This is a genomic window from Arthrobacter sp. zg-Y895 (assembly GCF_020731025.1).
Taxonomy (GTDB): domain Bacteria; phylum Actinomycetota; class Actinomycetes; order Actinomycetales; family Micrococcaceae; genus Arthrobacter_B.
This window is the reverse complement of sequence record NZ_JAJFZY010000004.1, coordinates 1-111403: the sequence shown is the minus strand read 5'-3', so window position 1 is coordinate 111403 and position 111403 is coordinate 1. Positions and strand designations below refer to the sequence as shown.

The 111403-nt window shown below is 65.8% G+C and carries 110 protein-coding genes and 6 tRNA genes (1 of these 116 cut by a window edge); 52 read left to right on the top strand and 64 right to left on the bottom strand.

The features are described 5' to 3' along the window. On the bottom strand, positions 1-218 hold the start of the coding sequence (locus LJ760_RS07250) for a helix-turn-helix domain-containing protein (RefSeq protein ID WP_227921200.1). Its footprint begins 655 nt before the window's first position; 218 of the gene's 873 nt are visible here — the first part of the coding sequence; it begins with the start codon at positions 216-218; its stop codon lies off the left edge, out of view. Between the two features lie 154 nt (positions 219-372). On the opposite strand from LJ760_RS07250, the gene LJ760_RS07245 reads away from it, so the two are divergent. Then, positions 373-1056: an SDR family NAD(P)-dependent oxidoreductase gene (locus LJ760_RS07245; RefSeq protein WP_227921198.1), complete on the top strand. Its 684-nt coding sequence runs from the start codon at positions 373-375 to the stop codon at positions 1054-1056. Positions 1057-1072: 16 nt separating this feature from the next. Beyond that, the gene (locus tag LJ760_RS07240; RefSeq protein WP_227921195.1) at positions 1073-2272 is read left to right on the top strand and encodes an MFS transporter; all 1200 of its coding nucleotides are present in this window, start codon (positions 1073-1075) and stop codon (positions 2270-2272) included. Between the two features lie 10 nt (positions 2273-2282). On the opposite strand, the gene LJ760_RS17575 is transcribed toward LJ760_RS07240, so the two are convergent. Next, positions 2283-2555: a winged helix-turn-helix domain-containing protein gene (locus LJ760_RS17575; RefSeq protein ID WP_442860652.1), complete on the bottom strand. Its 273-nt coding sequence runs from the start codon at positions 2553-2555 to the stop codon at positions 2283-2285. A 47-nt stretch (positions 2556-2602) separates the two neighbouring features. Between LJ760_RS17575 and LJ760_RS07230 the strand changes: the two genes are divergently transcribed. Continuing rightward, positions 2603-3115 carry a PaaI family thioesterase gene (locus LJ760_RS07230; protein ID WP_227921193.1) on the top strand — a complete coding sequence of 171 codons (513 nt, stop codon included), beginning with the start codon at positions 2603-2605 and terminating at the stop codon, positions 3113-3115. Between the two features lie 139 nt (positions 3116-3254). Here the strand turns inward: LJ760_RS07230 and LJ760_RS17275 are convergent, their stop codons facing one another. After that, the gene (locus LJ760_RS17275; RefSeq protein WP_231709317.1) at positions 3255-4061 is read right to left on the bottom strand and encodes a PIG-L deacetylase family protein; all 807 of its coding nucleotides are present in this window, start codon (positions 4059-4061) and stop codon (positions 3255-3257) included. Between the two features lie 117 nt (positions 4062-4178). Between LJ760_RS17275 and LJ760_RS07215 the strand changes: the two genes are divergently transcribed. Next, positions 4179-4721 carry a hypothetical protein gene (locus tag LJ760_RS07215; RefSeq protein ID WP_227921191.1) on the top strand — a complete coding sequence of 181 codons (543 nt, stop codon included), beginning with the start codon at positions 4179-4181 and terminating at the stop codon, positions 4719-4721. Between the two features lie 55 nt (positions 4722-4776). Beyond that, positions 4777-6219, top strand: coding sequence for a lipase maturation factor family protein (locus LJ760_RS07210; protein ID WP_227921189.1), 1443 nt, complete (start codon positions 4777-4779; stop codon positions 6217-6219). Here LJ760_RS07210 and LJ760_RS07205 read toward each other — a convergent pair. The 3 genes from LJ760_RS07205 to LJ760_RS07195 form a co-directional block, all read right to left on the bottom strand. Further along, entirely contained in the window at positions 6216-6989 is a 774-nt protein-coding gene (locus tag LJ760_RS07205) for a pullulanase X25 domain-containing protein (protein ID WP_227921185.1), read from the bottom strand. The genes LJ760_RS07210 and LJ760_RS07205 overlap by 4 nt on opposite strands. A gap of 102 nt (positions 6990-7091) precedes the next feature. Next, positions 7092-7832 carry a lipoate--protein ligase family protein gene (locus tag LJ760_RS07200; protein WP_227921183.1) on the bottom strand — a complete coding sequence of 247 codons (741 nt, stop codon included), beginning with the start codon at positions 7830-7832 and terminating at the stop codon, positions 7092-7094. A gap of 3 nt (positions 7833-7835) precedes the next feature. After that, complete coding sequence (locus LJ760_RS07195; RefSeq protein ID WP_227921182.1) at positions 7836-8621, bottom strand: thioesterase family protein; 786 nt, start codon at positions 8619-8621, stop codon at positions 7836-7838. 98 nt (positions 8622-8719) lie between these two features. Here LJ760_RS07195 and LJ760_RS07190 point away from each other — a divergent pair, with 98 nt between their 5' ends. Continuing rightward, positions 8720-9694, top strand: a complete 975-nt coding sequence (locus tag LJ760_RS07190) for an aldo/keto reductase (RefSeq protein WP_227921181.1) — start codon at positions 8720-8722, stop codon at positions 9692-9694. A gap of 21 nt (positions 9695-9715) precedes the next feature. Here the strand turns inward: LJ760_RS07190 and LJ760_RS07185 are convergent, their stop codons facing one another. Beyond that, on the bottom strand, positions 9716-10420 hold the full coding sequence (locus LJ760_RS07185) for an SOS response-associated peptidase (RefSeq protein WP_227921180.1): 705 nt from the start codon (positions 10418-10420) through the stop codon (positions 9716-9718). Between the two features lie 91 nt (positions 10421-10511). Between LJ760_RS07185 and LJ760_RS07180 the strand changes: the two genes are divergently transcribed. Continuing rightward, complete coding sequence (locus LJ760_RS07180; protein ID WP_227921178.1) at positions 10512-10841, top strand: hypothetical protein; 330 nt, start codon at positions 10512-10514, stop codon at positions 10839-10841. Positions 10842-10847: 6 nt separating this feature from the next. Here the strand turns inward: LJ760_RS07180 and LJ760_RS07175 are convergent, their stop codons facing one another. Then, a complete protein-coding gene (locus LJ760_RS07175; RefSeq protein WP_227921175.1) occupies positions 10848-11021 on the bottom strand; it encodes a hypothetical protein in 174 nt (57 codons plus the stop codon). A 26-nt stretch (positions 11022-11047) separates the two neighbouring features. Beyond that, positions 11048-11893, bottom strand: a complete 846-nt coding sequence (locus tag LJ760_RS07170) for an aldo/keto reductase (RefSeq protein WP_227921173.1) — start codon at positions 11891-11893, stop codon at positions 11048-11050. A gap of 114 nt (positions 11894-12007) precedes the next feature. Here LJ760_RS07170 and LJ760_RS07165 point away from each other — a divergent pair, with 114 nt between their 5' ends. The 4 genes from LJ760_RS07165 to LJ760_RS07150 all read left to right on the top strand — a co-directional run bounded on the left by LJ760_RS07165 (position 12008) and on the right by LJ760_RS07150 (position 15538). Then, on the top strand, positions 12008-13015 hold the full coding sequence (locus tag LJ760_RS07165; protein WP_227921171.1) for an NAD-dependent epimerase/dehydratase family protein: 1008 nt from the start codon (positions 12008-12010) through the stop codon (positions 13013-13015). A 525-nt stretch (positions 13016-13540) separates the two neighbouring features. Further along, positions 13541-13732, top strand: a complete 192-nt coding sequence (locus tag LJ760_RS17570; protein WP_227922735.1) for a TM2 domain-containing protein — start codon at positions 13541-13543, stop codon at positions 13730-13732. An 86-nt stretch (positions 13733-13818) separates the two neighbouring features. After that, complete coding sequence (locus tag LJ760_RS07155; RefSeq protein WP_227921169.1) at positions 13819-14238, top strand: LexA family protein; 420 nt, start codon at positions 13819-13821, stop codon at positions 14236-14238. Further along, positions 14231-15538: a Y-family DNA polymerase gene (locus tag LJ760_RS07150; RefSeq protein WP_227921166.1), complete on the top strand. Its 1308-nt coding sequence runs from the start codon at positions 14231-14233 to the stop codon at positions 15536-15538. Before LJ760_RS07155 ends, LJ760_RS07150 begins: the two co-directional genes overlap by 8 nt. A 10-nt stretch (positions 15539-15548) precedes the next feature. Here LJ760_RS07150 and LJ760_RS07145 read toward each other — a convergent pair whose 3' ends face one another. Beyond that, on the bottom strand, positions 15549-16235 hold the full coding sequence (locus LJ760_RS07145; RefSeq protein WP_227921164.1) for a M15 family metallopeptidase: 687 nt from the start codon (positions 16233-16235) through the stop codon (positions 15549-15551). A gap of 138 nt (positions 16236-16373) precedes the next feature. On the opposite strand from LJ760_RS07145, the gene LJ760_RS07140 reads away from it, so the two are divergent. After that, a complete protein-coding gene (locus LJ760_RS07140) occupies positions 16374-16940 on the top strand; it encodes an MOSC domain-containing protein (protein WP_227921161.1) in 567 nt (188 codons plus the stop codon). Between the two features lie 203 nt (positions 16941-17143). Next, positions 17144-17599, top strand: a complete 456-nt coding sequence (locus tag LJ760_RS07135; RefSeq protein ID WP_227921159.1) for a hypothetical protein — start codon at positions 17144-17146, stop codon at positions 17597-17599. A gap of 57 nt (positions 17600-17656) precedes the next feature. On the opposite strand, the gene LJ760_RS07130 is transcribed toward LJ760_RS07135, so the two are convergent. Then, positions 17657-18643, bottom strand: a complete 987-nt coding sequence (locus LJ760_RS07130) for a helix-turn-helix transcriptional regulator (RefSeq protein ID WP_227921157.1) — start codon at positions 18641-18643, stop codon at positions 17657-17659. A gap of 100 nt (positions 18644-18743) precedes the next feature. Here LJ760_RS07130 and LJ760_RS07125 point away from each other — a divergent pair, with 100 nt between their 5' ends. From LJ760_RS07125 to arfB, 6 genes are all read left to right on the top strand, one after another. Then, positions 18744-19172: a VOC family protein gene (locus tag LJ760_RS07125; protein WP_227921155.1), complete on the top strand. Its 429-nt coding sequence runs from the start codon at positions 18744-18746 to the stop codon at positions 19170-19172. Positions 19173-19319: 147 nt separating this feature from the next. Further along, entirely contained in the window at positions 19320-20153 is an 834-nt protein-coding gene (locus LJ760_RS07120; RefSeq protein ID WP_227921154.1) for an SDR family oxidoreductase, read from the top strand. Positions 20154-20267: 114 nt separating this feature from the next. After that, complete coding sequence (locus LJ760_RS07115) at positions 20268-21050, top strand: alpha/beta fold hydrolase (RefSeq protein ID WP_227921153.1); 783 nt, start codon at positions 20268-20270, stop codon at positions 21048-21050. Then, complete coding sequence (locus tag LJ760_RS07110; RefSeq protein WP_227921152.1) at positions 21047-21622, top strand: DUF1697 domain-containing protein; 576 nt, start codon at positions 21047-21049, stop codon at positions 21620-21622. The genes LJ760_RS07115 and LJ760_RS07110 overlap by 4 nt, the downstream gene beginning before the upstream one ends. Before the next feature lie 16 nt (positions 21623-21638). Then, positions 21639-22004 (top strand): serine/threonine protein phosphatase, encoded by a 366-nt coding sequence (locus LJ760_RS07105; protein WP_227921144.1) that lies wholly within the window; start codon positions 21639-21641, stop codon positions 22002-22004. A gap of 33 nt (positions 22005-22037) precedes the next feature. Further along, positions 22038-22460 (top strand): alternative ribosome rescue aminoacyl-tRNA hydrolase ArfB, encoded by a 423-nt coding sequence (arfB, locus tag LJ760_RS07100; RefSeq protein ID WP_227921142.1) that lies wholly within the window; start codon positions 22038-22040, stop codon positions 22458-22460. A gap of 59 nt (positions 22461-22519) precedes the next feature. Here arfB and LJ760_RS07095 read toward each other — a convergent pair whose 3' ends face one another. The 7 genes from LJ760_RS07095 to LJ760_RS07065 form a co-directional block, all read right to left on the bottom strand. Beyond that, a complete protein-coding gene (locus LJ760_RS07095) occupies positions 22520-23071 on the bottom strand; it encodes a DivIVA domain-containing protein (RefSeq protein ID WP_227921141.1) in 552 nt (183 codons plus the stop codon). A gap of 122 nt (positions 23072-23193) precedes the next feature. Then, complete coding sequence (locus LJ760_RS07090; RefSeq protein ID WP_227921140.1) at positions 23194-23835, bottom strand: NUDIX domain-containing protein; 642 nt, start codon at positions 23833-23835, stop codon at positions 23194-23196. Then, on the bottom strand, positions 23832-25379 hold the full coding sequence (locus tag LJ760_RS07085) for a nicotinate phosphoribosyltransferase (RefSeq protein ID WP_227921139.1): 1548 nt from the start codon (positions 25377-25379) through the stop codon (positions 23832-23834). Before LJ760_RS07085 ends, LJ760_RS07090 begins: the two co-directional genes overlap by 4 nt. Positions 25380-25389: 10 nt before the next feature. Next, entirely contained in the window at positions 25390-26205 is an 816-nt protein-coding gene (locus tag LJ760_RS07080; protein ID WP_227921138.1) for a ribose-phosphate pyrophosphokinase, read from the bottom strand. An 86-nt stretch (positions 26206-26291) separates the two neighbouring features. Next, positions 26292-26768, bottom strand: coding sequence for a hypothetical protein (locus tag LJ760_RS07075; RefSeq protein ID WP_227921136.1), 477 nt, complete (start codon positions 26766-26768; stop codon positions 26292-26294). Positions 26769-26819: 51 nt separating this feature from the next. Then, on the bottom strand, positions 26820-27614 hold the full coding sequence (locus tag LJ760_RS07070; protein ID WP_227921134.1) for an ABC transporter permease subunit: 795 nt from the start codon (positions 27612-27614) through the stop codon (positions 26820-26822). Further along, the gene (locus tag LJ760_RS07065) at positions 27611-28579 is read right to left on the bottom strand and encodes an ABC transporter ATP-binding protein (RefSeq protein WP_227921132.1); all 969 of its coding nucleotides are present in this window, start codon (positions 28577-28579) and stop codon (positions 27611-27613) included. Before LJ760_RS07065 ends, LJ760_RS07070 begins: the two co-directional genes overlap by 4 nt. A 283-nt stretch (positions 28580-28862) precedes the next feature. On the opposite strand from LJ760_RS07065, the gene LJ760_RS07060 reads away from it, so the two are divergent. The 6 genes from LJ760_RS07060 to LJ760_RS07035 all read left to right on the top strand — a co-directional run bounded on the left by LJ760_RS07060 (position 28863) and on the right by LJ760_RS07035 (position 36167). Further along, positions 28863-29867: a phosphate/phosphite/phosphonate ABC transporter substrate-binding protein gene (locus tag LJ760_RS07060; protein ID WP_227921130.1), complete on the top strand. Its 1005-nt coding sequence runs from the start codon at positions 28863-28865 to the stop codon at positions 29865-29867. 59 nt (positions 29868-29926) lie between these two features. Then, entirely contained in the window at positions 29927-30715 is a 789-nt protein-coding gene (phnC, locus tag LJ760_RS07055) for a phosphonate ABC transporter ATP-binding protein (RefSeq protein ID WP_227921129.1), read from the top strand. Further along, complete coding sequence (gene phnE, locus LJ760_RS07050; protein WP_227921128.1) at positions 30712-32400, top strand: phosphonate ABC transporter, permease protein PhnE; 1689 nt, start codon at positions 30712-30714, stop codon at positions 32398-32400. Before phnC ends, phnE begins: the two co-directional genes overlap by 4 nt. Then, positions 32400-33680, top strand: coding sequence for a cytochrome P450 (locus LJ760_RS07045; RefSeq protein WP_227921127.1), 1281 nt, complete (start codon positions 32400-32402; stop codon positions 33678-33680). Before phnE ends, LJ760_RS07045 begins: the two co-directional genes overlap by 1 nt. 12 nt (positions 33681-33692) lie before the next feature. Further along, positions 33693-34661: a PaaX family transcriptional regulator gene (locus LJ760_RS07040; RefSeq protein WP_227921126.1), complete on the top strand. Its 969-nt coding sequence runs from the start codon at positions 33693-33695 to the stop codon at positions 34659-34661. 90 nt (positions 34662-34751) lie between these two features. Then, positions 34752-36167, top strand: a complete 1416-nt coding sequence (locus tag LJ760_RS07035) for a hypothetical protein (RefSeq protein WP_227921123.1) — start codon at positions 34752-34754, stop codon at positions 36165-36167. Positions 36168-36263: 96 nt separating this feature from the next. On the opposite strand, the gene nrdF is transcribed toward LJ760_RS07035, so the two are convergent. The 4 genes from nrdF to nrdH form a co-directional block, all read right to left on the bottom strand. Beyond that, the gene (gene nrdF, locus LJ760_RS07030) at positions 36264-37238 is read right to left on the bottom strand and encodes a class 1b ribonucleoside-diphosphate reductase subunit beta (protein WP_227921120.1); all 975 of its coding nucleotides are present in this window, start codon (positions 37236-37238) and stop codon (positions 36264-36266) included. A gap of 54 nt (positions 37239-37292) precedes the next feature. After that, positions 37293-39431 carry a class 1b ribonucleoside-diphosphate reductase subunit alpha gene (gene nrdE, locus LJ760_RS07025; RefSeq protein WP_227922734.1) on the bottom strand — a complete coding sequence of 713 codons (2139 nt, stop codon included), beginning with the start codon at positions 39429-39431 and terminating at the stop codon, positions 37293-37295. Then, a complete protein-coding gene (nrdI, locus tag LJ760_RS07020; RefSeq protein WP_227921118.1) occupies positions 39428-39925 on the bottom strand; it encodes a class Ib ribonucleoside-diphosphate reductase assembly flavoprotein NrdI in 498 nt (165 codons plus the stop codon). The genes nrdE and nrdI overlap by 4 nt, the downstream gene beginning before the upstream one ends. A 98-nt stretch (positions 39926-40023) precedes the next feature. Beyond that, positions 40024-40269, bottom strand: a complete 246-nt coding sequence (gene nrdH, locus LJ760_RS07015) for a glutaredoxin-like protein NrdH (RefSeq protein ID WP_146361766.1) — start codon at positions 40267-40269, stop codon at positions 40024-40026. A 450-nt stretch (positions 40270-40719) separates the two neighbouring features. On the opposite strand from nrdH, the gene LJ760_RS07010 reads away from it, so the two are divergent. From LJ760_RS07010 to LJ760_RS06995, 4 genes are all read left to right on the top strand, one after another. Further along, positions 40720-41658 carry a LysR family transcriptional regulator gene (locus LJ760_RS07010; protein WP_227921116.1) on the top strand — a complete coding sequence of 313 codons (939 nt, stop codon included), beginning with the start codon at positions 40720-40722 and terminating at the stop codon, positions 41656-41658. A gap of 40 nt (positions 41659-41698) precedes the next feature. Further along, positions 41699-42799 (top strand): FUSC family protein, encoded by a 1101-nt coding sequence (locus LJ760_RS07005; protein ID WP_227921113.1) that lies wholly within the window; start codon positions 41699-41701, stop codon positions 42797-42799. Positions 42800-42909: 110 nt separating this feature from the next. After that, positions 42910-43788, top strand: coding sequence for an NmrA family NAD(P)-binding protein (locus LJ760_RS07000; protein WP_227921111.1), 879 nt, complete (start codon positions 42910-42912; stop codon positions 43786-43788). Positions 43789-44109: 321 nt separating this feature from the next. After that, positions 44110-44535 carry a hypothetical protein gene (locus LJ760_RS06995; protein WP_227921109.1) on the top strand — a complete coding sequence of 142 codons (426 nt, stop codon included), beginning with the start codon at positions 44110-44112 and terminating at the stop codon, positions 44533-44535. Between the two features lie 64 nt (positions 44536-44599). Here the strand turns inward: LJ760_RS06995 and LJ760_RS06990 are convergent, their stop codons facing one another. Beyond that, positions 44600-45673, bottom strand: coding sequence for an App1 family protein (locus LJ760_RS06990; protein ID WP_227921107.1), 1074 nt, complete (start codon positions 45671-45673; stop codon positions 44600-44602). Between the two features lie 62 nt (positions 45674-45735). After that, complete coding sequence (locus tag LJ760_RS06985) at positions 45736-46833, bottom strand: fatty acid desaturase family protein (RefSeq protein WP_227921104.1); 1098 nt, start codon at positions 46831-46833, stop codon at positions 45736-45738. Between the two features lie 276 nt (positions 46834-47109). On the opposite strand from LJ760_RS06985, the gene LJ760_RS06980 reads away from it, so the two are divergent. The 3 genes from LJ760_RS06980 to LJ760_RS06970 are packed head-to-tail and all read left to right on the top strand — an operon-like array spanning position 47110 to position 50383. Continuing rightward, entirely contained in the window at positions 47110-48318 is a 1209-nt protein-coding gene (locus LJ760_RS06980; protein WP_227921102.1) for an amino acid deaminase/aldolase, read from the top strand. Then, a complete protein-coding gene (locus tag LJ760_RS06975; protein ID WP_227921100.1) occupies positions 48315-49622 on the top strand; it encodes a D-arabinono-1,4-lactone oxidase in 1308 nt (435 codons plus the stop codon). Before LJ760_RS06980 ends, LJ760_RS06975 begins: the two co-directional genes overlap by 4 nt. A gap of 56 nt (positions 49623-49678) precedes the next feature. Continuing rightward, positions 49679-50383, top strand: a complete 705-nt coding sequence (locus tag LJ760_RS06970; RefSeq protein ID WP_227921097.1) for a lysoplasmalogenase — start codon at positions 49679-49681, stop codon at positions 50381-50383. Between the two features lie 24 nt (positions 50384-50407). Here LJ760_RS06970 and LJ760_RS06965 read toward each other — a convergent pair whose 3' ends face one another. From LJ760_RS06965 to LJ760_RS06890, 16 genes are all read right to left on the bottom strand, one after another. Next, on the bottom strand, positions 50408-51148 hold the full coding sequence (locus LJ760_RS06965) for an NUDIX hydrolase (RefSeq protein WP_227921095.1): 741 nt from the start codon (positions 51146-51148) through the stop codon (positions 50408-50410). Next, positions 51148-52254, bottom strand: a complete 1107-nt coding sequence (locus LJ760_RS06960; protein WP_227921094.1) for an AAA family ATPase — start codon at positions 52252-52254, stop codon at positions 51148-51150. Before LJ760_RS06960 ends, LJ760_RS06965 begins: the two co-directional genes overlap by 1 nt. Further along, the gene (gene pnuC, locus LJ760_RS06955) at positions 52251-52913 is read right to left on the bottom strand and encodes a nicotinamide riboside transporter PnuC (RefSeq protein WP_227921093.1); all 663 of its coding nucleotides are present in this window, start codon (positions 52911-52913) and stop codon (positions 52251-52253) included. The genes LJ760_RS06960 and pnuC overlap by 4 nt, the downstream gene beginning before the upstream one ends. A gap of 171 nt (positions 52914-53084) precedes the next feature. Then, positions 53085-53160: transfer RNA gene (locus tag LJ760_RS06950), tRNA-Ala, on the bottom strand. 49 nt (positions 53161-53209) lie between these two features. Further along, positions 53210-53285, bottom strand: a tRNA-Ala gene (locus LJ760_RS06945). Between the two features lie 126 nt (positions 53286-53411). Beyond that, on the bottom strand, positions 53412-54095 hold the full coding sequence (locus LJ760_RS06940; protein ID WP_227921092.1) for a histidine phosphatase family protein: 684 nt from the start codon (positions 54093-54095) through the stop codon (positions 53412-53414). Positions 54096-54104: 9 nt separating this feature from the next. Beyond that, positions 54105-54491 carry a ribosome silencing factor gene (gene rsfS, locus LJ760_RS06935; RefSeq protein WP_227921091.1) on the bottom strand — a complete coding sequence of 129 codons (387 nt, stop codon included), beginning with the start codon at positions 54489-54491 and terminating at the stop codon, positions 54105-54107. 24 nt (positions 54492-54515) lie between these two features. Next, positions 54516-55811 (bottom strand): hypothetical protein, encoded by a 1296-nt coding sequence (locus LJ760_RS06930; protein ID WP_227921088.1) that lies wholly within the window; start codon positions 55809-55811, stop codon positions 54516-54518. Between the two features lie 24 nt (positions 55812-55835). Beyond that, on the bottom strand, positions 55836-56501 hold the full coding sequence (nadD, locus tag LJ760_RS06925; RefSeq protein ID WP_227921086.1) for a nicotinate-nucleotide adenylyltransferase: 666 nt from the start codon (positions 56499-56501) through the stop codon (positions 55836-55838). A gap of 35 nt (positions 56502-56536) precedes the next feature. Continuing rightward, positions 56537-56770 (bottom strand): hypothetical protein, encoded by a 234-nt coding sequence (locus LJ760_RS06920; protein ID WP_227921083.1) that lies wholly within the window; start codon positions 56768-56770, stop codon positions 56537-56539. 120 nt (positions 56771-56890) lie between these two features. Beyond that, positions 56891-58201 carry a glutamate-5-semialdehyde dehydrogenase gene (locus tag LJ760_RS06915; protein WP_227921080.1) on the bottom strand — a complete coding sequence of 437 codons (1311 nt, stop codon included), beginning with the start codon at positions 58199-58201 and terminating at the stop codon, positions 56891-56893. Continuing rightward, entirely contained in the window at positions 58198-59412 is a 1215-nt protein-coding gene (gene proB, locus LJ760_RS06910) for a glutamate 5-kinase (protein ID WP_227921078.1), read from the bottom strand. Before proB ends, LJ760_RS06915 begins: the two co-directional genes overlap by 4 nt. 52 nt (positions 59413-59464) lie before the next feature. Continuing rightward, positions 59465-61048 (bottom strand): GTPase ObgE, encoded by a 1584-nt coding sequence (gene obgE, locus LJ760_RS06905; RefSeq protein ID WP_227921074.1) that lies wholly within the window; start codon positions 61046-61048, stop codon positions 59465-59467. Between the two features lie 107 nt (positions 61049-61155). Continuing rightward, positions 61156-61419: a 50S ribosomal protein L27 gene (rpmA, locus tag LJ760_RS06900; RefSeq protein WP_104053918.1), complete on the bottom strand. Its 264-nt coding sequence runs from the start codon at positions 61417-61419 to the stop codon at positions 61156-61158. Positions 61420-61503: 84 nt separating this feature from the next. Next, positions 61504-61815, bottom strand: coding sequence for a 50S ribosomal protein L21 (gene rplU, locus LJ760_RS06895; RefSeq protein ID WP_146361875.1), 312 nt, complete (start codon positions 61813-61815; stop codon positions 61504-61506). A gap of 374 nt (positions 61816-62189) precedes the next feature. Beyond that, positions 62190-65492, bottom strand: coding sequence for an Rne/Rng family ribonuclease (locus LJ760_RS06890; protein ID WP_227921072.1), 3303 nt, complete (start codon positions 65490-65492; stop codon positions 62190-62192). 441 nt (positions 65493-65933) lie between these two features. On the opposite strand from LJ760_RS06890, the gene LJ760_RS06885 reads away from it, so the two are divergent. Continuing rightward, positions 65934-66587, top strand: a complete 654-nt coding sequence (locus LJ760_RS06885; protein WP_442860644.1) for a vitamin K epoxide reductase family protein — start codon at positions 65934-65936, stop codon at positions 66585-66587. 34 nt (positions 66588-66621) lie between these two features. On the opposite strand, the gene LJ760_RS06880 is transcribed toward LJ760_RS06885, so the two are convergent. Beyond that, entirely contained in the window at positions 66622-67260 is a 639-nt protein-coding gene (locus LJ760_RS06880; protein WP_227921069.1) for a CG0192-related protein, read from the bottom strand. A gap of 125 nt (positions 67261-67385) precedes the next feature. On the opposite strand from LJ760_RS06880, the gene LJ760_RS06875 reads away from it, so the two are divergent. After that, complete coding sequence (locus LJ760_RS06875) at positions 67386-68486, top strand: SDR family oxidoreductase (RefSeq protein WP_227921067.1); 1101 nt, start codon at positions 67386-67388, stop codon at positions 68484-68486. A gap of 70 nt (positions 68487-68556) precedes the next feature. Here LJ760_RS06875 and ndk read toward each other — a convergent pair whose 3' ends face one another. From ndk to LJ760_RS06845, 6 genes are all read right to left on the bottom strand, one after another. Continuing rightward, on the bottom strand, positions 68557-68973 hold the full coding sequence (gene ndk, locus LJ760_RS06870) for a nucleoside-diphosphate kinase (protein ID WP_227921063.1): 417 nt from the start codon (positions 68971-68973) through the stop codon (positions 68557-68559). Positions 68974-69012: 39 nt separating this feature from the next. Then, positions 69013-69489, bottom strand: coding sequence for a DUF4233 domain-containing protein (locus LJ760_RS06865; RefSeq protein ID WP_227921061.1), 477 nt, complete (start codon positions 69487-69489; stop codon positions 69013-69015). An 11-nt stretch (positions 69490-69500) separates the two neighbouring features. Next, positions 69501-70880, bottom strand: coding sequence for a bifunctional folylpolyglutamate synthase/dihydrofolate synthase (locus LJ760_RS06860; protein WP_227921060.1), 1380 nt, complete (start codon positions 70878-70880; stop codon positions 69501-69503). After that, positions 70880-74179: an isoleucine--tRNA ligase gene (gene ileS, locus LJ760_RS06855; RefSeq protein ID WP_227921059.1), complete on the bottom strand. Its 3300-nt coding sequence runs from the start codon at positions 74177-74179 to the stop codon at positions 70880-70882. Before ileS ends, LJ760_RS06860 begins: the two co-directional genes overlap by 1 nt. Positions 74180-74506: 327 nt before the next feature. Further along, on the bottom strand, positions 74507-75277 hold the full coding sequence (locus LJ760_RS06850) for an SDR family oxidoreductase (RefSeq protein ID WP_227921058.1): 771 nt from the start codon (positions 75275-75277) through the stop codon (positions 74507-74509). A gap of 214 nt (positions 75278-75491) precedes the next feature. Further along, positions 75492-76334, bottom strand: coding sequence for a hypothetical protein (locus LJ760_RS06845; protein ID WP_227921055.1), 843 nt, complete (start codon positions 76332-76334; stop codon positions 75492-75494). Positions 76335-76947: 613 nt separating this feature from the next. Here LJ760_RS06845 and LJ760_RS06840 point away from each other — a divergent pair. Next, a complete protein-coding gene (locus LJ760_RS06840) occupies positions 76948-77271 on the top strand; it encodes a hypothetical protein (RefSeq protein ID WP_227921053.1) in 324 nt (107 codons plus the stop codon). Positions 77272-77318: 47 nt separating this feature from the next. Then, positions 77319-79946 (top strand): valine--tRNA ligase, encoded by a 2628-nt coding sequence (gene valS, locus LJ760_RS06835; protein WP_227921052.1) that lies wholly within the window; start codon positions 77319-77321, stop codon positions 79944-79946. 70 nt (positions 79947-80016) lie between these two features. Here valS and LJ760_RS06830 read toward each other — a convergent pair whose 3' ends face one another. From LJ760_RS06830 to LJ760_RS06805, 6 genes are all read right to left on the bottom strand, one after another. Further along, positions 80017-80655 carry a mycothiol-dependent nitroreductase Rv2466c family protein gene (locus tag LJ760_RS06830; protein WP_227921051.1) on the bottom strand — a complete coding sequence of 213 codons (639 nt, stop codon included), beginning with the start codon at positions 80653-80655 and terminating at the stop codon, positions 80017-80019. A gap of 66 nt (positions 80656-80721) precedes the next feature. After that, the gene (gene clpX / locus LJ760_RS06825; RefSeq protein ID WP_227921050.1) at positions 80722-82014 is read right to left on the bottom strand and encodes an ATP-dependent Clp protease ATP-binding subunit ClpX; all 1293 of its coding nucleotides are present in this window, start codon (positions 82012-82014) and stop codon (positions 80722-80724) included. A gap of 168 nt (positions 82015-82182) precedes the next feature. After that, positions 82183-82857: an ATP-dependent Clp protease proteolytic subunit gene (locus LJ760_RS06820; RefSeq protein WP_227921049.1), complete on the bottom strand. Its 675-nt coding sequence runs from the start codon at positions 82855-82857 to the stop codon at positions 82183-82185. Between the two features lie 47 nt (positions 82858-82904). Then, positions 82905-83525, bottom strand: a complete 621-nt coding sequence (locus LJ760_RS06815; protein ID WP_227922731.1) for an ATP-dependent Clp protease proteolytic subunit — start codon at positions 83523-83525, stop codon at positions 82905-82907. A gap of 280 nt (positions 83526-83805) precedes the next feature. Next, a complete protein-coding gene (tig, locus tag LJ760_RS06810) occupies positions 83806-85155 on the bottom strand; it encodes a trigger factor (protein ID WP_227921048.1) in 1350 nt (449 codons plus the stop codon). 54 nt (positions 85156-85209) lie between these two features. Next, a tRNA-Pro gene (locus LJ760_RS06805) sits at positions 85210-85283 on the bottom strand. Between the two features lie 151 nt (positions 85284-85434). Here LJ760_RS06805 and LJ760_RS06800 point away from each other — a divergent pair. Then, positions 85435-85508, top strand: a tRNA-Gly gene (locus LJ760_RS06800). Positions 85509-85596: 88 nt separating this feature from the next. Here LJ760_RS06800 and LJ760_RS06795 read toward each other — a convergent pair. Together LJ760_RS06795 and LJ760_RS06790 are read right to left on the bottom strand one after the other, a co-directional pair. Then, positions 85597-86517 (bottom strand): Fpg/Nei family DNA glycosylase, encoded by a 921-nt coding sequence (locus LJ760_RS06795; RefSeq protein ID WP_227921045.1) that lies wholly within the window; start codon positions 86515-86517, stop codon positions 85597-85599. After that, the gene (locus LJ760_RS06790) at positions 86517-86987 is read right to left on the bottom strand and encodes a ribose-5-phosphate isomerase (protein ID WP_227921043.1); all 471 of its coding nucleotides are present in this window, start codon (positions 86985-86987) and stop codon (positions 86517-86519) included. Before LJ760_RS06790 ends, LJ760_RS06795 begins: the two co-directional genes overlap by 1 nt. A 248-nt stretch (positions 86988-87235) precedes the next feature. Between LJ760_RS06790 and LJ760_RS06785 the strand changes: the two genes are divergently transcribed. The 5 genes from LJ760_RS06785 (at position 87236) to LJ760_RS06765 (ending at position 94835) form a co-directional block, all read left to right on the top strand. Then, positions 87236-90331: an LGFP repeat-containing protein gene (locus LJ760_RS06785; RefSeq protein ID WP_227921040.1), complete on the top strand. Its 3096-nt coding sequence runs from the start codon at positions 87236-87238 to the stop codon at positions 90329-90331. A 178-nt stretch (positions 90332-90509) separates the two neighbouring features. Further along, on the top strand, positions 90510-93062 hold the full coding sequence (pepN, locus tag LJ760_RS06780; RefSeq protein ID WP_227921038.1) for an aminopeptidase N: 2553 nt from the start codon (positions 90510-90512) through the stop codon (positions 93060-93062). Positions 93063-93120: 58 nt separating this feature from the next. Further along, a complete protein-coding gene (locus tag LJ760_RS06775) occupies positions 93121-93639 on the top strand; it encodes an OsmC family protein (RefSeq protein WP_227921036.1) in 519 nt (172 codons plus the stop codon). A 49-nt stretch (positions 93640-93688) separates the two neighbouring features. Next, positions 93689-94357, top strand: coding sequence for a mechanosensitive ion channel family protein (locus LJ760_RS06770; RefSeq protein WP_227921034.1), 669 nt, complete (start codon positions 93689-93691; stop codon positions 94355-94357). Next, a complete protein-coding gene (locus LJ760_RS06765; RefSeq protein ID WP_227921032.1) occupies positions 94350-94835 on the top strand; it encodes a globin in 486 nt (161 codons plus the stop codon). Before LJ760_RS06770 ends, LJ760_RS06765 begins: the two co-directional genes overlap by 8 nt. 18 nt (positions 94836-94853) lie before the next feature. Here LJ760_RS06765 and LJ760_RS06760 read toward each other — a convergent pair whose 3' ends face one another. Next, on the bottom strand, positions 94854-95516 hold the full coding sequence (locus LJ760_RS06760) for a hypothetical protein (RefSeq protein ID WP_227921029.1): 663 nt from the start codon (positions 95514-95516) through the stop codon (positions 94854-94856). Next, positions 95516-95989, bottom strand: a complete 474-nt coding sequence (locus LJ760_RS06755) for an acyl-CoA thioesterase (protein WP_227921018.1) — start codon at positions 95987-95989, stop codon at positions 95516-95518. The genes LJ760_RS06760 and LJ760_RS06755 overlap by 1 nt, the downstream gene beginning before the upstream one ends. A 147-nt stretch (positions 95990-96136) precedes the next feature. Here LJ760_RS06755 and LJ760_RS06750 point away from each other — a divergent pair, with 147 nt between their 5' ends. Beyond that, positions 96137-97021, top strand: coding sequence for an acyl-CoA thioesterase (locus LJ760_RS06750; protein ID WP_227921016.1), 885 nt, complete (start codon positions 96137-96139; stop codon positions 97019-97021). A 78-nt stretch (positions 97022-97099) separates the two neighbouring features. Here LJ760_RS06750 and ettA read toward each other — a convergent pair whose 3' ends face one another. The 5 genes from ettA to LJ760_RS06725 all read right to left on the bottom strand — a co-directional run bounded on the left by ettA (position 97100) and on the right by LJ760_RS06725 (position 102146). Then, the gene (gene ettA, locus LJ760_RS06745) at positions 97100-98782 is read right to left on the bottom strand and encodes an energy-dependent translational throttle protein EttA (protein ID WP_227921013.1); all 1683 of its coding nucleotides are present in this window, start codon (positions 98780-98782) and stop codon (positions 97100-97102) included. A 699-nt stretch (positions 98783-99481) separates the two neighbouring features. Further along, positions 99482-99940 (bottom strand): DUF6993 domain-containing protein, encoded by a 459-nt coding sequence (locus LJ760_RS06740; protein WP_227921011.1) that lies wholly within the window; start codon positions 99938-99940, stop codon positions 99482-99484. Between the two features lie 64 nt (positions 99941-100004). Then, complete coding sequence (ssb, locus tag LJ760_RS06735; RefSeq protein WP_227921008.1) at positions 100005-100601, bottom strand: single-stranded DNA-binding protein; 597 nt, start codon at positions 100599-100601, stop codon at positions 100005-100007. Positions 100602-100796: 195 nt separating this feature from the next. Continuing rightward, positions 100797-101879, bottom strand: coding sequence for an alpha/beta hydrolase (locus tag LJ760_RS06730; RefSeq protein ID WP_227921006.1), 1083 nt, complete (start codon positions 101877-101879; stop codon positions 100797-100799). A 194-nt stretch (positions 101880-102073) separates the two neighbouring features. Further along, a tRNA-Arg gene (locus LJ760_RS06725) sits at positions 102074-102146 on the bottom strand. 282 nt (positions 102147-102428) lie between these two features. On the opposite strand from LJ760_RS06725, the gene LJ760_RS06720 reads away from it, so the two are divergent. From LJ760_RS06720 to LJ760_RS06700, 5 genes are all read left to right on the top strand, one after another. Continuing rightward, positions 102429-103256: a DUF4397 domain-containing protein gene (locus LJ760_RS06720; RefSeq protein WP_227921003.1), complete on the top strand. Its 828-nt coding sequence runs from the start codon at positions 102429-102431 to the stop codon at positions 103254-103256. A gap of 87 nt (positions 103257-103343) precedes the next feature. Then, positions 103344-104024, top strand: coding sequence for a class F sortase (locus tag LJ760_RS06715; protein WP_227921001.1), 681 nt, complete (start codon positions 103344-103346; stop codon positions 104022-104024). Positions 104025-104086: 62 nt separating this feature from the next. Beyond that, positions 104087-104659 (top strand): RNA polymerase sigma factor, encoded by a 573-nt coding sequence (locus LJ760_RS06710; protein WP_227920999.1) that lies wholly within the window; start codon positions 104087-104089, stop codon positions 104657-104659. Then, entirely contained in the window at positions 104640-105473 is an 834-nt protein-coding gene (locus LJ760_RS06705; RefSeq protein ID WP_227920996.1) for an anti-sigma factor, read from the top strand. The genes LJ760_RS06710 and LJ760_RS06705 overlap by 20 nt, the downstream gene beginning before the upstream one ends. A gap of 20 nt (positions 105474-105493) precedes the next feature. Further along, positions 105494-106231: a M50 family metallopeptidase gene (locus tag LJ760_RS06700; protein WP_227920994.1), complete on the top strand. Its 738-nt coding sequence runs from the start codon at positions 105494-105496 to the stop codon at positions 106229-106231. A 13-nt stretch (positions 106232-106244) separates the two neighbouring features. Here LJ760_RS06700 and LJ760_RS06695 read toward each other — a convergent pair whose 3' ends face one another. Continuing rightward, positions 106245-106664 carry a DUF3224 domain-containing protein gene (locus tag LJ760_RS06695; protein ID WP_227920992.1) on the bottom strand — a complete coding sequence of 140 codons (420 nt, stop codon included), beginning with the start codon at positions 106662-106664 and terminating at the stop codon, positions 106245-106247. A 118-nt stretch (positions 106665-106782) separates the two neighbouring features. Between LJ760_RS06695 and LJ760_RS06690 the strand changes: the two genes are divergently transcribed. Continuing rightward, the gene (locus tag LJ760_RS06690) at positions 106783-108048 is read left to right on the top strand and encodes a glycosyltransferase family 87 protein (protein WP_227920988.1); all 1266 of its coding nucleotides are present in this window, start codon (positions 106783-106785) and stop codon (positions 108046-108048) included. On the opposite strand, the gene mptB is transcribed toward LJ760_RS06690, so the two are convergent. After that, the gene (gene mptB / locus LJ760_RS06685) at positions 108011-109555 is read right to left on the bottom strand and encodes a polyprenol phosphomannose-dependent alpha 1,6 mannosyltransferase MptB (protein ID WP_227920986.1); all 1545 of its coding nucleotides are present in this window, start codon (positions 109553-109555) and stop codon (positions 108011-108013) included. The genes LJ760_RS06690 and mptB overlap by 38 nt on opposite strands. A gap of 241 nt (positions 109556-109796) precedes the next feature. Between mptB and LJ760_RS06680 the strand changes: the two genes are divergently transcribed. The 3 genes from LJ760_RS06680 (at position 109797) to LJ760_RS06670 (ending at position 111275) form a co-directional block, all read left to right on the top strand. Continuing rightward, entirely contained in the window at positions 109797-110405 is a 609-nt protein-coding gene (locus LJ760_RS06680; protein WP_227920983.1) for a hypothetical protein, read from the top strand. Positions 110406-110456: 51 nt separating this feature from the next. Next, complete coding sequence (orn, locus tag LJ760_RS06675; protein ID WP_442860643.1) at positions 110457-111059, top strand: oligoribonuclease; 603 nt, start codon at positions 110457-110459, stop codon at positions 111057-111059. A 140-nt stretch (positions 111060-111199) separates the two neighbouring features. Next, positions 111200-111275: transfer RNA gene (locus LJ760_RS06670), tRNA-His, on the top strand. The last annotated feature ends 128 nt before the right edge of the window (positions 111276-111403 follow it).

Here is a 111403-nt window from a genome sequence, read left to right as displayed (position 1 = left end):
GCGATGGACTCGAGGACCTGCACGGAGGGGTGCCGGTCCCGCCCGCGCTCCAACCGCAGGTAGTAATCGGCGCTGATGCCGGCGAGCATGGCCACTTCCTCGCGCCGCAGTCCGGGCACGCGCCGCACACCTATCTCCGGGATGCCGGCCTGCTTCGGTGTTACCAGCTCGCGCCTGGCCCGCAGGTAGTCGCCAAGGGCGTTCGATGTCTTACTCATGGGAGCCAGCCTAGGACCTGGCAGGGCGGTTGGGACAGCGGCAGAGGGGGTCCTGTCACTCCCCCGGCTGGACAGGGCTCTGGCCGGTGAAAGCAGGCATTCGTAGCGTTGCAGTGGCTCAGCTGGAGCTGGAGCCTACCGAGAGGACAGAAAATTGACCATCACATTAATCACCGGGGCGAACAAGGGCATCGGATTCGAAACGGCCAGGCAACTGCTGGAGTTGGGGCATGTCGTTTACATAGGTGCCCGTGACGCCGAGCGGGGTGAGAAAGCCGCAGCAGGGCTGGGCGCCCGATTCGTACAGCTCGATGTAACCAACGACGCCTCAGCCAGCAGCGCACTCGCGAGCATCGATGCGGACGAGGGCCGGCTCGACGTCCTGGTGCACAACGCGGGCGTCCTCGAGACGGAGATGGACGGCCCCTCCGCCCTCCGGGCCTTCGATACCAATGCGGTAGGTATTGTCCGCGTCACGCAGGCCGCACTCCCCCTGCTGCGCAGGTCCGCCAACGCCCATGTGGTCACCATCTCGAGCAGCGCCGGTTCCTTCTGGGCAGTCACCAACCCCGATCGACCGGAGTTCGACCTGCCGCTTGCGCTCTACTCGGCGTCAAAGACGGCGGCGACCATGCTCACGGTGCAGTACGCCAAGTCCCACCCGGGCATTAAGTTCAACGCACTCGAACCCGGAACCACTGCCACGGATATGACGGCCCGCTTCGGTATCGGGAGGTCACCGGAAGAAAGCGCACGAGTCGTTGTACGCCTCGCCACCCACGGCTCGGAGGGCCCAACCGGAACCCTCCGGGACGAAAACGGCGAGCTGCACTTCTAGGAGAAGGATCACCACAATGACCGCCACCCCCGCACACATCACCAAAGCAGGCCAGACAACCTCCTGGGGTGGTGTCGTCTCGCTCGGCCTTGGAATTTTCGCGATCGTTATGTCTGAGTTCCTGCCCGCGAGTCTCCTCCCGCGTATCGCCGGAACCCTGGACGTATCGGTCGGTGCTGCAGGACAAAGCGTGACCATGACCGCCGTCGCTGCTGTTTTCTCGGCCCTCTTTATCGCAGTGGTCCTCCCCCGCACCGATCGCCGGCGGGTCATGATCGGCCTTACCGCCCTGGCCATCCTCTCGAACATCCTCGTTGCCCTGGCACCCGGCCTTTTCGTTCTTTTGTCCGCGCGGCTCCTGCTCGGCGTTGCCCTTGGCGGCTTCTGGGCAATGGCCACCGCCATGGCCGCGCACTTGGTGCCCGCCGACCATCTCGGCCGCGCGCTGACCGTCATCAACGCCGGTGTAGCGGTTGCAACCATCGTTGCCGTACCTCTCGGCGCCTGGCTCGGGGAAATCTGGGGATGGCGGGCCGTCTTTTTCATCGCCGCAGTCGTCGCAGCTCTGGCCCTGCTCGTGCAAGCGGCCACACTGCCGGCCATCAGACCTACAGGAGTGAGCGGGCTCCGCGCCCTCGGGTCGACCCTTCGCTCCGGAGTGGTCGTAGTGGGATTGGTTGCGGTCCTGCTGGTCTTCGGCGGCCACTTCGGCGGATTCACGTATATCCGCCCGGCGGCAGAAACCGTGTCCGGAATCGATGCCGGCGGTCTGGCCGTGCTGCTGCTCGTGTTCGGAGCCGCCAGCGTCCTGGGCACCGTTCTCAGCGGGCCCCTGGCCGACCGTGCGCTTCGGGCCGCAGTGTTCCTTTTCCCTGCGGTATTGGGACTCGGAATGCTCGTTATGCTCCTCGCCGGCGGATCAATCACCGGCCTTTTCATCGCCGCCGCACTCTGGGGGTTTGGTTTCGGCGGAATCCCGACCGCAGTGCTCAGCTGGGGTGCCAGGACTGCACCGACACGACTCGAACAAATCGGCGGGCTCGTCGTGACGGTCTGCAATATCGCGATCGCCGTCGGAGCTGGCTTCGGCGGACTCCTCGTCGACGGCGCCGGTGCCACCTATGCCCTGACCGTCGGTGGAATTGCGGCGATCGTCGGCGCGTTGATACTGACGAGTCTTCCCCGAACAAAAACGACGGTGGTGTCAGCCGGTTAACGCACCGCGGTCAAACCAATTCTATTGACGGGGCTGCGGCATGGCCGCGGACCAGGCCGTGCCGGGCCAGTTTCCGAAGGTGATAGCTGGTCGCTCCCCTCGATTCCCCCACCCGTTTTCCCATGCTGCTCGCTGTCTGAGGACCGTACTGGGACAAGGTGTCCAGCAGCTGCGCCCGGAGCGGGTGGGCGAGGGCCTTGAGAACGGACCGTCGAGGACGCGGCGGCGTTGGTCGGCTGCTGTGCGGGGCTGGGTGGACCCAGCATGACAAAATGACCTGCATCACTGTGTCTATGAGTCCCAGCACTCACCAGCCCTGAAGGAGCTCCGATGCCCGCTTCCGAAATGCGTTCAAAAACGCTTGAATACTCCCCTGCAGAACGGGACGTCGCACGCATATTCTCGCGGACCGGACTCGAGCACCTGCAGGCGCTTGCCGCCGGCGAGGTTCCCGGCCCGCCGATCAGCAGCCACGTGGGGCTGCGCCTCGTCAGCGTGAGCGAGGGGGATGTGGTGATGACGGCGGAACCGGACGAATCGCACTACAACCCGATCGGGTCCGTCCACGGCGGCTTTTTCGCCACCGTCCTGGACTCCGCCTGCGGCTGCGCCGTGCACTCCACGCTGCCGGCCGGCGCCGGCTACACCAGTCTCGAACTCAAAGTGTCCTTCCTGCGGCCCGCCACCGCGAACACGGGCACAGTCACCGCCCACGGATGGGTGACCAAGGCCGGGCGCAACGCAGCGTTTGTCGAAGCGGACCTGCGCGACGCCGCCGGCCGGGTTCTCGCTACCGCGTCAAGCACCTGCCTGGTGGTGGGTCCCGAGCCGTCGGGAAGTTGAGCCGGCGGTGAGGGAAACGGTGACGAGGACGGCGCAAAGCAGCACCGATGTCAGCAGCAAGACCAGATAGGCCACCGTTAGCAGACATGCTGGCGTGCCAAGGGCCGCACGACCCGGCATCCGGAAAGTCGACGCCCGTCTAGTCCAGCCCCTCGAACACATCGCCCAGTACGGCTGCCCCGGGCTGCCACGGCGGCCACGCGATGGCCAGCATCTCGGAGCTGACGGTGCGTCCCCAGCGGACATCTTCCTCCACGTCCGGCGGCACCCCCGGGGACACCACATGGCGCTGGGTCCGGTGCTCCATCAGGCCCGCCACCACCCGGTGAACCACGCTGCCGACATCGACCTCGATCCCGATCTGCTCGTCCGGGATCGGATGCACGTCGTACACCCTCCCCTCGATCCACGGTTGAAGTCCGTGCCGGATCCGGCTGCGGTTCCACCGGTCCCAGGTGGAGCGGCACACTCCGCCGTGCAGCAGGCGCTGCAGCCCCGGTCCGCCGTCGGCCTTCAGGCGCCCGAACGCCGCGTCCGTGGCCGCGCCGACCGCGATGTGGTCCGGGTGCCCGGTGAGCCCGTCGGGACCGAAAGTGGCGACGACGTCGGGCCGCTCCTGGGCCAGGATGCCGCCGATGCGCTCCTCGAGTTCCACGAAGGGAACCTCGGCGACCGCGCCGTCGTCGTAGTCCAGCCACTCGTGGCGGTCCGGCGGCCGGCCGTGAGCCGTCCAGGCGGCGTCCGTCTCCCGCCGGCGGATCCGGCCGAGCGGTTCGTTGACCGGCGGGTAGGACGGATCGATCTGCCCGGCGCCGCCGTCGGTCGCGTGGACCAGGACGAAGCGGAACTCCGGATCGTCTTCGTGCAGTGCCACTGTTCCCGCCAGCCCGTAGGCGTCGTCGTCGGGATGGGCGACGACGAGGGCAAGGACATGCGATCCGGTCATTTCCGGCACCTCCCGCGGCAGGGGATTCTGCCACCGTTCCAGCGTAGGACGAGGGGCAGGCCAGAGGAACCTGCTGCTCTTTCGGGTATTTTCCGGCGGCATTCGTTACGGTGTGGCATGAGCGATAACCGGGAACAACTGCTGGACCTTTCCGTAGACGCGGAAGGAAGCGAGGAACGATTCAGCCAGGTACGGAGCTGGTTCCGCAGCACCGGCTGGAGCATGGCCGACCCTACGGTCTACGACCCCTACTACGACAAGCATCCCGCCGACGCCTTCGGACCGCGCACTTTGGCGGCATCCGCAGACGCCAACGGAAGCTACAGCTTTGTCGCCGAACGGGAGTACTACTTTGCCGGTGAGGGTACCGGGGGTCCCGTTTGCACGCGCTGCACTTTCCAGTTTCCGCTCGAGCTGATTGTTCCGCTGGTCAGTGAATGGTACGACGGCGGCCCCGAGCCCCGGCTTGCCTGTCCCGACTGCTCATGGACGGGACTATTCGGTGACTGGGACCTGGGGAGTTGCATGGCCATGGCGTCCTTCGCGGTCATCATTGATACCGGCACCGGCGGGTATTCACCCGAACTCGTTACGACCCTGCTCGAAGCCCTCCGTACAGACCTCGGGGGACGCTGGGTGCACATCAATAAGTACATTTAAGCCGGGCCCCGGAACGGGCGGCGTCCGCCCGCCGCCGGAGCTAGGCTGACATGCCATGGAGTGGTTCAGCGCCGAAGGATACGAGTTCGCCCGCCAGGTGCTGCAGCGCGGCATCGCCGCCGTGTACCTGATCGCGTTCCTGTCCGCGGCCGCCCAGTTCCCGGCGCTGCTCGGCGAAAACGGCTTGCTCCCGGCCCCGCAGTTCCTGGTCCGGATCAAGGGCCGGGGCATCCCTACCCTCTTCCACTGGCACTATTCGGACCGGTTCCTGCTCGCCGTGGCGTGGGCGGGCGCCGCCGTCTCCGCGCTGCTGGTGGCGGGAGTGCCGCAGACCGGGCCGTGGTGGCTGCCGATGGCAGCCTTCCTGTTTATCTGGGGGCTGTACCTGTCCGTGGTGAACATCGGGCAGACGTTCTACGGGTTCGGCTGGGAATCGCTGCTGCTGGAGGCCGGTTTCCTGGCTGCGTTCCTGGGCTCCGACGACGTCGCGGTTCCGGTCGCGGTGCTGTGGGCCTTCCGCTGGCTGGTGTTCCGGCTCGAATTCGGTGCCGGCCTGATCAAGATGCGCGGCGACAAGGTGTGGCGGGATCTCACCGCCCTGTACTACCACCACGAAACCCAGCCGATGCCGAACCCGGCCAGCTGGTTCTTCCACCACTTGCCAAAGCCGCTGCACCGGATGGAGGTGCTGGGCAACCACTTCGCCCAGCTGGTGGTGCCGTTCTTCCTGTTCTTCCCGCAGCCGGTGGCCTCGATTGCCGCGGCGGTGGTGATTGTTACCCAGTTCTGGCTCGTCCTTTCGGGGAACTTCGCCTGGCTGAACGTGCTGACCATCCTGCTCGCGTGCACGGCGATCAGCGATTCGGCCGTGCAGGCGGTGCTCCCGGAGGCGCAGTTCGCCGCACCGGATCCGGCCGCAACCCCGGTGGCGTTCGCCGTCGTCGTCTCAGCGGTGACCCTGGCCGTCCTGTACTGGGCCCGGGCGCCGTTGAAGAACCTGTTCCGCCGCGACCAGCTCATGAATGCCAGCTTCAACCGCTGGCACCTCTCCAATGCCTACGGTGCGTTCGGCAGCATTACGCGGCACCGGAACGAGGTGGTCATCGAGGGCACCAACGATCCGCCGGGGCCGGACGCCCGCTGGCTGGAGTACGAGTTCAAGGGCAAGCCCGGTGATCCGCGACGGATGCCGCGCCAGTTTGCGCCCTACCACCTGCGGCTGGACTGGCTAATGTGGTTCCTGGGCCTGGGCGCCTCCGGTGCCTGGTTCCCGGTGCTGCTGCGGAAGCTGCTCACCGCCGACCGGCGGACCCTGCGCCTGCTGCGCAGGGACCCGTTCGACGGCGAGCCGCCCCGCTGGATCCGTGCCCGGGTCTACCGCTACCGCTTTTCCACGCCCGCGGAGCTGCGCCGCGAACGGGTCTGGTGGGTACGGGAACCCCGCGGATTCCTGGTGGACCCCGTTGAGGGTCCGGGCACGACGCCGGGCCGGTCCTAGGCGGTTGCCTTGGTGACTACGTTGTGCGTGGCGTGGTCATACAGGAACGTCAGCGGACCGCCGGTATGCCACAGCTCGATGTTGCCGCCGTCGCGGTGTGCGTCGAACCCGTAGTTCTCGTCCCACGAACCGTTCAGCGCCACCTTGTAGGTGTAGGTGCCCTCGGGCAGGTCCACCGTGAGCTTCCACAGTTCGTCGTGGCGGTCGAACGCGAACTGCGCTCCGGCCGGATTCCAGTCCTCGGTACCGAGTGCCGCGCCGAAATCGCTGGCGAGGGCCACGGACTCCGGCTGCGGGAAGGACGGCTCCGGGACGTCGGTCTCCGGGTGCGAGCCGTGCTGCTCGGCCGGAGCGGAGGGGACGGCGACGGCGTCGCGCAGGACCTCTTCCACTACTTCCTCGGCCGGGGAAGCGGCTTCGGCCGCAGCCACAGGCTTTCCGCTGAGGGCGGCCGACAGGTGCGCCGGCTCCGGGAAGTCCTTCAGGGCCCGGCGGCCCTCGTTGGTGATGCTCCAGCCGGAGCGGGCTTCCTTAAGGATCCAGCCCGCCTTGACGAGCTTGGTGGTGGCATTCACCAGGGCACGCTCACCCCGGGAGGTACCGCTGGCCAGGGCCTCCGCTTCGCGTCCTGCGAGCGGTACACGGTCCAGGGCGGCACCGAGTACCTTTGCCCTGCTGACCTTGCCGGTAGCTGACGGGTCCTCTGCTGCGAGGATCTCAAGGACCGCCTGCAGCCGCAGCGCAGTGTTTTCAACGGTGTCTGAGCCCAATGGAATTCCTTTGTTACGAAAATGTTGATAGCCGCTCCGGTTAAGCCGGCTCACCGCCATCAACACTATCCCCGGCAGCCGCCGGGGCGAAGCGACGCGGCCCTAGTGTTGCGCAACTCTCCCCTGCAGTGCGGTGAAGTCCCCGTCAACGAGGGGTGCGTAGCCCGCGTAGGCGGCCAGCACGGCATCCTGCACCTGGGCCATATCCAGTTCAGGTGCCAGGTCCCGGGCGGCTCCGGCGGTGCGCGGGTCCCAGCCCAGCCCGAGCTCGGCATAGCAGTCGGTCAACACCCGGCGGAGCGGGAGGGCGTTCTCCACCACCAGCACCGAGGAAAACAGCCAGCCGCCGGCAATCACCCGTTGGGCGGTGCCCACCAGTTTGATCTGCTCCCCGCCCGGGGCCCCGCCGGAGACGGTGAATTCCCCGGGGCAGTACTCCCCCGGGATTTCGCCTACACCGGCGGTCAGCCCGACCTTGCGGAACGCGCCGGCCAGCAGCTCGCCGAAGTCCGCGAACCGGCGCCTCGAGCCGGCGATGGCATCTGCGTCCGGCTCCACATGGTCCAGGACCAGACAGCCGTCGTGGTAGGCGGCGGCCCGGCCGCCGGCCTTGCGGACCAGGGGCTCGAATCCTTGCCGCCGGCAGGCCGCCTGCGCCGCGGCGAAGCCGGGCAGCTTCGCGTCGCGCTGCCCCAGGGCCACCGTGGGGCGGGGACGGTAAATGCGCAGGGCCGGGCCGAGCCCACCGCTGCGGACGGCGTCGAGCATGGCGAGCGCGAAGTCGAGGTCGGCGGCGGCACCCAGGGATTCCTCCTGCCGGAACACTTCCAGGGCGGCGCGCACCGCCTACGCTCCGCCGAGCGGCCGGACGGTCAGGATCTGCTCGCTGCGTCCAAACGGTCCCTGCAGGTCATGCAGGACCGTCGACGTCAGGCCAATGCCGTCGGCGCCGAACGTCACCTGGGTGTCCAGACCCAGCCATTCCCCCCGGGGTTCGCGGTGCAGGTGCAGCTGCAGGTCCACGTTCGGGAACATGTAGCTGTCCCCGCCCGGAGGCACACGGGTGGAAATACCGTTGGCGGTGTCTGCCATGCCCACGAGGCGGACCAGGTCCGACGTCGGCGTACCCTCCACCATTTCGTGCGGGGTGCGCAGCCACGCCCTGCCGCGGCCCGGGCGCAGACCCGGCAGCGCCCGCTTCTCCAGGGATTCAATAAACGCCCCGGGCCACTCGGTCATGCCCTCATGCGTGCCCGCCTCCGCCGGGCCGGGCATGGCTTCGTCCTCCACGGCAGCCACCTCGGCCGTCGAGCCGCGGGCCAGACGCCAGGCGGTGGCGCGGACGGCAGTGCGGCCCTCAACCACCATCTCGGCCTGCACCAGTTCAATGGTCCGCCCGGGACGCAGGACGGAGGTTTTCACCTCGAAGGCGGTGCGCGGGATCAACCCGAAAATGTCGTAGCTGATCCGGGCCATGCGCAGCTCGGGGCGTGGACGGAACTGCTCCAGGCAGTGGGCCAGCAGGCCGGAAATGGGAGCCATGTGCTGCTCCTGCGGATTCCAGGCGCCCTGGGTATGGATGGTTGCCTCATAGGCGTCGTTGCCCAGCGAGCGGTAATACGATTCAGCCACGTGCTTGCTTCTCCCTGCCGTTCCGGAATTGGCTTTCAGGCTACCCCAGCGCCGCCCGCCGGCTGGCTCCGCAACGTAACGGGGAGCACACTGGCCCGATGGACTATACGCATCTTGGCCGCTCCGGCCTGTCCGTGTCCCGCCTGTGCCTGGGCACCATGAACTTCGGACCCAAAACCGACGAGGCGGACGCCCACGCCATCATGGACTCCGCCCGGGAATCCGGCATCAATTTCTTCGACACCGCCAACGTGTACGGCTGGGGTGAGCGTAAGGGCTGGACCGAGCAGATCATCGGACGCTGGTTCGCCAAAGGCGGCGGGCGGCGCGAGGACACCGTCCTGGCCACCAAGCTCTACGGCTCCATGAGCGAGCGCCCCAACGACACCTACCTCTCCGCACTGAACATCCGCCGCGCCCTCGACGCCAGCCTGAAGCGGCTGCAGACGGATTACATCGATCTGTACCAGTTCCACCATGTTGACCGGAATACGCCGTGGGAGGAGATCTGGCAGGCCATGGAGGTGGCGGTGGCACAGGGCAAGATCATCTACAACGGCAGCAGCAACTTCGCCGGCTGGCACATTGCCCGGGCGCAGGAGAACGCCAACCGGCGGAACTTCGCAGGGCTGGTGAGCGAGCAGAGCATCTACAACCTGATCAACCGGTCCGTGGAGCTGGAGGTCCTTCCCGCGGCGCAGCAGTACGGGCTCGGAATCCTGCCGTGGTCACCGCTGCAGGGCGGCCTCCTCGGCGGGATCCTGGCGAAGGAGGCCGACGGCGGCGGGCGGCGTGCCGAGGGCAGGGTGCGGGACCTGCTCGAGAAACACGGGGAGCAGATCCGGCAGTACGAGGACCTGGCCGCCGAGCTGGACATCCTGCCCGGCGTCCTGGCACTGGCCTGGCTGCTGCACCAGCCCGCGGTGACGGCGCCCTTGGTCGGCCCGCGCACCCAGGAGCAGCTGGACGAGGCGCTGCTGGCCCTGGACGTTCCCCTGGATTCACGGACGCTGGCGCGGCTGGACGGGATCTTTCCCGGGCACTCACCGGCCCCGGAGGACTATGCCTGGTGATCCACCGGGGTTCACCAGGGGTCAGGCGCTCGCAGGCTCGATCAGTTCCGGCCCGTTGTTGCGAACCGAGTTGACCTCGCGGGACACCACCCGCGGGGTGAGCGTGGGCTCGGGCACGGCGTCCAGCAGTTGGGCGACGTCCGCTCCGTCGGTCAGCTTCGGGTCCAGCCAGTCCGTGTAGAGGTCCGGCGGGATGATCAGCGGGGTGCGGTCGTGGATGTGGCCCAGGGCGTCGGTGGCTTTCGTGGTGATGATGGTGACGCTCAGCAGCCATTTGTGTTCGTGGTCCTCCGGCAGCGCCGGGTCCGGCCAGAACTCGTACAGGCCGGCGAACGCCAGCGGGTCCTGTTTCCCGGAGTAGAGGTAGGTGGGGATTTTGCCGTCCGCGGACTTTTCCCACTCGTAGTAGCCGTCCGCCGGCACCAGGGCACGGCGCTTTACGGCCGCCTTGCGGAACGCCGGTTTCTCCAGGATGGTTTCCCGCCGGGCGTTGATCATCCGGGAGCCGATTTTGGGGTCCTTGGCCCAGACCGGCACCAGCCCCCATTTCGCCGTCGCCAGCCGCCGCACCGGTGCTTCGTTGGAGAACCGCTCGGTGACGATCCGGACGTCGTCCGTGGGAGCGACGTTCCAGGACGGCAGCACATCCGGTCCCACCGTTTGCTCGACGGCGAACGCTGAGACCAGATCCGACGTCGCCCTTGCCATTACGTACCGTCCGCACATGGCACCTATTGTGCACCATGGACCGGCCGCCGGCAGGAGCAGGGCAGGGACCCGGACCGGCTACCCGCATTCGAACATATATTCTATTTGTATGAACCAGGACGCCGCCGAGCGGCTGGCGGCCCGCTATGCGCGGCGGGCCGAGCCGATCAGCCTTACCCCGGAAGAGCTGGACTTCGAGCACAATCCGGTCACCACGTCCGTGCCCGGCGTGCCCGTCTGGGCCTGGATCCGGTTCCCCGGCGCTGCCGAGCGGGTGAAGGGCGAAGCCTGCAGCTGGTCCTCCCGGGCGGTGCAGGTGCTCTGGGAGGACGCCGGGCGGCGCCGGGCCACCTGGGTCTGGGCCTCGGCCGTCACCCGCCGGACCAACAACTCGCGCAAGGAAACCCTGGGCGACCGCACTGCCCGGGATGCCGGGTGAAGTCAGCTACCCCGGAAGGCTGCGGACATATTCCAGCGCCTCGCGGGTGAGTGCCACGATCTTGGGTCCGGTGCGCAGGCCCGGGCTGCGGAACATGGTGCCGCCGGTCAGCGGACCGTCGTCCTGCAGCTCGTTGGCGATGGCGTGGAGGAGATCCGGTGCTTCCCGCGACGGCCGCATCCATCCTCCCTGGGTTGTCCGGCCGGTCAGAGCTGACTGAAGTCCGCCGTCGCCGGATCGGCACCGATCCGGCGTCCGCCCTCCAACGTGTCCAGGAGGTCCAGCTCCTCCTGCGTCAGTTCGAGCCCGACAGCGGCCAGGTTTTCCCGCATCCGAGCCGAGTCGGACGATTTGGGAATGACGATCCTTCCCGAACCCAGATGCCAGGCCAGCACCACCTGAGCTGCCGTGGCTGCGTACTTCTCTGCGAGCGCGGCCACCTCCGCCCCGGCCAGTTCCCGGCCCTGCCCCAGCGGACTGTAGGCCTCGACGGCGATGCCGCGGGAAACGGTGTCGGCCGCGAGCACCGCCTGCTGATACCCGGGATGCAGCTCTATCTGGTTCACGGCCGGCAGGACCTGGCTCTGCTCATACAGGGCATCCAGGTGGTCCGCGAGGAAGTTGGAGACCCCGATGGCGCGCATATAGCCGTCCCGGTACAGGGCCTCGAGTTCCTTCCAGGCCTGCACGAACGTCCCCTGCGAGGGCACCGGCCAGTGGATCAGGTAGAGGTCGACGACGTCGAGGTTCAGCGCTCGCCGGCTGTCCAGGAACGCTGCCCTCGCCCTCCCCTGGTCTCCGTTGCGCAGCTTGGTGGTCACGAAGATCTCGGACCGCGGAATGCCGGACGCTGCGATGGCCGCTCCCACTCCGGCCTCGTTGCCGTACGCGGCAGCAGTGTCGATATGCCGGTATCCGGCAGCCAGGGCGTCCTCCACCACTTCCTGCGTCCGGTCCGCCGGAACCTGGAAGACGCCGAACCCCAATTGCGGAATCCGTACGGAGTTGCCGAGCGTCAGTTCCGGGACAACGGTGCGGGGACTCTCTGTCATGGCGGTGCCTTCCTGCCGTGCGTTCATCTAGGCTTGGTGCAGTTCGGAGCCTAAGCACCTCCACCTAAGCCCGGCTCCTGCCCCCAGTCAAGGAAACCCGTAAGGAAACCCGCAATGACGCATCCAGCGGCTCTTGATCTGCTTTTCATCGGCGGCACCGGCGTGATCAGTGCCGCTGCCGTCGCGCACGCTTCCAGTCTCGGACATCGGGTGACCGTATTGAACCGGGGTGTGTCTGCGCTGCGTCCGGTGCCGGCCGGCGTCGAAGTCCTGGCCGCGGATGTCCGGGATACAGGTGCCGTGCGGGACGCCCTGGGCAGCCGGACGTTCGACGCCGTGGCGGACTTCCTGTCCTTCACCGCCGAACATGTGGCAGCGGCGGTGGAGCTGTACCGCGGCCGGACCGGGCAGTATGTGTTCATCAGCTCGGCCTCGGCGTACCAGAAGCCGCCCGCGCGGCTGCCGGTGCGGGAGTCGACGCCGCTGCGCAACCCGTTCTGGCAGTATTCCCGGGACAAGATCGCCGGGGAGGACATCCTGGTGCAGGCCTACCGGAGCGAGGGCTTCCCGGGGACGGTGGTGCGCCCGTCGCATACCTATGACGCCACGATGGTCCCGCTGTCCGGGCACTGGACGGACATCCACCGGATGCGCTCCGGGCTGCCGGTGGTGGTGCACGGTGACGGCACGTCCTTGTGGACGCTGACGCACAGCCGGGATTTCGCGAAGGCCTTTGTGGGCCTTCTGGGCCGGCCCGCCGCCGTCGGTGAAAGCTACACCATCACGTCCGATGAGTTCCTGCCCTGGGATGCCGTCTACCGTTCCCTGGCGGCGGCCGCCGGTGTCCCCGACCCGCTCTTGGTACACGTGGCCTCTGAGACCATTGCAGCGCTGGATCCGGGGCGGGGCCCGGGCCTGCTGGGTGACAAGAGCCATTCGGTCATCTTCGACAACAGCAAGATCAAATCCCTGGTGCCGGATTACCGTGCAGTGATTCCGTTTTCCGAGGGTGCCCGCGAAATCATCCAGTGGCATGATGCCCATCCCCGGGAACAGGTTCTGGACGCCGGATGGATGGAAGTCAGCGACCGCCTCGCGGGCTGGGCACGGGCGGGCGCCTAGGGGCAGTTCCCTCCGGGGGCCCGGTTCCCTCCGGGTGGCGGGTCCGGAGCGTCCGTTTTCCGGCGGCTGTTAGAGTGCAGGCAGCAGGTATATCCGGATGGTTGCGGCGCTCGCCGCCGGAGTTGAAGCGCAGTCTCGACACCCGGTCCGGGATGGCTTCGAAAAAACGTTGGAGGAAACCATGTCAGGTAACGGTCCCGGTCAGGGAAACAACCACGGAAACCGGTGGTCCGACGAGTGGGACGAGCAATACGCCTCCCCCAAGAAACCTGAACCGACCCCGCCGCCGGCGGCCCAGGCTCAGCAGCCGCAGCAGCAGGCACCTCACTATCCCTCACCCGGCTACCCGAACCAGCCCGGCCAGGGGTATCCCGGCCAGGGCTACCGAACCAGGCCCAGGGGTATCCCGTCCAGGGTTACCCTGCCGCCGGCCACCAGCAGGCCCAGGGCTACGGCCATGCCCAGTTCGGCCATGCACCGCAGGGTACGGGTTACCGGCCGCAGAAATCCCGCGTCGCCGCCGGGCTGCTCGGAATTTTCCTCGGCGGCTTCGGCGTCCACCGCTTCTACCTGGGCAACAACAGCGTGGGCATCGCGCAGCTTGTCCTGACCTGTTTCACGGGCATGGGAGCCGTCTGGGGCTTCGTCGAAGGCCTGATGATTCTCTGCAACGCCAAGGCCTTCCGCACCGACGCGCACGGGATCCCGCTCAAGTAACGAACAGCAGTCCGGTGCTAGGCTAGGGTTCGAAAGTATGTTCTAGAAATCTCCCCGTTCTAGAAATATCCCCAGGAGGCCTCGGCATGGCGGTGTTCTCAGCGGACCGGTCGCGCCGCCCCGCACCGCCGACGGAGTCCGACGCAGCCACCGCAGCGGGCTTTCCCAGTCCGGCCCGGGACTACTTCGACGGACGGATCGACCTCAACCGGCACCTGATCCGGGACCCCACCTCCACCTACGTGGTGCGGGTGGAGGGCGATTCCATGGCGGGCACCGGTATCTGCAACGGGGATGAACTGATTGTGGACCGTTCACTCACACCGCGCGACGGCGCCGTCGTCGTCGCCGTGGTGGACGGAGAGCTCACGGTCCGGCGGCTGCTGCTGGGCGGGCAGCGGATCGTGCTGCGGGCCGAAAGCCCCGGGTATCCGGACATCCTCGTGGCGGAGCCGTCGGAACTGTCCGTCTGGGGTGTTGTGACCCGCTGCCTGCACCATGTCTGAGCAGTCCGTGTCGCCGAACGCCGCCCAGCGGATCGCCCTGGTGGACGTCAACAGCTTCTACGTTTCCTGCGAGCGCGCCTTCGACCCGAAACTGGCCGGGGTGCCGGTGGTGGTGCTGTCCAATAACGACGGCTGCGTGGTGGCGCGCTCGGACGAGGCGAAGGCGCTGGGCATCAAGACCGGCACGCCGTGGTTCAAGCTCGCCGAATCCGCGCCGCGCGTGGGCCTGATCCAGCGTTCGAGCAACTATGAGCTCTACGGAGACCTCAGTTCCCGCGTGATGGAACTGCTGGGGCGCTACGCGCTGTGGCAGGAGGTGTACTCGATCGATGAGTCCTTCCTCGGACTCGCCGGCACACCGCGCGATCTGGAGGCACAGGGCGCAACCATCCGCACCGCCGTCGCCCGCCACACCGGCCTGCCTGTCTGCGTGGGCATCGGTACCACCAAGACCCTGGCCAAGTTCGCCAATCGGATCGCCAAGCAGAACCGGCACCTGCAGGGTGTCTGCAACCTCGAGACCATGGACCCGGCAGCTGTGGAAGCCATCATGTCCCGGGTGCCGGTCACCGGACTCTGGGGCGTGGGGTCCCGGCTGGGCGCGAAGCTGGATGCCATGGGGATCTCCACCGTCGCGGACCTGCGCGCCGCCGACCCTGCACTGATCCGCCGGAAATTCTCGGTCATCCTGCAGCGCACCGTGCTGGAGCTCAACGGCACCGCCTGCATTCCGCAGGAGGACGAGCGGGCGGACCGCAAGCAGCTGATCTTCTCCCGAAGCTTCTCGACCCCGGTCACTACCGGTGCCGAAATGCGCCAGGTCATGAGTATCTACGCCCAGCAGGCGGCCGCCCGGCTGGAGCGCGAAGGACAGCAGGCCAGCATCCTCACCGCTTATGCCGGCACGTCGCACTTCAGCGAGCGGGCGGCGTCGTTCCCCTCTGCCACGGTGCGTCTGCCCAGCCCGACGTCAGATCCCGTGGTCCTCAGCCGGGCCGCCGTCGGTGCCCTCGAGTCCCAGGTGGTCGAGGGGGTGCCCTACACCAAGGCCGGGGTGATGCTCAGCGGGCTGGAATCGGCCGGCGCGCAGCCCCTGTTCGAGGAGTTCGTCTCCGCACAGGAACGGCGGAACCTGGGCGAACTGCTGGGGAAAGTCACGGACAAATACGGGGCGGCGAGCATCGGCCTCGGTTTGGCGGGGATGTCGACGGCGACGCCGGAGTGGACCATGTCGCGTAAGTATTCCTCACCCCGGTACACCACCGAGTGGAGCGAACTGCCGGTAGTGAAGGCGGTTTAGCCACACCCGATCAGTAGTCCGGGGCGGCCGGAAGACCGAGAAACTCCTCCAGCGTCAGTCCGGCGTCGTGGACTCCGCCGGCGACTTCCGGCCCCACGTACCGCAGGTGCCAGGGCTCGTAGGCATACCCGGTGATGTGTTCCGCCCCCGCCGGATAGCGGATGAGGAAGCCGTACCGGTGGGCATTCGCCGCAGTCCAGGCGCCGGCCGCCGTTCCTTCGAAACAGGTTTCCAGCGCACACAGGCCATCCGGATTGCCGATGTCCACGGCCAGCCCGGTTTCATGCTCGCTGTAGCCGGGCCGGGCAGAGAGCGAATCTGCTCCCTCCTGCCCGTACCTCTCGGTGTTGGAGGTGTGCAGCCGGGACTGCTCTTCGCTCGACCGGTAGCCGCTGACGGGAGAAATGGGGATGCCCTCCGCCGCGGCAGCACTAACCATGCCGGTATAGGCCGCAGCCGCTTCGGCCCGCAGCAGCAGCCCGCCCGCGTCGACCAGGTCCGGCGGCACATAGCCCGCCGCGAGGGGACGGTGCTTGTTGACCACGAGCGTGACGCTGTCCGGCGCCTGGGCCCCGGGGGCAGCCGCCGCGTCGGCCGGCTCATTGGGAAGGCGCAGAAACACGGCAAGGGAGACGACCAGGCACAAACACAGCAGGGCGGCCATGGACGCGCATGTCCGCAGGTACAGGTACCGCATTGTTCCCCTACCCATCCCTCGTCCGGCATGGTGCCCTCGTCATTTCGCGCCATCCTCGCACGTGCGGGGCAACGCGGGCGGCACCGGCACGCCCGTGCCGGCAACGGACGTCCTTGGAGGAGCGGTTAGCGTGGAGGCATGAGCTATACGTACGACGTCGAGATCCTGCACCTGCTGGTATCACCGGCGCACGCCTACTTCGGGCGCGCCAAGGACGGGCCGGCCGACGTCGTCACCACCGATGCGGACGAAGCTCAGGTAGTAGCCGGCAAGGGGATTGTCGGGGACCGGTTCTTCGGCAAGGCCGCCCACATGGATGCGGCCGTGACCCTGTTCGCTGTGGAGTCGTTGGAGGCCATCGCCGCGGAGCTTGGTGCCGATCCTTTCGACCCGCTGCTGGCGCGCCGGAACGTGGTGCTCCGCGGCGCTGAACTGTCGCCGCTGCTGGGCCAGGACTTTGTTCTCGAATCTGCCGACGGCCGGGTGGAATTCCACGGCGGCCGGCAGGCCCACCCGTGCGCTTGGATGGATAAAGTTCTGGCTCCCGGCGCGCACAAGGCGATGCGGGGCCGGGGCGGACTGCGCTGCCGGCCGCTGAGCAGCGGGACGCTTCACCGCGGACCGGCCCTGCTTATCAGCCCCGTACCGTTGGACCCGGCCCTCGCTGCCGTCCCCTCGCTGCTGAGGCCCGGCCGGCTCCCGTAAGCCACGCGGTCCATGGGTAGTTCTCCCCATGGGCTGTTCCGCTTTCTCCCATCCCAGCCACAAGGGAGAGGTCAACGCCCGGACGGAGTAGGACGGCCCCCGGGCGAAGAAACAGGTAATCACCCAGTGACAGCACAGGCCCGATGACTTAGCATTCCGGCAGCCCGGTATCCGGGCCCAGTCTCATTCATCGGGGGTTCTTTATGTCCGTTTTCTGGCCGGGAGTCATTATTGGCTCACTCATTATTGCCGGGTGTTTCCTCGGGTATTCCCGGCGTGACTGGCTCGCCAGGACCACGAACTCCGTGTTGGAGTCGTCTTACGGCAGGCGGGCCGCCGGAACTTTCACCGGGAACCGCGATACAGCCAAAGCAAACCTGATCATTCCCTTGTTCGGGGGAATGGCCTTGGGCGCGGTGATGGTCATTCTGTCCGTCATCGGCGTCATAGGAAACGACCAGGCTCCCGAGGGTCCGCCGTTGAATCCGGCGGTCATTGTGCTTGCACTGATCGGTTTCGGTTTCGGCATCCTGGCTATTATTCATTTGCTCACCCGAAGGGGCAGGAAACCGTCCCGCCTGCTTACGGCCGGATCATCAACGGTCGGCATGCTCTTCATCGTCGCAGCCGGGGCGGTGTTCTACTTTTCTACGAACTGACTGCCACAGAGAGCACATTCATTAATCGGCTTGGGAGAGCTCCTGACCGGCGGAGACTTACCGCGGTGCAGCCGCGGCGAAACGGGCCGCCAGCGTTCCGAAGGCGGACGCCAGCTCAGGCGGACCAACCACCTCCAGCTCGGCGTCGAACCTGCCGAAGGCCGCCGCAAGCGCTGCCCAGGACCAGGAGCCCGCTTCCAACCGGCACCGGTCGGATCCAACCGCTTCGACCGTGCCGTCACCGGCGAACGGGACGACGTCGGCCGCCGGCAGATGCAGGACCACGGCGCCGCGGCAGGGCCAGTCTTCAGCGGGACTCTTCCCCGGTTCCGTTCCCCGGAACCGTGCGGAAAGGAAATCATGCACGTTGCCGCCGGGCAGTTCCCGCTCCCGGAACCGGGGACCGGCGGGCAGCCGCGGAGTGATCCGGTCGGCCCGGAAGATCCGCCAGTCGTTTCGGTCCAAATCCCACGCCACCAGATACCAGCGTCCGCGCGATGCCACCAGATGGTGCGGTTCCGCGCGGCGCGGCGGCGAGAATCCGACGTCGCCGTCTCCCGACTGGGCACCTGCATAGTCAAAGCGCAGCACCTGACGTGTGCCGACGGCTGTGGAGAGGGCCAGCAGCACGTCCGGCTGGACAGATTCGGCCGCACGGCCCGGCAGCGCGGTGAACTGCAGTCCGTCCAAACGGTGGCGCAGCCGGGAGGGCATCACCTGCCGGACGGTGGCCAGCGCGCGGGCGGCGGCCTCCTCGATGCCTGCTCCGGTCAGGGGCGCGGAGTGCAGTGCGACGGCGAGGGCCAGCACCTGGTCGTCGTCAAAAAGCAGCGGCGGCAGCTCGGCACCGGCGTCGAGGCGGTAGCCACCGTCCGGCCCCTTCAGCGCGGAGATGCGGTAACCCATTTCCCGTAGGCGGTCGACGTCGCGGCGCACTGTCCGGGGGCTGATCTCCAGCCGGTCCGCGAGCACCTGCCCCGGCCAGTCCCGCGGGGTCTGCAGAAGTGAGAGGAGCAGCAGGAGACGCGACGTCGTGGTGGGCATACGAGAAAGATAAACGAAATAGCGGCCAGAAACTGACCTCTACTAAGAGAAGAGTGGGTGTTACCGGGAAACACCCGGGCCATTCCAGAAGGAGCAACCCATGTCTGTCACCACCACGCCCCACCTGAACTTCCGCGGCGATGCCCGGGCCGCCCTCGAGTTCTACCACTCGGTTTTCGGCGGGCAGCTTATCGTCGTCACCAACGAGGACGCCTACAGCGTCGAGCTCCCCGAGGAGGCCGGCCAGGTCAAGTTCGGGCAGGTCATCGGCGGGAACGGCTTCTCGATCATGGCCTACGACGTTCCCGCCAGCGTGTCCTACGACCAGGGGGATAAATCCTCCTTCGTCTCGGTCCGCGGCGACTCGTCCGAGGAGATCGCGGATCTCTGGGGGCGGCTTGCCGAGGGCTCCACCGTGCTGCAGGACCTGGCGCCCTCGGCCTTCTCCCCCGCATACGGAATGGTGCAGGACCGCTTCGGCGTCACGTGGGTGCTGGACGTCGCCGTCGCCTATGACCCTGCCGGTTAACCTCCATGCGCCGGTACACCGCGGGCACGGACCGTTCCTCTGTCCGTGCCCGCCGCGGCGCCGTGCCCGGGGAAACCGAGACCCGCTAGTCTCAGAGGCATACATCCGGCGGTTTTCTCCGCCGGTCACCTCTGACATGGGAGCATCATGGCCTCGGAAGTACTGGTAGTTATCGGCATGGGCGGCATGGGCCAGGCGGTTATGCGCCGGTCCGGCGCAGGACGGAAGGTCCTCGTGGCGGACTTCAATGAAGAGCTGCTGGAGAGCACAGTGGCCACCGCGCTCGGTGAGGGCTACGACGTCGTTTCCCAAAAGGTCGATGTTTCCTCCCGCGAATCCGTGGCCGCCCTGGCCGCAACGGCCCGCGAGCTGGGAGCGGTGACCGGCGTCGTCCACACCGCAGGGCTCTCCCCCGTCCAGGCACCGGTGGAGGCCATCTGGAAGGTGGACCTGTTCGGTGTGGCCGTGGTGCTGGAGGAATTCGAAAAGGTCATCGCCCCGGGCGGTGCCGGCGTCGTCATTTCCAGCATGTCCGCCTACATGGCCGGCGGCCAGATGCCCGCCGACGTGCTGGCGAGCCTGGCCACCAAGCCTGCCGATGATCTGCTGCTGATTCCGTTTGTTGCCGCTATCGACCACCCCGGACACGCCTACAGCGTGGCCAAGCGCGCCAACCAGGTCCGCGTCCAGACCGCCAGCCTGCGCTGGGGTGCCCGCGGGGCACGCGTGAACAGCATCAGCCCCGGCGTCATCTCCACGCCGATGGGCCAGCAGGAACTCTCCGGCGAATCCGGCTCGCAGATGCGCGCCATGATCGAAGCTTCCGGCACCAAGCGCCTCGGCACCGCCTTCGACATCGCCAGCACAACGGCGTTCCTGCTCAGCCAGGACGCCAGCTTCATCACCGGCGCGGACCTGCTGGTCGACGGCGGTGCGGTGGCCGCCGTCGACACCGGCCAGCGCAGCCAGGTGGCCGGCTAGGCCCACTGACGGCGCGGCGGCGGGGTGCCGGATGCACGGGAAGTTTGGCCGCCGGGAGCAGCGGATGCGCAGCCACTGATTGCCGGGGCCTCGCCGGCGTGATCGAATCTGGGCATGTTGTACGCAGACTCAGCAGACGGCACCCGGATCGCCTTCGACCAGACGGGCCACGGCCCGCCGGTGGTCATTGTCGGCGGTGCGTTTTCAACCGCCGACGCCGGCGCCCCGTTGGCCGCCGCGCTCAAAGCCGCCGGTTTCCAGGCGGTGACGGTGGACCGCCGAGCCCGCGGGAAAAGCACGGATACTTCCCCTTACTCTCCTCGGCGGGAGGTGGAGGACCTCACGGCGGTCCTCAACGCCGTCGGCGGTGACGCGGCAGTCCTCGGACATTCCTCCGGTGCCATGCTCGCCCTGCTTGCCGCGGCCGAAGGGGCACCGATCAGCCACCTGTTCCTGTCCGAGCCGCCGTTCCTCTTCGGCGAGGGGGAACCTTCGATCGACCTTCCGCAGCGGCTTCAGGCCCTCGTTGATTCAGGTAACCCGGCGGACGCCGTCACCACCTTTCAGCGGGAAGGTATCGGCCTGCCCGAAGCGTTTATTGAGCAGATCCAGGCCAGCCCCATGTTCGATTCCCTGGTTCCGCTGGCGCAGTCCGCCGTCTACGACGCGCTGCTGTCGCAGGCCGTGTCCACCCCGACGGCGGCGATGGCCCAGGTTTCGGTACCCGTCACCATCCTGCGCGGTACCACCACCTACCCGGTCATTATGGACGCCACCGAGAAGCTGGCGCGGCGGATGCCGCAGGCCGTCCTGGTAACAGTGCCCGAATCCCACGACCACTCCCCCGATCCGACCGGCACCGTGCGCGAAATCCGCCGCCGTATCCCGGTGCAATGACCGACAGCCCGGCCGCGGACACGCTCCCTTACCTGGCTCTCCTGCGCGGCATCAACGTCGGCGGGCGGAACAAGGTCCCCATGAAGGAGTTACGGGGGCATCTTGAAGGCCTCGGGTTCCAGCAGGTGTCCACCTACATTGCGAGCGGGAATGTCTTCCTGGCATCGAGTGACGACGCCGGCTCCGTCGGCCGGCAGATCGAAGCCGCACTCACGGATAACTTCGACCTCGACGACGAACTCATCAAGGTCCTCGTGCTGGGCCGGGCGCAGCTGCAGGCCGTCGTCGAACACCGGCCCCAGCACTTTGGAGAGCGGCCGGACCTCTACCACTCGGACGCGATTTTCCTCATGGACATCGATGCGGACACCGCCATGGACGCTTTTCGTCCTAGGGAAGGCATTGACGAGATCTGGCCGGGCGACGGCGTCATCTACTCGCAGCGGCTCAGCTCCGAGCTGACCAAGAGCCGGCTGAGTGCCATCGCGGCCTCGCCGCTGTACAAGTCGATGACCATCCGCAGCTGGAACACCACCCGGAAACTGTGGGAGCGGCTGCCGGGTGATGCTTAGGTGTTAGGGTCCTGCCATGTCCGAACCCCTGCCGTCCGACAACACCTTCGACCATCTGCGCAGCCTCGACGGCGAGCACGTCGGCTACATCCATATGACCGACGACGGCGGGTTTGTCCCGTATGACCTGCTGCACCGCCGTCGCGCTGAGGCCGGTGACCTCGATGCGGCCGAAGCCCTGCTCGATGAGCTGGGCCTTCGGATGTTTATCGAGGAGTGGTGGCTCGAGGACGGCGGGCAGCAGATACCGGTGCTGATCCAGGAAGTGCGCCGGGACCGGGTGGTGGTGGCTCCGACAGCGGAGGGCGCGATTGCTAAGGCCGCCGATATGACCGCTGCAATCGAGTTGCTGCTGCCCACCGACCGGCTGCACTCGCGTTAGCCCTACCGGATTCGTTCGTGCGACGCTGGAGGGATGGATTTGGTGGTGTCGCCCGCGCTCACGATTCCCGCCGCTGAACTCGACTGGCGGTTCTCCCGTTCGTCCGGCCCCGGGGGCCAGCACGTCAACACCTCGGACAGCCGCGTTGCACTCTCCTGGAACATAGCCGGTTCTGCGGTGCTGTCGGAACAGCAACGCCTGCTGCTGCTGCAGCGGCTGAAACGCAGTCTCGTGGCCGGAGTGCTGACCGTGACGGCCTCCGAGCAACGTTCCCAGCTCCGCAATCGGGAAACAGCCCTGGCCAAGCTCGCCGCACTCGTGGCAAACGGACTGGCGCCCGGACCTGCCCCGCGCCGCACCACCAAACCTACCCGGGGCTCAAACTACCGCCGCCTCGATGCCAAGAAACAACGGGGTGCCACGAAGCGGCAACGGCAACGGCCGCCGGCTGACTAATTCCACCAGGGATTGGCATCAATCTGAGGGCTGCTGCCCGCTGGCCGGTTGTATCCGGGTTAGCTCGGCGTCGTCGAAGTTCCGTACTGGGACGGGCCTACCCGGCGTCGAAGCTGCTCATTTTCGGAAACCCGGTCCCGAAGACCCATAACAACCCTCATAAGGGCATCGTCAACGTGATCCTGCAAATATCCCTCACGGAATTTTGTCGGTGAGAACTTCTGATTCATTACCTGGTCAGCAGTGATAATCGGCGAGGTGTGAGGAACGGACCGACCCAGGGAAACGGCCTGCTGCACCTGAGTGTTTTCCTTATCGAGGCGCTGAAGCTCCCTGACTACCCGCTCAAGCAAGTCATCGACCTCGTCCTGGTCATAGCCCTCCTTGAATTTCGTGGGCTGGAAACGCATAGCTGTAACTTCTTCAGCAGTGAGCTGCCCGGTACCCAGCGATCCGGCACCCTGCGACCCGGATTTCCCCTTGGATTTGGAGGGTATGAAACATACCAAACAGACCAAAACAATCATCCCTACAAGAATCCAATTACTCCCTGAGCCGTCGCTTTCGCTGCCGCTTTGGGCCATTACCGCTGAAACATACTCAAAAGACATGGATATCCGGCTTTCGTTGGGTCGGTTTGCTGTGCCGCAGAACGGGTAGTGCTAGCGGCAATAACTGTAACCGTCCCCCTTTTAAACGCTGGCATTTGATTCACGCAATTTACCAGGACGTTCTACAACCAGGACCACCCTGCGGCCGGCCGCCCACGGCCTTCTGCCACTGCACCGGATTTGGACAATGCAGGGTTGCGGGCCAGCATCCGGCCCAGGTTGGAAGAGTCCGGTTCGGTGCGTCCGGCGGCGGCCGCCAGGCTCCGGCTCATCCGTGCGGCGTGGGCCGTGGTGAAGTGCTTCCCCAGCAGCGCCTTGGTCAGTCCCGCGTCCACCCAGAGCGCGTCCAGCACGGTGCCGGCGGTGCGGCGGATGATGGTGTCGTGGTCAAAGGGCAGCCCGGATACCCGTTCCACCGGGGTGACCTTCACCGCGGTTTCATTGAGCCGGGCGTCCGGATGCAGGACAACGGTGTGGACAATCGAGATGGTCGGCCCGCGCGGATCCCGGTCCGGGTTGTCGTAGACGCCCGCCGTGTCGAGGTGCTGCACTTGGTCCTCCCCTACTCCGGTCTTGACCGTCAGCGCGCGCAGTGCGGCCTCGGCCAGCCGTTCGGAGGGAAGCAGGAGAACGCCGGGGAGCGCCTGCGCGCCGGCGAAGGGTTCGTTGACCCGCTCCGCGGTGACCAGGCACAGTCCCCCGTCCCTCACGATGAAGGGCACGGTATCGATCGAGACGAGGGGCTGCAGCCTTTCGGAACTCATGAGGCAATGTTACCGAGCACTGCACGGACGTCCGCGAAGGATTGGCGGCGGAGGAACTCGCCGTTGGCCCAGACGGGCTGCAGCAGGGATGCCTCTTCCTGCTCGGGGGTGGCCTTCTCGATGAGGACCAGTTCGCCGTCGTCGTTCCGGGTGACGGCCAGGCGGCCGGTGGCCGAACGCTTGGAACCGAAGCCCTTGGCAGTGATCGGATCCTTGAACACGTTGCGGGGCTGGCCGTTGACCTCGATGTAGGTGACCTTGATGGCCGAGGAGAACGTGTCCCGGGTGACGTACTGGTAGGTGAACGAACCGGCGCCGAGCACGACATTCTCCGAGGCGTAGCCCGCTTTCTCCAGCCGTGCAGTGATGTCCGCGGCACGCTCGGGGGTGATGGAGTCGCCGTACATAACGCGCACGTTGTTCAGGACCTTGTAGCCGGCGTCGTTTCGGGTGGAGCCGAACTCGGCCTCCAGGAGGGCGACGACGCCGAAGTAGGCCGGGTCCTCTGCCATCGATGGTGCCGTGTCGGGGACGACGGCGCCGGGGCGGGTGGAGGTGCCGCAGACGATGTCGGCCGGGTCTCCGGAGTCCGGACGGATGACGACGTTGCCGTCCCGCGCGGTGATGATGTCCTTGAGCCCGGGCAGGATGCCCTGCAGTACGTGCCACAGGTCGTACCCGTCGGAGACCAGGGAGATGTTGCCGGTGGGGTTGACCTCCAGGATGTGGCGGAAGGTTTCCGCTTCTCCGTCCTGGCCGCCGGCGCACATCACGGCGTGCTCGCTGGCGGGGATGGAGCCGAGGATCTGGCCGTTGTCCGTGCCGAAGGAGGAGTTGTAGTAGCGGCGGATGAAGTCGGCCGAACCGAGGGAGTCCGAGCCCTTGAAGGAGAGCAGGTGGCCGGCGCCGGAAGCGGCGGCAGCTTCGACACCGGGCATGCCCCGGAAGGAGAAGTCGTGGAGCTGCCAGTCCACATAGCCGGCGTCCGTGCCGGTCTTCGCGGCGGCGGTGTCGAGGATGCCGCGGTACTTGTCGGCAATGGTCGCCGCGGTGGAGGGCTGCCAGATGGAGGCGCTGAGCGCCGTCTCGATGTAGTTGACCAGCCAGAAGAACTCCGGCTCGGTGGATTCGACGGTGACCGAGGGGACCTGCAGGGGCACCCGGGTTCCCTCGGGCACGGCACGGAAGATCAGCGGCAGGTAGCCGCGGCGGTGCAGGGACCGGATGTGGTCGGTGCCTACGGTGTTGGGGCCGAGGATGTCGTTGAGGCCGGCCTGGTATTCGGCCACGGCGTCGTCTTCATCGGCGGCGAAGAACGGGGCGAAGGCTTCAATGCAGAACTTCTGCAGGAAGGCCTGCAGGCCGAAGTGCACCACGTGGTCCACGCCCTCGATCCGGGAGCCGCGGTTGGTGAAGTTGGAGAGAACCTTTGTGGTGCCCCGGGGGTACATGTGGATGTGGCCGAGCTTGTACGCGTCCGTCTGGAACAGGGCTGCGGTGATGCTGGCGGTGGTCAGGGCGATCGGTGCTGCTGTCGTGGTCATGGCCGGTTCCTTAGATGAGGTGGGAGATCAGGGGCGTGATGGAAGCGGCGACTGCCGGGTTGGCGGCGCCGGGGTGTGAATCCGTGGTGTAGATGGAGCCGTAGGCCTGCCGCAGCTGGGCTGCCTTGCCGGAGAACACTCCGTGGCTGACCCATAGGTCCAGGCGGTCCGGCCCGAGCCCCGTGGCGGCTGCCAGGCCCATGAAGGTTCCGCCGCCGTCGCAGATGTCGTCGACCACCAGGAAGCGTCCGTCGTCGGGCAGTTCCTCGCAGGTGAACCCGGACAGCTTGCCGGTGGCAAAGTCCCGGTGCTTCTCGGCGGAGTAGAGCGGAAGTCCGAGGGCTGCGGCGGCTCGGGCGGTGCGTTCCTTCGCCCCGGCGTCCGGGCAGATGACGCCGGCATACTCCCCCGCCTTGTTCCGCAGGACCTGGGCGATGACGGCGGAGGAATCCACGACGCGCAGGTTGCGGACCAGGGCCGGCATGACGGGCGAGTGCGGGTCGAAGCAGACCACTTCGTCGGCGTTCATGGCGTTGATGAGGTTGGCGTAGACCTTGGCACCGAAGGGGTTGCCGCGGTCCTGGCGGGCTCCGGGCAGGTACGGAATGAGGGCCTGGACCTTGTGGCCGCCCTGGTGGGCGTAGTCGATCCACATGGCTGCGGTTATGTACTCGTTGGCGTCGGCGCCGGTCAGATAGAAGTACAGCGGGGTTTCCTCCGGGCTGCCTGCGACCTTGAGGTGGGCCTCCCCGGCAGGGAAGGACATCGGCGTCGCTGCCGAGTGGACGGTGTATCCCTGCGGGACTGTGGCGTATGCGGTGAACATGCTGCCAGCCTACACCGCTTTTTCGTCAATGGACGTTTATTGGTGCAATAAACGTACTGTTACGAATAATGAACAATGGGTGCGGGCTACCCGGTCGCTGGGCTGACGAAACGGCCGCCCAACTCCTCGGCGAGAGCGGCGGTTTGGTCCGGCCCCGGCATCTGCCCCTCACGGCCCGGCAGGACCAGCACGTGCCAGTTGCTGCCTTCGGCGAAGTACGGGAGCGGGTTTTCGGCGGCGTTCAGCAGTTCGGACGCCTTGGTCCGGTCCGCCTCGTTCTCGTAGCGGACTATTTCGACGGTGTCGGTGCACATCCGATACTCGGGAAGATATCCGTCTATCTGCATCGTGACAGGCTCCGCTGTGGTGCCGGGGTCGCAGTCCAGGACGCCGACGACGGCGTCGTACACTTCGTTGACCGACCCGAAAGAGGAAAGAGTTCCCTCGACGGTGCGGCCGGCCGGAGCGGCCTGCTCGTCCGCGCTCGACGACCCGGCGTCCGTGCAGGCAGAAAGCAGCAGCACCGTCGCTGCTGCGGCTGCGAGTTCCTTTACTTTGCGCATTGGCGTCCACCCCGTCGTTTTGGTGGGGACATCATTGCACAGGCCTGCCAATCACGTGCCGATGTCCCTCCGGGTAAGCGCGAAGGCAGCGAGCAGCACCAGCAGCGCACTTGTTCCATACAGTGCACCGAGCCCGGCCCAATCGGCCCCGTTGCCGAGCGGGCTGCCGCCGAAGGCCCAGTGATAGGGCGTCCAGGAGTGAAGGTAGTCCAGGTCCGGATTCTGGTTGGCCACCGCATTGAGAGCGTACCCGCCGACGGCGACCGCAACGGCCGCGGTGAGCGCCCAGACGCGGCGGCCGGTAAAGGCTCCCGCAGCAAGGGCGACGGACGCAGTCAGCAGCGCCAGTCCGATGAGCGCCGCACACCCGGCCCAGACATGGGAAGGAATGAGACCGAGTTGTGCGGGGCGGTTGAAAACCAGCACGGCCAGGCCCGCGAAAAGGCCGAGCAGCAGCAGACGGGCAGCAATGGCGGCGCTGCGCTCCAGCACGAGCTGGACCCGGCCGACCGCGTGGGCCAGCACGAGTTCCAGCGTCCCGCTCTCCTCGTCGCCGGCAATCGCCCGGGTTCCCCAGGAAATGGCGGCGATGGTGAAGAGGGCGAACCCGATGAGGCCGAAGAACGTCGACTGGGTATAACCGGCGCCGGTGGTCAGCTCGTCATAGCCCAGTGCGGATATGAGTTCGGGCGGCAGGCTCTGCAGGAGATCCTGGAAAGCCTGACCGGCCAGGGATGGATAGAGGGGCAGGTACAGACTCAGGACAGCCAGGATACCCGCCGCCCATCCCAGAAGCGGACGCCATGACGCGGCGAGTGAACGGGTGAACAAGGGGAGGCGGCTCATTCGGCGGCACCGCCGTCGTCCGGTCCGGCGGCGTTCTCCGGCCCATAAAACCGCAGTACGGCTTCCTCGAGGTCGGGCTCCTGAACCACCAGGTCGAGGAGGTGATGTCCCGCCAGGGCCGTGATCAGGTCCGGCATGTCACCCTTGAACCGGCCATGGATTGAGGTTGGGTCCCGGGGGTCCGGGTCAGCGGGTACCTGCAGCAGCTCGAATCCGGGCACCTGCCGAAGGCGTTCAACCAAGGCAGGTGCCTCTGCTGCGGTGATTCCAATCCGCACGCGGCGACCGGCTGAAGCCCGGATATCCGCGGTGCTGGCAGCGGACACCACTGTCCCCTTCCGGAGGATGGCCACAGTGTCAGCTGCCTCCTCAATCTCGCTGAGAACGTGCGAGCTGAGCAGCACCGTCTGGCCGTTGCTGCTCGCTTCCCTCACCAGCGCCAGGAACTCCTGCTGGACCAACGGGTCCAATCCGCTGGTTGGTTCGTCAAGGATGAGCAGTGGCGGTTGATGCATAAACGCCTGAATGAGTCCCAGTTTCTGCCGGTTTCCCTTGGACAGGGCACGCACCGGGCGGCCGAGGTCCAGATCGAGCCGCTCCGCCAGCGCCGGAACGGTCCCCGGATCCACGTGTCCACTGATGTGCGAGAAAAAGCGAAGGAGTTCACGTCCGCTGACCCTGTCCGCCAGGGCCGGATCTCCCGGCAGGAAGCCGATGCGACGACGCAGGGCCGACCCTCCGCTGCGGGGATCAACACCGAGGACGGTTACCTCCCCGGAGCTGGGACGCAGCAGGTCCAGCAGCAGGCGCATCAATGTGGTCTTGCCGGCGCCGTTGGGACCGATGACCCCGAAGATGCTTCCCGTGGGAACCTCCAGATCGATGCCTTTCAGCGCTTCAACGCGTCCGAAGTTCTTATGCAACCCGCGGGTGCGGACGACGGCGACGCCAGAGCCAGATTCCATGCGGTCAGGCTACGCGCCTGCAGCGGGTGTCGGGTAGGCGGCGGCACCGGTCGCCGGGGCGGGCCAGGAGGCAACGCAGGATCCATGCTTGAACCATTGACAAATTCAATAATAGTTGGTCAACTGTGACGCACGCCACAACCTTAGCTGAGTCGTCCGGCAATAGGCGACACATTTGTAATCGTTCGATCAGGAAAGTGTCGCTTAGTTCCCCCCTTGATGGGCAATGCCGGCCAGCAACGGGCGAAACTTCCAGACGCAATCAGAGGAGTCAGAGCTGACTATGAACCAAAACACCAAGGCCTTTGCCGCCCTAGCCGTCGCCAGTCTCCTGCTCAGTGCCTGCGGAGCCAGCCCCAACGCCAGACCCGCCGGCAACAACAACTCAGACGGTGCTTCCAGCGATGCACCGCAGTCGCTCGTTTTCGCGGTTGTACCCACCGATGACAGCAAAGAGCTCGAGGACAGCTTCAAACCAATCGTTGCGGCAATCGAAAAGGAAACCGGGCTCCCCACCAGCATCGAGGCCGTGAGCAGCAATGCCGGGGTCATCGAAGCGCAGGCTGCGGAGCGCGTAGACGTGGCCACCTATGGAGCATTCTCCTACTACCTTGCCCAGAATGTCGCGGACGTCACGCCGGTTGCCATGGACCAGCGGACTCCGGCAGCCGGATCCGGTGCAGTCCAATCCCTGGGCGTCGTCGCTGCCGGTTCGGACATCAAAACGCTTGAGGATGTCCAGGGGAAGGACGTCTGTTTCACCGATCCTGCGTCCAGCACCGGCTATCTGGCTGCAGCAGCAGGATTGATAAGCATCGGCTTGGATCCCAAGAGCGACATTAATCCGATTTTCGCAGGTTCCCATGACGTTGCAGTGACGCAGATGCTTGCCGGTGACTGCGATGTCGCTTTTGTTGCCGGCACTTTCATCACGGACATTCTTCCGGCTCGAGGAGTAATTAAGGACGGAGACGTCGAGACCCTGTGGACCTCCCCGGATATTCCAGGAACTCCCATGGTTATCGGCAACTGGCTGCCGGAAGATCTGCGCACCAAAATCAGCAATGCGGTGCTCAAATACAATGCCGTAACCGCCGCTGAAGCGGGTCTTTGCCCCGACGACCAACGCGAGGCGCAGCCGTCGTGGGGCGAGGAGTATGCCGGCAAGATGGCCTGTGAATGGGGCGGTACCGGGGCCTTCGCCTTTGAACCTGCCACCGATGAGGACTTCGCGACCATCCGTGAAATCTGCGAAACCACCCAGGCAGAAGTCTGCCGGAACGAATAGCCGGTAAGGAAGAAGCAATGCCTGCTCCCCTGCCCCCGCCTGAGTCAGGACATCACACCGTGGCCCCCCAGTCCCCGAACGACACCAACACCGCCCCCAGTCTGCTCCTCACGGATCTAAGCATGAGCTTCGGGGCCAAGACCGTCCTCCGAGAGGTAAACCTGGATGTGCATCCGGGGCAGTTTGTCGCCCTCGTCGGACCCTCCGGCGCCGGCAAGTCCACGCTTCTCCGGCTGATCAACGGCAGCCATAGCCCCACCGGGGGCAGTGTGACCGTCTTAGGCGTAAACCCGGCCACGTGCGGCCGAAAGAACCTGCGGAAGCTGCGGACGCGCGTCGGCTTTGTTTTTCAGCAATTCGGCTTGGTGGGCCGCCTCAGCGCAATGGAAAACGTGCTGATGGGGGCTTTGGGATCGCTCAAGATGCCCCGCTACGGGATTTCAACCTATCCCCGGCCGCTGCGGGAGAAAGCAGTAGCGAACCTGGAACGGGTTGGCTTGGCCGATCAGAGGTTCCAACGCTGTGACACGCTTTCGGGCGGGCAGCAGCAGCGGGTAGCCATAGCGCGGACACTGATGCAGGATGCCCGCATTGTCCTCGCCGACGAGCCGGTGGCGTCGCTGGACCCCAGTGCCAGCCTCTCGGTCCTGAACACCCTGAAGAAGGTCAGTGCAGAGGACGGATTTACGGTTATTTGTTCCCTGCATCAGGTTGACCTCGCCCTGCAGGTATCAGACCGGGTGGTGGCGGTCCGTGACGGCTCCCTCATCCTCGACACCCCCACCCCGGCTACCTCGGAGGCTGCTGTCCGCGCCATTTACGAGAAGGCGAAAGGCCGCACTGCATGAGTGCCTCCACGGACAGTATCGACGAAGCCGGCCGGGCAGTGGCGGGGGCGGAACGGCAGTTCGACCCCGGGAGCAACGGCACACCGAAGCCAACCCCCGGCGGGCGACCGCGCGTATCCGCAGCGACGCTCGGCATTCCGCTGGCTTACCTCGCTGTGACGGTCTTCGGCATCTGGTGGATCGACATCCGCCCTGCCGCGGTGGCCGCTGGACTCGGGGACATCGGCCGGCTGCTTCAAAGGATGGTTCCTCCCACCACGGGTCCCGTACCGGCTCTCCTGACCCTGCTGCTTGAAACACTTTGGATCGCCCTGGCTGGAACGGGGCTGGCGGCAATCGCGTCGGTTTTCCTGGCAGCGGCGGCATCACGGCACTTCACTGGCCCTCGGGCAGTCCGGTGGTTTGCCCAAGGCATCATTATCGTCACCAGAGCCGTCCCGTCACTGATCTTTGCCATCCTCTTCGTCCGTATTTTCGGTCTGGGACCGCTCGCCGGCGCACTGGCCATCGCGTTCCATTCCGTCGGCATGATCGGAAAGATGATGTCCGACGTCTTTGAAGAACAAACTCCGGCTCCGCATGAAGCAATTGCCGCCGTCGGCGCGAACCGCATGCAGAACTTTGTTTCCACCACGCTGACACGAGCCCTGCCGGCCGCTGCATCGCTAGTGATTTACCGCCTGGACATCAATGTCCGTGCCTCTGCCGTACTCGGGCTGGTCGGGGCCGGCGGTATCGGTGTTGCGCTGCAGACTGCCATCGGGTCCCTGAATTACCGCAGGGCAGCGGGCATCATCCTGGCCATCGTCGTCCTCCTCCTGATCCTTGAACTGATTGCCTACCTCGTTCAGCGTGCGGTGGCCGAGCACGCAGATGAACACACCGAGTCCCGGCTCTTTGCAGCCGGCAAAACAGCGGCCACGCCGGGATGGAACCGGTCAAGGCTGCTGCGCACCGGCGCCGGCGCGGCGGCCGCCTGCCTTTTCCTCTTCTCGCTGGGTCAGCTTTCCGTGAATCCTGCCCGGTTGGGACAGGCCTGGGGCAACGCCACTGCCCTACTCGCCGGTTTTGTCCCTCCCGTATTCACCCAGGACATCCTGCTTGGGATCTTCGAAAGCGTCATCATGGCGTTCACTGCCACGTTTTTCGGAGTGCTGATCGGCCTCGTTATCGCCGTACTGTCCACCCGGCATTTGGTGCGCTTCGCCCCGCTGGCATTTGCATTGCGCGGCCTGGTGGTTTTCGTCCGGGGCATCCCCGACATTATCTACGCCCTGATTTTCGTTGCCGCTTTGGGACTTGGACCGTTCGCCGGTTTCCTGGCTCTGACGATCTCCTGCACGGCTTTGGCGTCCAAGTTCTTCACGGATTCCCTGCATAACGTTGACCCTGCACCGCTAAGGGCCCTTGAGGCGACGGGAGCGAACCGGGTTCAGGTGTTCGTCAGCGGGGTCTGGCCGCAGTTTGTTCCCAGTTTCATTGGAAACAGCCTCTTTACTTCGGACCTGGCCCTGCGCGAGTCAGCCGTGCTGGGAATCGTTGGTGCCGGTGGCGTGGGTTTCCTGCTGGACGAATCCGTGGCGACCCTGCACTACCAGCAGACAGCCGGCATCCTTATCGGCCTCATTGTTGTGGTCATCGCTCTTGAATCGGTGGCCCGCTGGGCCCGCAGAAAGGTTATCTAATGTCCCCATGCCCTTATGGCAACGCTTCGCCGGCCTCGGCCGGCGCCCCCGCATCCGGGGGACGCGCCGCGGAGTGGTCTCCCGCCATGGACGAGACGTTCGGCAGTGCCCACCAGGATTACGCAGAGCTGCGCCGAAGCAATCCCTTCCCGTGGAGCGATGACTTCGGCGGCTTCTGGTCGGCAACAACCTACGAGGATATTGTCCGCATTACGCAGGACGATGAACTTTTCATCACCTCCGTGCAGAACGTGGTTCCTCATGTCCCCAGATCCTCCCGCAGGCCTCCCCTGCATTTCGATCCGCCGGAACACACCGCTTACCGTGAAGCAATTGACCCCGTCCTGCGCCGTTCAGTGGTCCGGGAGCACGAAGAAGCCTTTCGAGCGAGTGCACGGGAGCTGGTGCAGTCGCTCTTCCTCAGCGACGACGCCGACGGCGTCCGGGATTTTGCAGCCCCCTATGTCATGGACTGCTTCGCCGCTTTCCTGGCCGTGCCGGCCTCCCTCGCCCGGCGTATCCGGGACATCGGAGTCCGATACTCCTTCGCCATCCAGGACATGGATGACGACGTCATCGGGCAATGCAGTACTGAGCTCTACACGATAGCGGAGCAGGTGTACCGGGAGCGGGTGGAAGCCGGCGCCGACCCAGAGCGGGACCTCGTCTCCAGTCTTCACCAGGCTGCCCTGAATCCGGAGAACCATATCAGCGAGCGGACAGCAATAGCCACGATCCGGCAGATGATCGTAGCCGGCATGGGCGCACCACAGGCCGTTCTCGGCAGCTGTCTGGTGCATCTTGCACAGGACCAGGTCCTTCAGCAGCATCTGCGGGAGCACCCGGAAGACCTTGCTCCTGCCATAGAAGAGTTCCTCCGGCTCCACGCCCCCTACCGGGTCTTCGCGAGAACAGCCAGCCGAGACACGGAAGTCCACGGGCGGCCGGTCCGCGAAGGCGAGCCCATTGCCCTCATTTTCCCGTCCGGGAACAGGGATGAAGGGGTCTTTGCGAGTCCGGACGATTTTGTGCTGCGGAGACCGAACAACTCGCATTTGGCCTTTGGGCGCGGTGCGCACAAGTGTCCCGCGGCAACCATGGGACGGCTGGAACTGCTCATCGCATTGGAGGTGCTTCTCGAACACACGGAGGCCTTTGAACTGGCGGGTGATGTCGTGATGATGAACTGGCTGGAGTACGGACCCCGAGCCGTCCCGCTTCGACTGCGGGTCACACCGGACACGGGCAACGCCGACGCTTCCAGCGGGCCGGGCGAATGACAGAATCGTCCCATGCCCACGTCCACATCCGTGCCGGTTCTTCCACGCTTCCAGAACGGCGCCCGTTCGCAGCAGCTACTGACGGTCCTGTTGGGAGATTACTGGCACGCACGGAAAGAGCCCATCCCCTCGGCTGCGCTTGTCGAGTTGCTCCAGGTCTTCGGGATTACAGCAACAGGCGGACGAGCGGCGATTCAACGCCTGGCCCAGAGAGGGTTCCTGACCGGAACGAAGGCAGGACGCCAGACGGCATATGGGGTGTCACCCATGAGCCGCGAACGCATCAATTACCACGTCCGTGCCCTCTTCATGGGCCACGTCGCCCAGCCGTGGGACGGCACATGGACGCTGGTGGGATACTCGCTTCCGGAGGACGCCAGGGGTACGCGGCGGCTGCTGCGCGACCAGTTGCGCCAGCTTCACTTTGGAAATCTCTACGACGCACTATGGATCAGGCCCGGCAACCAGCTCGAATCCGTCGTCGAGCTCCAGGCGAACCTGGGAGCACAGCTGAACCAGGGCCACCTGACTGTTTTTACCGAAGCGAAGCTGCCCGAGGGCACGGGGCTGGACGCGATACACGCTGCCTTCGGCCTCCCGGAGCTGGCCGCGGACTACGCCGCTTTCATCGATCGGTGGGAGCCTTTCGCCCAGAAGCTGGAGCAGGGACCGGAAGCAGTGCTGGGGTTGCCGCCGGGTTCATCGGAACGGTCAGGGGACGAGGCCCTCCGGTTGCGGACCTCCCTGATGGCGGATTGGCGCACCCTCCGCAGGCAGGATCCCCACCTGCCTCATGAACTGCTGGGGGCCGGTTTTCCCCTGCACCGGGCCGTTGCTGCCTGCGCCGCCCTCTATGACAGCCTTGGTCCAGCGGCCGAGGCAGGTGTTCGCCGGATACTTCGTGTACACGACGAGCAGTTGGCTGAGCGGATCACGCACCATACGTTCGCTGCATCGGCTTCCCTTCTCTCGGAGGACTGATTCCCGGTCTATGCCCTGCGGTGCCGCCGTCCTCCCGTTATGCATCTCCATTGCCGCGCGCTGAACAGACGTGCTACTGGAAGGACGAACATGCCATACCGCACCCCAACCTCCCATTCCGCCCGACGCCCCGGCGCTGTCATAGCCGCCGGCGTCGCGTGCGCCCTCTGCCTTATCCCGGCGTCGACGGCCACCGCCTCGCCGAACCCAGCGACATCCCCGGCGGCCGCCGCCGGGACCGCCGAATTCCGCGGCGACTTGCCCCAGGGTGGCCGCTACGTCCTGTATGCACCAACCCACTGGAACGGCACCGCGCTGATCTGGAATCCCGGCTACGGTGGCGGTGCCGGTGCTGAACCCGCAGCCGCTCCGTCTGACGAGCTTCGGCGCTGGCTTCTGGACCAGGGGTATGCCCTCGCGGGAACCACCGCGGCGACGGGTGGATGGGCAGTAGAGGAGTTGATCGCCAACCAACCCGCAGTCGCTGCCGTGATAGAGGAGAATATGGGGGAACCCGGATCCGTCATCGCCTGGGGCGCATCCATGGGCGGACTCACGTCCGTGGCCAGTATGGAGGCCTATCCCGCAGAGGTTGATGCAGCACTGCCGCTGTGCGGATCCGTTGCCGGTGCGGTGCCTATGCTCAACGGCAGCCTCGACGGCGCCTTCATCCTGAAGATGCTCCTCGCCCCCGACGACCCACGCCTGGAACTCGTGAACGTCACTGATGAGCAAACGCGGCAGGCAGCCTTCCGCCAAGTGCTGGACGAAGCGCAGGCTACACCGGCTGGCCGGGCCAGAATCGCTTTGGCGGCCGCCGTCGCACAGATTCCGGGGTGGACCCAGCCGGAGGATCCGCGGCCGTCACCAAAGGACTATGCCGCTCAACAGCAGCAGATGTACTCAGCCTTTATGTTCGGCGTCATCTCTCCCCGGCAGCCGCTTGAAGGACGGGCGGGCGGAAACTTCTCCTGGAACACCGGGGTCGACTATGCCGGGTCACTGATTCATTCGGGGAACTCCAAGCTGGTCCGCGACCTCTATTCCCAGGCCGGCATCTCCCTGAAAGAAGACCTCAAGACCCTGGCGGCCAGTGACCGGATTACCGCCGATCCCGGCGCATTGGCCTACATGCAGGCCAACGCCACCCCTAGGGGAGAGCTTTCCGGACCGGTGCTGTCCCTCCATGAGACCGGGGATACGGCACCCACCGTTACGCAGGCGGGAACATATGCGTCCCGTGTCAGGGCCAATGGCGACAATCGGTTGCTCCGACAGGCCTTCGTCGACCGGCCGGGGCACTGCAATTACGCCGACTCGGAAGTTGCCGCCGCCGTCACTAGTCTCCAGCGCCGGCTCGAGACCGGAAGGTGGGCGAATGTGGCGCATCCAGCGGCACTTAACCGGCTGGCAGACACCATAGCGGAAGAGTCCGGTCTGGAGCGGGGCGGCACTTTTGCCACCTTCAAGCCCGATGAGATGCTGCGCGGCGAGAGGGGGAACTAAACGGTTTTCCGGCGGTCCCGGTGGCAGCAATACGGCCCTCCATCCGAGCGTTGCTCGGACGGAGGGCCGTAGTTGTTCAGGTGGATCAGACGCCCACTAGAAGTCCCAGTCGTCGTCTTCCGTGTTCACGGCCTTGCCGATCACGTAGGAAGATCCGGAGCCGGAGAAGAAGTCGTGGTTCTCGTCGGCATTCGGGGACAGGGCCGAGAGGATCGCCGGGTTCACGTCCGTCAGGGTGGACGGGAACATGGCCTCGTAGCCCAGGTTCATCAGCGCCTTGTTGGCGTTGTAGTGCAGGAACTTCTTGACGTCCTCGGCCAGGCCGACGCCGTCGTACAGGTCATGCGTGTACTGGACTTCGTTTTCGTACAGCTCGAAGAGCAGCTCGTACGTGTAGTCCTTCAGTTCCTCGCGGCGCTCCACGGGAACCGTCTCCAGGCCGCGCTGGTACTTGTAGCCGATGTAGTAGCCGTGTACTGCCTCGTCACGGATGATCAGGCGGATCAGGTCGGCCGTGTTTGTGAGCTTGGCCCGCGAGGACCAGTACATCGGCAGGTAGAAGCCCGAGTAGAAGAGGAAGGACTCCAGCAGGGTGGAAGCCACCTTGCGCTTCAGGGGATCATCGCCGCGGTAGTAATCCGTGATGATCTGCGCCTTCTTCTGCAGGTTCGGGTTCTCCGTGGACCAGCGGAAGGCCTCGTCAATCTCCTTGGTGGAAGCCAGGGTGGAGAAGATCGAGGAGTAGCTCTTGGCGTGCACGGACTCCATGAACGCAATGTTCGTGTAGACCGCTTCCTCGTGCGGGGTGAGCGCATCGGGGATCAGCGAGACGGCACCGACGGTGGCCTGCATGGTGTCCAGCAGGGTCAGCCCGGTGAACACACGCATGGTGAGCTGCTGCTCATCCGGAGTCAGCGTGGCCCAGGACTGGACGTCGTTGGACAGCGGCACCTTCTCCGGCAGCCAGAAGTTGTTGACCAGACGGTTCCAGACCTCAACGTCCTTCTCATCCTGGATCCGGTTCCAGTTGATCGCCTGGACGCCGTCGATCAGCTTCAGCTTCTCGGTCATGAATAATTCCTTGTCTTCAAAAGTTCGGGGAAGGGAATGCAGTTCGGGCAGGCCTTACAGCATGCAGGAAACGCAGCCCTCAACCTCGGTGCCTTCCAGCGCGAGCTGGCGCAGGCGGATGTAGTAGATGGTCTTGATGCCCTTGCGCCAGGCGTAGATCTGCGCCTTGTTGATGTCGCGGGTGGTTGCGGTGTCCTTGAAGAACAGCGTCAGGGACAGGCCCTGGTCCACGTGCTGGGTTGCAGCGGCGTAGGTGTCGATGATCTTCTCGTAGCCGATCTCGTACGCATCCTGGTAGTACTCCAGGTTGTCGTTCGTCAGGTACGGAGCCGGGTAGTAAACGCGTCCCAGCTTGCCTTCCTTGCGGATCTCGATCTTCGACGCCACCGGGTGAATGGAGGAGGTGGAGTTGTTGATGTAGGAGATCGAGCCGGTGGGCGGCACGGCCTGCAGGTTCTGGTTGTAGATGCCGTGTTCCATGACCGAAGCCTTCAACGCCTCCCAGTCAGCCTGGGTGGGGATGTGCACGCCGTCGAACAGTTCGCGGACCCGCTGGGTCTGCGGTGCCCATTCCTGGTTGGTGTACTTGTCGAAGTACTCCCCCGTGGCGTACTTGGAGCGTTCGAAGCCGGCGAACTTGCGGCCGGTCTCGATGGCCAGCAGGTTCGACGCCCGCACGGCGTGGTAGACCACCGTGTAGAAGTAGATGTTCGTGAAGTCGATGCCTTCTTCGGAACCGTAATAGACCCGCTCGCGAGCCAGGTAGCCGTGCAGGTTCATCTGGCCCAGGCCGATGGCGTGCGACATGTCATTGCCCTTGGCAATGGACGGAACCGAACCGATGTGGCTCATGTCCGAAACGGCGGTCAGCGCGCGGATAGCCGTCTCGATGGTCCGGCCGAAGTCCGGCGAGTCCATGGTCTTGGCAATGTTCAGCGAGCCGAGGTTGCAGGAGATGTCCTTGCCGGTCTCGTCGTAGGACAGGTCATCGTTGTACGTGGTGGGCTGGGAAACCTGGAGGATTTCCGAGCACAGGTTGGACATGATGATCTTGCCGTCGATCGGGTTCTCCCGGTTCACCGTGTCCTCGAACATGATGTACGGGTAGCCGGACTCGAACTGGATCTCGGCGAGGGTCTGGAAGAACTCGCGGGCACGGATCTTGGTTTTCTTGATCCGGGAATCGTCCACCATCTCGTAGTACTTCTCGGTGACCGAGATGTCGGAGAACGGCATGCCGTAGACCTTCTCGACGTCGTACGGCGAGAACAGGTACATGTCCTCGTCGCGCTTGGCCAGGTCGAAGGTGATGTCCGGGACGACGACGCCGAGGGAGAGGGTCTTGATGCGGATCTTCTCGTCGGCGTTCTCACGCTTGGTGTCGAGGAACCGGTTGATGTCCGGGTGGTGGGCGTGCAGGTATACGGCACCGGCACCCTGGCGGGCACCGAGCTGGTTCGCGTAGGAGAAGCTGTCCTCAAGGAGCTTCATCACGGGGATGACGCCCGAGGACTGGTTCTCGATCTGCTTGATCGGCGCGCCGACCTCGCGGATGTTGGTCAGCGCAAAGGCGACGCCGCCGCCGCGCTTGGAGAGCTGCAGCGCGGAGTTGATGGAGCGGCCGATGGACTCCATGTTGTCTTCGATACGCAGCAGGAAGCAGGAGACGAGCTCGCCGCGCTGGGCCTTGCCGGCGTTGAGGAACGTGGGGGTGGCCGGCTGGAAGCGGCCCTCGATGATTTCGTCCACCATCTGCGTGGCGAGCTGCTCGTCGCCGCGTGCCAGGTGCAGGGCAACCATGCAGACACGGTCTTCGTAGCGCTCCAGGTAACGCTTGCCGTCGAAGGTCTTCAGCGTGTACGAGGTGTAGAACTTGAACGCGCCGAGGAAGGTTTCGAAGCGGAACTTCTTCTTGTAGGCGCGGGTGTACAGCTCCTTGATGAAGGTCATGGAGTACTGGTCGAGCGTTTCCGGCTCGTAGTAGTCGTTCTTGACCAGGTATTCCAGCTTCTCTTCCAGGTCATGGAAGAAGACCGTGTTGTTGTTAACGTGCTGGAGGAAGTACTGGCGCGCAGCAGCGCGGTCGGCGTCGAACTGGATCTCTCCGTTCTTGCCGTACAGGTTCAGCATGGCGTTGAGCTCGTGGTAGCCCAGGTCCTTGTAAGCCTCCGGGAGCTCCTTGGAGTCCGTCATGCCGGCTTCTGCGACTGATGTGTCCAAAACTTTTCCAATCCTTCGTTAACCTTGGCAACGTCCTCGGACGTGCCCATGAGTTCAAATCGATACAGCACGGGGACCTGGCACTTCACGGCGATGATGTCCGCCGCGAGGCAATAGGAGTCCCCGAAGTTTGTGTTGCCCGCCCCGATCACACCCCGGATCAAGGAGCGGTTGCGCTCGTTGTTCAGGAACTTGATGACCTGCTTGGGAACGGCGCCCCGGGCCACGGCCCCCGGCTGTGCTGCCGTTCCACCGTAGGTGGGAAGCAGCAGTACGTAGGGCCGGGTAGCCAGCAGTGTGGGCTGGGAGGTGTGGAGCGGGAGAGCCGCCGCGAAGATCCCGAGCTTTTCCACAAAGCGGCGGGTATACCCGGAGGCTGAGGAGAAGTAAATCAGGGAGGCGTCCGTTTCCGGTTGTCCATCCCCTGCGGATGCCGATGCCGGCGCAAAGCCGGCTTGGTCTGCCATCCCCAGTGCCATGGTTGCTGCGCTCCTGACGGGTGTTGCGCGGGTGGTGCGTGATGCGAGGTGCTGCGGCGGGAAGCCGGACGGGGCCCGGCGGTTCCCTAGGCTACGGAGGAAACCTGTGCCTGGGCCAGCTCTTCGATCTTGTCGGGCCGGAAGCCGGACCAGGAGTCCTGCTCGGTGACGACAACGGGTGCCTGCATGTAGCCCATGGCACGGACGCGCTCGAGGGCCTCGGGGTCCTGCGACATGTCCACGCTCTGGTACACAATGCCCTTCTTGTCGAGGGCACGGTAAGTGGCGTTGCACTGTACGCAGGCGGGCTTGGTGTAAACCGTAACGGTCATGGCGTGGTCTCCCCTAGTGAAGCGTGAAGTCTGTTCTGTGATGCTGGATGGTGCCTGATGAAGCCGGCGATACTGGACGTTCGTCGTGTTCAAAAAGTTGCTTGTGGAGCTTGGTGAAGCTCTCGAAGTCTGTTCCTAGATACTACATCCAGTTCCATGCCCAGACACTACATCTAGTGCGCCCCCCAAGGTGGAACCCCTACATGATGTATTACAAGTATGTCATTACACGGGGCCGCCGTCCACAGTTTGTGCACAGGGGATGCCGCGTAAATAGGCGGGATTCCCGCGGCCCGGCGGGGGTTCTCCACAGCCTGTGCAGAACGCGATGCACATGTGACGAGGCAGGCAAGATTCACGCGTGTCGCGTACCGTGGGCGTGTCGGGTCTAGTACCCGCCAACACTAGATATTGTGGTCGGCCCCGCAGGGGCGAGGAAGGAGGGGCAGGATGGTGAACCCCGTGCACCTGAAGACGCTGCTGGAGGTCCTCCGCACCGGGTCGTTTGCCGGAGCCGCCCTGCGGCTGGGCTACACGGCCTCGGCAGTGTCCCAGCAGATGTCCGCCCTGGAGAAGGACACCGGTGCGCGCCTGTTCGAGCGTTCCGCCCGCACCGCCTCCCCCACGGAAGCCGCCGTCGTTATGGCCCGGCACGCCGTCAAGGTGCTCACCGACATGGATGCCCTCCTGGCGGCAGCGGCCCGTCCCGGACCGGGCAGCTCGGAGGTGCTCCGCCTGGGCATCTTCCCCAGCCTGGCCACCTTCGCCCTGCCGGAACTGCTGGCCTCGCCCCAGTGGCGGGATCTGGGAATTGACCTGCTGCTTTCCGTCGCCGAACCCGCACAGACCATCCAGGGCCTGCGCACGGGAGGGAACCTCGACGTCGCACTGGTGTACCAGGTGGGCCAGGGCGGACTGGCCTGGCCGTCCTCCATCAGCCGCCGCTGGCTGGGCGACGATAATTTCCGTGTGGTGCTGCCCGAGTCCTGGGGCATCCAAAGCGGTGCCGAGGTCTCGGCCGAGCAGCTGGCGGGGATGCCCTGGATCATGCATCATCCAGGTACCCCCGATGCCCTGGTGATTGAGCGGCTCTTCGCCAGCTGCAGCCTCCACCCGCAGGTGGCCGCATACTGCGATGACTTCAACGCCAGCCTGGCCATGGCTTCCGCGGGCCTTGGCGCGGCGCTGGTGCCGGAACTGGCGATGCTGAACCGGCCGGCCGGCACAGTGGTGCTGGATGTCCCCGAAATCCGGCTGGCACGCAGCATCTTTGCCCTGCTGATCCACGAACAAAACGTCCAGGTCCGGCTGTTCCTGGACCGGCTGGCCGATGTGCTGGGCCGCCGGAGCATAGTGCCGCTCCCCACATCCGGTGCCCGGCAGGGCTGAAAAGTCGTTTCCTGAGTTGGGCCCGGGCCATACTCGAAACATGACCACTGGCGAAAAAACCATCCCCAAACGGTCATTGAGTGCCGTTACCAACCGGGTAACCGGAGTCCTGCGCGTCACCCGCTTCCAGCTCGCCTTCAAGGCCACCCTCGCTGTCGGCATAGCCTGGACACTTGCCCCGCATGTGCCGGGGGTGGCTTCGCAGTACCCGTATTACGCTCCGCTGGGCGCCATTGTCAGCATGTACCCCACCGTCTCCGGTTCCTTCCGCACCGGCATGGAAACCCTCGCGGGCCTGGTGACCGGCATGCTTTTGGCGCTGGGGGCCCTGCTGATCGGCACCCCGAATGTCTGGACCATATCCGTGATCGTCGGCATTGGCGTGCTGCTCGGCGGGTTGTCCTTCCTGGGCGCGTCCGGCCGGGAATACGTGCCGATGGCTGCGCTGTTCGTGCTGCTCCTGGGCGGTGATGATCCGGACGGCTACTCGTTCGGCTACGGCGTGCAGATGCTGGTCGGCGTTATTGTCGGGCTGGCCGTAAACGCCCTCGTCTTCCCGCCCCTGCACCTGAACGGCGCCGTCAACGGGCTGGTGACGCTGCGGAAATCGCTGGCGCGGCAGCTGCGGGACATGGGGACGGCGCTGGAGGAAACCTGGCCGCCCAAACACGAGGACTGGTCCCAGCGCGAGAGCGAACTGGATACCCTGACCAAGGAGGTCCGGGAAGCCGTGGAGCTGGCGGACACCAGCCGGCACGGAAACATCCGCAGCCGCAAGTACAGCCGTGATTTCACTGCCGACTACCGGGCGCTGCGGGCCATGGAACGTGCCACCCGGCATGTGAAGGATATGACCGAAGTCCTCACTGACGCCATCTGGCGGAATCCGCAGAACGTCGCTGTCCCGGCCGCCCTGACCGTACCGCTGGCCAAGGCAGTGAACGGCTGCGCCGAAGCGGTGGAGGCCTGGGATCCGGAAAGCGAGGAGCACTCCACGGCAACCGAGGCGCTCGTGGAGCTGGTGCGCCTGGTCAACACCTCAGGCTCGGCCGACAGCCCCGTGGACGCGACGGCGGCCCTGGCCATGGACCTGCGCCGCATCCTGCGGATCATCAACACGGAGTCCGACGGCGACGCATAGCCCCGCGCCTCCCTTTCCTGCCGTGCGGGCGGACCGTTAGACTCCCCCGCAGCAGAGACCGCAACCAGGCCGCGCCGCACCAAGGATGCCGCCGGACAAGGGACAGCGCCATGAAGATTGTTGTCACCACGCCCACGGGGCACGTTGGTTCCCGGGTCCTAAGGCTGCTCATCCAGGCAGGCGTCCGGCCGACGACCCTGCTGCGGGATGCCTCCCGGCTGGAGCCCGGACTCCGGCGGTTCTGCGACCTGGTGGAGGGCAACCAGGACGATGAGGACGCCGTCCTGCGTGCCACCTTCGGCGCAGATGCCCTGTACTGGGTGGATCCGCCCAGCGATGACGACGACCCGCTGGACGGCTATGAGCGGTTCGGGGAAACGGCCGCCGCAGCGGTGACCGCCAATGCCGTTCCGCGCGTGGTGTTCCAGAGCAGTGTGGGAGCCGAGGTCCGCAGCGGGTTCGGCGAAGTGGACGGGCTGGCCCGCACCGAAGTACTGCTGAACGGTACGGGCGCACACGTGCCGCACCTGCGCTGCGGCTATTTCTTCACCAACCTGCTCGCTGACCTGGACTCCGTGCGCGCCGGCGTGCTGATCAGTATCCTCCCGGTGGGCCACCGGATGCCGTGGGTCGATCCGCGGGACATTGGTGACGTCGCAGCCGCGCGGCTGCTCGCCACGGACTGGCACGGCCGGCACACCCTGGGAGTCCTCGGTCCGCAGGACCTGTCGCTCCGGGAGATAGCCGCAATTGTTGGTGCCGCCGTCGGCCGCCCGCTGGCCGCGGAGCAGATATCCGAGACGGAGTATGCCGGCATGCTGCGCGGTGCCGGACTAACGGAGGTCCGGATTGAGGGGATCCTGGGGATGTCCCGCGGGCAGCTGGACTTCACCCCGGAGGACCCGCGCAGCCTGATGACCTCCACCCCCACCTCCCTGGCGGCGTGGGCTTACGATGTCCTTCGCCCGGCCCTGAATTCGCACCGTTAAACCAAGGGAAAATACCCCCGGAAACACCGTTGTCGGAAATTAGTTTAATCACCGCTAAAAGCGCGGAATAGCGCGTGACCAGGGCACAGGGGCACCCCTGGAATGGGCCCGTAAAGGTTGACACTGTCCGGCGGAAAAGCAAGACTCCACATAGAAACACCATTTGAACTGCGTACCGCTAAGCACCATCCGTAGGGGTCAGCCGCCCGGAAATCCGGGTTAGACAACATGGAGGGCCTCCCCACTAAAAAGGGGGAACCAATGTTAGTGAAAGAGCGCAGAATCGCACTGCCGGCAATTGCCGCATTTACTTTTGGCGCTATGTTCCTGTCCGGCTGTTCGGCAGCCGAAACGGCAGAAACAGCGGAAGGTTCCGCTGCCCCGGAGACCCCGGTAACCCAGAGCCCGCGGGCCCCGTCCGGATCGGCCTTCCCGGTCTCGGCGCCGGACCCGGGTGCAGCTGTCCTCGTTACCCAGATGGAGGACGCGGACGGCGGCAGTTTCGCCGTCCATGGTCTCCGCAGTGGTGCCGAGGCCCTTACCTTCCACGCAAATTGTGCCCAGGCCAGCACCGTCACCGTTGACGTTGCGAACATCGGCCCTGTGACGTTCTCCTGTGGGCAGGAGGGCGCAACCACCACCGCGACGGTGGATGTGCGGCCCGCCGCAGGCATCATTGACGTGGCGGTGACCGGGGCGGAAGGCGTTCCCTGGGGAATGACGATCACTGAGGCAGAACTGCCCTAAAACGCCAAACGGCCCGTGCCCTGGGACCTCCCAGGGCACGAGCCGATTCTTGAAAGCGGGAAAGCTACCCCTCGTCGGTAAGCAGCCCGAGCTCCGCGAGCTGACGGGCCATCCCGGCGCCGTCGGGCGCGTAGATCCAGGGGACGTCCACCGGGGTCTCCCCCGGCTTGCCCGTCCGTCCACCGGCCAGCACCGCTTCGCCGGCTGACAGCTGGCGGATGGCAATGGCCCGGACGTTCTCCGGGTGGCGTTGGGCGAAGTCGGCGTAGATTTCTTCGTCGTGCTGGCCGTTATCGCCGATCAGCAGCCACTTGATGTCCGGGAATTCCTGGGCCAGCCGTTCCAGCTGGCTGCGCTTGTGCGCCTGGCCGCTGCGGAACCAGCGGTCCGTGGTGGGACCCCAGTCGGTCAGCAGCAGCGGACCGGCCGGATACAGGTTGCGGGTAATGAACCGGGTCAGCGTAGCGGCGACGTTCCAGGCGCCGGTCGAGAGGTAGAGCACCGGGCCCACGGGGTTTTCCCGTGCCAGGCGGTCCATCATCACAGCCATTCCCGGCGTGGGCGTTCGGGCGTGCTCATCGAGGACAAAGGTGTTCCAGGCTGCCAGCATCGGCCGTGGAAGGGCGGTGACCATGATGGTGTCGTCAATGTCCGACACCACGCCCACCTCGGCTGCGGGATCCACCACGTAGACCGGCGCGGTGGTTTCCTCGCCGTCTTCGGAACGGAGCAGGACGGTGGTCCAGCCCGGAGCAAGATCCGCAGGAAGGACGGCGTCAACCACTCCCCCTCGGTCCGCGGTGACCACATGCTTCTGGTCGCCCACAACCACGGTGACCGTGGCTTTGTTGACCGGCGGGCTCATGAAGTTCCGCCAGCCGCGGATCCCGTCGGCGATCGCCTTGGACGCCATCGACTTTTCAGCGCCGTCGAAATAACCGGGCTTGGCCAGGATGACCCGGCCAAGTACGCGCACCCATTCCGTGGAGCCGTATCCGGTGAAGGGAAGGACTATCTGCACGTCCCCCCGCTTCCGGGCACGTTCATCGCGCCACGCATGCAGGGAATCCTCCATGCGCATGCCGAGGTGGGCCGCCGGGGTTTTGTCTGCCGGACGGTCTGCGGGGTTTTTTGTCATATTCCTAGTCTGTCAGATGCTTCGATCGCAGGTATTTGCCGTTGCTCCGGAGGATCAGCACGCTAGATGCGGTACTTTGACCGGACCGGGCAGTCGAACGGATCCCGGGCGGAGAGCCCCACCTCGTTGAGGTACCGAACCACAATGGCGTAGGACTGCACGAGCGTGGTCTCGGTGTAAGGGATGGAATGCTTGGAGCAGTGTTCCTTCACCAGTTCGCTGGCCCGGGCCAGCGACGGCCGGGGCATGCTCGGGAACAGGTGGTGCTCCACCTGGTAGTTCAGTCCACCCATCAGGGTGTTCATGCCGCGGCCCACAATGTTCCGGGAAGTCAGAACCTGGCGGCTAAGGAAATCGACCTTGGAGTCCCTGGGGAGAATCGGCATGCCCTTGTGGTTCGGGGCGAACGAAGCACCCATGTACACGCCGAAGACTGCCAGCTGCACACCGATGAAGGCGAAGGCCATTCCCACCGGCAGGAAGAAGAACACGGCAGCCAGGTACAGGCCCAGGCGGGTGAAGACCATGACCAGTTCGGAAATGCGTCCCTTGACCTGCTTGTTCGCAAACAGGTGCTTGATGGACGTCGCATGCAGGTTGATGCCCTCCAGCATCAGCAGCGGGAAGAACAGCCATCCCTGGCGGCGTGCGAACCAGGCCATGAAGCCCTTCTGCCGTGCCGCCTGCTCCGGAAGGAAGGAAATGGTGTCCATGTCGATGTCCGGGTCCTTGCCCACCGTGTTGGGGTTGGCATGGTGCCGGCTGTGCTTGTTCATCCACCACTGGTAACTGATGCCGACGACGGCGTTTGCCACGAACTTGCCGGCCCGGTCATTAGCCGGCCCCGATTCGAAGACCTGCCGGTGCGAGGCCTCGTGCGCAATAAACGCGAGCTGCGTCAGGAGGATGCCCAGCGCCGCGGCGATGAGCAGCTGGAACCAGCTCTCCCCGATAAAGAAAGACCCTGTGGCAGCGGCAACCAGGCCGATGCACAGGAACACGAAAGTGGTGATGTAGAAAGAGCTCCGGCGCTTCAGCAGGCCTTCGTCGCGGACGGCTTTGAGCAGTCCGGAGTAGGTGCTGGTGACGTTATTCCGGCGCGGCTTCTTTTCGCTCGGGACTTCTTCAACGGGTGCAGTGGAGGATGCGGTTAAGCTCATGCGGCCTTCTGGTGGTGTACGACTTCCCAGTCGGCGTGGCGAGCGGTTTCGCTCTGCGGATGTGACCACCCTAACCCGGAAGTCTGGTGTTTGTCTGTGACATTGCGCTGCTGCTGCCGAGCGTTGCGTGCTGGAGGGTGCGGTGTTCCGCGTTTAGGGTGGGTGCAGACAACGGAGGTCACCATGGGTAACCGCAACGACGCCGGGACTCCGGCTCCCCCTCTGCAACTGTTCCCGCCCGGCTTTCCGGGAACACCGGATCCATCCGGAACAGCAGTGTCCCGTCCCTGGCTGACCCCCGAAACCTATTGGCCCGCATTGTCGGAGGCCACCGCGGCACTGCCCGCACCGGTGGCGGTGCTGGGGCTGGAGGCTCTTCGGTCCAACGCTGCGGACCTGCTCCGGCGCGCGGGCGGCGTGCCCCTGCGGGTTGCCAGCAAGTCCCTCCGCGTCCGCGGCGTCATAGAGGCACTGCTTCAGCTTCCCGGTTTTCGGGGCGTCTTCGGTTACACACTCTCCGAAGCCCTCTGGCTGGCGGAGCGGTGCACGGATGTTTTGGTGGGATATCCCAGCACGGACCGGGCGGCCCTCACCCGGCTCCTCGGCGACGAACGGCTGGCCTCCCGGGTAACCCTGATGGTCGACGACGAGTCCCAGCTGGACCTGGTGGATGCCCTGGCGCCGGCGGGGAAGCGCCCGGAAGTGCGTATCTGCCTGGATGCGGATGCCTCCTGGCAGGCGCCGGCGCTGGGCTTCATCGGCACCCGGCGGTCTCCCCTGCACACCCCGGACGACGCCGTCGGGCTGGGCCGCCGGATTGCCGCCCGGCCGGGCTTCGCGCTGGTGGGTTTGATGATGTACGAAGCCCAGGTGGCCGGCGTGGGCGATGCGGTTCCCGGGGCAGGCCCACGGAATGTCCTGATGCGGCACCTGCAGCCGCGGTCCATGGCCGAGCTCCTCGGCCGCAGGCAGCTCATTGCCGGGCGGCTGCGCGATCTGGCCCCGCTCGAATTCGTGAACGGCGGCGGCACCGGCTCCATCGAAGCCACGCGCGCGGACCCGGCGGTCACCGAGATTACGGCCGGTTCCGGACTCTTCGGCGGACACCTGTTCGACAACTACCGTGCGTTTACGCCGGCCCCCGCAGCAGCCTACGCGTTCGACGTCGTCCGCCGTCCGACGTCGGACACCGCTACCGTGCTGGGCGGCGGATGGATCGCTTCGGGGCCGCCGGGAGCCAGCCGCCTCCCGCGTCCGGTCTGGCCGCCGGACCTGCGTTTCCTCCCGCGTGAGGGGGCGGGAGAGATACAGACTCCCCTGCGCGGTGCGGCCGCCGGGACGCTGCATCCCGGTGACCGCGTCTGGTTCCGGCACGCCAAGAGCGGCGAGCCGGCCGAACACCTCAACGAGTACCAGGTCGTGGACGGCGGGAAGATCGTGGACACGTTGCCCACCTACCGCGGCGAGGGGAAGGCGTTCCTGTGAGGGCGGCGGGCCCCGGGTGGGAAAACTGGGGACGGAACGTTACTGCGGAACCGCTCCGCGTGGAGCGGCCGCTCGATACCGCCGGCCTCCAGCGGTGCGTGGCCGACGCGGCCGGTGCCGGGCAGCGGGTCAAGGCCGTGGGGGCAGGCCACAGCTTCACCGACATTGCCGCCACCGACGGCGTCCAGCTGGATCTCAGTGCCCTGCAGGGGGTAGTCGAAGCGGACACCGGAAGGTTCCGGGTGCGGTTACAGGCCGGCACATGGCTGCATCGGATTCCGGCGCTGCTGGAACCTTATGGACTGGCAATGCCGAACCTCGGCGACATTGACCGGCAGTCCATCGCCGGTGCAGTTTCCACCGGGACGCACGGAACGGGCGCCGGGTTCGGCGGGATGGCCACCCAAGTGGTGGGCGTGACCGTGGTCCAGCCCGACGGCGGCCTGCTCAGCGTGCGCGGCGACGATCCCCTGCTTCCGGCCGTCGCCCTCGGACTGGGCGCCCTGGGCGTCATCGCCGACGTCACCCTCCAGTGCGTACCCGCATTCGTACTCAAGGCCGAGGAGCGATCCGAACCCCTGGCGGATGTGCTCGAGGGACTAAACGACAGGGTGAAGGCAACCGACCATTTTGAGTTTTACTGGTTTCCGCACACCGGCCGCGCTGCCACCAAGGCGAACACCCGCCTGCCCGGCTCTGCCCGCTGCCGTCCGCCCGGTCCCGCTGCGCGCTGGATTAACGACTCCCTGCTGGCAAACACCGTGTTCCGGGGTACCTGTGCCGTGGGCAGTGCGGTCCCGGCGGTTGTCCCTGCCGTGAACGCCGCAGCGGCACGGCTGCTCGGCGGCCGGGACTATTCGGACGCCTCGGCGCGGGTCTTCACCACCCGGCGCAACGTGAGGTTCCGGGAGATGGAGTACGCCGTTCCGGCGGACAGCGTGGCCCCGGCCTTCTCCGCCCTGCGGGAGCTGATCGAGGAGCGCGGTTGGCGGATCTCGTTTCCCGTGGAGGTCCGCTGGGCGGCGGCTGATGACCGCTGGCTGTCCACCGCGTACGGCCGGGAGACAGCCTATATTGCCGTGCACCGCTATTACCGGGAGGACTTCGCCGAGTACTTCAACGCCGTCGAGGAACTTATGCTCGCCCACGGCGGGCGGCCGCATTGGGGCAAGCTGCATTCGCTGGAGGCGGCAGCACTGGCGGAGCGGTACCCGCGCTTCAAGGACTTCCTGGCGGTACGGGAGCAGCTGGATCCGGACCGGGTCTTCGCCAACGCCTATCTGGACCGGGTGCTGGGCGCCTAACGGCCATCGCGCCGGAGTCACCGTACGATGGTCTGCAGCCGACCCGAAGGAGTGCCGTGACCGCCGCGCCCGCCCAAAGCCAGACCACCGTCCTGCCCCGCTCGTGGTGGTGGGGTTTCCTGCCGTTCGCAGCAGCCTCTGCCGTTCATATCGGGGCGCGGGCGGTCGAAGCCACCGACATCGCCGAGCCCACCAAGCTCACCCTGATGCCGTTGCTTGCCATCGCCGCCCTGTGGGGCGCGCGCGGCGTCGTCCGCGGGCCTGCCGGCCGGATGCTGCCGGCGGCCCTATTGCTTACGGCCCTGTTCTTCTCCTGGATCGGTGACGGCGCGGCCGCGTTCTTCCCGTCGGCACCGGAACTGCCGGTAATGCTCGGCTCCTTCGGGCTCGCCCACGTCTGTTACATCTGGCTCCTGGCCCGGTACGCCGCTGCAGGGAGAATCCCGCGGTGGGCACTGGTCTTCCCGCTGTGGTGGGTGCTGATGCTCGTGGTGCTGTGGCCTGCGCTGGGCGGTCTGGCCCCGGCCGTGGCCGCGTACGGCATTGTCCTCGCCGGCACTGCGGCGACGGCGGCGCGGTGCCGGCCGATGGTGGCAGCCGGCGGCCTGCTGTTCCTGGCCTCGGACACGATCCTGTCCGGCCGGATCTTCCTGCCCGAGCAGATGCCTGACTGGACCAATCCCCTGGTCATGCTGACCTACTGTGCGGGGCAGGCCCTTATTGTTGCCGGGGTGCTTCGGACCTGGCGGGACGGACGCTGAGGGTCCAGTCCCGGCGGAAGCGCCTCATCCCTCCGCGGGCCGTATCATCGGCGGGCTGAGGTACTCGTCCTTGACGGTGAACACCGCTGCGGGGGCGCCCTTCCCGCGGACGACCTTGCGTCCGGTGTCGCGCAGGGCGCCGGTCATCTTGCGGGTGAAGTTCCCGGCGTCGAGCTTGTCCGTGTTCCACACGGCCTGGTACACCCGGCGCAGCTGGTAGAGGGCGAATTCCTCAGGCAGGAGCCTGGCTGCAGTGAGGGTGTATTCGATCTTGCCCGCAAGGCGGTCCAGGGCCGCGGTGAGGATCTCGCGGTGGTCGAAGGCCAGCGTCTCATTGGCGAGGACGTCATACACGGGCATCCACTGCGCGGCTGCGGTGTCGGTGCCCGGGTTCAGTGCCGGCAGGGCACTGCCGTCGGTTGCGAGCAGCGCCAGGTGGGCGACGGACACGACGCGCATGCGCGGGTCACGAACAGGTGAGCTGTAGGTGGCGAGCTGCTCGACGTAGGCGCGGTGCGCCCCCAGATCCAGCCCGGTTTCCTCCTGCAGCTCGCGCCAGGCGGCCGTGAGGGCATCCTCATCCGCCCCCACGAAGCCGCCGGGCAGCGCCAGGGCAGCCTTGAAGGGGTGCCCTCCGCGGCGGACGAATGCTGCATGGAGGGTGCTTCCTTTGACGGCGAAGACGACCAGATCCACGGTCAGCGCCACGGAGGGATACTCCCTGGGCGCGTAGTCCTGAAGGAACTGCTCTTCTTCGGTGGCCATCAGGCTCCTGTCAGTACCGTCCGCTTTGCCCAGGGCGGTGAGGTGAAGCGGTTCCGCTGGGCGATGATGAGGTCGATTATCCCAGTTGCCGTGGATATCCGCTCCTCCGGAGTGCCGGAAACGAGGATCCAGGAGTGCCCGGCTGCCGTGAGCTCCTCCTTGAACCACTCGGTCATCTCGGCGCGGGGGTGCTCGGCCTCGCGCCAGCCGTCGTCCTCGAACGCGACGCCGTCGTGGTCGGTAATGAGGTAGAGGTCGCGGCGGGGCAGCCGGTCGACGGCATGGTAGGAACCATAGCTTTGCTCACCGATGTACACCCGCTCAAAGAGGGAGGTGGTGATCACATCCGTGTCGGCGATGACCAGCGGACACCGCGCGGCGGCTTCGTTTTCCATCTCGTTCTGCCGTTCACCGATGACGGCAAAATCCTCCGCGGTCCAGACCATGTCCGACAGGACGGCGTCGGGCTTTGTTTCCTGCACTGCGGCGAACTTGTCGTAGGTGTACTGGCGGCCGAATTCGGGAACGTCGACGAGCTCGGGGAAGCTTGCCCGGTAGTGCTCGGTCAGGGCCCGGGCGAGGGTGGTGGTGCCGGTGGATTCGGCTCCCACGACGATGATGCGCACGGCCAGGTCCTGCCGGGCACCTTTGATGATGTTCCGCCAGGCTGCGCTGAGGTCATCCCGGCAGAGGGTGCCGCTGACGGGATAGGCGGTGCGGAGCCTGTCGACCATGACGTGGGCCGCGCCGAAGTCCTGCGCCAGTTCGCTGCCGTAATCCTCGGAGCTGAAGACGGCGTCGACGGTTGTGATTCCCTTCAGCTTGAGGGCGATGCGCAATGCCTCGTTATGCGCCTTCCAGATGGTCCGGGAGTTGTAGTCCACGGGGCAGTCATCAGGCATCCCGATCACGGATACGTTGGTCTCCGCGAACTCGGCGGCAAGCCACTTCACCCGGTCTTCAAGGGTGATGCTCTCAAACCTGCTGCTCAGGATGACGACTGCGAGCTTGGTGCACTGCTCCGCTGCCCGGGCAATGAGGTGCCGGTGGCCGACGTGCGGCGGATAGAACTTGCCGATCACGACACCCTGTCCAAACAGGTTCATGCCGGTATCTTTCCGGCTGCAGCAGCCGGGCTGGCGGCCGCGGTGCGCGTGCGCTTCCAGTCGATCAGACCGTAGACGCAAAGTGCGGTGAAACCGATGTAGAGGACGCCGGTGAGGTTGAGTCCGCGGGAGAAGTACAGCGGAACGCTGACGAGGTCGATGGCAATCCAGACGTACCAGTGCTGGAAAATCTTCTTGGCCTGCGCGTAAGTGGCCAGGAGCGACGCGGCCAGGACGAAGGCATCGGGCCAGGGAACCTCGGAGTCGGTTCCGTGGGTGAGGATCATGGCGATCCCCGCGGTGGCCAGGACGACGGCGGCGATGCCGGCGATCACCTCGTTCCGGCTGGCGTCACGGATGGGCAGGTCGCTTTTCTGCTCCGTGTTCTTGGCGCCGCGGACCCAGTTGTACCACCCGTAAACGGACACGGCGGCGAACACGGCCTGCAGGAGAGTCTCCCCGTAAAGCCCGGCGCCGAAGAAGAGGACCATAAACGCGATGTTGTTGATGATGCCCACGGGCCAGTTCCAGGCCTTCTGCCGGGCCACACCGTAGACGCAGGCTGCACCGGTGACGAACCCGATGACTTCGATCCAGCTGACGGGTGCTCCAAGCAGGGATGCTGCCGGCGAGTTCATCCAGTCCAGTACTGCATTCATGACGCTCTCCTGATTTATTGTCAGTGTGACAATGAGTAGCCTAGGGCCGATGGGGAGAGAACGGAAGACCTGGTGCGGACCAGTATTGAGAGCTACGTCACAACGAACCGGAGCATTCCGGGCACTAAAAAACCGCCGGACACAGGATTTCCCGTGTTCCAGCGGTCTTGTTGGTGGAGCTGAGGGGACTCGAACCCCTGACCCCCTGCATGCCATGCAGGTGCGCTACCAGCTGCGCCACAGCCCCAAACTTTCAGTGATTTTCCACCGCAAACCCTCCGGCTTCCCGAAGGTTTTGGTGGAGCTGAGGGGACTCGAACCCCTGACCCCCTGCATGCCATGCAGGTGCGCTACCAGCTGCGCCACAGCCCCAAAACTAAAGGTTGTTTACTTCACTTTTCCGTTCACCGGGGCGAAGCAACTCCTCTACCTTAGTACAAATCAACAGGAGCGCAAAATCCACTCAGTGCTCCCCTGCCGGGCAGGAAAGAGGGTCTTTCAGCCCTCCACCGGGCCGCTGGGGAGCGAGTCCAGGCCTACGTTGTGCTGGGCCAGGTGCCAGGCGGAATTCCCATGCCGGTCCGGGATTTCCTGAAGGACCGACCAGTGGCAGTTGGATACTCCCGAGATGACCGCCCAGGACTCCGTAGGCAGACCGAGCAAGGCGCAGATTCCGGCGCGGATGGCTCCTCCGTGGCTTACGGCCACAAGCGTGCCGCCGGCAGGCACTTCCCTGACGGCCTCCCCCACGGCTTCGGCGACTCGCCGGCCGACGTCGACGCGCGTTTCCCCGCCGCCCGCCCGGGCGCTGCCTACTCCCGCCGACCAGGCACTCAGCAGCGGTGCGTCCTGCTCCGCGATCTGTGTGAAGGTACGCCCTTCCCACGTGCCGGCAAACGTTTCCCGCAGGCGTTTGTCCTCCGCAACCTCAAGACCGGTCTCGGCGGCCAGGACCCTGCCTGTGCCCAGGGCACGGCTCAGGTCCGAGGAAACAATCGCGTCGGGTTCGAGGAACCGCAGCACTGCAGCCGCCTCGGCAGCCTGCCGAAGGCCGGTGGCGTCAAGGGCAATATCCTGCTGCCCTTGGAAGCGCCCCGCCCGGTTCCATTCCGTACGTCCGTGGCGCCAGAAAACCACCCGGCGCGACGCGGAATCCGGATCCCAAGGGGCAGGGGCGCTCATGGTCACAGGCTATTCGGACTCGGCGCCGGCAGGAGCGTCTTCGAGCTGAAGGTCAACCTCGGGGCAGTCCTTCCACAGACGCTCCAAGGCGTAGAACACGCGGTCCTCCTCGTGCTGGACGTGCACAACGACGTTGGCGTAGTCCAGCAGGACCCAACGGCCTTCGCTGCGTCCTTCACGGCGCACGGGCTTGAGGTCCATCTTGGACAGTTCCTCTTCGATGCCGTCAACAATGGCGTTGACCTGGCGCTCATTCGATGCCGAGGCAATGAGGAAGACATCGGTGATGGCGAGCCGTTCGCTCACGTCGATTGCGACGATATCGTCCGCAATCTTGGCCGAGGCCGCTTTGGCCGCCGCCCGTGCAATGTCGATGGAAGATTCGGTGGCGCTCAAAGTGTGTCTCCTTGGGGTAATCGGTCAGCCGCCAAGGCCGCCGACGATCATTAGTACTCCGACGATCAGGGCAAGTGTGCCCAGACCTGCAACACCGGCGGCCGCAAAACGCAGCCTCCGGGTACGGCCGAGTCCGGCCGTCATGACATCTAGGGGGTCAAGTCCGAAGGCACTGCGGGCACCGATGGGGGCGGCAGCTTCCTCGGATTCAACCGGTTTATTGACCAGCGCGTCCGCGCGGGCGAGGATCCGTGAATGGCGCACGTCGGTGGCGCCTACCGGTACCCGGCGCGGCACGGACGCCGGACGCTGGGCAGGAACCGCCGGCAGGGTCCGCGCGGCAGCAGCCTCCGGATCCACCACCGGCGTCGACGAGGTAACAATCGGAATGTGCGAGGTCTGCGGCGCCTTCATCACGGGATGTTCCATCCCGGGGACCTTCACGAACTCGAGCGGCGTCACCATCGCCAGGTTGTGGGCAGTACTCGGGTCGCTCGGCGACGGTTTGCGCTGCTCGTTTTCCTGCGACAGTTTCTCGATGGCACGGGTGCGGCGGTTCAGTACCTTGGCACGTTCGGCCAGCGCCTTCTGCTGGGCCAGCAGTTCCAGGTCCACGGCCTGCGGATCATCAACCTGCAGGGCCTCCATGGCCGCAACGTGGTTGCGGGCCTGTCCCTCCAGTGCCTGACGGGCAGCCAGGGCCTGTTCCACGCTCATACCCTCGACGTCGGCGTTGGGGTCGGTGCCGGCAGCCGTACCTTCCGCAACGGCCGGAGTTGCCGACGCCGGTGCGGCGCGGCGGCTCTGCTTTCGGGATGCCCGGGAGCCGGATTCCTGCTCGTGCTGCCTTTCCGGAGCGTGCGTTTCCGAAGCCTTCGGTTCCGAGGCCTGCGTTTCCAAAGCCCTCGGTTCCGACGTCGGGGACTCCGGTTCGGTGTCCGTGCCCGCCACTGACGATTGCCGGCGTCGTTCCCGACGCAGCGACGTCCCGGCAGGTGCCGTTGGAGACGGTTCGGAAGCGACCGGTCCGGTTGCGTCCGGCGAGGCCGGGACATCCGCGGGCAACTCAGCCGACCCGGTCCCGGTACCCGCCGCCGCAGCGCGCTGTTGCTGCTGCAGCCTCAGCTGCCGTCGGGTGGGCGGCGCGGTCTCAGGGTCAGGGCGCTCCGGCGTCTCTGCCAGGGCCTTGTACGCACGCAGCGCTTCCCGGTCCCGGGCGCGCTGCTGGGACTCACGTTCCCGCGGCCCGGCCGGGGAATCCACGGGTACGTCGGCCGCCCGGCGGCTGCGCCGCGGCGCGGACTCTGGACCGTTAGTCATTTCCTACCCATCCGGTATCTGTATTTACGCTACTGGTTCTGTTTCGGTTTCCGCGGAGTTCGGAGCCTGCCTGTCGGCGGCGTACAAACGGTGCTTCGCGATGTACTGCACTACCCCGTCCGGCACGAGGTACCACACGGGGTTGCCTTCGGCCACGCGGCGCCGGCAGTCGGTCGACGAAATCGCCATGGCCGGCACATCCAACAGGAAGACGTCATCCCGGCCCACGTTCTCCAGAACGTGTCCCGGCCGCGTGACCCCCACGAAACGCGCCAGTGACCACAGCTCCTGGATGTCTTTCCAGGACAGGATCTGCGCCATGGCATCGGCGCCGGTAATGAAGAACAGGTCAGCCTCGGGCCTCGCCGCCTTCAAATCGCGCAGTGTGTCGATGGTGTACGTAGGGCCGGGCCGGTCGATGTCGACCCGGCTCACCGTAAACCGCGGGTTCGATGCCGTAGCGATGACAGTCATCAGATACCGGTGCTCTGCCGGACTCACCTGCTGGGCGGCCGGTTTATGCCACGGGTCACCGGTGGGAACAAAAACCACTTCGTCCAGATCGAACGTGGACGCAACCTCACTCGCCGCAACCAGGTGGCCGTTGTGAATGGGGTCGAACGTTCCACCCATGACTCCGAGGCGGAATCTGCGCTTTCCGTTGCTTTGTGTCCGCTGCGGTTCACCCATGGGGAAGAACGCCTCCGCTGACTCCACGTACGGGGTCAGTCCCTGATGGCCTGGCCGTGGTCATGCTTGTCGGGGAACTGGCGCTGGGGGTCAACGTGCTCCGGCTCGGCCGTGTGGCGGTTGCCCACGTTGGAGAAGGACACCGTGATCAGCATCAGCAGCAGCAGTGCCGCAAAGATCACTCCGCCGTAGACGTACGGAGACGCCGGCAGTTCAACGTGGTGTTCTTCGGCAGCAGTAAACACGGCGCCCGTAAGCTGGATCAGCATGTATCTCCCCTAGAGATCGATAGGTTCCGCCGGGCAGCCGGCGGAACGGGTTCTTAGTCAATGGTACGCGTAACGGAGTGCACATCGCAGCCGGACCCGTCGCCGGGCCGCTGGACGGAACTAGTCGCGGATCTGCCCGTCGCCCTGGATGATCCATTTCGTAGTGGTCAGTTCCCTGAGCCCCATGGGACCGCGGGCATGCATTTTCTGCGTGGAAATGCCCACCTCGGCTCCCAGCCCGAGTTCGCCCCCGTCCGTGAACCTGGTGGAGGCATTGACAATCACCGCCGCGGAATCGATCTCCGCAATGAACCGCTCCGCATTGGCAAGGTCATTGGTGATAATCGCTTCAGTGTGTCCGGTGGTCCAGCGCCGGATGTGATCCAGCGCGTCATCGAGCGTGTCCACTACCGCCACGGCCAGGTCCAGGTCCATGTACTCACGCCCCCAGTCGCCGTCGTCGGCTTTTTCCGCGCTGACTCCGGCGGGCAGCAGTTCCATGGCGCGGGGGTCGGCGTGCAGGCGGACGCCGGCGGCGGCCAGCGCCGCCAGGACGTCGCGGGCAGCCGGCGCACCCTCGTGGATGAGCAGGGTCTCGACTGTATTGCAGACGCTGGGGCGCTGCGTCTTGGCGTTGAGCAGGATGTCCACAGCCATCTCCACCGGCGCCGTCCGGTCCAGGTAGATGTGGACGTTGCCCTCCCCCGTCTCAATGACGGGCACAGTGGCGTTGGTGACGACGGACTGGATCAGGGAGCGGCCGCCGCGCGGAATCAGCACGTCCACCCGGCCCCGGGCCTTCATCAGGACGTTGGCGCCTTCACGGCCGTACTGGTCAACGCTCTGCACGGCGTCGGCGGGCAGGCCCGCTTCCTCGAGGGAGTCACGGATGATTTCCACGAGGACGGCGTTGGTGTTCTCGGCGGCGCTGCCGCCGCGCAGGAGAACGGCGTTGCCGCTTTTCAGCGCCAGTCCGGCAATATCGAGGGTGACGTTGGGGCGGGCCTCGTAGATCGCGGCCACCACGCCCATCGGAACATGCACCTGGCGCAGCCGCAGGCCGTTGGGCAGCGTCTGGCCGCGGGCGACGGAACCCACCGGATCCGGCAGCCCGGCCAGGTTCTCCAGCGCTGCGGCCAGCGCGGTGATGCGTGCCGGCGTCAGCGACAGCCGGTCCAGCATGGCCGCAGAGGTCCCGTTGTCCCGGCCGGCCGCCACATCGCGGGCGTTGGCCGCGAGGATGGCGGCGTGTTTGGCGTTGACGTTCTGCGCGATCTGCCGCAGGGCGCGGTCCTTCCAGGCGCGGTTGGCCCGCGCCAGGCGCCGGGCGGCGGTGCGGGAACGGTCGGCAAGGGCATGGACCTGGGCTTCCACGCCGTTGTCCGTACCGGCATGTTCCAGCTCAGCCTCAGTTGTGTTCACGGAAGTCATGCTCCCAGTGTAGGTCCGGTGCCGGCTTCCGGCCCGGGTGCCGGTGCTTCGTTGGGGTGCAGGAGAACGAGGTCGTTTACATGGACCACCGCGCGTTCATATCCGCGCCCCAGCTCGCGGGACAGTTCCCGGGTGGAGCGGCCAAGCATGGAGGGCAGCTCGTCCGAACCGTAGTTCGTCAGGCCATGGGCAATCACGCGGCCCGCGGTATCGGCCAGGGCAACGGCGTCACCGGGCTCGAATTGCCCCTTCACAGCAGTGATGCCTGCCGGCAGCAGCGAACGGTGCCGGTCCCCCACTGCCTTCGCGGCGCCGTCGTCGAGCACCAGTGTGCCTTGAATGCGGGCGAGGTGGGCGAGCCACAGCAAGCGGATGGACCGGCGCCGGCCGCGGGTGGTGAACCAGGTGCCCACGTCTTCGCCGGCCAGCGCGGCGGCCGCGTTGGCCGTGGACGTGACCAGTGCCGGGATGCCCGATTCCGCGGCAATGGTGGCTGCTTCGACCTTGGTTGCCATGCCGCCCGTACCGACGCCGGCCTTGCCCACCCTGCCGATCCGCACGTCCGCCAGGTCCTTGGGACCGGTGACTTCGGGGATGCGGCGGGCGCCCTCGGACGGCGGACCGTCGTAGAGGGCGTCGACGTCGGAGAGCAGGATGAGCGCGTCGGCCTTCACAAGGTGCGCCACAAGCGCGGCCAGCCGGTCGTTGTCGCCGAACCGGATCTCGTGGCTGGCGACGGCGTCGTTCTCATTCACAATCGGCAGGACGCCGAAGTTCAGCAGCCGTTCCATGGCCCGGTGCGCGTTGGCATGATGGGCGCGGCGCATCAGGTCCTCAATGGTGAGCAGCACCTGGCTGACCGTGACACCGTGCGCACTGAACGCCTGCGTGTAACGCGCCATCAGCAGGCCCTGCCCCACGCTGGCTGCAGCCTGCTGGGAGGAAAGCTGTGCCGGACGCTTGGTGAGTCCCAGCGGCGCCAACCCGGCGCTGATAGCGCCGGATGAGACCAGGATGATCTCGGTGCCCTGCGCATGCCGGGCGGAAAGCACATCGGCCAGGGACCGCAGGGCAGAGTCGGAGATCCCGCCCGCCACGGAGGTCAGGGACGAGGACCCCACTTTGACGACCACCCGGCGGGCCCGGGCCAGCCCGGAACGGGACGTTAACGCACGGCGGGCAGGTGTGGCGAATTCGATGTGTTCACTCATAACCTGCCCAGCCTATGCGCTGCACCCCGTCCCTACCGGGAAGATGAAGGTGTTACGCCTCTTCGTTACCCTCGACGTCCGCAGGGCGGGTGGAGTGCTTGTAGTTCACGGACTCGGTCCAGATGCCTGCCTTGCGCTCTGCTTCGAGCTCGTCGCGGGCCGCGGCGCGGGCTTCCTTGCGCTTCTGGTGGTCGCCGCGCTTTTCCTCGCGGGTCGGGCGGGAGAAGTCTTCGACGCGGATATCGCTGCCACGCGGGGAAGCGGCAAGCAGTTCCGCTCCGCCGATCATCGTGGGCTCCCAGTCGAAGACGACGCCGTCGCCCTCGCCGATGACCACGGCGTCACCGGGCTTGGCGCCTTCCTTGAACAGTTTCTCCTCCACACCCAGCTTGGCCAGGCGGTCCGCCAGGTAGCCCACGGCTTCGTCATTGGTGAAGTCGGTCTGCTGCACCCAGCGAACCGGCTTCTCACCCAGGACGCGGAAGAGCGGCTCGAGGTTGCGCTCCTCGCGGCGGATCAGGAAGCCACCCTTGTAGTTGACGCCGCGCGGCTTCAGGACCGGCGGCTGGATACGCGGCGGAGCCTTCTCCACGGCGTCCCGGGCTTCCTTGACGATGGCAGCCATGGCGAACCCGAGTTCACGCAGGCCTTCATGGCTGGACGCGGAAACCTCGAACACGCGGTAGCCGCGCTTCTCCAGCTCCGGCCGGACGAATTCGGCCATGTCGCGGCCGTCAGGGACGTCCACCTTGTTCAGTGCGACAAGGCGGGGACGGCGGTTCAGCGGCACGACGTCACCGTCGGTGCCCGCGTAGCTCATGTCCACTTCGTACTTCTCGAGCTCACGCTCAATGACTTCCAGGTCCCCAATGGGGTCGCGGTCCGTTTCCAGTGCGGCACAGTCCAGCACGTGCACCAGGGCGGCGCAGCGTTCCACGTGGCGCAGGAAGTTGTGGCCCAGGCCCTTGCCCTCGGAAGCGCCCTCGATGAGGCCGGGAACATCGGCGACGGTGAAGCGCACGTCGCCGGACTGGACAACGCCCAGGTTCGGGATCAGCGTGGTGAAGGGGTAGTCGGCGATCTTCGGCCGGGCAGCGGAGATGGCCGCAATCAGCGAGGACTTGCCGGCCGACGGGAAGCCGACCAGTGCAATATCGGCAATGGACTTGAGCTCCAGGACAATGTCGGACTCTTCGCCGGGCACGCCCAGCAGCGCGAATCCGGGAGCCTTGCGCTTCTGTGAGGAAAGCGAGGAGTTGCCGAGGCCGCCCTGGCCGCCGGCGGCAGCGATGTACTCGCTGCCCTCGCCTACCAGGTCCGCCAGGACCTCGCCGGCCTTGTTCTTGACGACGGTGCCGTCCGGCACGGGGAGGATCAGCGTCTCGCCGGTCTTGCCCGCGCGCCAGTCGCCCATGCCGTTGCCGCCGTTGGTGGCGTGCCGGTGCGGGGCGTGGTGGTAGTCCAGCAGGGTGGTGGTATTCGAGTCAACGCGCAGGATGACGTCGCCGCCGTCGCCGCCGTTGCCGCCGTCGGGCCCACCCAGGGGCTTGAACTTTTCACGCTTGACGGACACGCAACCATGGCCGCCTGTACCGCCCGAAACGTGCAGCACTACGCGGTCTACAAAGCTGGCCATGGTTCTCCTTCAAAGGAACTTCTTGATCATGCCAATTCTACTTGGCTTAAAAAACGACGGGGCGGGCCATCAAGGCCCGCCCCGTCGGAAAAGCTAAATGCCGGTGATTACTCGGCGGCTGCAGCAGCCACGATGTTCACGACGCGGCGGCCACGACGGCTGCCGAATTCAACTGCGCCTGCTTCCAGGGCGAACAGGGTGTCGTCGCCTCCGCGGCCAACGCCCTCACCCGGGTGGAAGTGGGTGCCACGCTGGCGAACGATGATTTCGCCTGCCTTGACAACCTGGCCGCCGAAACGCTTTACGCCGAGGTACTGGGCGTTGGAGTCGCGACCGTTGCGAGTGGAACTCGCACCTTTCTTATGTGCCATTTCTTTGCCTGCCTTTGCTAACTGATATTGAAACCCTCAGGCGGGATCACACCCGCGTTCCCGGCCCTGGGGCCGGCAGGAGAATCAGGAGTTGATGGACGTAACCTTGACCTTGGTCAGCGAGGAGCGGTAGCCCTGACGCTTCTTGTAGCCGGTCTTGTTCTTGAACTTCTGGATGACAATCTTCGGACCCCGGAAGTTCTCGACGATTTCTGCAGTCACGGTAACCTTGGCCAGGTCCTGTGCAGCAGAGGTGACCTTGTCGCCATCAACCAAAAGCAGGGCAGGCAGCTCAAAGGTGCTACCGGCTCCACCGGGGACGCGGTCCAGGGTTACGAGGTCTCCGACGGAAACCTTTTCTTGGCGGCCGCCAGCGCGGACAATCGCGTACACCACTTGGGAACTCACTTCTCTCGACGTTTAATACTTGGATGCGCATTTAGCTGGGACCAGATTGGGCCTGCCTTGCGCCATGCAGTTCCGCCTAAGCCGATAAACGGTTGGAAGGCGTTCGCACCGAAGTTCAAGGCTACGCTAATGGTCCTATAACCCGCAAATGCGGTGCCTGCACACTGTACTCATAGAGCTGTACAGGTGCAGTCGGACCAAGGGCGCCACCGAACCGGTGCCACTGCTCGATCTCTACTTTATCCCATGATGCCGGTGTTCCGGGCATCGGCACCCCGGCGGGTCCATGGCACGGGCTTAAAAGCCTGCGGGCGGCCCGGCCCCTAAGGGACAGGCCGCCCGCAGGCAGTGGTACGAGGACGCTACAGCTCGGAGGCCGGTACGCCTACGCCAAGGATCACCGGAGCCGCAGCACCGGTCTTTTCCTCCCGGGCAACCGGCGGCTTGCCGGCAGCCGTGACCGTATGCCGCGCCGGCGTGGAGGAAGCGGATTCCCCTGCTGCCGGTGCCAGGACCTCGGCGGCACCCTGCGGGCTGCTGGCCGCCCTGCGGCGGCGTGCCGGACGGGCCGGTGCCTCCGGCGCGGATGCCTGCACTGCGGCCTGCCGGGTGGACTTCGGCTCCTGCACCTGCGCAGCAGGCTCCGCATCGGCGGCCGGCTGCACGGGCTGGGACACGGCCGAGGCAACCTCGTTGAAGGCTTCGGTCAGGCTTTCGAGGGTCAGGACGGGTTCTTCCTTCACCTGGCGGCGCCGCTGGCGGCGGGGAACCACTACGGTTTCCCCCTGGATGTTCAGCACGGCCCCCGGCTCGGTGTCGGACTCGTCATCGGCTGCCTCCTTCGCGGCCGGCGTCGAGGATCCCGCGTCGCCGTTGGCGGCTGCGTCAACCACCTCATGTGCGGCGGCGGTCGCAGCGGCAATGCTGGCCAAGGCTGCGCGGGCGGCTTCGGCCTTCGCCTGCCGCTCGGCATCTTCCTGCACCGGCTCGTCAGCCTGCGGCTGCTCTTCCGGTACCTGGACATTGCCGTTCTGTCCGCGGCTGCGGTTCCGCTTCCGGTCCCCGCGGGACTGCTTTTCCTGCTTGAGGTGCTGCTGGTGATTATCGTCGGCAACCGCGTGGCCGTTGGCGGCCGGCGTGTGGCTGGTGCTGCGGCGGTGCTCCACGGGTACGTCCTGCGTGACGACGCCGCGGCCGTCGCAGTGCTCGCACGTCTCGCCGAAGACTTCCAGCAGGCCGGTGCCCATGCGCTTGCGGGTCATCTGGACCAGGCCCAGCGAGGTAACCTCGGCGACCTGGTGCTTGGTACGGTCCCGGCCCAGGCACTCCACGAGACGGCGCAGCACCAGGTCACGGTTGGCTTCAAGGACCATGTCGATGAAGTCGATGACGATGATGCCGCCGATGTCGCGCAGACGCAGCTGGCGGACCACTTCTTCGGCCGCTTCGAGGTTGTTCTTGGTGACGGTCTCTTCCAGGTTGCCGCCGCTGCCGGTGAACTTGCCCGTGTTGACGTCCACCACGGTCATGGCTTCGGTGCGGTCAATCACCAGGGAGCCGCCCGAAGGCAGGAACACCTTGCGGTCCAGCGCCTTGGCGATCTGCTCGTCGATGCGGTGCGCCGAGAAGATGTCCTCGTCCTTGGTCCACTTCTCGAGGCGTCCCACCAGGTCCGGGGCCACGTACGTGACATAGGCCTCGATGGTGTCCCAGGCCTCTTCACCGGAGACCACGAGCTTGGAGAAGTCCTCGTTGAAGACGTCGCGGACCACCTTGATGGTCAGGTCCGGTTCGCCGTACAGGAGTTCCGGCGGCAGCGTCTTGGTGGACGTGGACTTGGCTTCGATGTTCTCCCACTGGGCGCGGAGGCGGTTGATGTCATTCATCAACTCTTCCTCGCTGGCACCTTCGGCGGCGGTGCGCACAATGACGCCGGCGTTTTCCGGCAGGTGGTCCTTGAGGATCTTCTTGAGCCGGTTGCGTTCGACGTCGGGCAGCTTGCGTGAGATGCCGGTCATCGAACCGCCGGGGACGTACACGAGGTAGCGGCCGGGCAGGGAAATCTGGCTGGTCAGGCGTGCACCCTTGTGGCCCACCGGATCCTTGGTGACCTGCACCAGGACCGAGTCGCCGGACTTCAGCGCCAGTTCAATACGGCGCGGCTGGCCGTCCAGGCCGGCGGCATCCCAGTTGACCTCTCCGGCGTACAGCACGGCATTGCGTCCGCGGCCAATGTCCACGAAGGCGGCCTCCATGCTGGGCAGCACGTTCTGGACCTTGCCGACGTAGACGTTGCCGATCAGGGAGTCCTGCTGGGTGTTGGAGACAAAGTGCTCGGCGAGGACGCCGTCTTCCAGCACGCCGATCTGGATCCGCTCGTCACGCTGGCGGACAATCATCTGGCGGTCCACGGACTCGCGGCGGGCCAGGAACTCAGCCTCGGTGATTACGTGGCGGCGCCGGCCCGACTCGCGGGACTCGCGGCGGCGCTGCTTCTTGGCTTCCAGCCGGGTTGACCCCTTGACGCTGGTGACGCGGTCCGAGACCGGAGCCTCGGCGTGGGCGCGCGGTGCACGCACCCGGGTGACGGTGTTGGGCGGATCATCGTCCGCTCCCCCGGTCAGTTCCAGATCGGCGTCCCCGCGGCGGCGCCGACGACGACGGCGGGAGGTTACGCCGTCGGACTCGGAGTCCTCGGGGCCGGTCGATGCTTCTTCCGCACCGGCTTCCTGCCCGTTTCCTGATTCCGAGCCCTGGCGGCTGCGGCCGCGGCGGGACCGGCGGCGGGAACGGCCGGAATCTTCGCTGCCCTCCGGCTCGTCCGTTTCTTCGGCTTCGGCGGGCTTGGCCACCGGCACGGAACGCACGGCGGTGAGGTCCGGGGCGTGGAACAGCACCGACGTGGGCGATTCCGGTACCGAGAACGGATCCAGTGCCGAGGTGGGCCCTGCGGCTTCAGCCTTGGCCGGCTCCTGGTTCTTGGCGGGGGACTCTTCCTTGGCGGGTGCTTCAGCCGCGGCGGGCAGCACCGGCTCGGCGGGGGTTTCGGCGGGTTCCGCAGCAGCGGACGCGGCCGACTCAGCCGATCGTGCCGGGCCGGTCGGCGTGCTGGCGCGGCGGCGCGTCCGGATTTTCGGTGCCGGGGCGGCCGTTTCGGCAGCGGGTTCGGCAGTGTTGGTGGACTCGGGACCGGCAGCCAGCGTCACTTCGTCGGCAGCAGCGTTCTCCGCGGCAGCGGCATCAACGGCAGGCTTCTTGGCCGGGGTGCGGCGCCGACGCACTGTCTTGGCGGGAGCTGCTTCAGCGGAAGCGGTTTCCACAGCTCCGTCGGCGGAAACCGAGTCCGTGGCAGCAGCCTCGGGGCTCTCCTCGCGCGGCGCGGCTGCTTCGGCAGCCGGTGCTGCCTTCTTACGGGGGGTGCGTGTGCGCTTGGGCTTCTCAGCGGCGGGCGCGGGGGTTTCCGGCTGGGTTTCCGCCGCGACGGTTTCGGCCTGCGGGGCGTCCGCCGCGGGCTGTCCTGCGGGGGACGCAGCGGGGACGGACTTGCGGCGGCTGCGGGTGGCCTTTTTTACGGGTGCCTGCTGCTCGGCCGGCTGCACGGGAAGATCCCCTGCCGCTGCGGTTTCCACAGGCAGTTCATTGGTTCCATTATTCTGATTAGTCATGTAGGCCTATGCTCCGGCCCTGCGGCACTGGCCACATTCCAATGCCCCAAGGCAATGTGTCGGCTGTGCGGTGGCATCGCAGCCTGCCCGCCAGCCGGAAGTCGTCTGGATGTCATTCGAGGTCGTGCCAGCTGTGGGGCGCGGTATCACTCGAAGACCAGCGGCGCTTTTCCTGCTACCCCTGCGGAACGGATAATTTTCGTTACGGCTGTTCTGGGTAGGTCTGGCCGGCGGATTCCCTGGTTCCCATCCGGATTGATGGGTCAACTACACGGGAAGCGTCACCGGCAGAACCGGAAGCCTGTCGCTGGACCGGCGACGGAATGTGGTTCCGTTGTCAGCCAAGCTTCATTATCGCATACGGCCGCCTTTTTGGCCCGTCCCTGCGCATAGACTCGACGCAGATAGTTACTTCCGACAGCTACTCCGTAAGGAGCTTCCGTGCCCTCCAGCGCAGCCCGTCCATCATCCGGCGCCACCCCGGACGAAGCCGATCCCCGGGACCAGGCAGCTGCCGTCCGTCCGGAACGCCGGTCCTTTGCCTGGACGCTCCTGGTCACCTCGGTAGTCGGTTGGGTCGCGTCCGGCATCCTGGTGATTGAACGCCTCCACGTGTACGCGGACGCCGACTACATCACCAGCTGCGACATCAGCCCGTGGGTCTCCTGCGGAACGGTGTTCCAGACCTGGCAGGCGGCCATCTTCGGCTTCCCCAACCCGCTGATCGGCATCGTGGCCTTCGCCGTCGTTATCACCACTGCCATGGGCCTGCTGGCGGGTGCCCGGTTCGCCCGCTGGTACTGGATCGGACTGCAGATCGGCGTCACCCTCGGCATGGTGTTCGTGGTCTGGCTGTGGAGCCAGGCACTGTTCGATATTTACGTACTGTGCATCTACTGCATCGTGGTGTGGGCTGCCATGATTCCGCTGTTCGTCTTCACGACCATCCGCAACCTGACGGCCGGCACCATTCCGGCGCCGGCCGGCCTGGTCCGCTTCCTGACCGACTGGGCGTGGCCGATCGTCGTTCTGCTCTGGGTCGCGACGGCGGCATCCATCTTCTTCCGGTTCCTGAACTCTTTCCTGGGCAGCTAGCCCTTCCCCGGAGTTTCAGCGGCCCGGGCGGGAACTACCGTTCCAGCGGAAGCCCCCAGGCGAGCACCACCGGTATTTCCTGGCCCTCCCAGGTGGCCGTCAGTGAGGGGTCCGGCGCCGTGCGTCCGTCCAGGTCCAGCAAGCGCACTACGGAGAACTCCCAGCCGCCCTCGGTCAGGACGGAGGTTGCCCAGCCCTCCGGATCGGAAGCGGGCGCATCAACCAGCCCGGCGCCGTCGGGCATCCCCGTGCTGCGGACCTGCATGGTTTCCGACAACAGCTCGCGTCCGCCGTCGTTATCCAGGTACTGGGCTGCCTGCGGCTGCCGGGCAAGGAGGGCCGCTTCCAGGGCCCGGGCGTAGACCGGATCGCCGAGGGCGTCGTAGACCCAGCGCCGTCCGAGCACCGAATGTTCCATTTCGTTGATCAGGAATTCCTCCGCGCCGGCCAGCGGCGCGCCGCGGTAGGTCAGGGGCACCTGCACCAGCAGCGAACCGGCTGCCACGATATGGGTTTCGATTCCCACCTCGCCCTCGGGGTCATCGAACCGGAAGGAAGCCACCTTCCGAGCGGTCACCGGTTCCGTGGAGGGAAACCACCAGGTGCCCGGCAACCAGCCGGAGATCAATTCCATTTTGCCGGGACGCAGCTCGGCGTCGTATATAAGTGCCATGGCCACAGCCTAGGCGACTTTCTCCGGAACCCGTGAGGAATTTCCCCCGCCGGTTCCCCGTTGGCCCAGAGGAAGGCGTGCGGAAGATTGCCCCGCACACCGCATTTCGATCCATGAGGAGAACCATGCTCAGAACCACGCCCGCCCGCCCGGAAACTCCGCGCACCGCACTCGTTGCCGGCGCCACCGGAATTGCCGGAGCGGCCCTGGTGGACCTGCTCTCGAACGAGGGCTGGACCGTCCTGGCCCTGTCGCGGAAGGCCGGAAACCCCGACCCGGCGCGTCCCGGCGTCGTTCCGGTTGCAGCGGACCTCGGTTCCCCCGACAGCCTGGCAAAGGCGCTGGAAGGCGCCCGCCCCACGCATGTCTTCTTTACGTCCTGGTCCCGGCAGGAGACGGAGGCGGAGAACATTGCCGTCAATTCGGCCATGGTCCGGAACCTGCTCACCGCTCTGGCGGACGCTCCCCTGGAGCATGTGGCCCTGATGACGGGGCTCAAGCATTACATGGGGCCGTTCGAGGCGTACGGCGAGGGTCCCATGCCGGACACTCCGTTCTCCGAAGACGAACCGCGCCTGCCGGTGGAGAACTTCTACTATGCGCAGGAAGACGAACTGATGGCAGCGGCCGAGCGGCAGAACTTCGCCTGGTCGGTCCACCGTGCCCACACCGTGATCGGCTTCGCCGTCGGAAACGCCATGAACATGGGCCAGACCCTTGCCGTGCAGGCGACACTGTGCCGCGAGCTGGGGATGCCGTTTATTTTCCCCGGCTCCGAAACCCAGTGGAATTCGGTCACCGACATGACCGACGCCGGCCTGCTTGCCGAGCACATGCTCTGGGCTGCGACGGATGAGCACACCGCCAATGAAGCCTTCAACGTGGTCAACGGCGACGTTTTCCGCTGGCGGTCCCTGTGGCCTCGGCTGGCCGCCGAGTTCGGCGTGGAGCCGGTCGGTTTTGAATCGGAGCCGCGCCCGCTGGAGGAGCAAATGGCCGGCATGTCCGAAGCCTGGGCCAAGATTGCCGCCGCTCACGGCCTGGCCGAGCCTGATCTGGGACGCCTGGCCTCCTGGTGGCACACCGATGCCGACCTCGGTCGGAAGGTCGAGGTACTCACGGATATGAGCAAGAGCCGGGTCGCCGGTTTCACGGGCTACCGTCGCACGGAGGATGCCTTCAAGGCGCTCTTTGTGCGGCTTCGGGCCGAAAACCTGATTCCGTAACCTCCCGTTGCACACGAAGGGCCGGCACCATCACTGGTGCCGGCCCTTCGTGTGTCCGTCCGGTCCGGTGCTAGTTGAACCAGATGCCGATTTCGCGGGCGGCCGATTCAGGCGAATCGGAGCCGTGGACCAGGTTCTGCTGGACGGCGGAACCCCAGTCGCGGCCGAAGTCGCCGCGGATGGTGCCCGGTGCCGCCGTGGTGGGATCGGTGGTGCCGGCCAGGGACCGGAAGCCTTCAATCACACGCTGTCCTTCAAGGACCACCGCAACAATCGGGCCGCTGAGCATGAACTCGACCAGCGGCTCGTAGAACGGCTTGCCCTGGTGCTCGGCGTAGTGCTCTTCGAGGATGCCGCGGGTGGCTTCGGTCTTCTTCAGCTCGGCCACGGTGTAACCCTTGGCTTCGATCCTGGCCAGGATGGCTCCGGTGAGCCGGCGCTCGACGCCGTCGGGCTTGATCAGGACAAGTGTGCGCTCGGTGCTCACGGTGTATCTCCTTGGAACGATCGGATATCGGATCTAAGCCTAGTCGGTGCCGGCGGCGGTTTCGGGGCCGGCTGCCGCATTGCCTTCTTCGGGATGGGCTTTCTCCCATTCGGCCTGCATCCGGTCCCGTTCGCGGTTTTCCCGGTCCAGGCGCATTCCCGCTTTGAGGCCGTACCACCAGGTCAGGGCGAAGAGCACGCCGACGAGGAACATCATGGGTTCCAGGAAACCGCTGGCAATGATCACCAGCTGCAGGATCCACCCGATCAGCGGACCCGCAGGTTTGGAGAGCAGCGCGCACGTTCCGATCAGCGCCGCCGCCAGCAGCAGTCCGCCGCTGAGCAGCAGCGGCGGGGAGATGCTGTCCCGGTGCAGCCCGAAGACGGCCAGCGTCCCGAACAGGACCACGAATGCTTCCAGTGTCAGCACCGTCGAAGCGAACATTACCTTGACGGAGCGGCGCTTCTTGGGCATTCCCGGACGCCATTCGCGCTGCGCTTTGGTCAGTTTAGCCATAGCTGCGAAGCCTACTTTCCGAGGAGGGTGCGCGCTTCGGCGACCACGGTGATGGAACCGACCACAAGCACGCCGCCGGAGAGATCGTTGTTCTCCTCGGCCTTGGCTACGGCCCATTCGAGGGCATTGTCCAGGCCGGCCTCGACCTGGATGTCTTCGTCGGCGAACCCGGCATCCACGGCGTCCTGGACCAGTTCCTCGGCAGGAATGGCCCGCGGAGAGGCGGACTGGGTCAGGACAACACCGCTGACCAGGTCGCCGAGCTGTTCGCGGAGTTCGCTCAGGATGCCGACGGCGTCCTTCTCCGCGAGGATGCCGACCACCAGGACGAGCGTGGTGAAGTTGAACGCCTCGCGCAGCGCCTCGGCGGTCGCCTTCGCGCCCGCCGGGTTGTGCGCGGCGTCGACAACGATGGTGGGTGCGGTCCGCACCACCTCAAGACGGCCGGGCGAGGTGACGGTCAGGAACCCGGTACGCAGCAGTTCGACGTCGAGCTCCTTGGTCCCGCCGCCGATGAAGGCTTCCAGCGCCGCCACGGCTACTGCGGCGTTTTCGGCCTGGTGGGCGCCGTGCAGGGGAACCTGCAGGTCCTCATAGCGGCCGGCGAGGCCGTTGATGGTGACCATCTGCCCGCCCACTGCCATCACCCGGGATTCGACGCCGAACTCGACGCCTTCGAACCGGAACGGAACGCCTGCCTCGTGGGCCTTTTCCAGCAGCACCTGCGCTGCCTCCATGGGCTGGGCGGCGCTGATGAGGAACCCGTCCTCCTTGATGATGCCGGCCTTTTCCCGGGCAATGTCGGCGACGTCGTCGCCCAGCAGCTCGGTATGGTCCAGGGAAATGGGTGTGACCACGGAAACGGTGCCGTCGCCGACGTTGGTGGCATCGGTGATGCCGCCGAGGCCGACCTCGATGACCGCCACGTCCACCGGTTCGTCCGCGAACACCGCGAACGCCAGGATGGTCACGGCTTCGAAGTACGTCAGCCGGGGCTCGCCCGCAGCCTCCAGCTCGGCGTCGACAATGTCCAGGTAGGGATGGATCTCGTCCCAGATCCGGACAAACGTTTCATCGCTGACGGGCTCGCCGTCAATGCTGATCCGCTCGGTGACGCTGGTCAGGTGCGGGCTGGTGTACCGGCCGGTACGCAGCCCGTAGGCCCGCAGCCCGGCTTCGATCATGCGGGCCGTGGACGTCTTGCCGTTGGTACCGGTGATGTGGATGATCGGGAACGCCTTGTTCGGCTCCCCCAGTACCTCCATTGCCCGGAACAGCGGAGCCATGCGCGGCTCCATCTTGTTCTCCGGCGCGCGGCTGAGCAGCTCGGCGTAGACGCTCTCCACGGAGAACCCGTCAATGGAACCGGACGGGCGGTCTGCTGAACTCATTAGATTTTCTCCACTGTGACGGTGTATTTCTCGGCGTCGGTGTCGGCGCCGTCGGTGACCAGGTCCCCGGTGATGATCAGGTCATCGGTGAGCGTTTCTGCCTTCACCAGGGCCACGTTGGCCTGGAGGGCGGCTGCCTCTTCCTCCCCCGTGCTGATGCGGGTGCGGATGCGGTCGCTGATATGCAGGTTCGCGTCGCGGCGGGCCTGCTGGACCGCGCGGATGGCGTCGCGGGCGGTGCCTTCGGCGGCCAGTTCCGGGGTGACCTCGGTGTTAAGCACCAGGAAGCCGCCGCCGGGCAGCACGGCAACCGCCTTGGCGGATTCCCCTTCATCCGATTCGACGACGGTTTCCAGAGTGTATTCCTGCGGCTCCAGGGCGAGGCCGCCGGCGGTGACCGTTCCGGCGTCGTTCACGGACCAGTCGCCGGACTTGGCGGCCTTGATGGCCGTCTGGACGTTCTTGCCCAGACGCGGTCCGGCTGCGCGCGCATTGACCACGAGCTTCTGGCTGATGCCGAATTCGGCCGGGTCGGCGTCGGCGGCCTCCACCAAGCGGACGTTCTTAAGGTTCAGCTCATCCGCGATGATTGCTGCGAACTGTCCGGTCAGGGACTGCGCCTCCGGAGCGACGACGGTCATTTCGGACAGCGGCAGGCGCACGCGCAGGTTGGCACCCTTGCGGAGCGAGGAACCGACGGAGGCAATCCGGCGGGTCGCTTCCATGCGTTCCACCAGTGCGGGGTCGCTCGGGAAGAGGTCCGCGTCCGGCCAGTCGGTCAGGTGCACGGAGCGCCCGCCGGTCAGGCCGCGCCAGATTTCCTCGCCGATCAGCGGCAGCAGCGGAGCTGCCACCCGGCACACGGTCTCCAGGCAGGTGTAGAGCACGTCGAAGGCCTGCGTGTCTTCTTCGAAGAAGCGCGTACGGCTGCGGCGGATGTACCAGTTGGTCAGCGTGTCCATGTAGGCGCGGAGGATCTCGCAGGCCACGGACACGTCATAGGTGTCCAGCGCCGTCGCCATGTCCCGCACCAGGTCGCCGGTGGCGGCGAGCAGGTAGCGGTCCAGAGGCTCGGTGGAGTCGTAGCAGGCCTTGGCCTCGTAGCCGTTGCCGTTGTTGGCGGCGTTGGTGTAGAGGCTGAAGAAGTGCCACACATTCCACAGCGGCAGGATGGCCTGGCGGACGCCGTCGCGGATTCCCTGCTCGGTGACGATCAGGTTTCCGCCGCGCAGGATCGGGGAGGCCATCAGGAACCAGCGCATCGCGTCGGAACCGTCGCGGTCCAGCACCTCCGAGACATTCGGATAGTTCTGCAGCGACTTGGACATTTTCTGCCCGTCGGAGCCCAGGACAATGCCGTGGCTGATGACGTTGCGGAAGGCCGGGCGGTCAAACAGCGCCGTGGCCAGGACATGCAGGGTGTAGAACCAGCCGCGGGTCTGGCCGATGTACTCGACAATGAAGTCACCGGGGTTGTGGTTCTCGAACCAGTCGGCATTCTCGTGCGGGTAGTGCACCTGGGCGTACGGCATGGACCCGGAGTCGAACCACACGTCCAGGACATCCTCCACGCGGCGCATGGTGGACTGCCCGGTGGGGTCGTCCGGGTTGGGCCTGGTCAGCTCGTCGATGAACGGGCGGTGCAGGTCCGGCTGGCCTTCCTTGTTCAGCGGCAGCCGGCCGAAGTCGGCTTCCATTTCAGCCAGCGAACCGTAGACATCGGTACGGGGGTAGTTGGGATCGTCCGAAACCCAGACCGGGATGGGGCTGCCCCAGTAGCGGTTGCGGCTGATGGACCAGTCACGGGCGTTTTCCAGCCACTTGCCGAACTGGCCGTCCTTGACGTTCTCGGGGATCCAGTTGATCTGCTGGTTCAGCTCGACCATGCGGTCCTTGATCTTGGTGACCTCGACGAACCAGGAGGAGACCGCCTTGTAGATCAGCGGGTTCCGGCAGCGCCAGCAGTGCGGGTAGCTGTGCTCGTAGCTGGCCTGGCGCAGCAGCCGGCCCTCCGCCTTCAGGACGCGGGTGATCGGCTTGTTGGCGTCGAAGACCTGCAGTCCGGCGATTTCGGCGAGTTCCCCGACGGCGAACATGGGCAGGAACTTGCCGCCCTCGTCCACGGAGAGGATCACGGGGATGCCGTATTCCTCGCAGACCTTCTGGTCGTCTTCACCGTAGGCGGGTGCCTGGTGGACGATGCCGGTGCCGTCGGTGGTGGTGACGTAATCCGCGGTGACGATCTGCCAGGCGTTGGCAGTGCCCCACTTGTCCGTGTCGGTGTAGTAGTTCCACAGCGGTGCGTAGCGCAGCCCGGCGAGGTCCTTGCCGAGGTGGACGGCGGTGACTGCCGCGCGGGCGGCCTCGGCGTCGTCGTACCCCAGGTCCTTCGCGTAGGAGCCCACGAGGTCCTCAGCCAGGAGGAAGCGTCCCTCGCCTGCCTGGGTGCCCTTCGGTCCTGCGGGCACGACGGCGTAGCGGACCTCGGGTCCGACGGCGAGGGCCATGTTGGTGGGCAGGGTCCAGGGGGTGGTGGTCCAGGCGATGGCCTGCACGCCTTCGAGCTCGGCGGAAAGCGCGTTGTCGCCGGCGGTGATGGGGAAGGTGACCGTGACCGTCTGGTCCTGGCGCATCTTGTAGACGTCGTCATCCATGCGCAGCTCATGGTTGGACAGCGGCGTCTCGTCCTTCCAGCAGTACGGAAGCACGCGGAAGCCGCTGTAGGTCAGGCCCTTTTCATGCAGGGTCTTGAACGCCCAGATGACCGATTCCATGTACTCGACGTTGAGCGTCTTGTAATCGTTCTCGAAGTCCACCCAGCGTGCCTGGCGGGTGACGTAGTCCTGCCAGTCGCCGGCGTACTTCATGACCGAGGCGCGGCAGGCATCGTTGAACTTGTCGATGCCCATCTTCTCGATCTGGACCTTGTCGCTCATCCCGAGCTGCTTCATGGCCTCGAGTTCGGCGGGCAGGCCGTGGGTGTCCCACCCGAAGCGGCGTTCCACGCGGCGGCCGCGCTGGGTCTGGTAGCGGGCCACCAGGTCCTTCACGTAGCCGGTGAGCAGGTGGCCGTAGTGCGGCAGGCCGTTGGCGAAGGGCGGGCCGTCGTAGAAGACGAACTCGTTCTCGCCGTCGTTTCCGGCCGGCCGGGCGTCAATGGATGCCTGGAAGGTGCCGTCCTGGTCCCAGTACTTCAGAACGCGTTCTTCGAGTTCCGGAAACCGGGGGGAGGAGGGAACGGCAGCAGAAGCTGCGTCGCCGGTGCTGGCTTTGGGGTATACAGAGGGCATATTCGTCATCCTGATAGCGGCAAGTGAATCTGGCTGTGGAACAGGATGCGAGGGCGGCCTCTACCGGCCCCGAAAGGCCGGCGGTAACCGCGGTACCACCTCGCTTGCCGCCGTGCGTTCCCGCTGGTGCTGGGTTCGCGCGGCTGCCGCTCATTGACTGCTGTGACGGGCTTACCCGTCCGGTTCTACTGGGCTGCCCCTATTAACGAGGTAGTTAACGAGGTAGCTGTTCTTCCGGAAGCTCACCGGTGATGGCCGGGTCAGTGCTGTTCCGGTCAAGTTTAGGCCACGCCCGCGCCGGTTGTCGAAGCACCGTCCCCGGCGGGGCGTCCGGGACTACCTGCCGGCCTGCAATGCGGTGCGTATGACCTTGTGCTGGGCAGCCTGCGCCAGCGGGCGCAGGACCACCTGGTCCAGGTTAACGTGGTGCGGCACATTCAAAGCGAACGCGATGACCTCGGCAACATCTTCCGCCGTCAGCGGCTTTTCGACGCCGGCGTACACCTTGTCCGCGGCCTCCTTGTCCCCCACCCGGTTCAGGGAAAATTCCTCCGTTTTCACCATGCCGGGCGCAATCTCGATGACACGGACATTGTGTTCGGCTTCCTCCAGGCGCAGCGTCCGGGCCAGCATCTCTTCACCGGACTTCGCCGCACTGTAGCCTGCACCGCCCTCGTAGGCGGTGAAGGCCGCCGTCGATGTCAGCAGCAGGACCGATCCCCGGCCGTTCGCCCGCAGCGCGGGCAGGAATGCCTGCGTTGTCCGCAGCGCACCCAGGACATTGACGTCGTACATGCGCTGCCAGTCGCTGATGCTTCCGCTGGCGACCGGGTCCAGCCCGAAGGCACCGCCGGCGTTGTTTATCAGGGCATCCACTCCCCCGCCGGCCAGCACCTGCTCCGCGAGCCGTGCCACCGAAGCATCATCGGTGACGTCCGCTGCGATGGCTTCAGCACCGGTTTCCTCTGCGAGCGCCTCCAGCTTCTCCCGGCGGCGGGCGACGGCGACGACGTCCCAGCCCGAGGCGCGCAGCGCACGTACCGCCGCTGCCCCGATCCCTGAACTTGCTCCGGTAACAACGGCCCGCTTCGGTGTGATCTCAGTCATGGAATCACTTTAGCCAGCGTTTGGTTCCGTCCCGGTTTTTCGGCACGGGGCAGCCGGGCTTTGTTACGACGGTCGATGTTGCGGCCGGGTTTGTTGCGGCTGCTCTGTCTTACTGCTGCTGGTCTCTTTCTGCGGCTGCAGCCGTCGCACACGGAGGCTCCACATGTCCCGCGTCTTTTTCACCAGGTCCACTAAGTCCTCCGGCCGCTTTCCCTTACTGCTGCTGCAGCCGTCGCACACGGAGGCTCCACATGTCCCGCGTCTTTTTCACCAGATCCACAAACTCTTCCGGCCGGTGCAGGACAAGTTCCGCGGTGATCCGCAGCGTGATCCACCCGCCCGCTGCCGACGCGTTCCAGCGTCGCCGGTCCGCGCGGTAGTGCTCCCGGCTGCTGTGGAACGCGAACCCGTCGATCTCGATGATCAGCCACCCGTCAACAAGCAGATCCACCCGTCCGAGACCGGGCAAGGCCACCTCTGTCTCAACCCGCAGTCCGGCGTTCAGCAAGTGGAACCGCGCGCAGACCTCCAGCGGTGATGCCGTGGTGCGCCGAACGGTCCCCAACAGGGCCCGGACCTGCCAGTCCTGCTGCCCGGAGAATTCCTTCTGCAGGCTCTGCAGTCCCACGGCACCCGTTACGACTGCGGATTCCGCCATCACCAGTGCGTCCAGCCGGGGAAGGCAGCGGAAGGCATCCCGGAGGATCTGCCGGGGCGGCGCTATCAGCCGGTGTGCCGACCGCTCTCCCCGGTGGAGGACCGTGCCGGGTATTGTTCGGGCCGCGTCGCACCGGACATGTACGGTTTCGGATGGGGTCAGCAACCACCAGCCAAGAATGCCTGCCGCCGAGATGCATGTCAGCGAGGACTGGTTGCGTGCGGCATGGACCAACCGGGCGTCTGCCTGGGGCAGCGCAAACGTTCCGCGGGCTACGCGCCGGACGATCCCGGTGCGCAGGGCCTGATCGATCGTCCGCCGCGGGAACCCGTTGGCGGTCAACGTCCCGTAGCTTGCTACTCCGTAACGTGTGAGCAGGAATGCCTCCAGTTGCTGCATCCCCCACATAGTGGAGTGTCTCCGGCCGATTGTTGCTCTTCCGGGCTGCGGGGTGGAGTGCATCAGGCCGCTCGGTGCGGTTCGGGCCCCTGTGGAGGGATAGAAGCCGCTGCTGCCCGCACAGGGCCCCACGACCTGGGGCTGCTGATATCTCCTGAAGCCCCACCAGCACCAACAGCACCACCCAGTGGGATGCTGTGCTCGCTGACGGACCCAACCCGCACGGGGTCCCACGACCTGGGGCTCCTGACATCTCCCGAGATCCCACCCGCACCAACAGCACCACCCGGTGGGACGCTGTGCTGCCAGGGAGCCGATCCCGCACAGGGCCCCACGACCTGGGGCTCCTGACATCTCCCGAGATCCCACCCGCACCAACAGCACCACCCGGTGGGACGCTGTGCTGCCAGGGAGCCGATCCCGCACGGGGTCCCACGATTTGGGGCTCCTGACTTCTCCCGAGGCCCCACCCGCACCAACAGCACCACCCAGTGGGACGCTGTGCCCGCAGGGGCCCAGCCACCCCACACGAGCGCAGGGCCAAGCTGTAGGCTCTCGGTACGCCACCCCCGCTGGCTGCCCCGACCCTCCGCGGCCCGAACAGGACCTATCCATGCCTCTTGTCACCAGATTCCTCGCCGGAGTACTCCTCGCCAACGCAGTCCCGCACGGGGTCAGCGCCGTCCAGGGCCGAAAATTCCCCACGCCGTTTGCCAATCCGCCCGGCGTCGGGCTCTCGGGCCCCCTGGCCAACGCCGTATGGAGCGCCCTGAACGCAGCGGGCGGCGTCGCCCTTCTGGGCCGGACCCCGGCCGGTCCACGTGAACGCGTCTCGCTGCTCACCGGAGCAGTGGCCATGACCTTCTTCCTGGCCCATTACTTCGGCAAGTCACCGCAGGACGGGAAGCAGGCGGCAACACCCGGGACAGCCCGGTAAACCCGGCAGTGCCTCAGACCATAGGCCTGCATGGAAGAATGGAAACCATGGCTGAACATATCCCGGGCACAGACACGCCCGACAACGAACCCCAGACCGTTTCCGTCCCCGACAAGCCCGCCCTTGAGGGGCTTGAGTCCAAGCTGAGCGCCCGCTGGCGCGAGGAGGGAACGTACGCGTTCGATCCGGACACGGTCCGCGACGAGGTCTACTCCATCGACACTCCCCCGCCCACGGCCTCCGGCTCGCTGCACGTGGGGCACATGTTCTCCTACACGCAGACCGACGTGATGGCCCGCTACAAGCGGATGACCGGCAAGAACGTCTTCTACCCGATGGGTTGGGACGACAACGGCCTGCCCACCGAGCGCCGCGTGCAGAATTATTACGGTGTGCGGTGCGATCCCACCAAGCCGTACGACGCCGACTACCGCCCGCCGGCCAAGGCCGCGAAGAACCAGCGTGATTTCGACGTCGTCTCCCGCCGCAATTTCATCGAGCTGTGCGAGGAACTGGCAGTGGAGGACGAGAAGGTCTTCGAGGACCTCTTCTCCACCCTCGGCCTGTCCGTGGACTGGAACCGCACTTACCGCACCATCGACGACCACTCACGTGCCGTCAGCCAGCGCGCCTTCCTGGACAACCTGCGGGCCGGCGACGCCTACATGGCCGAAGCCCCCACCCTCTGGGACGTCACCTTCCGCACCGCCGTGGCCCAGGCAGAGCTTGAGGACCGCGAGCAGCCCGGCGCCTACCACCGGGTGAGCTTCCACGCCCCCGACGGCGAGAAGATCTACATTGAGACCACCCGCCCGGAACTGCTGCCGGCCTGCGTTGCCCTCGTTGCGCATCCCGACGACGAGCGGTACCAGCGACTCTTCGGCACCACGGTGAAGTCGCCGCTGTTCGACGTCGAGGTGGAAGTGAAGGCGCATCCGCTGGCCAAGCCCGACAAGGGCTCCGGCATCGCCATGATCTGCACCTTCGGCGACCTGACCGACGTGACCTGGTGGCGCGAGCTGAACCTGCCCACCCGTGCCGTGATCGGCCGCGACGGGCGTATCCTCGCTGATACTCCGGAGTGGATTGCCACCGAGACGGCCAAGGAAAACTACGCGGCCATCGCCACGAAGACCGTCTTCAGCGCCAAAGAGACCGTGGTGGAAATGCTGCGCGAAAGCGGCGACCTCGACGGCGAACCGAAGAAGATCACCCACCCGGTCAACTTCTTCGAAAAGGGCGACAAGCCCCTCGAAGTGGTCACCAGCCGCCAGTGGTACATCCGCAACGGCGGCCGCGACGAGGAACGCCGCGAACGCCTGATTGCCCGGGGCAAGGAAATCGACTTCCACCCGGCGTTTATGCGCTCCCGCTACGAGAACTGGATCGAGGGCCTCAACGGTGACTGGCTGGTCTCCCGTCAGCGCTTCTTCGGCGTGCCCGTTCCGGTGTGGTACCCCCTGGATGCCGCCGGCAACCCGGATTACGACCACCCGGTACTGCCCGATTCCGCATCCCTCCCCGTGGACCCGGCCGCCGAACCGGCTCCGGGCTACGAAGAGTCTGCCCGCAACCAGCCGAACGGCTTCATCGGTGACGCGGATGTGCTCGACACCTGGGCCACCTCCTCGCTGACCCCGCAGATTGTGGGCGGCTGGAGCGTGGACGAGGACCTCTTCGCGAAGGTCTTCCCGTTCGACCTTCGGCCGCAGGGCCACGACATCATCCGGACCTGGCTGTTCTCGTCAGTGGTCCGTGCCGATGCGTTGAACGCCGCCGCGCCGTGGAAGCACGCCGCGATTTCGGGCTGGATCCTGGATCCGGACCGGAAGAAGATGTCCAAGTCCAAGGGCAACGTGGTGGTGCCCACCGACGTGCTGAACGAGTTCGGTTCCGACGCCGTGCGCTACTGGGCCGCTTCGGCGAAGCTCGGTGCGGATACTGCGTACGAAATTGCGCAGATGAAGATCGGCCGCCGGCTGGCCATCAAGCTGCTCAATGCGTCAAAGTTCGTCCTGAACCTGGGCGCTACGGAGAAGAACGTGGCCCTGGCGGACACCTCGGTGATCACCAACGCACTGGACCTGGCGCTGCTGGCCCAGCTGACCGACGTCGTCAACGCCGCCACGAGTGCTTTCGAACGCTACGACTACGCCAAGGCACTGCAGCTGACCGAGTCCTTCTTCTGGTCCTTCACTGATGACTATGTGGAGCTGATCAAGGACCGCGCCTACGGGGCTGCCGGAGACGCGGAGCAGGCCTCCGTGCTCGCTACGCTGGCCACCACCCTGGATGCGCTGCTGCGCCTGTTCGCGCCGTTCCTGCCGTTCGCGACCGAAGAGGTCTGGGGCTGGTGGCGCGCCGGGTCTGTGCACCGCGCGCCGTGGCCGAACGTGGACGGCCTTGCGGCCGCCGTGGTGGATGCCGACGCCGGCATCCTCGGTACGGTTGCCGCCGCCCTGGGCGGTATCCGCAAGGCGAAGTCCGAGGCCAAGGTGAAGCAGCGGACCGAGGTCCTCAAGGCCACGGTCACCGCGCCTGAGGGTGCAGTTGCCCGGCTCCGCGCCGGGCAGGCGGATCTGAAGGCCGCCGGCAACGTCCGCGAACTCAACCTGGCCGTCGGTGAGGGCGAGCTGAGCGTTTCCGACGTCGAGCTGGCACCGCCGGCGGAGTAACCGCCGCAGGACAGCAGAACGCCCGGCCGGGTTACCCGGCCGGGCGTTCTGGTTTATGGAAGCAAAGTAATCAGTCGAACTGCGGGCTCTCGGTGCGGCTGCGCTTGAGTTCGAAGAACGCCGGGTTGGAGGCCAGCATTACGGCGCCGTCGAACATCGCGCCGGCCTCTTCGCCGCGCGGAATGCGGGTCAGGACCGGGCCGAAGAAGGCCGTCCCGTTGAAGGCCACGATGGGGGTGCCGACGTCGTCGCCCACCTTTGCGATGCCTTCCTTGTGTGAGGCGCGCAGCTGGGAGTCATACTCTTCCGTTTCGGCGTACTGCGCGAGCTCGGCGGGCAGGCCGACCTCGGCCAGGGCCTCACGGATCACCGTCGGGAAGTCGGAGTTTCCGCCGATGTGGATTCTTGTTCCCATGGCGTCGTACAGCTTCTTGATGTACTCGCTGCCGTGCAGTTCCTGCGCTGCGATGATGACGCGCACCGGCCCCCAGGCCGCGTCCATCCGCTTCCGGTAGTCCTCCGGGAGGTGGTCGCGGCCCTCGTTCAGCACGGACAGGCTCATGACGTGCCAGTTGGTGCGGACGTCGCGGACCTTTTCCACCTCGTCCATCCAACGGGAGGTGACCCAGGCGAACGGGCACATCGGGTCAAACCAGAAATCGGCAGTCGATGCGGAACTGGCAGGCGACGCAGAACCATTAACGGTCATGGAAACTCCTTCGAAGCGGTCGATGGCGCATACGGCGCCGAACGTACTACTCCTCCCAACCCCGTCCTACGCGGATTTGTTCCGGCGCTTGGTGGCGACAGCGTGGGAGATGAGGGTCGGTTCGGCTTTCTTCTCCACGGTATCCGCGGTGATGACGACCGTGGCGACGTCCTCCTGGCTGGGCAGGTCGAACATGACCGGCAGCAGCACTTCTTCGAGGATGGCACGCAGGCCGCGGGCTCCGGTGCCGCGGTCCAGCGCCTGCTCCGCGATTGCATCCAGCGCGCCCTGCTCAAAGGTGAGTTCGACGCCGTCGAGCTGGAACATCTTCTGGTACTGCTTCACCAGGGCGTTCTTCGGCTCGGTGAGGATGCGGATCAAAGCTGTGCGGTCCAGGTTGGACACGGTGGTGATGACGGGCAACCGTCCGATGAATTCGGGAATCAGGCCGAATTTGAGCAGGTCCTCGGGCATTACCTCGGCGTACGAGTCCGTGCCCTTGGTGGTTTCGATCAGCGGCGCACCGAACCCGATGCCCTTGCGGCCGGACCGCGAACCGATGATTTCTTCCAGGCCGGCGAAGGCGCCGGCAACGATGAAGAGGACATTGGTGGTGTCGATCTGGATGAATTCCTGGTGCGGATGCTTGCGCCCGCCCTGCGGCGGCACGGAGGCAACCGTTCCTTCGAGGATCTTCAGCAGGGCCTGCTGTACGCCTTCACCCGATACGTCCCGGGTGATCGAGGGGTTCTCGCTCTTGCGGGAAATCTTGTCGATCTCGTCGATGTAGATGATGCCCTGCTCGGCCTTCTTGACGTCGTAGTCCGCCGCCTGGATGAGCTTGAGCAGGATGTTTTCCACGTCTTCACCGACATACCCGGCTTCGGTGAGCGCGGTGGCATCAGCGACGGCGAAGGGGACGTTGAGCCGGCGGGCCAGGGTCTGCGCCAGATACGTCTTGCCGCAGCCGGTGGGACCGATCAGGAGGATATTGGACTTGCCGATTTCGACGTCGTCGGCAGCTACCGCATCGGCGAGGTTGCCGGCGCCGCGCGGGGCGTGCCCTGCCTGGATGCGCTTGTAGTGGTTGTAGACCGCAACGGCGAGCGACCGCTTGGCGGGTTCCTGGCCGATGACGTATTCCTGCAGCGAGTCGAAGATTTCCCGCGGCTTGGGCAGCTCGAAGGTGCCCAGATCTGCAACCTCGGAAAGCTCTTCCTCGATGATCTCGTTGCAGAGGTCGATGCACTCGTCGCAGATGTACACGCCGGGGCCGGCAATGAGTTTGCGTACCTGCTTCTGGCTCTTTCCGCAGAAAGAGCACTTGAGCAGATCCGTGCTCTCACCAATGCGAGCCATAGTTCAGTCCCCTTAGATGGTCCATCAAAAACGGTTCCGCAGCATGGGCTGAGCCAACCATGATCCACTCTAGGACACTTGGAGGAGCTATTCAGCAACCAAACGGCCCGTGGTGCGATATTACGCGCCACGGGCCGGCTGGACATGCCATTATTTCGGCGAAGCAGGTTACATCTTGTTGATGGCCGGCGTCTTGAGCTTGCGGGAATCAAGCACCTGGTCGATCAGCCCGTATTCCAGGGCCGAATCGGCGGTCAGGATCTTGTCGCGCTCGATGTCCGTGTTGACCTGCTCGGAGGTGCGGTTGGAGTGCAGCGCCAAGGTGTCCTCCAGCCAGGTACGCATCCGCATGACCTCGGCGGCCTGGATTTCCAGGTCGGAGGCCTGGCCGCCCTGGCCGCCGGACAGTGACGGCTGGTGGATGAGCACGCGGGCGTTCGGCAGTGCCAGGCGCTTGCCCGGGGTACCGGCGGCCAGCAGCACGGCGGCCGCGCTGGCAGCCTGGCCGAGGCAGACCGTCTGGATCTCCGGACGGATGTACTGCATGGTGTCGTAGATGGCCGTCATGGCCGTGAACGAGCCGCCCGGGGAGTTGATGTACAGGGTGATGTCGCGGTCCGGATCCGTGGACTCAAGCACCAGCAGCTGGGCCATGACGTCGTCAGCGGACGCGTCATCAACCTGGACGCCCAGGAAGATGATGCGGTCTTCGAACAGCTTGGTGTACGGATCCTGGCGCTTGAAGCCGTAGGGCGTGCGCTCTTCGAACTGCGGCAGGACGTAGCGGCTGGTGGGCATCTGCGGGGCGACGGCGGAGCCGGCGGTGCCGAAATTATGGTTCATGAATTACTCCTGAAGTCTGCAAATGGAGGGGTGGCTGGCCGGGGACCCTAGTCCTCGTCCTTGCCCTCTGCCTGGTCCTGGTTGGTTCCGCCGCCGCCGGTCACTCCGCCTGCGTGCGCGGAGATCTTGTCGAAGAAGCCGTATTCCAGGGCTTCCTGCGCGGTGAACCACTTGTCGCGGTCATTGTCCTTGAGGATGGTTTCGACGGTCTGGCCGGTCTGCTCGGCGGTCAGCTCAGCCATCACGCGCTTCATGTTCAGGATCAGCTCGGCCTGGATCTTGATGTCCGAAGCCGTGCCGCCGATTCCGCCGGAGGGCTGGTGCATCAGGATGCGGGCGTGCGGCGTTGCGTAGCGCTTGCCCTTGGTGCCGGAGGAGAGCAGGAACTGGCCCATGGAGGCGGCCAGGCCGGTGGCGACGGTGACCACGTCGTTCGGGATGAACTGCATGGTGTCGTAGATCGCCATGCCCGCGGTCACGGAGCCGCCGGGAGAGTTAATGTAAAGGTAGATGTCCTTCTCGGGATCTTCCGCGGAAAGCAGCAGAAGCTGGGAGCAGATCGCGTTGGCATTCTCGTCCCGGACTTCCGAGCCCAACCAGATGATCCGCTCTTTGAGCAGGCGGTTGTAGATGTAGTCGTCCCGGCCGGCCGGGTCCACCGTAGCCATGGTGGGTGTGTTCGGTGCAGTTGCCATACTGAGTGACCTCTCGCTCTGGCAGGAACGCGTGCTGGCCGTGCCAGCGGCTCCTGCCGTTTGTCTCTTCTAGGACACTAGCCTGTTGCGGCGACGATCTGCTTCGGTTTGGCCGACTGTTCGCTGACGGCGCACGATGCGCGTCACATCGGTCTGTGGCGCGGGCCGGCCCGTGAAAGGAACGCTTAAACCACTGTGCCGCCGGCCCTTTCGGACCGACGGCACAACGGACGGTTTAGAAAACCGGGACAGGCTAGGCCTTGTCTTCGTTCTGCTGCTCTTCTGCTTCTGCTGCCTCGACCTCTTCGCCGGCGGGCCGGACGAATTCGGTGAGGTCGATCTCGGCACCGGTGGTGTCGGTGACCTTGGCCAGCTCGAGGACCTTGGCCAGTGCCTTGCGGCGGCGGACTTCGCCGACCATCATCGGAACCTGGCCGCTCTGGTCGATCAGCTGGGCGAACTGGTTCGGATCCATGCCGTACTGCGAAGCGGAGGAAACGATGTAGTCGATCAGCTCGTTCTGGTTGACCCCTACTTCTTCCTTCTCGGCTACCGCGTCAAGGATGATTTCGTTCTTGAACGCCTGCTCGGTGTTGGAACGAACCTCGGCGCGGTGCTCTTCGGTGTCGTGGTCCGGACCGGAGGTCTGGGCGCTCTCGGAGTTGAAGTGCTGTTCGATCTGCTCTTCGATGACGGATTCCGGTACCGGAACCTCAACGAGCTCGAGCAGCTTCTCCAGGACCTTGTCGCGGGCCTCGACGCCCTGCTCCATCAGCTTGGACTCGGCGGCACGCTTGGTGAGGTCTTCGCGGAGCTCGGCGATGGTGTCGAACTCGCTTGCCAGCTGGGCGAAGTCGTCGTTGGCCTCGGGGAGCTCGCGCTCCTTGACTGCCTTGACGGTAACGGTGACCACGGCGTCGGAACCGGCGTGCTCACCGCCGGCCAGCTTGGTGTTGAAGGTGGCGGATTCGCCGCTGCTCAGGCCGGTGACGGCCTCGTCCATGCCTTCGAGCATGGTGCCGGCGCCTACCTGGTAGGACAGGTCAGCGGCGGAATCCACCTCTTCACCGTCTACCTTGGCGATCAGGTCCATGGTCAGGAAGTCATCGGCGGCGGCGGGGCGGTCCACGGACTTCAGCGTGCCGAAGCGGCTGCGCAGCTCGTCCAGGGCCTTGTCGACGTCGGCGTCGGAAGCCTCGGCGGGCTCGACGGTGACCTCGAGGCCGGCGTAGTCCGGGAGCTCGATTTCGGGGCGGATGTCCAGCTCGACGGTGAAGACCAGCTGGCCTTCGTCGGTGGTCGGGTCCGGCACTTCGGTGATCTCAACTTCGGGCCGGCTCAGGGGGCTGATTCCGGTTTCCTGGACGGCTTCGGCGTAGAAGCCGTTGAGTCCGTCGTTGATCGCCGTCTCGAGGACGTAGCCGCGGCCAACGCGCTGATCGATGAGGCGGTTGGGAACCTTGCCCTTGCGGAAGCCCGGGACCTGCACCTGAGTGGCGATGGTCTTGTAGGCCTCTTCGATGCTCGGCTTCAGTTCCTCGAACGGAACTTCGACGTTGAGCTTTACCCGCGTGGGTGTGAGGTTTTCTACGGCGCTCTTCACAGCGTAAGTTCTCCTGAGGGTTCTGGGATTGGTCTGCACCATGGTTATACAGAGTCGGGGTGACAGGATTTGAACCTGCGACTTCCTGCTCCCAAAGCAGGCGCTCTTCCAAGCTGAGCTACACCCCGTCAGTGCACCTGACAGCCTACCTGCCCCGAAGCTGGTATGACGAATTTTCCCTGCGCCAGGATCGATTCCGCGCCCGGTTGGGAGCCGGATACGGGCCGATTACTCACGGCCGGTTTTCGCGTGCTAAGGTAAAACCTGCCTTACGGCGCCGGGGATGTAGCTCAATGGTAGAGCCTCAGTCTTCCAAACTGATTACGCGGGTTCGATTCCCGTCATCCCCTCCACCTTAGAAGGGCCTTCCGCCGCGCGGAAGGCCCTTCTTGCTTTTCGGTCCGTGCAGGGCGCCGGCAATGGCAGTGCCTGGGCCCGTGTTCAGTCGGCCTGGCAGGACGGGCACCAGTACAGCTTGCGGGCGCCCATCTCGGTTCCCGCCACCGGTGTTCCACAGCGCCGGCACGGCAGTCCGGTCCGCTTATAGACATAGTGGGCCTCGGCCACGGGGACCGGTTCGCCGGCGTCGTCCCGGTCCTGCGGGTTTGTGGTGATGATCCTGCCCTGCCGCACTCCGTCGTTCATCAGGCGTACGACGTCGTCCCACAGCTCCCCTGCCTCGGCCTCACCTACGCTGCGGCCCAGCCGCCAGGGAGACATCCGGGCCCGGAAGAGCACTTCCGCGCGGTAGACGTTGCCAACCCCCGCCAGCACCTCCTGGTTCATCAGCAGGAGGCCGACAGGTGAGCCCTTGCTGCGCAGCCGGCGGATGAATTCCGCAGCGCGCCCGGCACCGGCGCCGCCGTCATCACCGCCGCCGCCGTCCCCGTCCGCCAGCGGGTCCGGCCCCAGTCTGGCCAGCACCTTCTGGCGTTCGGCTTCGGTCACCACTTCACAGGCAGTGGGACCGCGCAGGTCCGCCCAGCCGTGCGTGGAAACCAGCCGGACCCGCACCGCGCCCTTGGGTTCGGGCGGCCCGGAGTAGCCCGCGCCGTCGTCGCCTGCCACCTCCTGCTCCCCCAGCCGCCGGGGCGCCCCGATGCTGGAGGATCCGATGAACGTTTCGTCCCCGCCGAAATCGAAGGCCCCGTAGAGGCCCAGGTGGATACGCAGGTAGAGATCATGGTCGAAGCGCAGGAACAGCTGCTTGCCGTGGGCTTCCGCCGCCTCGAGCACATGTCCGTCCAGCCGGCCGGCACCGGCAGCAAACCGGCCCTGCGGGCTGCTTACGGCAAGCCTTTCACCACCGAACACCGAGGAGAACTGCCGGGCCAGGCGGTGGATCGAATGCCCTTCGGGCATTAGAGCGTGGAGCCGGTGGTTTCGTACCGTGCAATCTGTCCGATCCGGCGGACATGGCGTTCGGCGTCACTGAAGGGCTCGGCGAGGAAGGCTTCGATGATTCCGGTGGCCTCCTCGACGCTGTGCTGGCGGCCGCCGACCGCGACGATATTGGCATCATTGTGCTGGCGTGCGAGCTTTGCGGTCTCCAGGTTCCATGCCAGCGCGGCCCGGACTCCGCGGACCTTGTTGGCCGCAATCTGTTCGCCGTTGCCTGAACCGCCCAGCACGATTCCCAGGGCGTCCGTGCCCGCTTCCTGGTCCCGGACCACGGCCTCGGCAGCGTCGATGCAGAACGCGGGGTAGTCGTCCTCGGCATCGTATTCGCGGGGGCCGTGGTCGACGACGTCGTACCCCTTGCCCGTCAGATGGGCAATGAGGTGGGAGCTCAGTTCCATGCCTGCATGGTCGGTTGCAATGTGGACGCGCATTTGGGGTAAGTCCGTTTCTTGAGGATGGGGAAAAGACGCTTCCAGCCTAGCTTCCGCTGCAGCCGCGCCTCCAAATTCCGCCGCCTCGACCGGAAACCGCTCTTACATGGCGTTCACGCGTGCCGATAGAGCAGGTAGGACTATACTCCGATCCCTCCGGATTGGAGCGGTCTACCCGCGTCCGACGCTGGCGTCGCGGATACTGCACCGTTGCGCCCACCAGGAATCGCCCTACAAGGATTAGTCATTTGAAAAGTGTAAAACTCGCCGTTCTGGCCCTCCTCGCTGCTTCGCTGACGGCAGGCGGACTTCCGGCCCAGGATTACGCCGTCCCCGGCGAACCGGCTGCCACGCAGGTCCCTGCCGATCCCGGCGCAGCCACCCTGCCTCCGTCTCCTGCGCCCGATGCCGGCAGCGCCGTCGTGGAAGCCGTCCCGGAGGCTGAACCGACGCAGTCCGTCCCGGCGACCGACGCCCCGGCCGAGGAACATCCCGCCGGCGGCGAAGAAAGCCACACGGACACGGCCGAATCCGGGGATGAGCTCGGGTACGACCCCGTGGTCGGCGGCGGTTTCCCGGTCCCCGGTCCCAACACTCCGATGGTCACGGACCCGGACGGCACCGTGCGTTCCGCCGTGGAGACGGATATCTCCGCAGCGCATGACCACGGTGCCGCTGCCTTCAGCAGCGCGGACGGCGGGGCAAGCACGATGGGTGCCGCTGCCCGCAGCGGGACGATCAATATCACGCTCGTGTACGCCACGCTTACCGATAACCGGGGCGCGGTGAATGAAGCCGGAGCGCTTAACTCGATGACCGCGGCCAACCAGTACTGGCGGGCCATGTCCAACGGCCGGCTGGGCGTACTCCATGCCAACACCCGCGCCATCCACAGCTCCGCCAATTCCCGGCAGGACTACGCCGACATGATGAACACCATCAAGCGCGACCTCGGATGGCGGGACAGCGCCAACAATGCCCTGCTGGTTTTTGTGCCCGCCAACGATCTCAAGAGCGGGGGCTACGGCGGCATCCTCGGCGGCGGCTGGACTTCCGGTCCCACCAGCGGCTCGGTGTTGATGCCGCAGCCTTCCGGCTTCACCAACAACGTGGTGACCCACGAATTCGGCCACGTCCTGGGCCTGCTGCACGCCAACAGCCTCAAATGCAACAACGGCCGGTCCGATATCGGCGTCGGCTCCAACGGCGCCTGGGCCGACGGTTCCTGCACCTCCCGTGAATACGGGGACACCTCCGACCTCATGGGTTACGCGCAGTATGCTTCGCCCGCCATTAATTCCTATTTCTGGGACGCCGGCGGTTTCGGCCGCGGCGACGAGATCTACAACGCCGGCACTCCCGGCTCCTCGATCACCTACACCCTGAGGCCCTGGGCCGGCTCTTCGGCGCAGCGTGCGGTGAAATTCAGGGATTCTTCCGGTGAGACGTATTACCTCGAGCTTCGGCTTCCGGTGGGATACGACCAGTCCACGGCTGTCGGCGGCAACCGCGGCGTGAAGATCGTCAAACCCGACCTGGCGAACAACTGGGCCGTGAATTCCCTGGTGGTTGCGCCCAACACCCGGGATTTCGTGGGCTATACCAATGCCAACAGCACCTGGCAGGCCGGCCAGACCTTCACGTCGCATTCCGGCACTACCGTGCACGTCAACTGGATCAGCGGCGACGCCGCGTCCGTCACGGTGACCGGCGGCGTGGCCGCGCGTGCCGGAGCCCCGATCGACGAAGCCCGCAGGGCGCACCCGGAGCTGGGCAAAGCCATCGGCGATATCCGCGGCGGGTTGAAGGACGGCGGGGCCTACCAGGACTTCCAAAACGGAGCCATCATCTGGTCCCCCAACACAGGTGCACGCGTTTCCACCGGAGCGATCCGCTCCGCCTGGGCGTCCACCGGTTTCGACGTCGGCTACCTCGGCCTTCCCACCAGTGACGAGGTCTACGGCCTGCCCAACGGCGGCGCTTACCAGGATTACCAGGGCGGCGCCATCATCTGGTCGCCCGCCACCGGGGCGCGGGTCTCCAAGAACGGCCCGATCCGCAACGAGTGGGGCTACACCGGGTTCGAACGCAGCTACCTGGGCTACCCCACGAGCAACGAGACAGGCGGGCTGCCCAACGGCGGTACCTACCAGGACTTCCAGAACGGAGCCATCATCTGGTCTCCGGCCACGGGAGCCCGCGTTTCCCGGAACGGACCCATCCGTGAGGCCTGGCGCCGTTCCGGCTTCGAGAACAGCCCCATCGGCTACCCGACGACAAACCAGGTGACGCTCGCGGACGGCGGCACCTCCCAGGAGTATCAGCGCGGAACCATCATCCACTCCCCTGCGTCAGGAGCCTGGATCGTCACGGGCGCTGTCCGGAATGTCTGGCGTGCCGCCGGAGCGGAAAAGTCGGATCTGAAGTACCCCGTGGGCGAGGAAGTCCGAATGGGCACCCAGGGCACCTACCAGGACTACCAGGGCGGTGCCATGATCTGGTCCGCTGCGACCGGAGCGCAGATCTCCAAGAACGGTCCCATCCGCTCGGCCTGGGGTGCCACGGGCTTCAACGCCGGCTACCTCGGCCTTCCCACCGGGCCGGAGACCAGCATGGGCACCCAGGGAAAGTACCAGGACTACCAGGGCGGCTCGATCATCTGGTCGGAGAAGACCGGGGCCAAGATCTCCCGGAACGGTCCCATCCGCTCCGCCTGGGGAGCCACGGGCTTCAACGCCGGCCCGCTGGGCCTGCCGACCGGGGAGGAGCGGGCCATGGGCACCCAGGGCAGCTACCAGGACTACGAACACGGCGCCATCGTCTGGTCCGCAAAGACCGGAGCCCAGGTGTCCGTAAACGGACCGATCCGCTCGGCCTGGGGTTCCACGGGCTTCAACTCCGGCTACCTGGGGCTTCCCACCGGAAAAGAACAGAGCATGGGAGCGCAGGGCAAGTACCAGGACTATGAGGGCGGTGCGATCATCTGGTCCCAGAAGACCGGGGCGCAGATCTCGAAGAACGGTCCCATTCGTTCAGCCTGGGGCTCCACCGGTTTCAACTCGGGCTACCTCGGCCTTCCGACCAGCGGAGAGAAATCCTCCAACGGCGGAACCACGCAGGAATTCGAGGGCGGCACCATCCTCTCCTCTGCCGGCACGGGAACGCATATTCTCGCAAACGGTCCCATCCGGGACGCCTACCGTGCGCAGGGCGCAGAGACGGGCCGCCTCGGGTACCCGACCTCCGGTCCGACCGCGGCCGCAGGCGGTGCAACGGTCCAGAGCTTCAAGGGTGGAAAGATCACCCGGACGGCCGACGACAAGGTACAGGTCAGCTACAACTAGCCGCTGACGGCAGGACAGTGGAACGGCGGGTTGCTCATTGCAATCCGCCGTTCCGTGCTTTGGCAGGATGCTTGGCAATGAGAGACTGTTGCACAAGATCACTAGTGTTGACGGAACGTGCAACCACCATGAATCCGCCGCACTCCTTGTCCTTGAGAAAGGCCCTACCTTGCCAGGTATGAATCTCACGCGCTCCGAAGCCCGTGAACGTGCAGAACTCCTTGACGTCGAGTCCTACGACGTCAACCTCGACCTGACCCGGGGAGAGACGGTGTTCGGCAGCACGACCGTCGTCCGGTTCTCCGCCCGCCCCGGGACGTCGACCTTCATCGACGCGGTCACCGACACGGTTCACCGGATCACGCTGAACGGCGTGTCCCTGGACCCGGCGGAGGTGTCCGACGGCGTGCGGATCTCCCTGCCGAACCTCGCCGAGTCCAATGAACTCGTGGTGGAGGCGGATGCCCGCTACATGAACACCGGTGAGGGCCTGCACCGCTTCGTGGACCCCGTGGACAACGAGGTCTACCTTTATTCGCAGTTCGAGGTTCCGGACTCCCGCCGGATGTTCGCCGTTTTCGAACAGCCGGATTTGAAGGCCACATTCCGTTTCACGGTCACCGCGCCGTCGCACTGGGACGTCATTTCCAACTCCCCCACCCCGGAGCCCGTTGCCGCCGGCGACCTGACCGACGCCAGTCCGCGCTCCACCTGGTCCTTCGAACCCACGCCGCGGATCTCCTCGTACATCACCGCGCTGATCGCCGGTCCGTACCAGTCCGTCCGCAGCGAGCTGACCAGTTCCGACGGACGCACCATCCCCCTCGGTGTCTTTGCCCGCCGGTCCCTGATGCAGTTCATGGACGCGGAGAACATCTTCGAACTCACCCGCCAGGGCTTCGCCTTCTACGAGGAGCAGTTCGGTACGCCGTACCCGTTCGAGAAGTATGACCAGCTCTTTGTGCCCGAGTTCAACGCCGGGGCCATGGAAAACGCCGGTGCGGTGACCTTCCTCGAGAGCTACGTCTTCCGTTCCCGGGTCACCGAAGCCACCGTGGAACGCCGCGCCGTGACGATCCTGCACGAACTGGCGCACATGTGGTTCGGCGACCTGGTCACGATGCGCTGGTGGAACGACCTGTGGCTGAACGAATCCTTCGCCGAGTTCATGTCTACCCTCGCCGCCGCCGAGGCGACCGAGTTCAAGCAGGCCTGGACCACCTTCGCCTCGCTGGAAAAGGCCTGGGCCTACCGCCAGGACCAGCTGCCCACCACGCATCCCATCGTCGCCGAAATCCGGGACCTGGAAGACGTCCAGGTCAACTTCGACGGCATCACCTACGCCAAGGGCGCGTCCGTCCTCAAGCAGCTGGTGTCCTGGGTCGGACAGGACAAGTTCATGGCCGGCGTGCGCGAGTACTTCGGCAAGCACTCCTGGCAGAACACGGAGCTGTCGGATCTGCTGTCCGAGCTGGAAACAGCCAGCGGCCGGGATCTGTCCGACTGGTCCGCGAAGTGGCTGGAAACTGCCGGCGTAAACACCCTGCGTCCGGAGTTCGACACCGATGAGGACGGCACCATCACGTCCTTCGCCGTGCTCCAGAGCGCTATCGAGGAATACCCCACCCTTCGCCCGCACCGCCTGGCGATCGGCTTCTACAACCCGGACGGGGACGGCCGACTGCAGCGCACGCACCGCGTGGAGCTCGACGTCGACGGCGAACGCACCGAAGTTTCCGAACTCATCGGCCAGCCGCGACCGGCCCTGCTGCTGCTCAACGACGACGACCTTGCCTACGCAAAGATCCGCCTGGACGCCGCCTCGCAGCACACCGCCACCCGCAGCCTGCGCAACATTGCCGATTCCCTCCCCCGGACGCTCGTATGGGCCTCCGCCTGGGACGCGGCGCGGGACGCGGAGATCCCGGCCCGCAACTATGTGGAACTGGTCCTGCAGAACATCGCCTCCGAGTCCGACTCGACCGTTGTCCAGGTGCTGCTGCGCCAGCTGGCCACCACCCTGGCCTTCTACGTCAGCCCCCAGGACCGCGAACCCATGACCGTTGCCGCTGCCGAGAGTCTCTGGGAGCTGGCTTCCGCAGCGGAGCCGGGTTCGGATTCACAGCTGCAGTTCGTCAAGGCCTTCGCCGCCCACGCCTCATCCGACGAGCAGCTGGACGCGCTGGCAGGCATGTTCACCGGCGACCAGTCCCTTGAGGGGCTGGCTGTCGACGCGGACCTGCGCTGGGAGCTGCTCACCGGCCTGGTGGCCGGTGGCCGGCTGGGCACAGCCGACATCGACGCCGAACTCGAGCGCGATGCCACCGCCACGGGTGCCCTGGCCGCGGCCATGGCCCGCGCGGCCATCCCTACAGCCGAAGCCAAGGCCGCGGCCTGGGAAGCAATCGTGGAGCGCTCCGACATGCCCAATGCCGCGCAGCGTTCGGCCATCGCCGGCTTCATGCGGGTCCACGACACCGGTCTGCTGGAACCGTACGCACAGAAGTACTTTGCGTCGATCCGCGACGTGTGGGCCAGCCGCACCCATGAGATTGCCCAGCAGATCGCCGTCGGCCTCTATCCGTCGCGGCTGACGCGCCAGGACACGGTGGACACCACCGATGCCTTCCTTGCCGATCTGGGCGAGGACTCGCCCTCGCTGCGACGGCTGATCCTGGAAAGCCGCGACGGCGTGGTCCGCGCCCTGAAGGCGCAGGAAGCCGACCGGTAACAGCCTTGCTCCCGCGGTTTCCCTTCCATCCAAGGACTTTGACGGTAGCTTGGAGAGCGTGAATCTCTCCGAACACCGTTACACGCTCGACCTGGAATGGACGGGAAACCGCGGCGGCGGGACCGTTTCCTACCGCGGCTACGGCCGCGACCACATCATCCGCGCCCCCGGACTGCCGGACCTGCCCGGAACGGCGGATCCCACCTTCCACGGCGACCGGGACCGCTGGAACCCCGAGCAGCTTCTGCTGGCCGCACTGGCCCAGTGCCACATGCTTTCCTACCTGCACGTGGCGGTCCGGAACGGCATCAGGGTACTCGCCTACGAGGACTCCCCCGAGGGGCTGCTGCGGCTCAACAGGGACGGCAGCGGTGAGTTCACAACAGCTGTCCTTCGTCCCAAGGTGACTATCGACGGCGGCGCGGGGCCTGCCGCCGTCGAACTGGCAGCCGGGCCGATGCACGCCGAGGCGAACAGCCTCTGCTTCATTGCGCGGAGCGTCAACTTCCCGGTGGAGCACCGACCCCAGACGCTGACCGGGCCGGCGCTGCCCTCCGGCCACAGCCGGCACGGGTAGCCTTAACCGCAGACCACTGTCCGGCTACACAAAGGATGAACAGTTACCCGTGCTTTCCGCTTCCGAAATTGACCTCTCCTCAGTGACCGTCAATGATTTTGACTTTTCCGGCCTGATCGAGGCTGCCTTTATCGTCCTGGCCGCTACCGGCGTTTGGTTTGTCGCGCGTTTCCTGATCAACCGGCTGGTGGCGCGGGCCCAGAAGGGCTATTCGCTGCTGCATTCCTCCAAGATCAAGTGGGCGCAGCCGGTGATGCGCAACCTGGACAAAAAACGCCGCGCCCAGCGCGCAGACACCATCGGCGCCCTGCTGCGCAGCGCCGTCAACGTTTCCATCTGGACCGTCGCGATCATCATGGTGCTGGATGCCGTCGGCATCAACATCGCCCCGCTGCTGGCCAGCGTCGGCATTGTCGGCATCGCCCTCGGTTTCGGCGCGCGCGAACTCATCCGCGACGCCCTGGCCGGGTTCTTCATCACCATTGAGGACCAGTACGGAATCGGCGACGTCATCGAAGTCGGCGACACCGCCGGAACGGTGCAGTCCGTGGGCATCCGGATCACCCGGATCATCGATGACCGCGGCGTCATCTGGTACATCCGCAACGGCGAGATCGCCAAGATCGGCAACCGCTCCCAGGGCACGTACCTGGGCGAAACACCGGCGGAACCGGCAAAGGCGGACGCGCTCAAAGACGGCATGGCTGCCAATGACTGAACCGACACCTCTTCCGGCAGAGGCGCCGCCGAGCGCGGCGTCCCTGCCGCTGCGCCCGGCCCAGCAGCCCACGCAGCAGCCCCAGGCCTTCCATCAACCGCAGTACACGGACAACTTCTATGAGGCCGTGGGCGGGCATCCCACGTTCGTGAAACTCGTGGACGTGTTCTATGCCGGCGTGGCGGAGGACCCGCTGATGCGGCCGATGTATCCCGAGGAAGACCTCGGGCCGGCCAAGGAGCGCCTCCTCCTGTTCCTTGAGCAGTACTGGGGCGGCCCGAAGACCTACGGCGAGCAGCGCGGGCACCCCCGCCTGCGGATGCGGCACATGCCCTTCATCGTCACTCCCGCCGCGCGGGACGCCTGGCTGCGGCACATGCGTGCCGCCGTCGACTCCCTCGATCTCTCACCCCTGCACGAGGGGACCCTCTGGGATTATCTGGAGCGGGCCGCCCACTCCATGGTCAACTCCGCCTGATCCGCCGCCGCGGCAGGCCTACAGGACCGCCGGCAACCGGGTCAGGACATGCCCGAGCGGAGTGCTCAGCCGCAGCCAGCGCCCGTTGCTGAACAGGGCGGCGTCGACCTCGGGTCCGCCGGCGGGCAGGAAACCGAGGGACAGCGCCGCAAAGGCAGCCCCGGCCGGCACCGGCGTTTCGGTTCCGCCCATGGGCTGCGCCCAGACCCTTGTCCGGGCGCTGTGCACGACGGCGGCTCCCGGGCTCTGGGGCAGCATCGCGGCAACCTCGCGGATTCCCCGGTGTGCTGTCTGTTCGAGCAGCTGTACCGGAACCCTGCCGGCCGGCTGCCAGCCCGAACGCGGTGCCAGGATGCCCGCCCAGGTTTCACGCACGGTCATCGGCGGCACTGGAAGCACAGTGTCTGCACTTCCCATCCGGGCGAGCCGGTCCCCGACAGCCGACAGTTGGACCGTGGCGTCCACCTCCGCCGGAGCAGCCAGCGGCATGGTCCGCAGGCCCAGCACGGTCGGCGTGTCTTCCCCGAGGATCCGGGGGCGCAGGACGCAGACATAGGCGGCCAGGACACTGCCCACCGCCTGCAGGCGGACCGCGCCGTCGTCGGCCGTCCGGGCACGGGTCACAAAGTTACGCAGATCGGCGGTGACCTGCGGATCGGCCAGCCGGAGTTCGCTGTCCATTAGTTGCCCTGTCCTGCAGGGACGGCTGCACGGAACGGCACGGGCTCGCCCATCCACGCCTGGAGTACTTCCCGCTGCTCGTCCGTGAGCGGTGTGGGCCTGCCGGTGGCAGCCTCGACCTGCACCATTGCCGCTTCGGCATAGGCGTACACCGTCTCCGGGTCTTCATCCGCCACACGGAATCCGTAGGCAAGGCTGCTGGAGCCGATACGGGTCACCCAGACGTCCACCCAGACGGGTTCCTTCCGGTGAAGCAACGGCGACACGTACTCGATTTCCTGCCGGGCCACATACGTTGCCGTCCGGTCCCCGGCCAGATCCCGGAAACTACCCGGTCCGCCCGCACCGGCCGGAAGCGTCAGCAGGCCCAGCTGGACCCGCGCTTCCTCCAGGAACTGGACGAACCTAACGTTGTTGATGTGGCCGTTGGGATCTTGGTCGCCAAAGCGAAGCTGGACGGGGAAACGATGCATGCCCCCATCTTCCCAGAGAGTGAGGTTTGCCCTAAAACGCAGGGCCCCGGCCGCCGCACTGGTTACTGGCCGGTACGTTTAAGCTAGAAGTGTTCCACGGTTCCTGCCCCACGCAGCACCGCCTTTCCTGCTAGGAGATAGTCCCTGATGTCCATTGATGAATCCTTCGATCCGACCGCGTCCCTGCTCGAGCTCCTGAACCTTAGCTGGGCCGGCGGCGCGAAGACCGACGAGGACATTTTTGTCGGGGGTTCCCAGGCGGAACCGCGCAAGCGGGTCTTCGGCGGACAGGTGCTGGGCCAGTCCCTCGTTGCTGCCGCCCGTACCGTTCCCGAAGACCGGATCATGCACTCCATGCACGGGTACTTCCTCCGCCCCGGCGACACCGAGGTGCCCATTACGTTCGGTGTGGAACGGCTGCGGGACGGACGTTCCTTCTCCGCTCGGCGCAGCCACGCCTACCAGAACGGCAAGCCGATCCTGTCCATGATCGCTTCCTTCCAGGTTCCCGATTCGGGAGTGGACCACCAGGAGGAGATGCCCGCCGGCATCCCCGATCCGGAGGACCTGCCGACCACTGCCGAGCTGCTGAAGGACTTCGACCACCCGGTGGCCGAGGCCTGGTCCCACCGGCGCCCCATGGATATCCGCCACGTGATGGATCCGGTCTACGTCCGCGCCGGACGGGAAAAGACCCCGCACAACGCTGTCTGGATGAAGACCTTCAAGCCCATGCCCGACGGCGAGAACCTGCACCGCGCGGCTCTCGCCTATGCCAGCGACTACACCCTGCTGGAACCGGTGCTGCGCGGGCACGGGCTTGCCTGGACCACTCCGGGCATGAGCATCGCCAGCCTGGACCACGCCATGTGGTGGCACCGGCCGGTGCGCGTGGACGACTGGCTGCTCTATGTCCAGGAATCCCCCAGCGCCTCCGCCGCGCGGGGGCTGTCCACCGGACGGATCTTCAACCGAAGCGGTGAACTGGTCGCCACTGTTGCCCAGGAAGGCATGGTCCGCGTCCCGCAGTAAGCACTGCTGACCCCGCAAGAAAAGAGCTCCGCTTCCCCGAAGGGAAGCGGAGCTCTTTTTGCTCTGGCTGTGCCGGACTTAGTCGCGGGTCAGGCGGCGGTGCGTCACACGGTGCGGCTTGGCCGCATCCGGGCCGAGGCGTTCGATCTTGTTCTGCTCGTAGGACTCGAAGTTACCTTCGAACCAGTACCAGTTCGCCGGGTTTTCCTCGGTGCCTTCGAAGGCGAGGATGTGGGTGGCCACGCGGTCCAGGAACCACCGGTCGTGGGAGACCACCACGGCGCAGCCGGGGAATTCGAGCAGCGCGTTTTCGAGGCTGGACAGGGTTTCGACGTCCAGGTCGTTAGTGGGCTCATCGAGCAGGAGCAGGTTTCCGCCCTGCTTCAGGGTCATGGCCAGGTTCAGCCGGTTGCGCTCACCACCGGAAAGGACGCCGGCCTTCTTCTGCTGGTCCGGGCCCTTGAACCCGAAAGCGGAGACATAGGCGCGGGACGGCATTTCCACCTGTCCCACCTGGATCCAGTCGTGCCCCTCGGAAACGACCTCCCACAGGCTCTTCTCCGGGTCGATGCCGCCGCGGGACTGGTCCACGTAGGAGATCTTCACGGAGTCGCCGATTTTCAGCTCACCGCCGTCGAGCTCTTCCAGGCCGACGATGGTCTTGAACAGGGTGGACTTACCCACGCCGTTCGGGCCGATGACGCCGACGATGCCGTTGCGCGGAAGCGAGAAGGACAGTCCGTCGATCAGCTGCCGGTCGCCGAAGCCCTTCTGCAGGCCCTTGGCTTCCAGCACCAGGGAGCCCAGGCGCGGGCCCGGCGGGATCTGGATTTCTTCGAAGTCCAGCTTGCGGGTGCGGTCCGCTTCGGCTGCCATTTCCTCGTAGCGGGCCAGACGGGCCTTGGACTTCGTCTGGCGGCCCTTCGCGTTGGACCGGACCCAGTCCAGTTCATCAGTGAGGCGCTTGGCCAGCTTCTGGTCCTTTTTGCCCTGGACTTCCAGGCGTGCGCGCTTCTTTTCCAGGTACGTGGAGTAGTTGCCCTCGTACGGGTACAGGTGTCCGCGGTCCACTTCGGCGATCCACTGGGCCACGTGGTCCAGGAAGTACCGGTCGTGGGTCACGGCCAGGACGGCACCGTGGTAAGCGGAGAGGTGCTGCTCAAGCCAGAGCACGCTCTCGGCGTCCAGGTGGTTGGTGGGCTCATCGAGGAGCAGCAGGTCCGGCTTCTGCAGCAGCAGCTTGCACAGCGCCACGCGGCGGCGCTCACCGCCGGAGAGGAGGGTGACGTCCGCTTCGGGCGGCGGGCAGCGCAGGGCGTCCATGGCCTGTTCGAGCTGGGAATCAATGTCCCAGGCATCGGCGGCGTCGATGGCTTCCTGCAGCTTGCCCATTTCCTCAAGCAGGCTGTCGAAGTCCGCGTCCGGCTGCGACATCTCTTCGGAAATTTCGTTGAACCGCTGGATCTTGCCGTAAATCTCGCCGACGCCCTCCTGGACGTTGCCGAGTACGGTCTTTTCCTCATTCAGCGGCGGCTCCTGAAGCAGGATGCCCACCGTGTAGCCGGCGCTGAGCCGGGCCTCACCGTTGGAGGGGGTGTCCAGTCCAGCCATGATCTTGAGGATGGTGGACTTACCCGCACCGTTGGGACCCACCACGCCGATCTTGGCACCGGGGTAGAAGGACATGCTTACGTCGTCGAGGATAACTTTGTCGCCAACGGCCTTGCGGGCCTTGGTCATCGTGTAGATAAATTCCGCCATATCTACAAGGCTAATGTGTCAGCGCCGATATGTACCATTTCCCGGCTTCCGGGCGCGGGCGGTTACCCCCGTGCTGCGTCCGGGGATACCGGGACTCAGGGCGTCCGGTTCCCTGCAGGTTGTCCCCGCAAGGCGTCCGGACCCCCGCAGTATGTCCGGAATCCTGCAGGTTGTCCCCGCAAGATGTCCGGACCCCTGCAGTATGTCCGGTTCCCTGCAGGTTGTCCCCGCAATGCGTCCAGATCCCCGCAGTATGTCCGGAATCCTGCAGGTTGTCCCCGCAAGATGTCCGGACCCCCGCAGTATGTCCGGAATCCTGCAGGTTGTCCCCGCAAGATGTCCGGACCCCCGCAGTATGTCCGGAATCCTGCAGGTTGTCCCCGCAATGCGTCCAGATCCCCGCAGTATGTCCGGAATCCTGCAGGTTGTCCCCGCAAGATGTCCGGATCCCCGCAGTATGTCCGGAATCCTGCACTGCGCGGAGCAGGAATTGTCACAAACCGCAGGGATCGCGACAAACCGAAGGACTTCCCCAACCGAGGCGCCCTACCTGTCCGGTCAGCTGATGCGCCTCTGTGCCGGTGTCTACAGGCGCTGGTTCCCCCGGTCAGCTCCCGGTCGACTCCCGGTCACTTCCCGGTCAGCGCCCCGGGTCAGCTCCCGGTCAGCGCCCCCGGTCAGTTCCCGGTCAGTTCCCGGTCAGTTCCCGACGAAGCATCCACCGTCAGACAACACCGGCAGCACCGTGACGTAGGCCGACCCGTCCCGGACCTCACCGAAAATGCAGTCCCCGTCCTGCACAGCTGCAGCCTGGATCGAGTCGACTTCCAGGCCGGTCGGCGTGCTGTCCGCCGAGACTTCCACCGATCCCGCGGGGAAGCCGGCCGCGGTAAACGCCGCAGCCACTGCTTCACCGTTGGGCAGCGAATTCGAATCAGCCAGCTTTCCCAACTCGGATTCCAGTGCTTCGGTGATCGCGGCATGGGGCGAGGGAGTCTCCGTCGAGGCCGATCCCGTCGCGGCCGATCCCGCCGGCGCAGGTTCCTCGGCGCTTTCCCCCTGCCATCCGCAGCCGGAAAGCCCGACCGCGAGCGCCAGGAACCCGGCCGCCATGCCAGCGGCGGGAGTGGTCGGTCGGGCTCTGCGGCGGGGGTTCATCCGGCGATTGTGCCACGTATGACGCTGCGTGGACAAAAAGTCTCCCGGTATTTGGGGTGCGCTCTCAATACGGCGCGGCGACTCCTTGACGGGCAGCCTTCGTGGTTTCCGCCTGTTCGTCCTCCGCGGTCAGGCTGTCCCCGGCGACGGCATCAAGAAGCTCGCCGGTCAACGCATCAATCCGGCCCAGGGACTCCTCGGACTCAAGATCCTCGTGAGACCCGGCCCCGGCGTCGTCTCCTGCCCCGCCGGCCATCCCGGTGTCGGCACCGCCGCCGACACCGGATGCGTCGCTGCCTGCGGACGTGGTGCGGCGGAAGCTGGCGGTCCCCCACATCAGGTCATGGCCCACGGTGTCGGCGTCGATGTCGGCGCTGGTGCCGCTGCGACCGTCCTCCGTGACCCACTGCCGCAGGCGCAGCCGGCCGGTCACTACTACCCGGTCCCCCTTGTGGATACTGAACGCGGCGTTGGTGGCCAGCTGGCGGAACAGGCTGACGGCGTACCAGTTTGTCTGTCCGTCCTGCCATCCCCCGGTGTCACGGTCATACCGGCGCTCCGTGGTGCACATTCGAAAGCTCGCCACCGCGAGTCCGTTGTCAGTGGTGTTCTGGCGGAGGTCGGTGGCAACGTAGCCCCGGAGCGTAATGGTGTCACTCATGTTTTCCTGCCTTCGGTTCGGTACCGCGGCGCCTGCGCCTTTTGGCGATGCGCAGTGTCGCCCGCATGCGTTCCGGCTGGTCCACCGGTGCGTGCGAGTCTTCACCGATGGGTGTGCCCGTGCCCTTGGGAAGGGCCGGAGTGTGGACCATGAGAGGCGGGAAAGGGCGCTGCCTGTCCTGTGGAGGAAGAGCTGTCAGTCCCCGGACCGTGTGCCCTGCACTTTCCTCGCCTGGGCCCAATCTGCGAATCCTTCGATGGCCTCGGCCGCGAAACGGGAACGCACAGATGCAAAGTAGTCAAAGGAATGCTGTGCACCGGGCAGCCTGCACCACACCACCGGCTGCCGGGAGATCCCGGCAAGGGTCTGCGCAAAGTCCCGTCCGTGGTCAACGGACACCACGCTGTCACTGTCACCGTGGAGGAGCAGGAAAGGCGGGGCGGCGGGGTTGGCATAGGCTGCCGGCGTGCTGTCCGGGTTGGTGCCCTGCACCCTGCCGTAATAGCCGTAGAGGCAGACAGCCCCTGCCACCGTAGTATCGGCATCCTCGAATCCGGGCTGCAGCTCCGTCCGGCCGGGCGTCAACGCGGTGAATGCCGCCAGGAATGCACCGGCCGAGTTTCCCGCCACGACCACCGGTCCCGTACCTGCGCCATAGGCGGCTCCGTTCGTCGTGACCCATGAGAGGACCCGCTTGGCATCCACCACGTAGTCGGGAAACCGCGCAGCCGGAGCCAAACGGTAGTTGGCGCTAACGCAGGTCCACCCGTGGGATGCCAGCCGGTGCAACAGATACAACGATTCCCGGTTCTTGGCCCCGGAGACGAAACGTCCGCCGTGAAAGTGCACAAACACGGGACCCCTGGCCGGTCTCCCCCGCGGCAGATACAGGTCAAGGGTGTTTTCCCGGCCCAAGTCTCCGTACCGCAGTCCCCTGACCCGCTGCACGTCCCGGCAGCGGCGCCTGAAGGGCAGGAAAAGCCCGGCCACGACGGTGCCGCGTCCAGCCCCGGCGGAAGCCTCCCCTCGCAGGGCGGGGCGCCAGCCGCCACCGAGACAGGCATCCAGGGCCGCCATAGGAACGCCGCGGCTCCGCACCGCGCGCACTGCCACCCACACGAGCCCGGCTCCAACAACTGCCATGCCTCCCACAGCGGCCGTCGCCAGCGGCGGAGAGACGTCCCCTTCTCCAACGGCAAAGGCAGTTGCGGCCACGCCCAGCAGCAGCGGAAACAGCGGAGCCTCGTTGAAGGTCATGCCGATGAGGTAGGCCGCCACGGACCAACGGGACCGGATAGAGGTACGTTTACGTGGACTGGCCGCGCCGGGCGGCCAAAGCGCGCAGCAGGTACTCACTCCAAGCAATAGAAGGGTGATGAGGTAACCGGCGGGCACTGCGGCTCCTTGGGAGAGCGGGCGTACCCCGCGAAGCCTACGCCACCGTCGAAGGCGCTGCGCCAGATCCTGCTGAGTGCCCCCGGCGCGACTCGAACGCGCAACCTACGGATTAGAAGGCCGTTGCTCTATCCATTGAGCTACGGGGGCAACCACACGATGATACTACGGACGCCGCAGGCTCCCGTCCGGGACCGTTCCCGCACGGCACTTCTGCGCGCGTCCGTTCCCTGCCACACCCGCCGCCACCGTCCCGGGCTTGGCTCGTCGAAGTACCGGGCTTCGCCCGTCGAAGCAGGGCTTGGCTCCTTGGAAAAACTTTTGCGGAAAATATCTCCGGTTCTGCATCCACGACGGTCCCTGCGGAAGTAGTAGGGGTGTAAGTCACGGAACCCGTACCCGAAAGGTGCGGCAGATCAAGGAGCTCAGACCATGCGCAAGACCGCTACCGCTCTCGCGACCCTCGGACTGGGTGCCGCCGCAGCCTTCTCGGCTGTACCGGCATCCGCTGCTGATTCCGACACGGCAAAACTGTCGGTACTGCACGGCGTCCCGGACACTCCCGTGGACGTCTACGTCAACGGCACGCTTACCCTGGATGACTTCATGCCCGGCGATCTTGCCGGGCCGCTGGAGCTGCCGGGCGGCAACTACCAGCTGGCCATCACGGCCGCCGACGCCGCCGACGCCTCCGCCCCGATCATCGGCCCGGTCTCTGCAGACCTGGCAGCTGGAGGCAACTACACTGCCACCGCCAACCTCGATGCCTCGGGCAACCCGACGGCAAACCTGTTCACCAATGACACATCCGCCGTCGACGCAGGCAAATCACGCCTGACCGTCCGCCACGTGGCCGCCGCACCGGCCGTCGACGTCCTGGCCGGCGGCACACCGGTAATCGAGGGCCTCACCAACCCCAATGAGAAGGCGCTGACCGTGGATGCCGGAACGGTTTCCGCTTCGGTCGCTGCAGCCGGCACCACCACTCCGGTGATCGGTCCGGCGGATCTGGCCCTGGCCGAAGGCACGAACACGATTGTCTATGCGTGGGGTTCGCTTGAAGCAGGGAACCTGGCCCTCGCCACCCAGACCATCGAGGGGCTGCACTCCGCACCGCAGGCTGTTCCGGGTGCCATGGAGCAGGTTGCCCAGTCCGGGGATGACCAGACGCTGACGGCGGCTGCCGCTGTCGGCGGCGTCGCGCTGCTCACCCTGGGTGCCGCCCTGCTGCGCCGCCGTGCCACGGTCAGCGACAGCTAAGCAGCACCCGCCCGATCCCCCCGATGCTGCGGCGCACCCCCTTTCCGCGCCGCAGCACCGGGGCCACCCTTTTCCGGAGGTCCATCCATGACCGTTGTCCCCCTGCGACGATTCGCCGCAGCGGCCTGCCTCTCCGCCGGCGTCCTGGCCGGTACTGCGGCCTGCAGCGGCGCCCCCGAGACCGCTTCCCCGGCGGATTCGGTTTCGACGGCACCCGCACCAGCGTCGACGACGGCGCCCGCGCCGACGTCGACGGCGGCACCAACCGTTCCCGCCACTGACATACCCGTTCGGCCCGCCGTACCTACCCCGGCGGAAGTTGTTCCCGAACCCGTGCGGGTCAGCGTGGAGGGAACCGGCATCGAGCTGGACGTGATCCCGGTGGGGCAGGAAGCGAACGGCGCCATGACGCTGCCGGACAACCATTACCAGGCCGGCTGGTACCGCTACGGACCCGCACCCGGATCCTCCCGCGGAGCAGCGGTGCTGGCCGCCCATGTGGACTCACGCACCGAGGAACTTCCCATCGCGGGCTTGGATGATGTCCCTGCCGGCACCCCCGTGACCGTGACCCGCAGTGACGGAACCGTCGTGAAGTACACCACCGAAAAGGTGCAGAACATTCCCAAGGCATCACTCGACGAATTTAATCTCTTCGACCGTGACGGTGCGCCGCGGCTGGAACTGGTAACGTGCGGCGGTAGATGGCTGGACTCGGTAGGTGACTATGAAGACAACGTTGTGCTCACCGCCGTACCCGTACCATAGTGGCTACCTCAGAGAGCTGCCGGATACCGGACGCAGCCCCGCACGGCAGGAGAACGGCACTGATGCCCACGGGCGCCCCAGATCGCGACGCCGCGATGGACCATGCCTTTGCGGCAGGGGACGAAGCGGCGCTGGCGGAGGCCTACCGCCGGTTCTCGCCCCTGATCCGCGCGCTGGCGCTGCGCAAGCTGCTCGATCAGGGCTCAGCCGACGACGCCGTGCAGGAAGTGTTCATCCGGGCCTGGAAATACCGGGACAGCTACGCACCTGACCGCTCCACCCTCGCCGCCTGGCTGGTAGGGATCGGACGGAACGTGGCAGCCGGTATGGCCACTGCCCGGGGCCGTTCTTCGGAGACCCTGATGGAGGCTCCGGAGTCCGGCAGGAATCCGGTTCCGCCCGCCGGTCCTGATCCCGACGGCGTGGCAGACCGCGTGGTGCTGGATGCCGAGCTGGCCAGGCTCGGGGAACCCCAGGGTTCCATCCTCCGCCTGGCCTTTCATGAAGACCTGACACATCAGCAGATATCGGAAACACTGAAACTCCCGTTGGGTACCGTAAAGAGCCATATTCGAAGAAGCCTTGTCCAACTCCGGCAGCGATTGGAGGTCAGCGATGCAGCATCTGCCACCTGAAGCGCTGGCCCTGTGCGCCCTGGGCGAGGCCGGTCCACAGGACACGGCGCACCTCGGCAACTGCGCCGAGTGCACCGCCGAGGTCACCGCACTGCAGCGCGTCGTGACCGCCGGAAGGACCACGTCAGTTCCCGAGGGGCTCCCCCGGCCGCCGTCGTCGGTCTGGGACTCCATCCACGCCCGGCTGGGACTCGGGGATGCCGTGCGCGCCGATCCCTTTGACGCCCCTACCTTTGACGCGACTCCGTCCCCTGAGGCTGCGCAGGCATCGTCTCCGCCCGAGCAGAACGTGGAGGCCGGATCGGCGCCGTCTCCGGCGCCCGTGCAGTCGTCCCCGGCAGGGGCGACGCCGGTTCCGCTGGACGCCGCCCGGAAGCGCCGCGAACGACGTCGGCTCCCGCAGGTCCTCGGTGCCGCCGCGGCCGCCGTGGTGCTGGCAGCCGCAGGCACCTGGGGCATCTCCCGGATCCTGGCGGACCGCAGCGAAGTTATTGCCGCGGTGGAGCTGGCCCCCTTGCCTGCCTATTCGGAAACGGGCCGGGCCGAGGTGGACCAGCGTTCCGACGGCGGACGCGAGCTGGTAGTCACGGCGAGCGGATCCGATGCCCAGGGCTTCCGCGAAGTCTGGCTGATCGCCCCTGATGTTCAGCGCATGGTCAGCCTCGGGACGATGGAGGGCACGGAAGGCCGGTTCACCATCCCGGCTAACCTTGACCTCGATGAGTACCCAATTGTTGATATCTCGGACGAGCCCTTTGACGGCAATCCCACCCATTCCGGCGATTCCATCCTGCGCGGAGTCCTCGAGCTCTAAGCCCGCACTGGCGGCCGTCCGTGGATGAGTCTCTGGGCGTGGCCGCCGAGTGGTGGTCGCGGGTCCTGGCTGGCTTCGACCGCGTTCCGGCCGTGGAGCCCGGGCCCGGGGTGCTGCTGATGATTGCCGCCGCTGCCGCACTACTGAGCGTTCCCCGGGCAACGTGGCGGTGGTTCGGGCTATTCGTGACGTTTGTCCATGAACTCGGCCATGCCTTCGCGGCGCTGATGACCGGGCAGGTAGTGAAGGGCATCCGCCTCCGCTTTGACCACTCAGGAGACATGCGTTCCCTGGGGCGGGGCGGTTTCCCCGCAGCTTGGGCCGGCTTCTGGGGCTACCCTGTTCCGGCCGTGGTCGGTGCCGTCCTGGTGCTGGCGGCGCTGGGCGGCTGGTCGGGTGCGGCACTGTCGCTCAGCGCCCTGGTCCTGGTTGCTGCCCTGCTGTTCATCCGAAACGGCCAGGGGTTCATAATTGCTTTCGGCTGCGCGTCCGTGTCTGTGCTGCTGGTCTGGTTCGCTGCCCCGCCGGTGGCGGGCTATGTGGCCATGTGTACGGGTATCGCGCTCCTGGTGGGCGCTGTCCGGGACTGGCTCAATGTACTGAGCGTACATACACGCCGGCGCCGGAACCTGGAAAGCTCCGACGCCTACATCCTCTTCCGGCGTACCGGGGTTCCTGCCGCCCTGTGGCTGGCGGGATTCGCCCTCGTCATTGCCGCTTCGCTCGCGACGGCGGTGTTCGCCGCGCTGGGCGCCTAGTCCGCCCGCGGACCTAGGCCTGGGGAGCCGGGAAGGTTACCCGCAGCTCGAGCCGGTGCTGGCCGTCTTCTTCCTGCGTGTAGATGGCCTTGCCGGAGATGCCGGCGAGGTCGTCGGTGCCGGAGCCGGGAATGATATGTCCGGAGCTCGCCGTCGCAGTTCCCTCGGCCAACCCCCAGTGCTGGATGACCATGGTTCCGGAGCGTCCCGCTATGGTTCCGGCAAAGACCTCGGAGCCCACATAGCCGGCTCCCATGGAGTTGCCGGCCATAATCAGGTCAGCGACGGAAGTCCCGGTGATGTCACCCTCGTAGATCTTCACCGCCCGAACCGTGGAGAGTTCGCTGTTGGTTCCTTCCACCTGGTACGGCGTCGGTTCCCACTCCGAAACGTCGAAATCCGCCACAATCACTTCTTCAGTTAGGTCGGTCATTACTCCAGTATCCCGTGTCCGGCGGCGGATTGCATGCCGGGTGCCGCGCTTGGGTAGCCTTATCGCTGTGCACGGACGCGGCACGGCAACGGATTTACCTAAGGAGCACCACCCTCGCATGACCCGGAAATCGGCATTCCAGCATCATCGGTTACTCCGCCCCGCCACCCTCTGGACGGTATTTGCCGTAGTCCATCTGGGCTTCCTTGCCGCCCTCGCGACCCGCATCCTCGGCGGCGATGTCCTCAGCGATGTGGGCTTCTACCGGCTGTGGGCGTTCTCGGGAATCCAGAACGGCTACTGGGTCGGGATTGACGGCGGCTGGGTCTATCCCATAGCGGCGCTCCTACCAATGGTCCTGTCAGCGGTCTTTGGCTACGATGCCTACCAGTTCACCTGGTTCCTGCTCTTCACCGCCCTGAACGCGGCCGGCGTCGCGGTCCTCGCACGGCGCGCCGGGACCCAGGGCATCGCCTCCGCCTACTGGTGGCTGGCCGTCACGGCACTGCTCGGACCGGTTGCCGTGGGGCGCGTGGACGGACTCACCGCACCGCTGGTGATTATGGGCCTGCTCTTCCTTGCCACCCGTCCGGTCCTGGCGTCGGCCCTGCTGTCGCTGGCTACCTGGATCAAGGTCTGGCCCGCCGCCGTAATCCTCGCGGTGCTCGTAGCGTGGAAGAAACGCCTCACCCTGCTGGCTACCGGTGCCGCCGTGTCGGCGGTTATTGCCGTCGCCGTGGCACTCTCCGGGGGCCTTTCCCACCTGCTGAGCTTTATCGGTGAACAGGGCGCCCGCGGCATGCAGATGGAAGCGCCGTTCACCACGCCGGGGCTCTGGCAGGCGATCCTCGGATCCTCCGACGCATACATTTTCGAAGACAAGGCCATCAACACCCGTGAAGTCCGCGGAGCCCTCGGCGAGCCCGTGGCCGCGCTGATGACGCCGTTGCTGGCGCTGGCCGCCCTCGCCGTCGTCGGACTGCTGATCTGGGCGCTGCGCCGCGGAGCCGATTCCCGTGCCCTGCTGATCTCCGGCTCGCTGGCACTGGTGAGCGCGTTCATTGTGTTCAACAAGGTGGGATCGCCGCAGTTCATGCTGTGGCTGGGCGCCGTGGTCGCCGTCGGACTGGCATGGGAAGGCAAGGCCTGGAAGGTACCCGGGGTACTTATGCCGGCAATTGCCGCGCTGACCACGCTGGTCTATCCGATGTTCTACTCTGCCCTGTACAACGACCTGAACATTGCCGTCGCCCTGCTCCTGACCGCCCGCAACATCCTGCTGCTGGTGCTCTTCGGCTGGTCGGTGGCCCGGGTCATCCGCCTTACCCGGGCCGGCGGCGAAAGCCTCAGTGCGTCCGAAGTTCGCCCGGAGCAGGCTCCGTAAGCTTTTTGCGGAACAGGACCTTGGTCTTGGGATCCAGGAAGATCAGGTAAAGGGCGAAGCCCAGCGCGATCACGGCAGCGATCTGGCGGGCCGCGCTGAGGCTGAACTCAAAGTAGGGCCAGATATCGAGCTGGTCGCTGATGGCGTAGACCATGAAGAACGACACGAACAGGTACAGCGTCTTCGCCTGCCAGTCGTCCCGCAGGCCTGTGACGGCGAACAGCGGGATGAGCCACACGACGTACCAGGACTGGATCATCGGTGCCAGCATCACGATGGCGGCGAAGGCCAGTGCCAGCCGCCTGATCATGCGGCTGTGCTGCCCCACGAACATCTGCCACAGCACAATCCCCACGGAGGCCACGCGTCCGATGGTGTGGACAATGTCGGCCAGGGTCCAGCCCGGCAACCCCAGGGCGTTGCCCAGGGTTGCCACCAGCATGCCGGCGAAGCCCACCGGGGCGTACCAGATCCAGACGCTGCCGGGCGTGCTCAGGGCGCCCACCCAGCCGAAGCCGAAGCCGTTGATCAGGCCCATGATCCACAGCAGGCCCAGGGAAATAGCCGCAGTCATGAACCAGTAGACAAACTTCCGCCGCCACGACGCATTCTTTCCGGCCCACAGCAGGCCGATGAACGGAAGGAAAATGATGGTGATCGGCTTGATGCCGATGGACAGGGTCACCAGCAGGATGCCGGCGAGGGCCCGGTTGGTCGCGGCCAGGTACAGCCCGGCCAGTGCCAGGCCGATCATCAGGGCATCGTTATGGACTGCGGCGATGAAATTAACCAGGAACAGCGGGTTGGCGGCGGTCAGCCAGAGGGCGCGGTTCGGGTTGATGCCGTGCAGCTCGGCCAGCTTCGGCACGTAGTAGACGCAGAGCGCGACGCCGAGCAGGGCTATCAGCCGGAACAGCAGGATCGAGAACTCAGGCTGGCCGCCGGTAATCCGGACCACGAGTTCTTCGATCCAGAGGAAGACCGGCCCGTAAGGGGTGGGGCTTTGGGCCCAGAGATCATCCGCGCCGAGCTGCAGGTAGTTGGAGATCTGGGAGTAGCCGTCCTTGTACGGGTTCAACCCGCTGACCATCACCAGTCCCTGGGCGATGTACGCGAAGACATCCCGGCTGAACAGCGGCAGGGCAATGCACATGGGTGCCGACCATGCGATCACGGCGCTCAGTACCACCGGCCGCGACTCCGGACCCCAGCATCCCTTCATCCGCTGGCCGAGCCGCAGCCAGGACCGCACCAGGAGCATCCCGCCCGTTGCCAGCATCAGCACAGCGGCTACGGCGCCGATGGGCTGATCGAAGCGCATCCAGATAATCAGCGGATTGCTCCGGAGATTGGCAGAAGCGAGCGACAGCCAGCCCACGCCGAATGATCCGAAGAGGATCAAAAGGGAACCGATGAACCCCTGCAGGATCGCGATGTTGGGGCGGTCGGCTTTCGCTATCTCCGTGCCCGGAGACGAAGGCTCGGTCGCGGGGACCTGGGCGGTCATCTACGTGGTTCCAATCTCTGGGTGACACTGTGTCCTGCGGGCCTGTCGGCAGTCAGGGTCCGGTACCTGCTTCGAATGCGGGCATGAAAATGCCCGGGTACCGTAACAGGCTGATATTAGCACCGGGCCCTGCGCTTGCCCGGGTCGTAGCCGACGCGGCCGCCGTCAATCCTGTGAGCCGGACCACCGTCGCATACACTGGTGTTTCTGTTGTGACAAACGAGGCAAGGCGGTATTGGCTGTGGGGCGCCACCGGGCAACAAAGATAAACAAACCCGTAGGGATCCGGGTCGCGGCAGCGCGGCCCGTACTGCCGCAGGGACGCAGTCCGGAACTGCTGGCGTGGGGTGTCTTCCTCACTGCCGTTGCCGTCGTCGCGATGTTGTGGGTCGAGGTACCTTGGGGCACCGTGACGGCCGCGTCGGCGCTGTTGTTCCTCGCGTTCGGGCTTAGCTGGCTCTTCGCTCCGCCGCGTACGACGACGGCGGCGGCCTCCGCCGTTCCCGTTCAGGCTCTTCCGGCTCCGGCGGTGCCTGCTCCGGCAGTGGTTCCCGCCCCAGCCCCGCCCACCATTGCAGTTGCATCTCCCGCATCCGCGGCACCGGCCACTCCGCATGCCCGCACCCGTTCCGCAGACCGGACCCGAAACGCGCCGCACGGACGGCGTGCGGCCGCCGCCCCGGTGTTTCACGAGATGCCCGCCGAGCCGAGCCGCTGGACCCGCACCTTCGGACCGCCCGACACCGGCCAGATCCCCCTGCAGCCCTACCTGGCCGGCGTTCCCGCGAGCTACGCCACCGCTGACAACGACCTTCCGGACCGGCGCCAGCGCAGCCACTCCAGCCTTTAGCCTCCGGACCCTTTCCAAGGACCAGGTGGTCGAAAGCGGTACATTGGAGAAGTGCCAATAACAAATGAACGTATGGTCTGGATCGACTGCGAAATGACCGGCCTGGACATCAAGAACGACGCCCTGATCGAAGTAGCCGTCCTCGTGACGGACTCCGAGCTGAACATCCTCGGCGACGGCGTGGACGTGGTCATAAAGCCCGATGACGCCTCGCTGGCGCAGATGGGTGACTTTGTGCGCCAGATGCACACCACCTCCAAGCTCCTGGACGAACTGCCCAACGGCATCACCATGGCCGAGGCCGAGGCCGCCGTCGTCGAATACATCACCAAGTGGGTGCCCGAGCCCAAGAAAGCGCAGCTCGCGGGCAACTCCGTGGGGACGGACAAGATGTTCCTGGCCCGCGACATGCCCGAAGTGATCGATTACCTGCACTACCGGATCATCGATGTATCCACCATCAAGGAGCTTGCCCGCCGCTGGTACCCGAGGGCCTACTTCCAGGCGCCGGCGAAGAACGGCGGCCACCGTGCCCTCGGCGATATCCGCGATTCCATCAATGAGCTGCGCTACTACCGCGAGGCTATTTTCGTCCCCGCGCCGGGGCCGGATTCCGCGACTGCCAAGAAGATTGCCGCAGGGATTTCGAGTTAGCTCCATCACAAAAGAGCCGTACGGCGCAGGACGTGTCAAAAGCACTCCAAAAACCGTGTAAGCTTGATTCCGCTGCCTCAGATAAATGAGTCCGCAAGACCACTCGCCTGGACTTCGCGGATGAACGTTTGAGGCACATGGTGGGTATAGCTCAGTTGGCAGAGCGCCTGGTTGTGGTCCAGGAGGTCGCGGGTTCAACCCCCGTTACTCACCCCAAGAGAAGGACTGAGGGACGCCGGAAACGGCGTCCCTCAGTCGTTTAAGCGTTGCTGCGGGAAAATCATCTTCACTCCCCTACCGGCAACCGGTCCCGGCGCGGAGCGCGGACAGAACTCCCCATTGAC

What these genes read in the sequence shown, in the direction of transcription:
- LJ760_RS07240 (WP_227921195.1), top strand. Translation starts at nt 1,073, where the DNA reads ATGACCGCCACCCCCGCACACATCACCAAAGCAGGCCAGACAACCTCC.
- LJ760_RS17575 (WP_442860652.1), bottom strand. Translation starts at nt 2,555, where the DNA reads ATGCAGGTCATTTTGTCATGCTGGGTCCACCCAGCCCCGCACAGCAGC.
- LJ760_RS07230 (WP_227921193.1), top strand. Translation starts at nt 2,603, where the DNA reads ATGCCCGCTTCCGAAATGCGTTCAAAAACGCTTGAATACTCCCCTGCA.
- LJ760_RS17275 (WP_231709317.1), bottom strand. Translation starts at nt 4,061, where the DNA reads ATGACCGGATCGCATGTCCTTGCCCTCGTCGTCGCCCATCCCGACGAC.
- LJ760_RS07215 (WP_227921191.1), top strand. Translation starts at nt 4,179, where the DNA reads ATGAGCGATAACCGGGAACAACTGCTGGACCTTTCCGTAGACGCGGAA.
- LJ760_RS07210 (WP_227921189.1), top strand. Translation starts at nt 4,777, where the DNA reads ATGGAGTGGTTCAGCGCCGAAGGATACGAGTTCGCCCGCCAGGTGCTG.
- LJ760_RS07190 (WP_227921181.1), top strand. Translation starts at nt 8,720, where the DNA reads ATGGACTATACGCATCTTGGCCGCTCCGGCCTGTCCGTGTCCCGCCTG.
- LJ760_RS07185 (WP_227921180.1), bottom strand. Translation starts at nt 10,420, where the DNA reads ATGTGCGGACGGTACGTAATGGCAAGGGCGACGTCGGATCTGGTCTCA.
- LJ760_RS07180 (WP_227921178.1), top strand. Translation starts at nt 10,512, where the DNA reads ATGAACCAGGACGCCGCCGAGCGGCTGGCGGCCCGCTATGCGCGGCGG.
- LJ760_RS07175 (WP_227921175.1), bottom strand. Translation starts at nt 11,021, where the DNA reads ATGCGGCCGTCGCGGGAAGCACCGGATCTCCTCCACGCCATCGCCAAC.
- LJ760_RS07170 (WP_227921173.1), bottom strand. Translation starts at nt 11,893, where the DNA reads ATGACAGAGAGTCCCCGCACCGTTGTCCCGGAACTGACGCTCGGCAAC.
- LJ760_RS07165 (WP_227921171.1), top strand. Translation starts at nt 12,008, where the DNA reads ATGACGCATCCAGCGGCTCTTGATCTGCTTTTCATCGGCGGCACCGGC.
- LJ760_RS07155 (WP_227921169.1), top strand. Translation starts at nt 13,819, where the DNA reads ATGGCGGTGTTCTCAGCGGACCGGTCGCGCCGCCCCGCACCGCCGACG.
- LJ760_RS07150 (WP_227921166.1), top strand. Translation starts at nt 14,231, where the DNA reads ATGTCTGAGCAGTCCGTGTCGCCGAACGCCGCCCAGCGGATCGCCCTG.
- LJ760_RS07145 (WP_227921164.1), bottom strand. Translation starts at nt 16,235, where the DNA reads ATGCGGTACCTGTACCTGCGGACATGCGCGTCCATGGCCGCCCTGCTG.
- LJ760_RS07140 (WP_227921161.1), top strand. Translation starts at nt 16,374, where the DNA reads ATGAGCTATACGTACGACGTCGAGATCCTGCACCTGCTGGTATCACCG.
- LJ760_RS07135 (WP_227921159.1), top strand. Translation starts at nt 17,144, where the DNA reads ATGTCCGTTTTCTGGCCGGGAGTCATTATTGGCTCACTCATTATTGCC.
- LJ760_RS07130 (WP_227921157.1), bottom strand. Translation starts at nt 18,643, where the DNA reads ATGCCCACCACGACGTCGCGTCTCCTGCTGCTCCTCTCACTTCTGCAG.
- LJ760_RS07125 (WP_227921155.1), top strand. Translation starts at nt 18,744, where the DNA reads ATGTCTGTCACCACCACGCCCCACCTGAACTTCCGCGGCGATGCCCGG.
- LJ760_RS07120 (WP_227921154.1), top strand. Translation starts at nt 19,320, where the DNA reads ATGGCCTCGGAAGTACTGGTAGTTATCGGCATGGGCGGCATGGGCCAG.
- LJ760_RS07115 (WP_227921153.1), top strand. Translation starts at nt 20,268, where the DNA reads ATGTTGTACGCAGACTCAGCAGACGGCACCCGGATCGCCTTCGACCAG.
- LJ760_RS07110 (WP_227921152.1), top strand. Translation starts at nt 21,047, where the DNA reads ATGACCGACAGCCCGGCCGCGGACACGCTCCCTTACCTGGCTCTCCTG.
- LJ760_RS07105 (WP_227921144.1), top strand. Translation starts at nt 21,639, where the DNA reads ATGTCCGAACCCCTGCCGTCCGACAACACCTTCGACCATCTGCGCAGC.
- arfB (WP_227921142.1), top strand. Translation starts at nt 22,038, where the DNA reads ATGGATTTGGTGGTGTCGCCCGCGCTCACGATTCCCGCCGCTGAACTC.
- LJ760_RS07095 (WP_227921141.1), bottom strand. Translation starts at nt 23,071, where the DNA reads ATGTCTTTTGAGTATGTTTCAGCGGTAATGGCCCAAAGCGGCAGCGAA.
- LJ760_RS07090 (WP_227921140.1), bottom strand. Translation starts at nt 23,835, where the DNA reads ATGAGTTCCGAAAGGCTGCAGCCCCTCGTCTCGATCGATACCGTGCCC.
- LJ760_RS07085 (WP_227921139.1), bottom strand. Translation starts at nt 25,379, where the DNA reads ATGACCACGACAGCAGCACCGATCGCCCTGACCACCGCCAGCATCACC.
- LJ760_RS07080 (WP_227921138.1), bottom strand. Translation starts at nt 26,205, where the DNA reads ATGTTCACCGCATACGCCACAGTCCCGCAGGGATACACCGTCCACTCG.
- LJ760_RS07075 (WP_227921136.1), bottom strand. Translation starts at nt 26,768, where the DNA reads ATGCGCAAAGTAAAGGAACTCGCAGCCGCAGCAGCGACGGTGCTGCTG.
- LJ760_RS07070 (WP_227921134.1), bottom strand. Translation starts at nt 27,614, where the DNA reads ATGAGCCGCCTCCCCTTGTTCACCCGTTCACTCGCCGCGTCATGGCGT.
- LJ760_RS07065 (WP_227921132.1), bottom strand. Translation starts at nt 28,579, where the DNA reads ATGGAATCTGGCTCTGGCGTCGCCGTCGTCCGCACCCGCGGGTTGCAT.
- LJ760_RS07060 (WP_227921130.1), top strand. Translation starts at nt 28,863, where the DNA reads ATGAACCAAAACACCAAGGCCTTTGCCGCCCTAGCCGTCGCCAGTCTC.
- phnE (WP_227921128.1), top strand. Translation starts at nt 30,712, where the DNA reads ATGAGTGCCTCCACGGACAGTATCGACGAAGCCGGCCGGGCAGTGGCG.
- LJ760_RS07045 (WP_227921127.1), top strand. Translation starts at nt 32,400, where the DNA reads ATGTCCCCATGCCCTTATGGCAACGCTTCGCCGGCCTCGGCCGGCGCC.
- LJ760_RS07040 (WP_227921126.1), top strand. Translation starts at nt 33,693, where the DNA reads ATGCCCACGTCCACATCCGTGCCGGTTCTTCCACGCTTCCAGAACGGC.
- LJ760_RS07035 (WP_227921123.1), top strand. Translation starts at nt 34,752, where the DNA reads ATGCCATACCGCACCCCAACCTCCCATTCCGCCCGACGCCCCGGCGCT.
- nrdF (WP_227921120.1), bottom strand. Translation starts at nt 37,238, where the DNA reads ATGACCGAGAAGCTGAAGCTGATCGACGGCGTCCAGGCGATCAACTGG.
- nrdE (WP_227922734.1), bottom strand. Translation starts at nt 39,431, where the DNA reads ATGACGGACTCCAAGGAGCTCCCGGAGGCTTACAAGGACCTGGGCTAC.
- nrdI (WP_227921118.1), bottom strand. Translation starts at nt 39,925, where the DNA reads ATGGCAGACCAAGCCGGCTTTGCGCCGGCATCGGCATCCGCAGGGGAT.
- nrdH (WP_146361766.1), bottom strand. Translation starts at nt 40,269, where the DNA reads ATGACCGTTACGGTTTACACCAAGCCCGCCTGCGTACAGTGCAACGCC.
- LJ760_RS07010 (WP_227921116.1), top strand. Translation starts at nt 40,720, where the DNA reads ATGGTGAACCCCGTGCACCTGAAGACGCTGCTGGAGGTCCTCCGCACC.
- LJ760_RS07005 (WP_227921113.1), top strand. Translation starts at nt 41,699, where the DNA reads ATGACCACTGGCGAAAAAACCATCCCCAAACGGTCATTGAGTGCCGTT.
- LJ760_RS07000 (WP_227921111.1), top strand. Translation starts at nt 42,910, where the DNA reads ATGAAGATTGTTGTCACCACGCCCACGGGGCACGTTGGTTCCCGGGTC.
- LJ760_RS06995 (WP_227921109.1), top strand. Translation starts at nt 44,110, where the DNA reads ATGTTCCTGTCCGGCTGTTCGGCAGCCGAAACGGCAGAAACAGCGGAA.
- LJ760_RS06990 (WP_227921107.1), bottom strand. Translation starts at nt 45,673, where the DNA reads ATGACAAAAAACCCCGCAGACCGTCCGGCAGACAAAACCCCGGCGGCC.
- LJ760_RS06985 (WP_227921104.1), bottom strand. Translation starts at nt 46,833, where the DNA reads ATGAGCTTAACCGCATCCTCCACTGCACCCGTTGAAGAAGTCCCGAGC.
- LJ760_RS06965 (WP_227921095.1), bottom strand. Translation starts at nt 51,148, where the DNA reads ATGGCCACCGAAGAAGAGCAGTTCCTTCAGGACTACGCGCCCAGGGAG.
- LJ760_RS06960 (WP_227921094.1), bottom strand. Translation starts at nt 52,254, where the DNA reads ATGAACCTGTTTGGACAGGGTGTCGTGATCGGCAAGTTCTATCCGCCG.
- pnuC (WP_227921093.1), bottom strand. Translation starts at nt 52,913, where the DNA reads ATGAATGCAGTACTGGACTGGATGAACTCGCCGGCAGCATCCCTGCTT.
- LJ760_RS06940 (WP_227921092.1), bottom strand. Translation starts at nt 54,095, where the DNA reads ATGAGCGCCCCTGCCCCTTGGGATCCGGATTCCGCGTCGCGCCGGGTG.
- LJ760_RS06930 (WP_227921088.1), bottom strand. Translation starts at nt 55,811, where the DNA reads ATGACTAACGGTCCAGAGTCCGCGCCGCGGCGCAGCCGCCGGGCGGCC.
- nadD (WP_227921086.1), bottom strand. Translation starts at nt 56,501, where the DNA reads ATGGGTGAACCGCAGCGGACACAAAGCAACGGAAAGCGCAGATTCCGC.
- LJ760_RS06920 (WP_227921083.1), bottom strand. Translation starts at nt 56,770, where the DNA reads ATGCTGATCCAGCTTACGGGCGCCGTGTTTACTGCTGCCGAAGAACAC.
- LJ760_RS06915 (WP_227921080.1), bottom strand. Translation starts at nt 58,201, where the DNA reads ATGACTTCCGTGAACACAACTGAGGCTGAGCTGGAACATGCCGGTACG.
- proB (WP_227921078.1), bottom strand. Translation starts at nt 59,412, where the DNA reads ATGAGTGAACACATCGAATTCGCCACACCTGCCCGCCGTGCGTTAACG.
- obgE (WP_227921074.1), bottom strand. Translation starts at nt 61,048, where the DNA reads ATGGCCAGCTTTGTAGACCGCGTAGTGCTGCACGTTTCGGGCGGTACA.
- rpmA (WP_104053918.1), bottom strand. Translation starts at nt 61,419, where the DNA reads ATGGCACATAAGAAAGGTGCGAGTTCCACTCGCAACGGTCGCGACTCC.
- LJ760_RS06890 (WP_227921072.1), bottom strand. Translation starts at nt 65,492, where the DNA reads ATGACTAATCAGAATAATGGAACCAATGAACTGCCTGTGGAAACCGCA.
- LJ760_RS06880 (WP_227921069.1), bottom strand. Translation starts at nt 67,260, where the DNA reads ATGGCACTTATATACGACGCCGAGCTGCGTCCCGGCAAAATGGAATTG.
- LJ760_RS06875 (WP_227921067.1), top strand. Translation starts at nt 67,386, where the DNA reads ATGCTCAGAACCACGCCCGCCCGCCCGGAAACTCCGCGCACCGCACTC.
- LJ760_RS06865 (WP_227921061.1), bottom strand. Translation starts at nt 69,489, where the DNA reads ATGGCTAAACTGACCAAAGCGCAGCGCGAATGGCGTCCGGGAATGCCC.
- LJ760_RS06860 (WP_227921060.1), bottom strand. Translation starts at nt 70,880, where the DNA reads ATGAGTTCAGCAGACCGCCCGTCCGGTTCCATTGACGGGTTCTCCGTG.
- ileS (WP_227921059.1), bottom strand. Translation starts at nt 74,179, where the DNA reads ATGACGAATATGCCCTCTGTATACCCCAAAGCCAGCACCGGCGACGCA.
- LJ760_RS06850 (WP_227921058.1), bottom strand. Translation starts at nt 75,277, where the DNA reads ATGACTGAGATCACACCGAAGCGGGCCGTTGTTACCGGAGCAAGTTCA.
- LJ760_RS06845 (WP_227921055.1), bottom strand. Translation starts at nt 76,334, where the DNA reads ATGCAGCAACTGGAGGCATTCCTGCTCACACGTTACGGAGTAGCAAGC.
- LJ760_RS06840 (WP_227921053.1), top strand. Translation starts at nt 76,948, where the DNA reads ATGCCTCTTGTCACCAGATTCCTCGCCGGAGTACTCCTCGCCAACGCA.
- valS (WP_227921052.1), top strand. Translation starts at nt 77,319, where the DNA reads ATGGCTGAACATATCCCGGGCACAGACACGCCCGACAACGAACCCCAG.
- LJ760_RS06830 (WP_227921051.1), bottom strand. Translation starts at nt 80,655, where the DNA reads ATGACCGTTAATGGTTCTGCGTCGCCTGCCAGTTCCGCATCGACTGCC.
- clpX (WP_227921050.1), bottom strand. Translation starts at nt 82,014, where the DNA reads ATGGCTCGCATTGGTGAGAGCACGGATCTGCTCAAGTGCTCTTTCTGC.
- LJ760_RS06820 (WP_227921049.1), bottom strand. Translation starts at nt 82,857, where the DNA reads ATGAACCATAATTTCGGCACCGCCGGCTCCGCCGTCGCCCCGCAGATG.
- LJ760_RS06815 (WP_227922731.1), bottom strand. Translation starts at nt 83,525, where the DNA reads ATGGCTACGGTGGACCCGGCCGGCCGGGACGACTACATCTACAACCGC.
- LJ760_RS06795 (WP_227921045.1), bottom strand. Translation starts at nt 86,517, where the DNA reads ATGCCCGAAGGGCATTCGATCCACCGCCTGGCCCGGCAGTTCTCCTCG.
- LJ760_RS06790 (WP_227921043.1), bottom strand. Translation starts at nt 86,987, where the DNA reads ATGCGCGTCCACATTGCAACCGACCATGCAGGCATGGAACTGAGCTCC.
- pepN (WP_227921038.1), top strand. Translation starts at nt 90,510, where the DNA reads ATGAATCTCACGCGCTCCGAAGCCCGTGAACGTGCAGAACTCCTTGAC.
- LJ760_RS06765 (WP_227921032.1), top strand. Translation starts at nt 94,350, where the DNA reads ATGACTGAACCGACACCTCTTCCGGCAGAGGCGCCGCCGAGCGCGGCG.
- LJ760_RS06760 (WP_227921029.1), bottom strand. Translation starts at nt 95,516, where the DNA reads ATGGACAGCGAACTCCGGCTGGCCGATCCGCAGGTCACCGCCGATCTG.
- LJ760_RS06755 (WP_227921018.1), bottom strand. Translation starts at nt 95,989, where the DNA reads ATGCATCGTTTCCCCGTCCAGCTTCGCTTTGGCGACCAAGATCCCAAC.
- LJ760_RS06750 (WP_227921016.1), top strand. Translation starts at nt 96,137, where the DNA reads ATGTCCATTGATGAATCCTTCGATCCGACCGCGTCCCTGCTCGAGCTC.
- ettA (WP_227921013.1), bottom strand. Translation starts at nt 98,782, where the DNA reads ATGGCGGAATTTATCTACACGATGACCAAGGCCCGCAAGGCCGTTGGC.
- LJ760_RS06740 (WP_227921011.1), bottom strand. Translation starts at nt 99,940, where the DNA reads ATGAACCCCCGCCGCAGAGCCCGACCGACCACTCCCGCCGCTGGCATG.
- ssb (WP_227921008.1), bottom strand. Translation starts at nt 100,601, where the DNA reads ATGAGTGACACCATTACGCTCCGGGGCTACGTTGCCACCGACCTCCGC.
- LJ760_RS06720 (WP_227921003.1), top strand. Translation starts at nt 102,429, where the DNA reads ATGCGCAAGACCGCTACCGCTCTCGCGACCCTCGGACTGGGTGCCGCC.
- LJ760_RS06715 (WP_227921001.1), top strand. Translation starts at nt 103,344, where the DNA reads ATGACCGTTGTCCCCCTGCGACGATTCGCCGCAGCGGCCTGCCTCTCC.
- LJ760_RS06710 (WP_227920999.1), top strand. Translation starts at nt 104,087, where the DNA reads ATGCCCACGGGCGCCCCAGATCGCGACGCCGCGATGGACCATGCCTTT.
- LJ760_RS06705 (WP_227920996.1), top strand. Translation starts at nt 104,640, where the DNA reads ATGCAGCATCTGCCACCTGAAGCGCTGGCCCTGTGCGCCCTGGGCGAG.
- LJ760_RS06695 (WP_227920992.1), bottom strand. Translation starts at nt 106,664, where the DNA reads ATGACCGACCTAACTGAAGAAGTGATTGTGGCGGATTTCGACGTTTCG.
- LJ760_RS06690 (WP_227920988.1), top strand. Translation starts at nt 106,783, where the DNA reads ATGACCCGGAAATCGGCATTCCAGCATCATCGGTTACTCCGCCCCGCC.
- mptB (WP_227920986.1), bottom strand. Translation starts at nt 109,555, where the DNA reads ATGACCGCCCAGGTCCCCGCGACCGAGCCTTCGTCTCCGGGCACGGAG.